108 protein-coding genes, 3 tRNA genes and 4 pseudogenes (2 of these 115 only partly in view) are annotated in these 112,469 nt (G+C 56.7%); 60 read left to right on the top strand and 55 right to left on the bottom strand.

The window, feature by feature from the left end:
* The 7 genes and pseudogenes from ACZ1G5_RS16155 to ACZ1G5_RS16185 form a co-directional block, all read left to right on the top strand.
* On the top strand, nt 1–620 hold the 3' end of the coding sequence (locus ACZ1G5_RS16155) for a sugar ABC transporter permease (RefSeq protein ID WP_472733815.1). 646 nt of this gene lie to the left of the window's left edge; 620 of the gene's 1,266 nt are visible here — the last part of the coding sequence; its start codon lies off the left edge, out of view; the stop codon is at nt 618–620.
* Nucleotides 620–1,369 (top strand): ATP-binding cassette domain-containing protein, encoded by a 750-nt coding sequence (locus tag ACZ1G5_RS16160; protein WP_472733816.1) that lies wholly within the window; start codon nt 620–622, stop codon nt 1,367–1,369. The genes ACZ1G5_RS16155 and ACZ1G5_RS16160 overlap by 1 nt, the downstream gene beginning before the upstream one ends.
* A pseudogene (gene xylB / locus ACZ1G5_RS16165) lies at nt 1,369–2,807 on the top strand (xylulokinase). The gene ACZ1G5_RS16160 and the pseudogene xylB overlap by 1 nt, the downstream one beginning before the upstream one ends.
* A complete protein-coding gene (xylA, locus tag ACZ1G5_RS16170) occupies nt 2,804–4,105 on the top strand; it encodes a xylose isomerase (RefSeq protein ID WP_472733817.1) in 1,302 nt (433 codons plus the stop codon). The pseudogene xylB and the gene xylA overlap by 4 nt, the downstream one beginning before the upstream one ends.
* A 65-nt stretch (nt 4,106–4,170) precedes the next feature.
* On the top strand, nt 4,171–5,124 hold the full coding sequence (locus ACZ1G5_RS16175; RefSeq protein ID WP_472733818.1) for a hypothetical protein: 954 nt from the start codon (nt 4,171–4,173) through the stop codon (nt 5,122–5,124).
* Nucleotides 5,121–6,329 carry a hypothetical protein gene (locus ACZ1G5_RS16180; RefSeq protein WP_472733819.1) on the top strand — a complete coding sequence of 403 codons (1,209 nt, stop codon included), beginning with the start codon at nt 5,121–5,123 and terminating at the stop codon, nt 6,327–6,329. The genes ACZ1G5_RS16175 and ACZ1G5_RS16180 overlap by 4 nt, the downstream gene beginning before the upstream one ends.
* Nucleotides 6,322–7,509: a glycerate kinase type-2 family protein gene (locus ACZ1G5_RS16185; RefSeq protein WP_472733820.1), complete on the top strand. Its 1,188-nt coding sequence runs from the start codon at nt 6,322–6,324 to the stop codon at nt 7,507–7,509. The genes ACZ1G5_RS16180 and ACZ1G5_RS16185 overlap by 8 nt, the downstream gene beginning before the upstream one ends.
* 47 nt (nt 7,510–7,556) lie before the next feature.
* Here ACZ1G5_RS16185 and ACZ1G5_RS16190 read toward each other — a convergent pair whose 3' ends face one another.
* The gene (locus ACZ1G5_RS16190; RefSeq protein WP_472733821.1) at nt 7,557–8,858 is read right to left on the bottom strand and encodes a cytochrome-c peroxidase; all 1,302 of its coding nucleotides are present in this window, start codon (nt 8,856–8,858) and stop codon (nt 7,557–7,559) included.
* On the opposite strand from ACZ1G5_RS16190, the gene ACZ1G5_RS16195 reads away from it, so the two are divergent.
* Nucleotides 8,844–9,344 carry a tetratricopeptide repeat protein gene (locus ACZ1G5_RS16195; RefSeq protein WP_472733822.1) on the top strand — a complete coding sequence of 167 codons (501 nt, stop codon included), beginning with the start codon at nt 8,844–8,846 and terminating at the stop codon, nt 9,342–9,344. The two genes, ACZ1G5_RS16190 and ACZ1G5_RS16195, sit on opposite strands and share 15 nt — an antisense overlap.
* 249 nt (nt 9,345–9,593) lie before the next feature.
* On the opposite strand, the gene ACZ1G5_RS16200 is transcribed toward ACZ1G5_RS16195, so the two are convergent.
* The 7 genes from ACZ1G5_RS16200 to ACZ1G5_RS16230 form a co-directional block, all read right to left on the bottom strand.
* Complete coding sequence (locus ACZ1G5_RS16200; RefSeq protein WP_472733823.1) at nt 9,594–10,373, bottom strand: HalD/BesD family halogenase; 780 nt, start codon at nt 10,371–10,373, stop codon at nt 9,594–9,596.
* 125 nt (nt 10,374–10,498) lie between these two features.
* Nucleotides 10,499–11,563: a TRAP transporter substrate-binding protein gene (locus ACZ1G5_RS16205; RefSeq protein ID WP_472733824.1), complete on the bottom strand. Its 1,065-nt coding sequence runs from the start codon at nt 11,561–11,563 to the stop codon at nt 10,499–10,501.
* Between the two features lie 22 nt (nt 11,564–11,585).
* Nucleotides 11,586–13,157 (bottom strand): TRAP transporter large permease, encoded by a 1,572-nt coding sequence (locus ACZ1G5_RS16210; RefSeq protein WP_472733825.1) that lies wholly within the window; start codon nt 13,155–13,157, stop codon nt 11,586–11,588.
* A complete protein-coding gene (locus ACZ1G5_RS16215) occupies nt 13,157–13,753 on the bottom strand; it encodes a TRAP transporter small permease (protein WP_472733826.1) in 597 nt (198 codons plus the stop codon). Before ACZ1G5_RS16215 ends, ACZ1G5_RS16210 begins: the two co-directional genes overlap by 1 nt.
* Nucleotides 13,754–13,856: 103 nt before the next feature.
* Nucleotides 13,857–14,360, bottom strand: coding sequence for a flavin reductase family protein (locus ACZ1G5_RS16220; RefSeq protein WP_472733827.1), 504 nt, complete (start codon nt 14,358–14,360; stop codon nt 13,857–13,859).
* The gene (locus tag ACZ1G5_RS16225) at nt 14,360–15,250 is read right to left on the bottom strand and encodes an aldo/keto reductase (RefSeq protein WP_472733828.1); all 891 of its coding nucleotides are present in this window, start codon (nt 15,248–15,250) and stop codon (nt 14,360–14,362) included. The genes ACZ1G5_RS16220 and ACZ1G5_RS16225 overlap by 1 nt, the downstream gene beginning before the upstream one ends.
* Nucleotides 15,250–16,407 carry an LLM class flavin-dependent oxidoreductase gene (locus tag ACZ1G5_RS16230; protein ID WP_472733829.1) on the bottom strand — a complete coding sequence of 386 codons (1,158 nt, stop codon included), beginning with the start codon at nt 16,405–16,407 and terminating at the stop codon, nt 15,250–15,252. Before ACZ1G5_RS16230 ends, ACZ1G5_RS16225 begins: the two co-directional genes overlap by 1 nt.
* A 103-nt stretch (nt 16,408–16,510) precedes the next feature.
* Between ACZ1G5_RS16230 and ACZ1G5_RS16235 the strand changes: the two genes are divergently transcribed.
* Both ACZ1G5_RS16235 and ACZ1G5_RS16240 read left to right on the top strand, forming a co-directional pair.
* On the top strand, nt 16,511–17,218 hold the full coding sequence (locus ACZ1G5_RS16235; protein WP_472733830.1) for a GntR family transcriptional regulator: 708 nt from the start codon (nt 16,511–16,513) through the stop codon (nt 17,216–17,218).
* Nucleotides 17,219–17,223: 5 nt separating this feature from the next.
* On the top strand, nt 17,224–18,312 hold the full coding sequence (locus ACZ1G5_RS16240; protein ID WP_472733831.1) for a Gfo/Idh/MocA family protein: 1,089 nt from the start codon (nt 17,224–17,226) through the stop codon (nt 18,310–18,312).
* Here ACZ1G5_RS16240 and ACZ1G5_RS16245 read toward each other — a convergent pair.
* The 9 genes from ACZ1G5_RS16245 to ACZ1G5_RS16285 all read right to left on the bottom strand — a co-directional run bounded on the left by ACZ1G5_RS16245 (nt 18,309) and on the right by ACZ1G5_RS16285 (nt 28,256).
* Nucleotides 18,309–18,572 carry a hypothetical protein gene (locus tag ACZ1G5_RS16245; RefSeq protein ID WP_472733832.1) on the bottom strand — a complete coding sequence of 88 codons (264 nt, stop codon included), beginning with the start codon at nt 18,570–18,572 and terminating at the stop codon, nt 18,309–18,311. The genes ACZ1G5_RS16240 and ACZ1G5_RS16245 overlap by 4 nt on opposite strands.
* A 171-nt stretch (nt 18,573–18,743) precedes the next feature.
* Nucleotides 18,744–19,943, bottom strand: a complete 1,200-nt coding sequence (locus ACZ1G5_RS16250; protein ID WP_472733833.1) for a DUF1501 domain-containing protein — start codon at nt 19,941–19,943, stop codon at nt 18,744–18,746.
* 12 nt (nt 19,944–19,955) lie between these two features.
* A complete protein-coding gene (locus ACZ1G5_RS16255) occupies nt 19,956–22,076 on the bottom strand; it encodes a DUF1800 domain-containing protein (protein ID WP_472733834.1) in 2,121 nt (706 codons plus the stop codon).
* Between the two features lie 58 nt (nt 22,077–22,134).
* Nucleotides 22,135–22,800, bottom strand: a complete 666-nt coding sequence (locus tag ACZ1G5_RS16260; RefSeq protein WP_472733835.1) for a class II aldolase/adducin family protein — start codon at nt 22,798–22,800, stop codon at nt 22,135–22,137.
* Nucleotides 22,793–23,929, bottom strand: coding sequence for a Tm-1-like ATP-binding domain-containing protein (locus ACZ1G5_RS16265; RefSeq protein ID WP_472733836.1), 1,137 nt, complete (start codon nt 23,927–23,929; stop codon nt 22,793–22,795). Before ACZ1G5_RS16265 ends, ACZ1G5_RS16260 begins: the two co-directional genes overlap by 8 nt.
* Nucleotides 23,929–24,801, bottom strand: a complete 873-nt coding sequence (locus tag ACZ1G5_RS16270) for a carbohydrate ABC transporter permease (protein WP_472733837.1) — start codon at nt 24,799–24,801, stop codon at nt 23,929–23,931. The genes ACZ1G5_RS16265 and ACZ1G5_RS16270 overlap by 1 nt, the downstream gene beginning before the upstream one ends.
* On the bottom strand, nt 24,798–25,712 hold the full coding sequence (locus tag ACZ1G5_RS16275) for a carbohydrate ABC transporter permease (protein WP_472733838.1): 915 nt from the start codon (nt 25,710–25,712) through the stop codon (nt 24,798–24,800). The genes ACZ1G5_RS16270 and ACZ1G5_RS16275 overlap by 4 nt, the downstream gene beginning before the upstream one ends.
* 72 nt (nt 25,713–25,784) lie before the next feature.
* Nucleotides 25,785–27,131: an extracellular solute-binding protein gene (locus tag ACZ1G5_RS16280; protein ID WP_472733839.1), complete on the bottom strand. Its 1,347-nt coding sequence runs from the start codon at nt 27,129–27,131 to the stop codon at nt 25,785–25,787.
* Nucleotides 27,132–27,182: 51 nt separating this feature from the next.
* Nucleotides 27,183–28,256, bottom strand: coding sequence for an ABC transporter ATP-binding protein (locus ACZ1G5_RS16285; protein WP_472733840.1), 1,074 nt, complete (start codon nt 28,254–28,256; stop codon nt 27,183–27,185).
* Between the two features lie 148 nt (nt 28,257–28,404).
* Here ACZ1G5_RS16285 and ACZ1G5_RS16290 point away from each other — a divergent pair, with 148 nt between their 5' ends.
* From ACZ1G5_RS16290 to ACZ1G5_RS16310, 5 genes are all read left to right on the top strand, one after another.
* Nucleotides 28,405–29,061 (top strand): GntR family transcriptional regulator, encoded by a 657-nt coding sequence (locus tag ACZ1G5_RS16290; RefSeq protein WP_472733841.1) that lies wholly within the window; start codon nt 28,405–28,407, stop codon nt 29,059–29,061.
* 92 nt (nt 29,062–29,153) lie between these two features.
* The gene (locus ACZ1G5_RS16295) at nt 29,154–30,083 is read left to right on the top strand and encodes an N-acyl homoserine lactonase family protein (protein ID WP_472733842.1); all 930 of its coding nucleotides are present in this window, start codon (nt 29,154–29,156) and stop codon (nt 30,081–30,083) included.
* Entirely contained in the window at nt 30,080–30,925 is an 846-nt protein-coding gene (locus tag ACZ1G5_RS16300; RefSeq protein ID WP_472733843.1) for a TIGR01459 family HAD-type hydrolase, read from the top strand. The genes ACZ1G5_RS16295 and ACZ1G5_RS16300 overlap by 4 nt, the downstream gene beginning before the upstream one ends.
* A gap of 5 nt (nt 30,926–30,930) precedes the next feature.
* Nucleotides 30,931–31,890, top strand: coding sequence for a class II aldolase/adducin family protein (locus ACZ1G5_RS16305; protein WP_472733844.1), 960 nt, complete (start codon nt 30,931–30,933; stop codon nt 31,888–31,890).
* On the top strand, nt 31,887–32,909 hold the full coding sequence (locus tag ACZ1G5_RS16310) for an FGGY-family carbohydrate kinase (protein WP_472733845.1): 1,023 nt from the start codon (nt 31,887–31,889) through the stop codon (nt 32,907–32,909). The genes ACZ1G5_RS16305 and ACZ1G5_RS16310 overlap by 4 nt, the downstream gene beginning before the upstream one ends.
* A 255-nt stretch (nt 32,910–33,164) precedes the next feature.
* Here ACZ1G5_RS16310 and ACZ1G5_RS16315 read toward each other — a convergent pair whose 3' ends face one another.
* Entirely contained in the window at nt 33,165–33,875 is a 711-nt protein-coding gene (locus ACZ1G5_RS16315; RefSeq protein ID WP_472733846.1) for a response regulator transcription factor, read from the bottom strand.
* On the bottom strand, nt 33,872–35,800 hold the full coding sequence (locus ACZ1G5_RS16320) for a PAS-domain containing protein (protein WP_472733847.1): 1,929 nt from the start codon (nt 35,798–35,800) through the stop codon (nt 33,872–33,874). Before ACZ1G5_RS16320 ends, ACZ1G5_RS16315 begins: the two co-directional genes overlap by 4 nt.
* A gap of 164 nt (nt 35,801–35,964) precedes the next feature.
* Here ACZ1G5_RS16320 and ACZ1G5_RS16325 point away from each other — a divergent pair, with 164 nt between their 5' ends.
* The 10 genes from ACZ1G5_RS16325 to ACZ1G5_RS16370 all read left to right on the top strand — a co-directional run bounded on the left by ACZ1G5_RS16325 (nt 35,965) and on the right by ACZ1G5_RS16370 (nt 47,257).
* Nucleotides 35,965–37,929: an AMP-binding protein gene (locus ACZ1G5_RS16325; protein ID WP_472733848.1), complete on the top strand. Its 1,965-nt coding sequence runs from the start codon at nt 35,965–35,967 to the stop codon at nt 37,927–37,929.
* Complete coding sequence (locus tag ACZ1G5_RS16330; RefSeq protein WP_472734362.1) at nt 37,929–38,747, top strand: ABC transporter ATP-binding protein; 819 nt, start codon at nt 37,929–37,931, stop codon at nt 38,745–38,747. The genes ACZ1G5_RS16325 and ACZ1G5_RS16330 overlap by 1 nt, the downstream gene beginning before the upstream one ends.
* Nucleotides 38,748–38,774: 27 nt before the next feature.
* Nucleotides 38,775–39,773, top strand: coding sequence for a branched-chain amino acid ABC transporter permease (locus ACZ1G5_RS16335; protein WP_472733849.1), 999 nt, complete (start codon nt 38,775–38,777; stop codon nt 39,771–39,773).
* Between the two features lie 72 nt (nt 39,774–39,845).
* The gene (locus ACZ1G5_RS16340; RefSeq protein ID WP_472733850.1) at nt 39,846–40,922 is read left to right on the top strand and encodes a branched-chain amino acid ABC transporter permease; all 1,077 of its coding nucleotides are present in this window, start codon (nt 39,846–39,848) and stop codon (nt 40,920–40,922) included.
* Between the two features lie 53 nt (nt 40,923–40,975).
* Complete coding sequence (locus ACZ1G5_RS16345) at nt 40,976–42,262, top strand: ABC transporter substrate-binding protein (protein ID WP_472733851.1); 1,287 nt, start codon at nt 40,976–40,978, stop codon at nt 42,260–42,262.
* Between the two features lie 65 nt (nt 42,263–42,327).
* Nucleotides 42,328–43,149: an ABC transporter ATP-binding protein gene (locus ACZ1G5_RS16350; protein ID WP_472733852.1), complete on the top strand. Its 822-nt coding sequence runs from the start codon at nt 42,328–42,330 to the stop codon at nt 43,147–43,149.
* Nucleotides 43,146–44,309 (top strand): phenylacetate--CoA ligase family protein, encoded by a 1,164-nt coding sequence (locus ACZ1G5_RS16355; RefSeq protein WP_472733853.1) that lies wholly within the window; start codon nt 43,146–43,148, stop codon nt 44,307–44,309. The genes ACZ1G5_RS16350 and ACZ1G5_RS16355 overlap by 4 nt, the downstream gene beginning before the upstream one ends.
* Before the next feature lie 388 nt (nt 44,310–44,697).
* The gene (dusA, locus tag ACZ1G5_RS16360) at nt 44,698–45,693 is read left to right on the top strand and encodes a tRNA dihydrouridine(20/20a) synthase DusA (RefSeq protein ID WP_472733854.1); all 996 of its coding nucleotides are present in this window, start codon (nt 44,698–44,700) and stop codon (nt 45,691–45,693) included.
* Between the two features lie 11 nt (nt 45,694–45,704).
* Entirely contained in the window at nt 45,705–46,523 is an 819-nt protein-coding gene (locus ACZ1G5_RS16365; RefSeq protein ID WP_472733855.1) for a sulfite exporter TauE/SafE family protein, read from the top strand.
* Nucleotides 46,517–47,257, top strand: a complete 741-nt coding sequence (locus tag ACZ1G5_RS16370) for a hypothetical protein (protein ID WP_472733856.1) — start codon at nt 46,517–46,519, stop codon at nt 47,255–47,257. The genes ACZ1G5_RS16365 and ACZ1G5_RS16370 overlap by 7 nt, the downstream gene beginning before the upstream one ends.
* Here ACZ1G5_RS16370 and ACZ1G5_RS16375 read toward each other — a convergent pair.
* Nucleotides 47,254–47,913, bottom strand: a complete 660-nt coding sequence (locus ACZ1G5_RS16375; protein WP_472733857.1) for a helix-turn-helix transcriptional regulator — start codon at nt 47,911–47,913, stop codon at nt 47,254–47,256. The two genes, ACZ1G5_RS16370 and ACZ1G5_RS16375, sit on opposite strands and share 4 nt — an antisense overlap.
* 205 nt (nt 47,914–48,118) lie before the next feature.
* Between ACZ1G5_RS16375 and ACZ1G5_RS16380 the strand changes: the two genes are divergently transcribed.
* The 4 genes from ACZ1G5_RS16380 to ACZ1G5_RS16395 are packed head-to-tail and all read left to right on the top strand — an operon-like array spanning nt 48,119 to nt 50,616.
* Nucleotides 48,119–48,331 (top strand): twin-arginine translocase TatA/TatE family subunit, encoded by a 213-nt coding sequence (locus tag ACZ1G5_RS16380; protein ID WP_100366394.1) that lies wholly within the window; start codon nt 48,119–48,121, stop codon nt 48,329–48,331.
* Nucleotides 48,332–48,362: 31 nt separating this feature from the next.
* Nucleotides 48,363–48,785, top strand: coding sequence for a Sec-independent protein translocase protein TatB (tatB, locus tag ACZ1G5_RS16385; RefSeq protein ID WP_472733858.1), 423 nt, complete (start codon nt 48,363–48,365; stop codon nt 48,783–48,785).
* Complete coding sequence (gene tatC, locus ACZ1G5_RS16390; RefSeq protein WP_472733859.1) at nt 48,782–49,777, top strand: twin-arginine translocase subunit TatC; 996 nt, start codon at nt 48,782–48,784, stop codon at nt 49,775–49,777. The genes tatB and tatC overlap by 4 nt, the downstream gene beginning before the upstream one ends.
* Entirely contained in the window at nt 49,774–50,616 is an 843-nt protein-coding gene (locus ACZ1G5_RS16395; RefSeq protein WP_472733860.1) for an ATP-binding protein, read from the top strand. The genes tatC and ACZ1G5_RS16395 overlap by 4 nt, the downstream gene beginning before the upstream one ends.
* A 33-nt stretch (nt 50,617–50,649) precedes the next feature.
* On the opposite strand, the gene ACZ1G5_RS16400 is transcribed toward ACZ1G5_RS16395, so the two are convergent.
* The 11 genes from ACZ1G5_RS16400 to alr all read right to left on the bottom strand — a co-directional run bounded on the left by ACZ1G5_RS16400 (nt 50,650) and on the right by alr (nt 61,085).
* Nucleotides 50,650–51,876, bottom strand: coding sequence for a peptidoglycan DD-metalloendopeptidase family protein (locus tag ACZ1G5_RS16400; RefSeq protein ID WP_472733861.1), 1,227 nt, complete (start codon nt 51,874–51,876; stop codon nt 50,650–50,652).
* A 61-nt stretch (nt 51,877–51,937) separates the two neighbouring features.
* Nucleotides 51,938–52,579 (bottom strand): protein-L-isoaspartate(D-aspartate) O-methyltransferase, encoded by a 642-nt coding sequence (locus tag ACZ1G5_RS16405; protein WP_472733862.1) that lies wholly within the window; start codon nt 52,577–52,579, stop codon nt 51,938–51,940.
* Nucleotides 52,576–53,361 carry a 5'/3'-nucleotidase SurE gene (surE, locus tag ACZ1G5_RS16410; RefSeq protein WP_472733863.1) on the bottom strand — a complete coding sequence of 262 codons (786 nt, stop codon included), beginning with the start codon at nt 53,359–53,361 and terminating at the stop codon, nt 52,576–52,578. The genes ACZ1G5_RS16405 and surE overlap by 4 nt, the downstream gene beginning before the upstream one ends.
* Before the next feature lie 409 nt (nt 53,362–53,770).
* Nucleotides 53,771–54,418, bottom strand: a complete 648-nt coding sequence (locus ACZ1G5_RS16415; protein WP_472733864.1) for an SDR family NAD(P)-dependent oxidoreductase — start codon at nt 54,416–54,418, stop codon at nt 53,771–53,773.
* Nucleotides 54,419–54,457: 39 nt separating this feature from the next.
* A complete protein-coding gene (locus ACZ1G5_RS16420) occupies nt 54,458–54,724 on the bottom strand; it encodes a hypothetical protein (protein ID WP_472733865.1) in 267 nt (88 codons plus the stop codon).
* A 150-nt stretch (nt 54,725–54,874) separates the two neighbouring features.
* Nucleotides 54,875–56,359: an amidophosphoribosyltransferase gene (purF, locus tag ACZ1G5_RS16425; RefSeq protein WP_472734363.1), complete on the bottom strand. Its 1,485-nt coding sequence runs from the start codon at nt 56,357–56,359 to the stop codon at nt 54,875–54,877.
* A gap of 388 nt (nt 56,360–56,747) precedes the next feature.
* On the bottom strand, nt 56,748–57,311 hold the full coding sequence (locus tag ACZ1G5_RS16430; RefSeq protein WP_472733866.1) for a CvpA family protein: 564 nt from the start codon (nt 57,309–57,311) through the stop codon (nt 56,748–56,750).
* Nucleotides 57,312–57,333: 22 nt separating this feature from the next.
* Nucleotides 57,334–58,698, bottom strand: coding sequence for a DNA repair protein RadA (radA, locus tag ACZ1G5_RS16435; RefSeq protein ID WP_472733867.1), 1,365 nt, complete (start codon nt 58,696–58,698; stop codon nt 57,334–57,336).
* An 80-nt stretch (nt 58,699–58,778) separates the two neighbouring features.
* On the bottom strand, nt 58,779–59,459 hold the full coding sequence (aqpZ, locus tag ACZ1G5_RS16440; protein ID WP_472733868.1) for an aquaporin Z: 681 nt from the start codon (nt 59,457–59,459) through the stop codon (nt 58,779–58,781).
* 75 nt (nt 59,460–59,534) lie between these two features.
* A complete protein-coding gene (locus tag ACZ1G5_RS16445) occupies nt 59,535–59,990 on the bottom strand; it encodes a paraquat-inducible protein A (RefSeq protein WP_472733869.1) in 456 nt (151 codons plus the stop codon).
* Between the two features lie 57 nt (nt 59,991–60,047).
* Complete coding sequence (gene alr / locus ACZ1G5_RS16450; RefSeq protein ID WP_472733870.1) at nt 60,048–61,085, bottom strand: alanine racemase; 1,038 nt, start codon at nt 61,083–61,085, stop codon at nt 60,048–60,050.
* Nucleotides 61,086–61,219: 134 nt separating this feature from the next.
* Here alr and ACZ1G5_RS16455 point away from each other — a divergent pair, with 134 nt between their 5' ends.
* Nucleotides 61,220–62,371: a sterol desaturase family protein gene (locus tag ACZ1G5_RS16455; RefSeq protein ID WP_472733871.1), complete on the top strand. Its 1,152-nt coding sequence runs from the start codon at nt 61,220–61,222 to the stop codon at nt 62,369–62,371.
* A 26-nt stretch (nt 62,372–62,397) separates the two neighbouring features.
* Here ACZ1G5_RS16455 and ACZ1G5_RS16460 read toward each other — a convergent pair whose 3' ends face one another.
* The 5 genes from ACZ1G5_RS16460 to pyrC all read right to left on the bottom strand — a co-directional run bounded on the left by ACZ1G5_RS16460 (nt 62,398) and on the right by pyrC (nt 67,273).
* Entirely contained in the window at nt 62,398–63,390 is a 993-nt protein-coding gene (locus tag ACZ1G5_RS16460; RefSeq protein WP_472733872.1) for an aldo/keto reductase, read from the bottom strand.
* Nucleotides 63,383–63,760 (bottom strand): MerR family transcriptional regulator, encoded by a 378-nt coding sequence (locus ACZ1G5_RS16465; protein ID WP_472733873.1) that lies wholly within the window; start codon nt 63,758–63,760, stop codon nt 63,383–63,385. The genes ACZ1G5_RS16460 and ACZ1G5_RS16465 overlap by 8 nt, the downstream gene beginning before the upstream one ends.
* A 63-nt stretch (nt 63,761–63,823) precedes the next feature.
* Nucleotides 63,824–65,311 (bottom strand): replicative DNA helicase, encoded by a 1,488-nt coding sequence (locus ACZ1G5_RS16470; protein WP_472733874.1) that lies wholly within the window; start codon nt 65,309–65,311, stop codon nt 63,824–63,826.
* Between the two features lie 215 nt (nt 65,312–65,526).
* Nucleotides 65,527–66,195, bottom strand: a complete 669-nt coding sequence (locus ACZ1G5_RS16475) for an orotate phosphoribosyltransferase (RefSeq protein ID WP_472733875.1) — start codon at nt 66,193–66,195, stop codon at nt 65,527–65,529.
* A gap of 25 nt (nt 66,196–66,220) precedes the next feature.
* Nucleotides 66,221–67,273 carry a dihydroorotase gene (gene pyrC / locus ACZ1G5_RS16480; RefSeq protein WP_472733876.1) on the bottom strand — a complete coding sequence of 351 codons (1,053 nt, stop codon included), beginning with the start codon at nt 67,271–67,273 and terminating at the stop codon, nt 66,221–66,223.
* Nucleotides 67,274–67,392: 119 nt separating this feature from the next.
* On the opposite strand from pyrC, the gene ACZ1G5_RS16485 reads away from it, so the two are divergent.
* Nucleotides 67,393–67,680, top strand: a complete 288-nt coding sequence (locus ACZ1G5_RS16485) for a hypothetical protein (RefSeq protein WP_472733877.1) — start codon at nt 67,393–67,395, stop codon at nt 67,678–67,680.
* 18 nt (nt 67,681–67,698) lie between these two features.
* Here the strand turns inward: ACZ1G5_RS16485 and ACZ1G5_RS16490 are convergent, their stop codons facing one another.
* Both ACZ1G5_RS16490 and ACZ1G5_RS16495 read right to left on the bottom strand, forming a co-directional pair.
* Nucleotides 67,699–68,628 (bottom strand): phosphoadenosine phosphosulfate reductase, encoded by a 930-nt coding sequence (locus tag ACZ1G5_RS16490; protein ID WP_472733878.1) that lies wholly within the window; start codon nt 68,626–68,628, stop codon nt 67,699–67,701.
* Between the two features lie 105 nt (nt 68,629–68,733).
* Complete coding sequence (locus tag ACZ1G5_RS16495; RefSeq protein ID WP_472733879.1) at nt 68,734–69,957, bottom strand: acyl-CoA dehydrogenase; 1,224 nt, start codon at nt 69,955–69,957, stop codon at nt 68,734–68,736.
* A 112-nt stretch (nt 69,958–70,069) separates the two neighbouring features.
* Here ACZ1G5_RS16495 and ACZ1G5_RS16500 point away from each other — a divergent pair, with 112 nt between their 5' ends.
* From ACZ1G5_RS16500 to ACZ1G5_RS16530, 7 genes and pseudogenes are all read left to right on the top strand, one after another.
* Nucleotides 70,070–70,975, top strand: coding sequence for an AAA family ATPase (locus ACZ1G5_RS16500; protein ID WP_472733880.1), 906 nt, complete (start codon nt 70,070–70,072; stop codon nt 70,973–70,975).
* Nucleotides 70,975–72,239, top strand: a pseudogene (locus ACZ1G5_RS16505) (vWA domain-containing protein). The gene ACZ1G5_RS16500 and the pseudogene ACZ1G5_RS16505 overlap by 1 nt, the downstream one beginning before the upstream one ends.
* A 59-nt stretch (nt 72,240–72,298) precedes the next feature.
* Nucleotides 72,299–73,273 (top strand): XdhC family protein, encoded by a 975-nt coding sequence (locus ACZ1G5_RS16510; protein WP_472733881.1) that lies wholly within the window; start codon nt 72,299–72,301, stop codon nt 73,271–73,273.
* Nucleotides 73,270–74,250: a molybdopterin-binding protein gene (locus ACZ1G5_RS16515; RefSeq protein ID WP_472733882.1), complete on the top strand. Its 981-nt coding sequence runs from the start codon at nt 73,270–73,272 to the stop codon at nt 74,248–74,250. Before ACZ1G5_RS16510 ends, ACZ1G5_RS16515 begins: the two co-directional genes overlap by 4 nt.
* 106 nt (nt 74,251–74,356) lie before the next feature.
* Nucleotides 74,357–74,842, top strand: coding sequence for a (2Fe-2S)-binding protein (locus tag ACZ1G5_RS16520; RefSeq protein ID WP_472733883.1), 486 nt, complete (start codon nt 74,357–74,359; stop codon nt 74,840–74,842).
* Between the two features lie 68 nt (nt 74,843–74,910).
* Nucleotides 74,911–77,280, top strand: coding sequence for a xanthine dehydrogenase family protein molybdopterin-binding subunit (locus ACZ1G5_RS16525; protein WP_472733884.1), 2,370 nt, complete (start codon nt 74,911–74,913; stop codon nt 77,278–77,280).
* Nucleotides 77,281–77,292: 12 nt separating this feature from the next.
* The gene (locus ACZ1G5_RS16530) at nt 77,293–78,084 is read left to right on the top strand and encodes an FAD binding domain-containing protein (protein ID WP_472733885.1); all 792 of its coding nucleotides are present in this window, start codon (nt 77,293–77,295) and stop codon (nt 78,082–78,084) included.
* Between the two features lie 61 nt (nt 78,085–78,145).
* On the opposite strand, the gene infC is transcribed toward ACZ1G5_RS16530, so the two are convergent.
* On the bottom strand, nt 78,146–78,715 hold the full coding sequence (gene infC / locus ACZ1G5_RS16535; RefSeq protein WP_472733886.1) for a translation initiation factor IF-3: 570 nt from the start codon (nt 78,713–78,715) through the stop codon (nt 78,146–78,148).
* A gap of 174 nt (nt 78,716–78,889) precedes the next feature.
* On the opposite strand from infC, the gene ACZ1G5_RS16540 reads away from it, so the two are divergent.
* Nucleotides 78,890–79,537 (top strand): hypothetical protein, encoded by a 648-nt coding sequence (locus ACZ1G5_RS16540; RefSeq protein ID WP_472733887.1) that lies wholly within the window; start codon nt 78,890–78,892, stop codon nt 79,535–79,537.
* Between the two features lie 70 nt (nt 79,538–79,607).
* Here the strand turns inward: ACZ1G5_RS16540 and ACZ1G5_RS16545 are convergent, their stop codons facing one another.
* From ACZ1G5_RS16545 to cysG, 6 genes and pseudogenes are all read right to left on the bottom strand, one after another.
* Nucleotides 79,608–80,465, bottom strand: a complete 858-nt coding sequence (locus tag ACZ1G5_RS16545) for a ferredoxin--NADP reductase (RefSeq protein WP_472733888.1) — start codon at nt 80,463–80,465, stop codon at nt 79,608–79,610.
* Nucleotides 80,466–80,524: 59 nt separating this feature from the next.
* On the bottom strand, nt 80,525–80,935 hold the full coding sequence (locus ACZ1G5_RS16550) for a DUF934 domain-containing protein (protein ID WP_472733889.1): 411 nt from the start codon (nt 80,933–80,935) through the stop codon (nt 80,525–80,527).
* Nucleotides 80,932–81,650, bottom strand: a pseudogene (locus tag ACZ1G5_RS16555) (phosphoadenylyl-sulfate reductase). Before ACZ1G5_RS16555 ends, ACZ1G5_RS16550 begins: the two are co-directional and overlap by 4 nt.
* On the bottom strand, nt 81,640–83,310 hold the full coding sequence (locus ACZ1G5_RS16560; RefSeq protein ID WP_472733890.1) for a nitrite/sulfite reductase: 1,671 nt from the start codon (nt 83,308–83,310) through the stop codon (nt 81,640–81,642). Before ACZ1G5_RS16560 ends, ACZ1G5_RS16555 begins: the two are co-directional and overlap by 11 nt.
* Complete coding sequence (locus ACZ1G5_RS16565) at nt 83,310–83,612, bottom strand: DUF2849 domain-containing protein (RefSeq protein ID WP_472733891.1); 303 nt, start codon at nt 83,610–83,612, stop codon at nt 83,310–83,312. Before ACZ1G5_RS16565 ends, ACZ1G5_RS16560 begins: the two co-directional genes overlap by 1 nt.
* Nucleotides 83,612–85,003: a siroheme synthase CysG gene (cysG, locus tag ACZ1G5_RS16570; protein WP_472733892.1), complete on the bottom strand. Its 1,392-nt coding sequence runs from the start codon at nt 85,001–85,003 to the stop codon at nt 83,612–83,614. Before cysG ends, ACZ1G5_RS16565 begins: the two co-directional genes overlap by 1 nt.
* Nucleotides 85,004–85,141: 138 nt before the next feature.
* On the opposite strand from cysG, the gene ACZ1G5_RS16575 reads away from it, so the two are divergent.
* From ACZ1G5_RS16575 to ACZ1G5_RS16585, 3 genes are all read left to right on the top strand, one after another.
* A complete protein-coding gene (locus ACZ1G5_RS16575) occupies nt 85,142–85,603 on the top strand; it encodes an Lrp/AsnC family transcriptional regulator (protein ID WP_472733893.1) in 462 nt (153 codons plus the stop codon).
* 154 nt (nt 85,604–85,757) lie between these two features.
* Nucleotides 85,758–86,114, top strand: a complete 357-nt coding sequence (locus ACZ1G5_RS16580; RefSeq protein WP_472733894.1) for a hypothetical protein — start codon at nt 85,758–85,760, stop codon at nt 86,112–86,114.
* Between the two features lie 10 nt (nt 86,115–86,124).
* Nucleotides 86,125–86,925 carry a DUF2145 domain-containing protein gene (locus ACZ1G5_RS16585; protein ID WP_472733895.1) on the top strand — a complete coding sequence of 267 codons (801 nt, stop codon included), beginning with the start codon at nt 86,125–86,127 and terminating at the stop codon, nt 86,923–86,925.
* Here ACZ1G5_RS16585 and ACZ1G5_RS16590 read toward each other — a convergent pair.
* Nucleotides 86,915–88,078, bottom strand: a complete 1,164-nt coding sequence (locus ACZ1G5_RS16590) for a cytochrome P450 (protein ID WP_472733896.1) — start codon at nt 88,076–88,078, stop codon at nt 86,915–86,917. The genes ACZ1G5_RS16585 and ACZ1G5_RS16590 overlap by 11 nt on opposite strands.
* 30 nt (nt 88,079–88,108) lie before the next feature.
* Here ACZ1G5_RS16590 and ACZ1G5_RS16595 point away from each other — a divergent pair, with 30 nt between their 5' ends.
* Together ACZ1G5_RS16595 and ACZ1G5_RS16600 are read left to right on the top strand one after the other, a co-directional pair.
* Complete coding sequence (locus tag ACZ1G5_RS16595) at nt 88,109–88,522, top strand: hypothetical protein (RefSeq protein ID WP_472733897.1); 414 nt, start codon at nt 88,109–88,111, stop codon at nt 88,520–88,522.
* Entirely contained in the window at nt 88,522–89,130 is a 609-nt protein-coding gene (locus ACZ1G5_RS16600) for a cobalamin B12-binding domain-containing protein (protein WP_472733898.1), read from the top strand. The genes ACZ1G5_RS16595 and ACZ1G5_RS16600 overlap by 1 nt, the downstream gene beginning before the upstream one ends.
* Before the next feature lie 9 nt (nt 89,131–89,139).
* Here ACZ1G5_RS16600 and tpiA read toward each other — a convergent pair whose 3' ends face one another.
* Nucleotides 89,140–89,871: a triose-phosphate isomerase gene (gene tpiA, locus ACZ1G5_RS16605; protein WP_472733899.1), complete on the bottom strand. Its 732-nt coding sequence runs from the start codon at nt 89,869–89,871 to the stop codon at nt 89,140–89,142.
* Nucleotides 89,872–89,937: 66 nt separating this feature from the next.
* On the opposite strand from tpiA, the gene ACZ1G5_RS16610 reads away from it, so the two are divergent.
* Entirely contained in the window at nt 89,938–90,855 is a 918-nt protein-coding gene (locus ACZ1G5_RS16610) for an isopenicillin N synthase family dioxygenase (protein ID WP_472733900.1), read from the top strand.
* A gap of 813 nt (nt 90,856–91,668) precedes the next feature.
* On the opposite strand, the gene ACZ1G5_RS16615 is transcribed toward ACZ1G5_RS16610, so the two are convergent.
* From ACZ1G5_RS16615 to ACZ1G5_RS16635, 5 genes are all read right to left on the bottom strand, one after another.
* Nucleotides 91,669–91,962: a TfoX/Sxy family protein gene (locus ACZ1G5_RS16615; protein ID WP_472733901.1), complete on the bottom strand. Its 294-nt coding sequence runs from the start codon at nt 91,960–91,962 to the stop codon at nt 91,669–91,671.
* A complete protein-coding gene (locus tag ACZ1G5_RS16620; protein ID WP_472733902.1) occupies nt 91,962–92,324 on the bottom strand; it encodes a HesB/IscA family protein in 363 nt (120 codons plus the stop codon). Before ACZ1G5_RS16620 ends, ACZ1G5_RS16615 begins: the two co-directional genes overlap by 1 nt.
* A gap of 45 nt (nt 92,325–92,369) precedes the next feature.
* Entirely contained in the window at nt 92,370–93,062 is a 693-nt protein-coding gene (locus ACZ1G5_RS16625) for a DUF3307 domain-containing protein (RefSeq protein WP_472733903.1), read from the bottom strand.
* Between the two features lie 186 nt (nt 93,063–93,248).
* Complete coding sequence (locus ACZ1G5_RS16630; protein ID WP_472733904.1) at nt 93,249–93,908, bottom strand: hypothetical protein; 660 nt, start codon at nt 93,906–93,908, stop codon at nt 93,249–93,251.
* Nucleotides 93,909–93,934: 26 nt separating this feature from the next.
* Nucleotides 93,935–94,297: an SUF system Fe-S cluster assembly protein gene (locus ACZ1G5_RS16635; protein ID WP_472733905.1), complete on the bottom strand. Its 363-nt coding sequence runs from the start codon at nt 94,295–94,297 to the stop codon at nt 93,935–93,937.
* Between the two features lie 186 nt (nt 94,298–94,483).
* On the opposite strand from ACZ1G5_RS16635, the pseudogene ACZ1G5_RS16640 reads away from it, so the two are divergent.
* The 11 genes and pseudogenes from ACZ1G5_RS16640 (at nt 94,484) to ACZ1G5_RS16690 (ending at nt 104,122) form a co-directional block, all read left to right on the top strand.
* Nucleotides 94,484–96,372 (top strand): annotated as a pseudogene (locus ACZ1G5_RS16640) (SLC13 family permease).
* Between the two features lie 66 nt (nt 96,373–96,438).
* Complete coding sequence (gene tgt / locus ACZ1G5_RS16645) at nt 96,439–97,569, top strand: tRNA guanosine(34) transglycosylase Tgt (RefSeq protein ID WP_472733906.1); 1,131 nt, start codon at nt 96,439–96,441, stop codon at nt 97,567–97,569.
* A 222-nt stretch (nt 97,570–97,791) separates the two neighbouring features.
* Nucleotides 97,792–100,197 (top strand): endopeptidase La, encoded by a 2,406-nt coding sequence (gene lon, locus ACZ1G5_RS16650; protein WP_472733907.1) that lies wholly within the window; start codon nt 97,792–97,794, stop codon nt 100,195–100,197.
* A gap of 308 nt (nt 100,198–100,505) precedes the next feature.
* Entirely contained in the window at nt 100,506–100,817 is a 312-nt protein-coding gene (locus ACZ1G5_RS16655; protein WP_472733908.1) for an HU family DNA-binding protein, read from the top strand.
* Between the two features lie 26 nt (nt 100,818–100,843).
* Nucleotides 100,844–101,404, top strand: a complete 561-nt coding sequence (locus tag ACZ1G5_RS16660; protein WP_472733909.1) for a histidine phosphatase family protein — start codon at nt 100,844–100,846, stop codon at nt 101,402–101,404.
* Nucleotides 101,405–101,446: 42 nt separating this feature from the next.
* Nucleotides 101,447–101,522, top strand: a tRNA-Val gene (locus tag ACZ1G5_RS16665).
* An 87-nt stretch (nt 101,523–101,609) separates the two neighbouring features.
* Nucleotides 101,610–102,044 (top strand): RidA family protein, encoded by a 435-nt coding sequence (locus ACZ1G5_RS16670; protein WP_472733910.1) that lies wholly within the window; start codon nt 101,610–101,612, stop codon nt 102,042–102,044.
* A 132-nt stretch (nt 102,045–102,176) separates the two neighbouring features.
* Nucleotides 102,177–103,115 carry a pirin family protein gene (locus ACZ1G5_RS16675; protein WP_472733911.1) on the top strand — a complete coding sequence of 313 codons (939 nt, stop codon included), beginning with the start codon at nt 102,177–102,179 and terminating at the stop codon, nt 103,113–103,115.
* 73 nt (nt 103,116–103,188) lie between these two features.
* A tRNA-Asp gene (locus tag ACZ1G5_RS16680) sits at nt 103,189–103,265 on the top strand.
* Nucleotides 103,266–103,560: 295 nt separating this feature from the next.
* Nucleotides 103,561–103,637 (top strand) — tRNA-Asp (locus tag ACZ1G5_RS16685).
* Between the two features lie 185 nt (nt 103,638–103,822).
* Nucleotides 103,823–104,122 carry a hypothetical protein gene (locus ACZ1G5_RS16690; RefSeq protein WP_472733912.1) on the top strand — a complete coding sequence of 100 codons (300 nt, stop codon included), beginning with the start codon at nt 103,823–103,825 and terminating at the stop codon, nt 104,120–104,122.
* Nucleotides 104,123–104,177: 55 nt separating this feature from the next.
* On the opposite strand, the gene ACZ1G5_RS16695 is transcribed toward ACZ1G5_RS16690, so the two are convergent.
* Entirely contained in the window at nt 104,178–105,557 is a 1,380-nt protein-coding gene (locus tag ACZ1G5_RS16695; protein ID WP_472733913.1) for a M20/M25/M40 family metallo-hydrolase, read from the bottom strand.
* Between the two features lie 279 nt (nt 105,558–105,836).
* On the opposite strand from ACZ1G5_RS16695, the gene hemA reads away from it, so the two are divergent.
* The 3 genes from hemA to ispG all read left to right on the top strand — a co-directional run bounded on the left by hemA (nt 105,837) and on the right by ispG (nt 109,575).
* Nucleotides 105,837–107,060 (top strand): 5-aminolevulinate synthase, encoded by a 1,224-nt coding sequence (gene hemA / locus ACZ1G5_RS16700; protein ID WP_472733914.1) that lies wholly within the window; start codon nt 105,837–105,839, stop codon nt 107,058–107,060.
* Between the two features lie 115 nt (nt 107,061–107,175).
* Nucleotides 107,176–108,369 (top strand): helix-turn-helix domain-containing protein, encoded by a 1,194-nt coding sequence (locus ACZ1G5_RS16705; protein WP_472733915.1) that lies wholly within the window; start codon nt 107,176–107,178, stop codon nt 108,367–108,369.
* An 81-nt stretch (nt 108,370–108,450) separates the two neighbouring features.
* Nucleotides 108,451–109,575, top strand: a complete 1,125-nt coding sequence (gene ispG, locus ACZ1G5_RS16710) for a flavodoxin-dependent (E)-4-hydroxy-3-methylbut-2-enyl-diphosphate synthase (RefSeq protein WP_472733916.1) — start codon at nt 108,451–108,453, stop codon at nt 109,573–109,575.
* Nucleotides 109,576–109,678: 103 nt separating this feature from the next.
* Here ispG and ACZ1G5_RS16715 read toward each other — a convergent pair whose 3' ends face one another.
* Nucleotides 109,679–110,383 (bottom strand): hypothetical protein, encoded by a 705-nt coding sequence (locus tag ACZ1G5_RS16715; RefSeq protein ID WP_472733917.1) that lies wholly within the window; start codon nt 110,381–110,383, stop codon nt 109,679–109,681.
* Between the two features lie 141 nt (nt 110,384–110,524).
* Entirely contained in the window at nt 110,525–111,814 is a 1,290-nt protein-coding gene (locus tag ACZ1G5_RS16720; RefSeq protein ID WP_472733918.1) for an ammonium transporter family protein, read from the bottom strand.
* Between the two features lie 286 nt (nt 111,815–112,100).
* On the opposite strand from ACZ1G5_RS16720, the gene ACZ1G5_RS16725 reads away from it, so the two are divergent.
* Nucleotides 112,101–112,469, top strand: the 5' portion of a protein-coding gene (locus tag ACZ1G5_RS16725) for a twin-arginine translocation pathway signal (protein ID WP_472733919.1). Its footprint extends 120 nt past the window's final position; 369 of the gene's 489 nt are visible here — the first part of the coding sequence; its start codon is at nt 112,101–112,103; the stop codon falls past the right edge of the window.

Below are 112,469 nucleotides of genomic sequence, written 5' to 3' on the forward strand. Positions count from 1 at the left end.
CTGAATACGCACTCGGTGCGATCCTCGTGGGTGCGATCTGCGGCATCACCGCGATCATGAATGCCTACCTGGTCCCAACACGTATTCTGGAACGCCGGTTTGCCGCGGACGGATTAGAAATGCCTGAAGGCTATACCGAGGCCTACGGTTTCCCCATCTCGGTTCTGATCGTTCTTTTCGTGACAATTGCGATGACCATCGTTGCCAAGAAAACCCGCTTCGGGCGCTATGTCTTTGCGATGGGAGGCAACCCTGACGCGGCAGAACTGTCAGGCATTAACACCCGCATGCTGACCGTAAAGGTCTTCGCACTGATGGGCGCGCTGACGGCCATCGCCGCAGTGATCGCATCGGCCCGTCTTGGATCAGCGGGTTCGTCCTTGGGTGAGCTTGACGAATTGCGCGTTATCGCTGCCGCCGTCATTGGTGGCACGGCCTTGGCTGGGGGCGTCGGTACCATCTATGGCGCGATCCTTGGTGCCTTGATCATGCAAGCGCTGGTGTCGGGTATGGGCATGGTGGGCGTGGATTCACCTTTGCAAAACATGATCGTGGGTGGCGTGCTGATCCTCGCCGTCTGGATCGACATTGTCTATCGGCGCAAAACAGGAGACGCGTGATGAGCACCCCACTTTTGGAAATGCGCAATATCTCGATCCATTTTGGCGGGATCAAAGCGGTTGATGATGTGTCAATCGACGTGATGCCGGGCGAAGTTGTGGGCCTGTTGGGCCACAATGGTGCGGGCAAATCCACGCTGATCAAAATCCTGTCTGGTGCCTACAAGAAAGACGCAGGCGAGATTTACGTGGATGGCAAAAAGGTCGAAATCAACAGCCCGATTGACGCCCGCGAGCATAACATCGAGACGATTTATCAAACGCTTGCGTTGTCCGACAACCTTGATGCCGCATCCAACCTGTTTCTGGGACGCGAAATCACGACCAAGTTTGGTCTGGTCGATGATACCGCGATGGAGGCTGAATCGCGCAAGATTATGGCGCGTCTGAACCCGAACTTTCAGCGGTTTTCAGAGCCGGTGCGGTCGCTGTCAGGCGGTCAGCGTCAGTCGGTGGCGATTGCGCGCGCGGTCTATTTTAACGCGCGTATCCTGATCATGGATGAACCTACGGCTGCTTTGGGTGTGCACGAAACAGCGATGGTCGCGGACTTGATCAAGGAGCTGAAGGCCCAAGGCCTCGGCATCTTCCTGATCAGCCACGACACCCGCGAAATGATGGACCTATGTGACCGGGTTTCAGTGATGAAAAACGGGCAATTGATTGGTACTGAACGGGTCGAAGACGTGACCGAGGATGACATCCTGTCCATGATTATTATGGGCAAAAACCCCAAAAAGGCCGCCTGATGTTCATTGGTCTTGATCTGGGGACGTCAGGTCTCAAGGCTGTTTTGATCAATGATGCGCAGGCGATTGTGGCGGAAGCCACTGCACCGCTTGAAGCGGTGCGTCCTGCACCCGGTTGGTCAGAACAGACACCTGCGACGTGGTTGGATGCAGCGGATACTGCGATGACTGCGCTTGGGGCACAGACCTCTTTGGCGTCGGTACGCGGGATTGGGTTATCGGGTCAAATGCATGGCGCGACCTTGTTGGACAAGGACGATGAAGTGCTGCGCCCATGCATTCTTTGGAACGACACGCGCTCTGCCGTAGAAGCCGCAGAACTTGATGCGGATCCGCAGTTTCGACAAGTGACCGGCAACATTGTGTTTCCTGGATTTACCGCGCCAAAACTTATGTGGGTCGCAAGGCATGAACCTGCGATATTTGCCAAAGTTGCCCGCGTGCTGTTGCCCAAGGATTATCTGCGTCTGTGGCTGACCGGTGAAACTGTGGCAGAGATGTCTGATGCTGCAGGCACAAGCTGGCTCGACGTGGGCACACGGGATTGGTCGGACGATCTGCTGGCTGCCACCGGAATGGCCCGCGCACAGATGCCCCGATTGGTCGAAGGGTCAGAAGTGTCTGGCAAAATCCGCCAAGAGCTGGCAACGCGGTGGGGCCTGCCCACGGATGTCGTCGTTGCCGGTGGCGGCGGTGACAATGCGTCAAGCGCTGTTGGTGTTGGCGTGGTGAAAGCAGGCGATGCGTTTGTGTCATTGGGTACGTCGGGCGTTCTATTTGCTGCATCCGACGCCTATCAGCCGGATGCTGCGACGGCGGTGCATACTTTTTGTCATGCGTTACCAGACACATGGCACCAAATGGGTGTGATTTTAGCCGCCGCCGATGCATTGAACTGGTTTTCCGGAATTGCGGGGCAATCCGCGGCCACACTTACGGGGGGCTCGGATCGCTTCAGGCACCCGGCCGGCCTGTGTTTCTACCATATCTGGGGGGTGAACGCACGCCGCACAATGATGCTGACGTGCGTGGCTCTTTTTTGCATCTTGATCACAGCACGGACGAAGTGGCGATGACGCGCGCTGTATTGGAAGGTGTGACCCACGCGATCCGCGACAGTTATGACGCCTTGACCAGTACCGGCACGCAGATCAATCGCCTCATTGCTGTTGGTGGTGGTTCAAAGTCAGACTACTGGGTGCAGGCGATTGCGACATCTCTGGGCCTGCCTATTGCACTACCGATCGCCGGCGATTTTGGTGGTGCGTTCGGGGCCGCACGCCTTGGCATGATGGCCGCAACCGGGGCAGGGGTCGAAATCGCGACCCTGCCGCAGATCGCCCGAACCGTTGACCCCAACACATCACTCACCGCGGCCTTTGCCGAGGCCCACGCACGCTACCGCGCCAGCTATGGTGCGTTGAAAGGACTGAAATGACCAACTTCTTCAAGGGTATTCCTGCCATCACATTCGAAGGCGCCGACAGCGACAACGAATTCGCCTTCCGTCACTACAACCCTGATGAGATGGTGATGGGTAAAGCGATGAAGGACCACCTGCGGTTCGCGGCAGCCTATTGGCATTCATTTGCATGGCCCGGTGGTGATCCATTTGGTGGGCAGACCTTTGAGCGCCCATGGTTTGGCGACAGCATGGATGCCGCGCGGATGAAGGCCGATGTAGCGTTTGAGATGTTCCAGATTTTGGGCGTGCCGTATTTCTGCTTCCACGACGCTGATGTGCGGCCCGAGGGTGCGACCTTTGCAGAAAGCACAAAGAACCTAGAGCAAATTGTTGATTACTTTGCTGAAAAGATGGATGCGACTGGAGTGAAGCTCTTGTGGGGGACGGCCAATCTCTTCTCGCACAAGCGATTTATGGCGGGCGCTGCAACAAACCCGGACCCGGATGTCTTTGCCTACTCTGCGGCGACGATCAAAACCTGCATGGATGCGACGATGAAATTGGGCGGTGAAAACTACGTCCTGTGGGGCGGGCGTGAGGGCTACGAGACGCTGTTGAATACAGACATGGGGCGCGAGCGTCAGCAAGCGGGTCGCATGTTGCAGATGGTTGTCGATTATAAACACAAGATGGGTTTCAAAGGTGCGATCCTGATCGAGCCGAAACCGCAGGAACCCACCAAGCACCAGTATGACTACGATGTGGCGACAGTTTATGGCTTCCTCAAGGAGTTTGGGCTGGAAGGCGAAGTCCAGATGAATATCGAACAAGGGCACGCCATCTTGGCGGGGCATTCGTTTGAGCATGAACTGGCAGTCGCGCGCGAGCTGGGCATCTTTGGGTCCATCGATATGAACCGCAATGACTATCAATCAGGCTGGGACACAGATCAGTTCCCGAACAATGTACCTGAAATGGCGTTGGCCTATTACGAGGTGCTGCGCGCGGGTGGGTTTACCACTGGTGGGACCAACTTTGACGCCAAACTACGGCGTCAGTCGCTGGATGCAGAGGATCTGATCCTTGCCCATGTGGGTGGGATGGACGCCTGCGCCGCCGGTCTGAAAGCCGCCGCTGCGATGATTGAGGATGGCAAGTTGGAGGCCGCACGCGATGCGCGCTATGCCGGCTGGGACACAGCGGACGGCAAGGCGCTTTTGCAAAGCGATCTTGCAAGTATCGAGGCCAAAGTGCTGGCAGACGGGACGAACCCGGAACCACGCTCGGGCCGGCAGGAACGGCTTGAGAACCTGGTGAACCGTTACCTGTAACACCGCAACCTTGTACCTTTTGCGCGCCACCCATAACGTGACGGGCAAAGGAACGGTGTGTTGCGGTGATTGGCACAGTCTTCAAAGCGCTTGGGCGCAGACATATGGATGTGACCCTGCGCACGGGGTCTGACTATGTCGTGCGGATCATTGAGCGTCCTGGCCTTTGGATGGATGGGGCGGCTCTTGCTGATCTGAGTGCACAGTTGCGCGTCATCGCAGCGCGGACGCTGGAGGCGGGCAGCCTGACATATGGTGTGTTCTCGGGTGACAAAGAACGGATGGGATCGGTCATCATTACGCTGGTGACCCGGCGCGACGGGACGCCCGTTGCCTTCAATGCGCTGGCAATCATGGCGTTGGATACAGCCCCGCATCCCACGGATGTGCTGCACCTTGGTCTGGTTATGGTGGATCCCGATGAGCGGTCCAAAAACCTGTCTTGGGTGCTCTATGGGCTGACCTGTTTCTTGATCTTCTTTCGTCGCCAGTTCCGCCCGGTGTGGGTGTCGAATGTCACGCAGGTGCCAGCGGTCGTGGGCATGGTGTCCGAGATGTTCTCGGATGTTTGGCCCAGTCCGCGCCAGGGGCGGCGCACGCTCAACCATCTGCTGTTGGCGCGTGAGATCATGCACAGCCACCGCCATGTTTTTGGTGTCGGCTCAGATGCCGGCTTCGATGAAGAAAATTTCTTGATTACAGATGCTTATACGGGCGGATCTGATGACCTGAAGAAGACTTGGGAAACAGCGCCCAAGCATCGCGATGATCAATATAATAAGTACTGCCAAGAGGTGTTGGATTATGTGCGTGGTGATGATGTCCTGCAATTGGGGCAGATGGATATCGCCGCAATGCGCAAGTACCTCACCCGTGAGGTACCAAAGTCCGCAGTGATTGGCCTGCTTTTGACCGGCGGACTGGTGACGCTTCGGCGGATTATCCTCCCAGCGGTCCATTGGGCTGACACGTCGCGCAGTTGGTCAATCCTAAGGCCTTATCGGGCGCGCGACGAATGATTGCCGCCGCCACGATTATCACACAACTGTTCTTGTCTTGTGCGGCCTTGGTAGGGCTCGTTGCGTTACAGGCCGTACTTGTGCGGCGCGATGCATGGGACCCAATCAATCGGCGATTTCTTTTTGGCGTGCGGATCACAATGGTGCTGTTTGCTGGACGTGTGTTGATGATTTTGACAGGGGTTGATGCATTTCGGATTCTTGTGCTTTTGGCCGCGGCGATTATCCCGCTGGCCGTTCTGATTCTGACAGAAGGTTTGTTGCGCCGACATGCAGCGCCGTCAATCAAAGCGGTTATTGGTGGCGGTGCGGTGTTGTTCGCGGTGTCATCGCTATGGTTTTCCGACAGTATCGACCCAGCGAGGTTATTTTCGCTGCTTGGGTTTCAGCTATTGGGCTTTGTGTTGTCGGGCTGGTTGATCATCACGCGGGACCGCGCATCGCTATCTGCTGGCGAAAACGCGACGGTGGTACGGCTCGGGCTGTCATTGATCTTGTTTATTCCATTGGCTGCGGGCGATTTTCTGTTGCTCTACATTGGCTTGCCGATCCAGTTTTCGGCGCTTGGAGTTTTGATCCTCTGCTGGTTGGCGATCGGATTGGGACGCACGCATCTGGGGCATCGGGCGACTTTGATGAACCTTGGCGTGATGGTGGGGGCCGCTGTTTTGGTGGGGGCAATGCTTGCGACTTTTGCCGGGCTTGGCCGTGACGGGTATTTGCTCATAATTGCCGCCATCATGACGACGCTGTTTTTGGTCGCAATCCTGAGCGACGCGCGTGCGCTGCGCCTTGAGGAGCAAAGCGTTGGCCTGCTTCGGCAGTTGGCAACTGCCAGAACCGATGATCCGATGACATTCCTGCGCGATCTACAAAACCACCCTTTGGTCGAAGGCGCGGTGGTTGTCAGCGAAGACAGTCTATCTGGGTTGCAAGAGGGCGTGCTGACGCGGATATTTGACGCCGCACCCGTTCTGCGCCGCGCTGATCCCCCACAATTGGGGCCGGTTGCTGATGACCACATCACCTATCTATTTGAAAGATATTCGGCCACCCATGTGATGTTGGCCGTCCGTCGGCCGCGGGTTTTGGTGGCGCTCTCGATGCCGTCGTTGAGCGCTTCACCCTCGGCCGAATTGGAATTGCAGGTCGTTCAGCGTATGGCTGCGCTGATGGTGAAACGAGAGGATGAAACCAATGCGTGATGATCGGGCCGAGGTGCGGCGGATATTTGATGCCGGCGTTCAGGCGGCAGACCCCTATCAGGCGGTGAATACCGCTGTGGGTGATGTTGATCGTCCCGCACTGATCGTTGCAATCGGTAAAGCGGCGCGCTTGATGGCCAAGGCCGTCTTGGCACGATTTTCTGGTGTCCCTTGTTTGGTTGTCACAAACTATGAAAACGCCAAGGCGCTTGATGGTGCAAATGTGATGGCTGCAGGTCATCCGGTCCCGGATGAAAACGGTGCCGCGGCGGCGCGCGCCGTCATCGCCGCGCTCAATGTTGTGGACGGACCCGTCTTGGCTTTGATTTCGGGTGGTGGCTCTGCGTTGATCCCTGCGCCCGCAGGATTATTGACGTTGGCGGATAAGGCCCACGTGAATGAGGTATTGCTGGCATCGGGACAGGATATTATCGCGATGAATTTGATCCGTCAGCAGTTGTCAGACCTGAAAGGTGGCGGTTTGTTGCGACAGGCCGCACCACATCCGGTGACGGCTTTGATCTTGTCTGATGTCATTGGTGATGATCTGTCAGCGATTGCGAGCGGTCCAACGGTGGCACCGCTTGGCACACCTGCTACGGCCACGGCCGCTTTGAAAGAGGCGGGGCTTTGGGAGCAATTGCCTGCCGCAGTCCAAGCACATCTTGAAAATGCGACGACCCTTTCGCCCTTGCCCGTCGCGCGCAATATGCTTGTGGGATCAAACGGGAAAAGCGTTGCAGCTATGGCAAAGGCGGCTGGCAAGGTGCACGTGATTGAGACGCCCATTGTCGGTGATGTGGCCGATGCCGCACGCGTCATTTGCGATCAGGCCATGATTGGAACCACTGTTTGGGGTGGCGAAACGACCGTTGTTTTGAAGGGAACAGGCCGCGGGGGCCGCAATCAGGAACTTGCGTTGCGGATCGCGATCGAAGCGAAAAAGCGTGGCTGGACGCAGTGGGTTTGTCTGCAAGGCGGCAGCGACGGACGCGATGGTCCGACAGATGCCGCAGGTGGCCTGGTGGATCAGGATACCCTTGGAAAGATCAGTGACTTGGACCGGTTGTTGGCCAACAACGACAGCTACGCGGCGCTGCGAGAGGCAGGTGATTTGCTGATGACGGATGCGACGGGGACCAATGTGGCCGACCTTGGCGTGATGATCCGAACGGCCTGAGCCTCCGGCGGGGGTTTATTTGGGCAAGATGATAAGCAGCCCTGACCTTAGTCAACGGGCAGTCCGCTGGGTACTGTTGCGGGGCGCCCCAAGGGGCGGCTCAAGGCGGTTTCGCCGGTGAGTGCGTGCAGGAATGCCACAAGATCGGCGATATCAGCTTCGCTCAGCGCAATAGGGCGCATGTCGATTGCTTCGGTTTGCCGGGCCATTTCGCGGCTGTCTTGCCTGATCGCAAAGTCCGCCGCCGTTAGCCAGGGAACATCGGGCAGGTTTGCCATATCCGGGGTCCAAGCCGCGCGCGCGCCTATCGGGTCCGCATGGTGGCGGATCATGTCGGTCAGCGTGGGATAAGCCCCGTTATGCCCGTAAGGTGCGGTAAGCGCCACGTTGCGCAAGGAAGGCGTTCTGAACTTATAGGCATCCTCCAACAGATTGGTTTCGGCCATGCGCCCCACATCGCGCGAGATTTGGTCCCACGCCCGCGTGCGCCCCGGCCCGAACGCGGGCAGGCCAAGTGCGTGAAAGCTTTGGTCGGTGAACAAATCACCTGCGTGGCAGGATGCGCAGCGATTGTTAAAGAAAAGCTGACGCCCCCGTTCGGCATCATCGGGCAGGGGGGTGCCGGTCAGCCATTTGTCGTAAGCGCTATCAAAGGATTGCCATTCGCTGATGATGAACGCACCCAAAGCATTACCGATTTCGACGATCGTGACATCAGCGGGTTCGTCAATATGATCAAAGGCTTGCACGAACATCTGACCATAAGCGGGGATCGTGCGCACCCGTTTGGCGATGATGGGCCAGACCACATCAATCCGGTCGTGCGTTGCCCCTGCGATTTCATTCTCGCGCGGGTTTCCGGCCATCTCAAACTGGGCGATCATGGGGAAAAGTGCTTGGGCCGCGACGAGGTTGTCGAGGCCTTCGGGCAGCCATTCTTCAGCAGGTGAATCAAAGCCATTGCCATAGATACCAGAGCGGGTCAGCCGTCCGTCATGGAATAGCACATCAATGTTATTATGCCCGAGATTCCAAAGGCTTGGCGCGTTGCGCGGGATACGTTTGCGGATCGCGTCTGCCCCTGTGCCCGCTGTGCGTTCGGGCCCCACACCAACGCCGCCTTCGCCGATGCCCAGCGACAGGCCATCGCCGCCTGCATGATCGTGGTGATGGCAGGTTCCGCATGAAATATTTTTGTTACCTGACAGGATCTTATCGTAGAATAAGAGCTGTCCGATGCGGGCTTGATCCGGGTCTGTGGGGATGTAATCATCTGCGCTGATCCCCTGCGCTGTCGCCAATCCAGCGCTGAAAATAACCGCAAGGAGGGCCGTATGCACCGCGTACATACAGCGTACAGAACCTGTACATACATCTGTACGGCTTTGCTGCTTTTGGCCACCCCGGCGCGCGCCGATATGGAGGTTGCGCGCGATCTGATGGAGGCGGGTGAATACGCCGAAGCGCGCGCGCTTTTTGAGGTTTATGCGCGCTCCGGCAATGCCGAGGCTGAGGAACTGATCGGGGTCATGTACGCCCTTGGCCTTGGTGTCGACCGCGACGACGAGCGGGCGTTTGACTGGTATCTGCGGGCGTCGTTGAAAGGGCATGCCGGAGCGCAATCGGGGCTAGGGTGGTACTATGAAGTGGGGCGCGGGATACCGGCCCCTGATATGGTCAGAGCCTACCTTTGGTATGCTTTGTCGGCAATAGGCGGGGACCCGGATGCGCTTGATTCATTGGAGTTGATTACGCCGAGGTTGACGGCGGACGAGCGGGCGCGGGCAGAGGTGCTGGTGGATGACTACAAGGGGTGGATGTATCCGTTTCGGTGAGAGGGCGGTTTGCGGACATTGCTTTCCTCTATTTTACCGGTGAGCTATGCCACATCGACCAACCGCCCGGCCCCGTCCGGGCATCGCCCGACCTCCCCCCGGAGGGCGATTCTGCTGCGTTTCAACATACTTGAAGGTCGAGGTCATTGAAATGCGTTGCCAAGCCGTGATGTTGGTGCCCTCCAGGTCGGGCGATACCCGAACGGGGCCTGCGTTACACTTTGGGCTCAAACCGGCTATTCCCCATTCTCAACTCAACCGCCCATAAAACGTCATCCGCGCACTCTCAGACAGGGCGATATCGGGTTCTGCATTATAGGCCAGCACCGCCAACATCCGCGATTTGTCGCTTTCGTTCGGCGACACTCGATGGATGGAATTGCGTCCGCGGAACAGGACCAAAGTGCCGGGTTCCATCGCCAGCACGTCGGGTTTTGTTTGGCCCGACAGTAATGCATCAACGCCTGCGAAATTCATTTCTCCGGCGTCGGCATCGCGCAGGTCTTTGAGGTATTCGAACCGGCTGCCCGCCTTTGGTTTCTGGATCAACAGGGTGATGGCGAAGGATGAGTTATCGAAATGCCAGCCAAGTTCCTGGCCGCGGTTGGCATAGTGAATATTGATCGAGGATAGTGGGTCGGCATACGCGTGCAGCGCCTTTTGCCCCGTGACTTTAGAGATGAATGTCCGAAAATGGGGGCTGTCGTACAAGGTGCGCAGGGGCGAGTTTTTATCAATCACATCATCGCAGATGCATCCCTTTGAAGAGACGACTTGCCGGTTGGCGGGGTGTGTGGCCGGATAGTCCGGATTGTGCGGTGTCAGGTAGACAGAGTGATTTTGCGCGCAGAAATATGCCTGCGACTGACCGTCCTGTGCTTCTTGGCGCATCAATTCGAGCGCGGTTGGGCGGATAAAGTCGGGCAAAACCAGAACGCCAGTGTCATCGAGTGTTTTACGGCAATTGGCAACAAATGCCGCGCCATCAATGGCGTAGGTATCGTGATCAACGATGTCGGTGATTTGCATGGGTGTGTTCCGTCAAGATAAGCCGGGATGCATTAGAGTGGGTTCTGGGAAAAAAGAGAAGGTGTATTGATGCGAAAAGGGCCGCCCCAAGAGGCGACCCTTCCACAAAGCTCTGGCAAAGTAACTTAGTTCAGATCACTTGCGTAAGCGTCGGCCAGTTCTGCCTCGACCTCGGACACGGCTGCCTGCAATGCGTCCAGCATGTCACCGCCGCCGTCTACATTTTCGCGGAACCATGCGTTGACTGGTTCTGCTGCTGCTGCGAATGCCGCTTTCTCTTCCGGGCTAGGCACATAGATGTCGCCGCCGCCTTCAACGAATGCTTCATAGGCTTCGATTGACTTGCGCTTGGGTGACGCGAATGTCGCCTGTTGTAGCGCAGAGAAACCATCAACAACCACACGGCGCAGATCTTCTGGCATCGCGAGGAAGTTGTCGTTGTTCATCCACCACATCGCACCCATGTAGGAATGCCCGTCAAGTGTCAGGTACTGCAGCCCTGCATCAGGGAATTTCATGCCCATGATGTCGGTGATGCCGTTAGCAGTCCCTTCAACAACGCCGGTTTGCAGCGATGTGAACAGCTCTGGCCATGGGATCGGTGTCGCAGATGCGCCCATGGCTTCGACAAGCTGCACAGGCAGGTCAGCCACAACAGTGCGCAGTTTCAGGCCTTCCATATCAGCAGGGCTCGTCACACGGCGTTCTGTGTTGGCAAAGTTGCGCCAGCCGCCAGTGTTTCCGATGGTCATAAGGCGGATGGTGTTGCCGCTGTCCTCTAGCGCTTTGTCACGCATGGTGCGGACGAAATCGCCAGACAACACAGCCTCTGCCACGCGGTCAGATGACATCAGATAGGGCAGGTCAAGCACCTGCACATAGGGGAAGATGCCTGCGGCACCGCCCGATGTGGAAATATAGACGTCGATAGAGCCTTCGGAGACACCTTCAAGGCATTCTGCACCGGTCGCGCATAGCTGCGTGCCGATGAACAGTTCAACACCGATGCGGCCGTTGGATGCCGCTTCGACGTAGTTTTTGAAGACAACCAGACCGTCATAATCTTCGTCATTTTCGTTTGAGTTGGCGGTCGCGCGGATCGTGAACTCTTGATGTCCATCCGCCCAAGCGGCGAACGGTGTCGCCAGCAGTGCGGCGGTTGCCGCGATTTTGGTGAACTTTTTCAGCATTATCTTCTCCCTATTGGTGCTGTTAGTTGATGCCCGGTGCCGGGCTAATGCAAGCGCTAAACCCGATTTCCGGGGCGCAGCCGAGGAAACCTGTCAGGTAAGGCACTGTCATGGAAATGGCGGGAATATAGGTGATCAGGAAGATCACCAGAATTTCCACCGCAAGGAACGGCAGGATCGCCTTGGCGATGGTTTCCACCTTTTCGCCCGAGACCGTACTGGCCACAAATAAGACCAATCCCATCGGTGGTGTGGCAAGACCCACGGTGAGGTTCACGCTCATGATGATGGCAAAGTGCACAGGATGCACGCCGAGGTCGACAAAGATGGGGCCAAGGATTGGGCCGAGAATGATGATTGCTGGCCCCGCGTCGAGGAACATCCCGACGACAAAGAGCAGGATGTTGATCAGGAACAGCAAGATCAGCGGGTTTTCCGACAGCCCGAGCATGAACTCGCTCATGATCTGCGGGGCATAGCTGAGGCTGACGACGGTTTTGAACGCGACCGCCGCGCCTACCAGTAATAGCACGGCGGATGTGGCGAGTGCGGAGCGGGTCAGCACCTCGCCCAGATCCCGCAGTTTCATAGACCTCAGGACAAAGAAACTGACTACCAGTGCGTATGCGACTGCAACGGCCGAGGCCTCGGTCGGGGTGAAAACGCCGACAAGGATACCCCCCAGAATGATGATGGGTGTTTGGAGCGGGGCGACGGCTTTCTTGCAAATCATGCGGAAGTCATGGCTGACTTTGCCACGATAGCCCATCAGCATGAAGTGTGCGGCAACAAGGAGCGCTGCAAAGACGATCCAGAGGTTGAGGCTGTGAATTTTATCGCCCGCCTCATTGATCGTCGATAACCCTACGCGCGTTGAAAGCCCGGCATAGATTGCCATTAGCAACCCGCCGACGTTGATCCGCACCAGCACAAAGCTGACCCAATATTCAACCGTTGTGATTTCCTGGTTCTTGGTGACGATCCGTTCGGCTTTGGGCAGGTCATAGCGGTCGGCCATCAGGCGCACCATCACCATCAGACCCACGCCGACCATGATGCCGGGCACGATGCCGGCCAGGAACAGCGAGGCGACGCTTTCGCCCATCACATAGGCATAGATGATCATGATACCCGAGGGTGGGATGATTGGTCCGATAACCGACGATGCGGCTGTGATGGCGGCGGCGAATTTGCGGGTGTAGCCGTTTTTTTCCATCGCGGGGATCAGGGTGGACCCCAGCGCAGAAGTGTCGGCGACAGCGGATCCCGACAGGCCCGCGAACAGCATCGAAGACAGAATGTTCACATGCGCCAAGCCACCGCGCAGGTGGCCCATGAAGGCTTGCGAAAACTCGACCAAGCGCAGGGTGATGCCGCCCCGGTTCATGATCTCGCCCGCCAGCATAAAGAAGGGCAGCGCCATCAGTGGAAAGCTGTCCATGCCGTTGTAAAGGTTGCGGTAGAGCCCTGCGACGACGTTACGGTTGTCGCCTTCCAGCATGATAAGCGCGAAGGGGGATGCCAGCAATGCAAAGACCACTGGCAGGCCGACCATGATCAGGACGAGGAAGAGCGGCAGAAACCACAATAACATCAGTCGGCCCCCTGAAAATCATCGGCGCTGAGTGGTGTCAGCCGGTCGCCTTGACCCATCAACTTGATGGTTTGGCGGATCATCAGCTCAATGTTCACAAGGATCAGTAGGTTTACCCCGACCCAGAGCGAGGCATACTGGAAGTTGTTTTGAAACTTGTTGCCGCATTTGCCGTACTCAAAACCGAATGGCCACTTGAGGGATGAGGAACAGCCGCGTCCGGAAATGGTATCAAGATGGTTATTCAAGCCGCGGTCCCATGCGATGACCAAGACCCAGAGCGTGATACACAGCAAAAGCAGTGTCAGGATGCCAGAAACGATCCGAGGCAATGCGCGTTCAAGCATGTCGATAGACACGAAACCGCCCATCCGGAAGGCGAGCGGTGCCATTAGACCTGTCATCCATAGCATCCCGAAACGCGCGCCTTCCTCGGTCCAGTTTGGCGCGTCGCTGAGCACATAGCGGAAGAAGACCTGGCCCAAAATCAAAGACACCATGATGGCAAGTGCAATCACCGCGATGACCTTGCCGATGGCAAGGATTGCGGTGTTAAACCGTTCGAGCGGCCACAATAGGCCAAACAGGACCGACATCGGCTCCTCCCCTGTTTATGTCGGGCTTTTTTGCCCTTGTTGTTGGGGCTTTGCCCCCGCCGCGATGCGGCCTTGCCAGAGTTTTTCTGGCAAGATGATATGATTAGCTTGCGTTAAATTGTCCGTATTTTCCGGCGTGAAAGACGAGCGGATCGCCGCCACGGTGGTGTGCTTTGGTCACGCGGCCCACGACGATGACGTGGTCGCCCGCATCGTGGGTGGCGTCGAGGTTGCATTCAAACGTGGCGAGCGCCCCTTCGATGATTGGCATGCCGCAATGTGACAGATGCGTCGGCACTTCGCTGATCGCTGTCTTTGACTTGATGATCGCCGCACAGATATCGCGCTGATCGGCGGCAAGCACATGCACTGCAAAGCGCCGCGAGCCTGCAAAATGTTCGAACCGTTTGGAGGCCTTGGCCGGTGACCACAGCACCAAAGGCGGATCAAGCGACACGCTGGCAAAGCTGTTGGCCACAATCGCAACGGGGCCTTCGGGGCTGTCGGTCGTGATCACGGTGACGCCTGTGACAAAGCTGCCCAATGCGCCGCGAAAGCTGTCGCTATCGGTGCTGGGGTCGAAAGTCGCGATGGTGCCTGCGTCCATTATGGTACCTCTTTGCCAAGTGCGGCTGTGTAGAGTTCGAACCACGTTTGACGGTCCATGTTTACTTTCAAAGCGTCTTCTAAAGCTTTGATGCGGTTAATATTATTGGTGCCCATCACTGGTATGATATTGGCTGGGTGCGCGAGCAACCACGCCACGGCAACCGCGGAGTTATCGACGCCGTTGTCTGCGGCAACCTTGCTCATCGCGTCCTGAATAGCGCCTTTGTCGGTCATCATGCTGCCACCGCCTAAGGGCGACCAGGCCATGATCGGCACGTTGCGTTCTTGCAGGTAGGCCACATCACCATTTGTGAACCCTTGGTGGGCGGTCAGTGACAGTTCGATCTGGTTGGTGATCGGCGGTGTTTTCATCGCTGATTGCAGCAAGGTCCAGTCGTGCAGTTTGAAGTTGGACACGCCGACAGTGCGCACTTTGCCCGAGGCTACGACCTCATCCAGTGCGGCACCCGTTTCATGGTGGTCCATCATCGGGTCAGGGCGGTGGATCAGCAGCGTGTCGATCTTGTCGATATCCATCAGCCGCAGCGAGTGATCGACGGATGCGAGGATATGCGCGCGGCTGGTGTCGTAGTATTTCACGCGGGCATCTGAATAACGTCCGGCGGGGGCCACGATATCGCATTTGGTCACGATCTCGATCTGGTCTTTCAGCGCGGGGGCGGCTTTTAGGGCCGCACCCAGCACCTCTTCTGCCGCGTAGCCGCCGTAGATGTCAGCCTGATCCATTGTCGTGATGCCTTGTGCGAGGCACGCTTCGATCTTGGCTTGGACATGTGCGGGGCTGGTGTCGTCAGCCTCGGCCAGCCGCCACATGCCATAGACGATGCGGCTGAAGGAAAGGTCGTTGGTGATATTGATCCGGTTCATTAACGGCGGGGTCCTGTGCCAAGTGGCGTTGCTGGTGTTTCGGATGGCACACGCCCGTATTCATGGGGCAATGAGCAGGTTTTAAGCTGTGGCATGACGCGTGCGCCAAAATGTTCGGCCTCTTCGATATGCGGGTAGCCTGAGAAGATGAAAGCACGGATGCCCATCTTTTGATAGGCCTCGATTTTCGTCATGATTTGGTCGGTTGAGCCGACGAGTGCGGCCCCGCAGCCCGAGCGCGCGCGCCCGACGCCGGTCCAAAGGCCGGGTTCGACGTAGCCGAATTTATCGGCCAGTTCGCGCGCTTTGGCTTGGTGGGCGACGCCGAGCGAGATGCTGTCATGGGCCCGGTCGCGGATCAGTTTGCCGTATTCATCATCAAGCTTTGAGGCGATGTGGTCGGCGTATTCTTTGGCTTCTTGTTCGGTGTCGCGCACGATCATGTGCACACGCAAGCCGTAGTCGAGTGTCCGATTGTGGGCTGCCGCGCGGTCGTTGACGTCTTTCATGCGCTGTTCAAGCTGCTTCATCGGCTCTGGCCACATCAGATAGACGTCACATTGCGCGCCGCAAAGTTCCAGCGCTGCGGGGGAGTAACCGCCGAAGTACAGGAGCGGCCCGCCGTTCGTTTGGTAGGGGCGCGCAGGATCGGAGGAGAGCTTAGAGATTTGATAGATGTCGCCGTCATAGCTGACGTCATCCTGCGTCCAGCATTTGCGCAGGATTTCAACCACCTCGTGCGAGCGTTTGTAACGGAAGGCGCTTTCGGCGACTTCGCCCGGGAAATCGGAGCTGATGACGTTGAGGGTCAGTCGCCCCTTCAGCATGTGATCCAGCGTGGCGACGGTGCGCGCCAGCATAATGGGTTGCATCTCACCGCAGCGGATGGCCGCAAGGAAATTGATCTTCTCGGTGAGTGGGGCCATGCCAGAGACGAAGGAGAGGGTATCTTGGCCAACTTGGTAAGAAGAGGGCGCAAGGATGTTACGAAATCCCTGCTTTTCTGCCGTCAGTGCAATGTCACGGCAATGTTCCCAAGACGAACGCAAATCGCCGTCCGGCACGCCAAGGAATTGATAGTCGTCAGAGCAAAGTGCGGAAAACCAGGAGACTTCGGCCGCATCAAGATCGGCGCTGGTGACCGGAACGATGGTCATTGATTCTCCTCCCCAGAAGACATTCTTTCTTCTTGCCTAGCATGCGAAATTCTATGTAACAATAGTGTATCAATTTTCATGTGTTGGCTCGGGAGGTGCCGCCATGGCGCACAGCTCGGCCCTACCGAAGTTCATTCAGCTGAGTGAAATGCTGATCCGCGAGATTGCAGCCGGGCATCTGGCAGATGGTGCGCGACTGCCACCAGAGCGTGATATGGCAGATGAATTGGGCGTGGCTGTCGGCACTTTGCGCAAGGCCCTGGCGGATGTAGAAGCCAAGGGGCTGCTGGACCGCGTGCAGGGGTCGGGGAACTATGTGCGCCACAGGCCTGTGGTGAATTCGGTCTATGCGTTCTTTCGGTTGGAACTGCTGAAAGGTGGTGGCTTGCCGACGGCAGAGGTCATGTCGGTGGACCGCTTGGCCAAGCCGGACGGTTTTTCGCGCTTGGGCGGTGATGCTGAAGGGCATCGCATCAGGCGCGTTCGATCACTGGATGGGGTCATGATCGCGCTAGAGGAAATTTGGCTGGACGGGGCGCAGCGCGCGGCGATTGCCATCTCGGACCTTTCGGATTCGCTTTATCATTTCTACCGTCATGAATTGGGTCTTGTGATTGCGTCAGTCGAGGACCGGATCGGCGTTGACGCGATGCCGGACTGGACGCCGGCGGCGTTTCACCTCAAAGCCGGGGCGACGGCAGGCTATATCGAGCGGGTCAGCTGGACCGCCGCCAAGGAACCGGCGGAATTTTCGCGCACTTGGTATGACGCCAAGCGCGCCAACTACATCTCTCGTATGGGAAAAGGTTAAGCGACGTGGATACGGTGAACTACGGCCTGATTGGCTGCGGCATGATGGGCCGCGAACATATCTTGAATATCAATTTGCTGCCGCAGGGGCGGGTATCCGTTGTTTATGATCCGGTTGCGGAACTGGCTGAATCAGCTGCGACCTTGGCTGAGAATGCGCATGTTGCTGGATCACTCGAAGAATTGCTGGCGTTTGATCAGTTGGACGCTGTTGTCATTGTCAGTCCCAATTATCTGCACGTGCAGCAGTTGCAGCAGATTGTAGCGACCCGACCAATGCCCATCCTATGTGAAAAGCCGCTTTATACTGACCCTGCGGATGCGGCTGTGCTGGACAAACTGTTTGAAGACTATCAGCACCCTGTTTGGGTTGCGATGGAGTATCGTTATATGCCGCCTGTCGCCGCGTTGATTGCGCAGGCCGAGCAGGCGACTGGCGGGATCAAGATGCTAACCATTCGCGAACATCGCTTCCCCTTCTTGCCCAAGATCGGGGATTGGAACCGCTTTAACGCCAAAACCGGCGGGACCTTGGTTGAAAAATGCTGTCACTTCTTTGATCTGATGCGTTTGATTTTGGATGATGAGCCGGTGCGGGTCATGGCGAGTGCCGGACAATCGTTGAACCACATTGACGAGCGTTACGACGGTGTGGCGCCTGACATCTGGGATAATGGCTATGTGATAGTGGACTTTGCGAAGGGCAGCCGTGCCATGCTGGAGCTTTGCATGTTCGCTGAAGGGTCAAAATACCAAGAAGAAATCAGCGCCGTTGGTCCCAAAGGTAAAATCGAGGCGCTTGTGCCGGGGCCGGGGCGGTTCTGGCCTAAGCTCTTGGGTGCGCCGCCCGTGCCGCAGATGATTATCTCACCGCGCGCGCCGAAAGGGCCCTATGTGTCCGAGATTCCGGTTGATCCTACGTTACTGGAGGCCGGTGACCACAATGGATCCACCTTCTATCAGCATCAGCGGTTCAACGCCGTGATCTGTGGTGAAGGTCAGGTCGAAGTTACCTTGGCCGACGGCGCAAAGGCGATCGCAATGGGACTTGCAGCGCAAGAAAGCGCGCGGACCGGTCAGGCAGTTAGGCCTTAACCGTTTGCTTCGTCTGCCGAAGAAAACTCAAAACAGTCATTGCCTTCGCAGGTGACCATCTCAACCGGAACGTGCAGGTCGCCATTTTCTGTTTTGATCACATATGCGTTTTGCACAAAACCCGCAAACTCGCCTGTCACTGTGAAATTACTCGCTTCAAACGTCAGCGCAATCTCGTCAGCGCTGACGCTTGAGGGTATGATAAGTGCCATCGCACCCAACACCAAACAACCGATTTTACCGTTTACATCCACCAACATTGAGCCCACCACCCATTACTCATTAAGTTTACACGTGTTAAGTATGAAACCACTTACCATGGGTCAATGAAATTTGGCGTTTTTCGTTCACATCCCGCCTAAAAAGACAGCATATTCCCGCTTTTCGCACGATTTTTCGCTTTTTTCGGCTGGTCAAATGATGATTTCGCACTAAGACGACAAGATTTGCAGGGTTTCGTCGCCGATATTGAAGTCAGCCGATTCGATTTGCCACAAGTCCTTGAGCAGCGCGCCATATACTGTGCGATAGTCAACGGTGTGCACTAGATCATCCTCTACAAGATCCGTTAGGGATGGATTTGCGCCACTAATCCCCCCGTTCACGCGACCGCCTGCGATGAATAACGGGGCTGCTGTGCCGTGGTCTGTGCCTGCGGATGCGTTTTCGCGGGCGGTGCGCCCGAACTCTGAAAAGGTGACAATGCTGACGTTTTCCCAAAGTCCGATTTCGCGCAACGCGCGGCTGAATGCGGCGACGGCTTCGGTCAGGTCAGTCAGCAATTCACGGTGCTGATCCGGTTGATTGTCATGGGTGTCATACCCATCCTGCACAACTTTAAGAACAGATACATCCACCCCGGCATCCAATAGTCGCGTCGCTGTTCGTAACTGTTCACCCAGCTCTGTTTGGGGGAAGTCGAAGCTGCGTGCGGGGCTGTTCTCAAGACGTTTGAGGATTGCGTCGCCGGTGACTTGTGCGCTGTCATATGTTTCCAGCACATGCGCAAGCGGTGTTTTGGCGGTCTCGGGTCGGATCGGATGCATTCCGCCGGGTAGGTTGTCGAAGGTTTGAAAGAACATCTCTTCATCGCGGATAGCGGAAAATCGACCTGCGCCATCAAGCGGACCCATGGCCCCGCCCAGAACCAAGCCGTCGGCGTCTGCTGCCCGGTTGGGGTTGTCTTGCAATCCGGCAGAGATCCAACCTTGCCGCACCTGACTATCCGCACCGCGCCCGGCGTTCCAAATTTCGATAGAGCGAAAATGCGATCTGTTCGGGTTGGGGTAGCCCACACCTTGAACAATTTGCAGATCGCCCTGTTCCCACAAGTCAGCCATGCCGCGCATCGCAGAATGCAGTCCGTTGTCTGTATCAAGGCGCAGTGTGTCGTCCGCTTTGATCCCGATTTGTGGCCGCAAGTTCCAGTAGGCATCGTCTTTCAGCGGGATTACCGTGTTCAGCCCGTCATTGCCGCCGGCCAGTTCGATCAGCACCAAGATGTTGCCGGGTTGCGGGGTTTGTCCTGCCGCCGTCACGAACCCAGGAAGTGTGATCAGTGGCAGGCTCGCTGCGGTCGCACCAAGTGATTGCAGCAGACGACGACGGCAAGGCGACAGATCATGGCTCATGGGGGATGCTCCTTAGTTCAGCTGAAAATACGGCGAGAGAATGATGTGGCGCAGGAGCGCTTGCGGATCGGATGCGTTCTGCTCCACGCGCCGTCCGTCGGCGGGCAAGGGCAGGGCGAGCAGCGACGCTTCTGCATTCAGGCTGTCAAAGCCGGATGCTGCGACTGCCTCAAGCCATGTGCGTGCATCGGGGTAGGTTGTCGGCGGTGTGGCTTCGGTTGATTGCGCGCGCTCTTGCGCTTCGACATACATATCGCGCTCTTGCTCGGAACGGCTGGCGATGGCCAAGCCGCTTAGACCGACCGCTGCCGAGGGCGCGTCGGACAGCAATACTTGTCCTGCAGGTGGCCCAAGTGTGTCGCGCCCAAAAGCCGCAACCCAGTTTGCTGCGCGCATGGCGTCACTGAATGGCAGCGCACCTTCGGTTTCATTTGGGGGGCGATTGAAGGCCCGCTGGTCTTTGGCGCTTTCGATCATTGCGGGCATATGTCCCATCAATGCGGCGGCCAAAGCGCGGTCTTTTGAGGTCATCCAGCCGATGTCATCGTTGGCGATCGCCTCTGCCTCAAGCCATATCCAGTCAAAGACGTTGTCGCCTTTGTGGGGCCAATCGGGAAAGCATTCTGGTTTGCAATCAGAGATTTGCATGACAAACTCAATGTTGTTTGGGCCAAATGCATCGACGAAGAATGAAACAGATCGCCAGTGATGCCCTGCAAACCGGACATCAAAAAGGGTCAGTTCAAGCAAGTGTTGCCCATCTTCCCAGCTTGCTGAGGACAACAGAAAAACCTGCCCAACGCTGAGATCATCGGGGCCCACATCATTGGGTGGTGCGGCAGCCGTACCTTGCATCATGTCCATCATCATCGGCGTGGGCGCTTCGGCCTCTTCCTGGTCATATTGGGCGAACCAAGTCAGCATTGTTGCACGTCCGCTGGCGGTGGCATCGTTGATCCACTCGGTCCCTTCCGGCCAGCCGCTGACGTTTGGTGGAAAGAACAGTGTCTGGCCCAGATCACCAATGGCCCAATTCAATCCATCAAGCTTGGGCATCGTGATCCCCAATGACCTGATCGAGCCGACCATCAGTTCGACGGGACTTTTCACCAGCGTACCGCGATTGCTGCTGTCCCAGAACGCATCGCTGAGGAAGATGGCGCGCAAAAGCGGCTGCATTTCCCAATCGGCGGCGCGCCAAATTTCGGTGAGGCGGGCAACCTCAGCCGGGTCTGGGTCGTGTGAGATGAACGCCAGCCATAGTTTTTCGACGATGTAGGGGCCGAATGTCGCGTTTGACATCACAATCTGCGGCAGGTCATCGGCTGTGTGGGCGCCGGTGACGCCCAGAATGGTTTTGTCACCTGCATCATGTTCTTCGGGATCAAAGATGTAGCTGCCATCGGCAAAGTCATTCACCGTATGGCCGGTAAGAGCGCGTGCTGCCTCGATCACGTCGGTTTCCGTGTAACCGCGCCCTTCGCCCAAGGTGAAGAGTTCCAGAAACTCGCGCCCGAGGTTTTCATTGGGGGCTTGGGCCTTGTTTTCGGTGTTGGTGAGGTAGGCCAGCATGCTGGGGTCTTTGAGGATGCCCGCCGCCAGATCAGTGAAATTCCCTGCGGCATGGGTCCGTAGCAGACGGTTTTGCTGGGCGGTCCATTGCGGGCGTTCGTGCGCGTCATAGCCAGTGGCGAAATGGTCATGCCAGAACAGCGTCAGTTTTTCGGTCAGGGGCGAGGGGGTTTCGATCATTTCCTTGAGCCACCAGCTTTGCAGTTGCGTGATCTCTAGCCAGCGGTTGCTGAAGAACAGATCGTTGGCCGTGTTCCCGAGCGTCCAAATCTGGTCATGCGGATAGTGCCACGCATCGACCCAAGCGGGCATGGGGTTTGTGGCGCTGGTGTTGATATCTGCCAATATCTGCGCGACGCCATCTTTGTAGGACAGTCCTGTCAGCGCTTCGATCTCGGGTGGGGATGCGCCGAACCCGGTGCGCGAAATCAGGTGGCGCGCCTCTTCGCGGGTCATGGCGTCTGGTCCGGCCGAAAGCGTGGCAGGGGCCGTCACGGCAATCAGCGAGCTGGCTAGGTATTTGAGTATCCGGCGCATCGTATCCTCATATGCTTGGTGCATGTGAGGGTATGATATCACGGGTTGTCAGGGGATCGGCAGACATCTGCCATGTCTGAATTTAAGCCGCACCGCCAGCGCGCGCATCTTTGGCTGTGCCATAGGTTGGAAGATCTGCTGCGGTTTTGCCATGAGCAGCCATCAACGTATCCCGCACAAAGGCGATATGGGCGGTTTCTTCGATGATCTCGGCCAGATATTGCGCGGCCGTCAGTGTTTTGCCAACGCCAATTGTTCCGTGGTTCGCCAGCACTGCGGCGCGCACGGATGGGTCTTGGAAGACCGGGCTGATCTCAACCTCGGTCTGGGGGCCGCCTTTGTCAGACAATGGGATCAGCGGCATGCGTCCGATCTTTTCGATCGTTTGCACTGTGAGGCAGGGGATTTCGATCCCCGCGCTGGCAAAGCCGGTCGCCCAAGGGCTGTGACAATGCACGATGGCGTTGATGTCGGGGCGGATGCGGTAAAGGTCGAGGTGGAAATCCATGTCCTTCGATGGCTTGAAGGCTGAGGGCTCAACCGTCCCATCCAGATGTACCACCTGCAGGTTATCGCGGCTGCATTCTGCGAAACCCACGCCAGATGGTTTGATCACGATGGCCGGGGCTGATGATAGCCGGACTGACAAGTTCCCGCCTGCGTTCGTCTGCAACCCAAGATCAAAGCAGCGTTTGGCAGACCAGATCAGCGCGTCTTTTTTGGCTTCGATGTCGGATGGGTCAAGCATGGGGCGTGTCCTTTGTGATGTCGTAAAGCGCGTCGGCGGCGGCATGGGCCGTTGCTGCGTCATTGATGTGACCGTCGAGGCGGGTCAGGGGGATATGCGTTTCAAGCGTGTCGGTGAAGGCCGCGCGCAGGGCGGCGCTTTCGATGGCACCACCGGTGCGGTCTTCGGAGGAAAAGCCGCCCATGGGGATCAGGACGCGGACGGGACCGGTTGCGGCGCTGAGTGCGGTCCCGAGGATATTCGCGCATTTGACGATTTCATCTTCGGTGCATTGCACGTGGGTGAACAGCGGCGAATGAGAATAATGCGGGCGGGCGCGGTAGACTTCCGGCATCAAGGCAGGCTCGCCCATGCCGATGAAATTCACCCCACCGGGCAGCACAACGCGGGGCAGGTGGCCTGTACTGGTAAAGCGGTCAGGCATATCCGCGTGCAGACCTGCGATATAGCAGCGGGTCAGTTCATGGGGCGTGTAGTCGATGGTCGACTTGAAAGCGCCGATCTTGGCCCAGCGTGTGTAGGCGGCCCCGCCAAATCCATTGGCGTGAAAGACGGTGACCTCGTCACCCCCCGCCTTCAGCCGGTCGCAGAGCACGTCTGTGCCGGGGCCCGTGACACCCAGAGATGTGACGCCGATCGAGGGTGAAAGCGAGGCCGGTCCTGTTGGTAAGCTTGCATCATAAAGCCCACCAGTGATCGCGGCCGCACGGTCGAGTGCGGCGCGTGTCGTAGCGTTCAACCCGCAAAGGTCTGCGATTGTCGGCACCAGCACGATAGAGCTGTCAGCGATCACATAGCGCGGATCAAAGGGCAGGGTGGTCACCAAGACTTTGGGCATGCCCACGGGCAATGATTTCAGCACGCGCACCGCGATCTGCCCGCCTGTGCCGCCACCAATGGCAACAACCATGCGCCGTCCGGTTTGGGGTTTGGCTGAAATCTCGGCGATGGCCCGGTCGGTGGCTTGTTCCATCCCTGCAATCTTGGCCTTCGGCGACCAATGTGCGCCCTGCGCGTGCAACGAAATGTCGATGGTTTCGACCGGGACACCAAGGGCCGTCAGCGCACCGATCAGATAGTCGGCCTCTTCCTGCTTTGTATCGTAGGTGGCCAGCAGAAGGACGCTCATTACCCTTTCACGGCCCCCGCTGTCATGCCGGTGATGATCTGGCGGCTGGCGACAAAGGTGAAGATGATGGGTGGGATTGCCAGCAACATGCCCGTCGCCATGATCACGCCCCAGTCGATGTCAAATTCGGTCAGGCTGTTGACGATTGTCACTGGCACTGTGCGGCTGTTGCGGTCAGCCAAGGCATTGGCCAGCAGGAATTCATTCCAGGCCACGCGGAAGGTAAAGATCGAGGCGGCAGCGATACCCGGTTTGATGAGTGGCAGGACCACCAGAAAGAAGACCTGGAAGGGGCCAGCGCCATCCATGCGCGCGGCCTCTTCCAGCTGGATCGGGACTTGGACGATGAAACTCTGTAAGATCCAGATCACGAAAGGCAGGTTGAGGGCGACGTAGACGAGGATGATCCCGCCCCGCGATCCATCAATGCCGAATTGGAAGGTCCAGATGCCGAAGACAGGGACCAATAGAACCGCAGGCGGCACCATGCGCATCATCAACGTCCACAAAGATACCACATCGCGCCCCATGAACCGAAAGCGGACCAGCGCGTAGGCCGCCATTGTGCCGATGACCAATGTGATTGCAGTTGAGATCAAGCCAATGACCAGTGAATTAACGAGGGCACGTCCAAAGGTGGGGTCGCAGCGGCGCAAGTGTTCCGGCTCATACCACAGGAAATCGCAAAGGGCTGTTTCATAGTTCCGCAGTGTCGGCATGAACAACAGGCTGGACGCGTCCGACATGATGTCGACATTCAGTTTCAGTGACGTCACCAGCATCAGATAGATCGGCCCAATGGCCATCACAACCAATGCGATCAGCAGCGCATAGAAGGCCGGGTTCTGGCGGTCGTAGGTCTTGTCGCTCATCCCTCTTCCTCCACTTTGCGCAACCGCGCGATGCGGGCGTCTTGTGCTTTGTTGTAGATGAACATGGTGAAGGTCAGGATCAGCAGCACGATCAAAAGCAGGTTCGACATGGCCGCCGCTTCGCCCAGTTCACGGAATTCAGATGCTGTGCGGTTGATGCGCAGCGACAGAATTTCGGTCGACAGTCCCGGTCCGCCGTTTGTCATCACAAGGATCACCTCAAGCACTTTGAAGCTGTCGATGAGGCGCAGCAACAGCGTCACGATCAACACGGGCAGCATAAGCGGCAGCTTGATGTAGATGATTTGCTGCCAGCCGGTGGCGCCGTCGATCTTGCTGGCCTCAATGGCAGAGGCGGGCAGGGACTGCAGTGCAGCGAGGGACAGAATGAAGATAAAGGGTGTCCATTGCCAGACGTCGGCGATTACGACCGATGCAAAGGCCCAATTGCCGTCTGACAGCCACGGTATCCCGTCGAAACCCCATGATTTCAGGGTCTTGTTAAAGATGCCCACGGTCGGGTGATACATGTACCGCCACATCAGACCGACAACGATCGGTGCGATCATCATGGGCAGGATGAACAGGGTACGCAGGACCGACATGCCGCGGATGTTGCGGTCGAGCAGCAGAGCGAGGCCAACGCCGAGGAACATCTCGATCGTGACGACGACAGCGGCGAATTTCAGGGTGACCCACATGCTTTCGCGGAAGGCGTCATCGCTGAACAGTTTGAAATAGTTGCGCAGGCCTACAAAATCGGCTTCGCCAATGCGCTGGCTGGGGTTCCAGTCCAGAAAGCTGGCGTAGATCATATAGCAGATCGGGTAGAACAGGGCGAAGAGCAACACCAGTCCGGCAGGGGCCAGGAACAGGTAGGGCGTCATGCGGTTTGTGCTGGCGATGCTCATGAAGGCGCGGCCTTATAGGTCAGGTGAAAGGGTGTTGGGCCAGCGCACAATGCGCCAGCCCAACGTGGGAGGTTACTGCCAAGTGTAGTAGCCAGCTTCGTCCATTGTGGCGCGGGCACGTTCGGCCACACCGTCAAGTGCTTCTTGCGGGTCAAGGCCCTCGGTCAGAACTTGGCTCATGGTTGTGCCGATATCCGCGTTGATCGTCCCCCAGGTTGGGATGATCGGGCGCCAGTCCGGATCAGCATAACGCAGCGCTTCGCCGAAAGTCGCAGAGTAGGGGAAGCGTTCGTTCAACTCCGCATTCTCGTAGGTTGAGAAGCGTGATGGGTTGCCGCCAGCCATTGCAATTGCAAGGTCCTGCTCTTTGCTGGTCAGCCATTGCATCAGCAAGAACGCAGCTTCTTTGTTTTGCGCGTTCGATGGGATGCCGATACCGAAACCACCTGTCTGGCTGCCGCGACGCACACCTTCGGGGTGCAGGGCATAGCCGACGTTGCCAACAACGGTTGATTTGCTGGGGTCTTCAAACCCGGCGGCAAAGGCAATCGAGTCCATGAACATTGCAGCGTTACCCTGCTGGAATGCTGCGGCGGCTTCGGCAGGGCCGAATGTTGTGCCGCCTTCAGGGCCGCAATCCACGATGGTTTTTAGCGCGTTTGCTGCTGCAACACCTTCGGGGCTGTTGATGATCGGGTTCCATTCGCTGTCAAACACACGACCGCCCAGGGGGGCGAGGTGCAGCAAGAACGCGTGGCTGGCTTGGTGGCCGGATGCCGCGCGTGATGCCATGCCGCCCATGCCGGGTTCCAACTCAGGGATTTGGCAGGCGACTTCCAGCAGCTCATCATATGTTTCGGGCACGTCGATCCCGTGCTTTTCAAAGATATCGCGGCGGTAGGCCAGAACGGATGTCTCGGATCCGAAGGGGATACCAAAGAGCGAACCGGTTGGGCCGGGCAGATAGCCCTTTTCACCACCAGCAACACCGATGTTGGCGACATAGCCGTCGATCAGGTCGCCAGCGTCATAGTTTGGATCGGCCAGACGCGGGTTCATGAAATAGCGTGCGAGGTTTTCCAGCTGATCGGCGAACACATAGTCAGCCTTGGAAAACACAACATAGGAAATCAGGTCATAGTCGCCTTCGTCCTTTGTCAGCTCCAGCGTCTGACGCTCGCGCATTTTGAGATATTGCAGCTGATCAACTTCAACTTCGATGCCGGTTTGTTCTGTAAACTCGGGCAGCACTTCCATTACAGCGTTGTAGTGCGGATGTGCTGGGAAGTTCACGACAAGCGTGGTTCCGGCATAAGGGGCGTAGACGTCGGCGGTGTGCCCGTCGGCGTAAGCGCCCCCTGTAAACGTCAGTGTCACCGCAACGGCGGCGGACCATAGATTGGTTCTATTTGACTTCATGTCATCCTCCCAGATGGTTAGGGGCCAACACATGGCCCTTGTTAGGTGGCGTTACAGCGCCATCTCTGTTTGTGGATCAAAGAAATGAAGCTCATCCCCTTGCACCGTGAATTGACGTGTTTCGCCTGCACGAATGGGTGTTGCTGTGCTGACCTCAATCGCGACTTTTTCGCCGCCCAGCTCTGAGATCAGAACCGATTGCGCGCCGATATATTCAGACAGGATCACCGGCATCTTCAGACCACCGGGGCCCTCGGCAAAGCTGGATGGCCGGATGCCCAGATGGATGTTGCGGTCTTTGTGCGCCTGCAGGCTGGCCTTGCGCGCATCAGGCAGGGGGATAGAGAACCCATTGCCTTTGGCATGTAACGTGCCGCCTTCATCGACCAATTCAGCCGATAGGAAATTCATTGTGGGCGAGCCGATGAAGCCTGCGACGAATTTATTCGCCGGGCTGCGATACAGCTCTTCGGGTGTGCCGGCCTGCATGATCTTGCCGAATTTCATCACGACAATCTTGTCGCCCAATGTCATCGCCTCGACCTGATCATGGGTCACATAGATCATGTTTTTCTTGATCCGCTGCGACATCAGCGCCAGTTCGGCGCGCATTTGACCGCGTAACTTGGCATCAAGATTAGAGAGAGGTTCATCAAACAGGAACGTGCCTGCGTCACGTACCAAAGCGCGGCCCATGGCGACGCGTTGGCGTTGACCACCGGAGAGTTCAGCGGGCTTGCGATCCAGATAGGCGGTCAGATCCAGCGTTGCTGCGACCTCTTTCACGCGGCTTTCGATGTCGGATTTGTTCATCCGGGCCAAACGCAGGGCGAATGACATGTTTTTCGCGACGTTCATATGGGGGTAGAGGGCGTAGTCCTGAAACACCATCGCGAGGTCACGTTCTTTGGGTTCCAGCATGGACACATCACGCTCGCCAATCATGATCTGCCCGGCTGTGACGCTTTCAAGTCCCGCAATCATGCGCAGGGTTGTTGATTTGCCGCAACCTGACGGGCCGACCAGCACAGTGAATTCACCATCCGCCATCTCAAGATTGAGATTTTCGATCACATTCACCGCGCCATAGTCCTTGCGCAGTTGCTGAAGCCGTATTTCTGGCATTTGGTGTCTTCTCCCCGTCGTCGAGGGTGAAAGAATATTACTTTGTATACAAAAGCAACCAAAAATATCCAAAATGTCGGCTTTTGGTGGTTTTGCTGATAAAACCATGCTAACGATTGCGAAACGTAAGACAAGTTAGGATGCCTTTATGGACCGCCCCACAGCCTCTTTGCGCGAATCTACTGGCCAGAAAATCGAAAGCGTGTTGCTGGATGATATCACCGCGGGCCTGCTACAACCGGGTGAGCGGTTGGATGAAACCAAGCTTGCAGAACGCTTTGGTGTATCAAGAACGCCGGTGCGCGAGGCGTTGAGCCGTCTGACGGCGCATGGTGTATTGGTCGCCGGTGAAAAGCGCGGCGTGCGTGTTGCGCAGTATTCGCGGGCTGAATTAGGGCAGATGTTCGAGGCGATGCAAGAGATCGAAAGTATCTGTGCGCGCCTTGCAAATCAACGGGTTACGCTGCTTATCCGGTCCGAGATTGAAGCGGCACAAGAGGCTTGCAAGGTCGCTGCCGAAGCAAATGATCGGATCGCGTATATCCGGGCCAATGAGGCATTGCATCTGTCAATCTATCGCGCGACAGGGAATGCCTATATCTCAGAACTCGCATCTGATTTCCGCCGCAAGACAGGACCGTTTCGCGCCAAGAAGCTGGAGACGCAAAGCGACCTGATGGCGTCCGTGGCTAATCACGAAATCCTGTTGGCCAAGATTTTCTCGGGCGATAGTCAGGTCGCGGTTGATGGTATGCGCGAGCATATGACGGAAAGCTTTATGCGCGTTTTGGCTGTAAACAGCTAAGCTTTTTCCGTTCGGACGGAAAAAACTCCGGTAACTGTAGACACTATTTTATTTTTGTATACAAAAGTGGCGACTCATGACCGGAGGATACTATGGGCGTCGCAGAGACCAAAATTTACCCGATTAATACTGGCTGGCTCGAAGCCGACCTTGGCACCTATATTTTCTGGAAGGGGCCTGCGGGCAAGAAGATCTGGAACCCGGTCTATTGCCACTACGTAGACACCGGCACCCACAAGATACTGATTGATACAGGCCTGTGCGATGAAGAGCGCGCCACCAAGTACCACCACAAATGTGACAAACGTGGTTGCTTGCAGGTGCATGAGCATCTGGAACAAAAGCTTGGCGTGCATCCCGATGAGATTGACGCGATCGTCTTTACCCATCTGCACTGGGATCACGTGCAGAACATGAAGCAGTTCAAGAATGCGCGGTACATCGCGCCCAAGGCCGAGATCGAAATGGCCTACAACCCGTTGCCTTTGTATTATCGCACCTACGAATGCGGCATTCTGGATATTGAGCCTGCCTATGCGGGTTGCGTGTTTGAGGCGGTTGAGGACGAGTGTGAGGTGCTGCCGGGCATCACGATGTTCCACACACCCGGCCACTCGGTCGGGCACATGGCCGTTTCGGTGTCCACATCGGCGGGTGATATTGTCGTTGCGGGCGACGCCATTTTCCAAGAACGCAACATGGAACCGAACCCGGATGAAAAGTGGCGCTATTGGGTGCCTGCACGTTTCGTGAATAGCTTTGAAGGCTGGAAATCGGTTGAGGAGTTGGACAAGCGTGCGGACTATATCTTGGCCTGTCACGACAAAGTCGCCAACGAACGCTCTGACGTGTTCCCCTATGAGGGGATGCCATTGCGCAAACGTCGTCAGGTGATCCCCGGTTATCAGTTCTATTTTGGTGACATGCCTGCCGGTGCGGTGGACAAGGCCGCACCAGCGCTATCGCAGGAAGAGGCGGACGCATATATCGCTGCACTTGTGCCACCAACGCCTGACCCGTGACCCAAGCGATCGACAGCATCGCCGCGATTGCGGATCAGTTTGATGCAATCGTTTTGGACCAATGGGGGGTGCTGCATGATGGCAGAAACCCTTATGCACATGCACAAGCTGCCGTTGCGGCCCTGCATGGTGCTGACGTGAAGGTGGGTGTGCTGTCCAATTCAGGCAAGCGGGCTGCAACAAATGCCGCCCGGATAGCCAAGATGGGATTTGATGCGGCAAAGTTTGATTGCGTGATGACGTCCGGAGAGGCGCTGTGGCAGACCTTTGCCGCAGAGGACCCGCTTGCGCAGACGCTTTATCCAATCGAAGGGCAGGCAGGGGATGCCGCCGTTTGGGCAGAGGGGCTTGATATCACTTTGGCGCAGACATCAGCATTGGCCGATGCGATTTTGCTTATGGGGTTGCCAGATGGCACCGGTCCTGACGGCTATGACGCTGACCTGACTGCGGGTTTGAAGCGGGGTTTGCCGCTTTATTGTTCCAACCCTGATCTGACGTCGCCCCGGGGTGGCGGCACATACGTGATGTCGCCCGGTGCGCTGGCGCATCGGTATCACGAGATGGGCGGCACGGTGCATTTTTATGGCAAACCGCATCGGCCGGTTTTCAAGGCGATCGAGGCCGCGTTTGATTGTCCGCCTGAGAAAGTCCTGATGGTGGGGGATAGCCTGCACCATGATATTTCTGGCGCACAAAACGCCGGATGGGCCAGCCTTTTGATTTGCGGTGGTGTGCATGCGCCGGACCTTCGCGCTGATGCGTTGCTGGATGATGTCGCACGATTGGCGCAAGCGGTCGACGTGAACGCCCCTGACTATTTGCTTTGGGAATTGAGGTAAGAACGATGGATGAATTGCTGACCACGGATTTTCGCGCATTCTCTGCTGAACTTGGCCAGGATCCGCTGCGCGTTCAGGGACCCGGTGGAAACACGTCCATTAAGGCGGGTGACATTATGTGGATTAAGGCCTCTGGCACGGAACTTGCCAATGCCAAAACCGATCCGATTTTTGTGGCCGTCGACCGCAACGCCGCCAAGGAAGAGGCATTTGGGGCAGGGGACGGCAGTTGCAAGACGGCCGTACTTGATCCGGCGAATACCTTGCGCCCCTCTATCGAGACAACATTTCACGCAGCACTTGATTGGCCCGTTGTCGCGCACACGCATTCGATTGCGACACTTGTGCATGCTGTCAGCCCCGAGGGGCGCAAGGTGGCGGCAGAGAAGCTTGCAGGATTGCCGGCTGTCTTTGTCCCTTATGCAAAGCCCGGGTTACCTTTGACGCGGGAGATCCTTGCGCGTGTCTCATATGACACTCAGGTTGTTGTTTTGGAGAACCACGGCTTGATATGTTGTGGCCAGAGCGTCGCGGAAACGGCGCAGATGATGGCGGAGGTCGAGCGCCGCCTTGCCATAGCAGAAAAGCCGCGTCCGGCACCGCCGGATGGTCCATGTCCGGCGGGGTATGAGCGCGTCGCTGAAAGCTGGATGGCGTTTGATGCCCGCGTGACCGAGTTGGCGCTGACAGGTTCTTATTATCCCGATCATGTGGTTTTCCTCGGGCCTGCTTTGACGGCGGATCATACAGATCCGGATCGCCCTGCGGTGCTGATACCCGGCGCGGGCGTCTATCTGAAGGACGGCGCGACATCATCACAACGCGCCATGATCCGATGCTTGTCAGACTGCTTGGGTCGCTTACCAGATGACTGGACCGCGCAACCGATCGGCGAGGCGGCGGAAGCATCATTGTTGAACTGGGATGCAGAGAAATACCGCCAAGCTTTGGCCGCGCGTTCATGACAGGCTATAGTCTGGGGATTGATATCGGCACGTCTGGTATTCGCACGGCTGTTTTGGATGAAGACGGCGCGGTGCTATCAACCGCGCGCGCGCCCCACGGCCCCAATAGGACTGACAGAATTGATGCGATGGCCTGGTGGCAGGCAGTAAAGGCATGTGTCGCTGCACAGGTGGCGGCGCTGGATGCGCTGGGTCTGGCTGCTTTGGATATTGTGCGCATCGGCGTTGATGGTACATCTGGCACCATGGTGTTGACGGACGATTGGCTGCGTCCGGTGACCCGCGCTTTGATGTATAATTCGGCGGGGTTTGACGCAGAGGCCGCGATCATCGCGCGACATGCGCCAGAGGTCCACATCACCAAGGGCGCGAATTCCGCCTTGGCGCGGGCCCTGCGACTGCAGTCAGAAGATACCGAAGGGCGTGCCGTCCATTTGCTGCATCAAGCTGATTTTATTCTTGCACAACTGCTGGGGCGCGGCGGTGTGTCTGACGACAACAATGCCCTAAAAACCGGATACGACCCGGAAACGGAAAGCTGGCCCGATTGGTTTGCGGCGACGGGTCTAAAGGTTGACCTATTGCCTCAGCCGGTTCGGGCGGGCGCACCCGTCGGAATGATTTCGGACGTGGTTGCGCAGGATCTTGGGCTGTCGCCAACGACGCAGGTTCATGGCGGAACAACGGATAGTATCGCGGCCTTTTTGGCTGCGGCACCGCTGCAAACCGGCGCGGCTGTGACGTCGCTGGGCACGACCCTTGCCATCAAGGTGCTAAGTGATCGTCGTGTTGATGATCCAACGGTTGGACTTTATTCGCATCGTTTGAGCGATCTTTGGCTGTCCGGCGGGGCATCAAATACGGGTGGGGGTGTTTTGGCGGCACATTTTGATCCGGGCACCTTGGCGCAGCTATCGCGCCACATTGATCCAGCGATCCCAAGCGCGCTGGACTATTATCCGCTTTTGCAACCCGGGGAGCGTTTTCCGGTCAATGATCCCGACTACCCCCCAGAATGACACCACGGCCAGGTGATGACGTGGTCTTTTTGCATGGGCTGTTGGAAAGCATCGCCCGCATTGAAAAGCAGTGCTATGACAGTATCGCAGCACGCGGGGGGATTTGCCCTCGGTGCTGTTTACGGCGGGTGGCGGGTCGCAGAATGCCGTTTGGACAGATATCAGGGCGCGTGTTCTTGGGGTGCCGATGCAAGGCGCTGAGCAGACCGAAGCTTCGGTCGGGGTCGCGCGGTTGGCATTGCAGAATGCCAATGCTTAGCCGTCATCTATTTCGGCAATGAAAATGTAGCCGGCACCGTAAACGGTTTTGATTATGCGCGGATTTTGTGCGTCGTCGCCCAGCTTGGTCCGCAGGCGTGATACTTTGACGTCAATGGACCGATCAAAAGCGTCGTCTGCGCTGCTGCCCAAATAGTCGAGAATCTGTTCGCGCTTAATCAGCCTGTTGGGGGAGGCCAAGAACATCTTTAAAATCTCATTTTCGGCAAAGGTCAGATTTTGAAGAGCGCCTGTATCTTTGGTCAACTGCAACAGGTTCAGGTCAGCTGTCCAACCGCCAAACCGCACAGTGTTTGCGGGTTTTGGAGCGGCTTCCGCACTTGTCCGGCGCAGGATCACCCGCAATCTGGCAATGACCTCTTCGACCTCAAATGGTTTGATGATGTAGTCGTCTGCGCCAAGCTCGAGCCCGACGATCTTGTCCTGTGTCCGAGAACGGCCAGAGATGATCAGGATCGGTACATCCGACCGGCTGGCAAAACGGTGTACGAGCGCAAGCCCATCGCTATCAGGCAGTCCCAGATCAATAATGCAAGCGTCAGGAGAGATTGATCGGCAGGCCTGCTCAAACTCAGCAGCGCGTCCAAAGGATCGGACGCGAAACCCCGCCTGTTCCAATGCATCCGTCAGTATGCTGCGTATCTCGGGCGTGTCGTCAAGAACTGTGACCAATGGGGCAGGTTTCATAGAATGGTCGCCTCGTTCATCTTGGTGGCCAAGGCATCAAATTCAAACGGTTTGTGCAAGAGCGGATATGAACAGGCTGCCGATTTACAGTGTGGATCCCCGGGCGGACGCCCTGTTATGATCAGAACCGGCAGATTGCTACCTGAGTTGCGCAGGTGTTCTGCAAGTTCAAACCCGGTTCGGCCATCCTTCAACATCAGATCGGTCACGACAAAAGTAATGTCGCCCAAGGCGGCCAGCGTCTGCGCTTCGTCAACGTTGTCTGTTTCCACGACAGCGTGCCCCATACGTTGCAGATAGCCACGTACCGTTTGTCTGATGTCGACATTGTCTTCCACCAAAAGAACAACACCAGGTTCCACTGGTTCGGCAGGCAAATAGGGCACGAGGATAGATACTTGCGCGCCCCCGGATGTGTGGTTGGCCAGTCTTACGGTACCGCCACTGGAGCGCGCAAAGTCAAAAGTTGTCGACAGCCCAAGGCCACGGCCCGCTCTGTCAGATTTTGATGTGAAAAACGGGGCCAGTGCATTTGAGAGCGCATCCTGAGAGAAGCCGGTGCCACTGTCCTCGACCCGGAAAGTCAGAAAGTTTGCATCATCAACAAAGATATCAAGGGTTACGGTTCCTGTGCCCTCAATCGCATCAATGGCGTTCAGAACCAGGTTCAGCAAGGCATCTTGCGCAAAGCCCGCATCAATCATCAGATGTGATGCTGTCACATTGTTTTTGACGACAAATGCAATGCGGCCGGGCACAGCCGCTTTGGCCAATAGGGTCATTTTTTTCACGAAGCCGGCAAAGTCCGTCAAGCGAATATTGATGGACCGTTGTGCGTCCAATTCGCCAAGCCCGGCAATCAGGTCGCCGCCACGTCTGGCCGCAGATTTGATCGTATCGAGAAACTGGTGTGCTTCCGGCGGTAGCCCATCCATCCGCGACAACCGGTCTTGTTCGCCCAAAATAATCGTTAGCAGGTTGCCAAAGTCATGGGCCAGCCCGCTGGTCAGCTGCGCCGCTAATTCGCGCCGCTTTGTATGTGCTAAAGCCTGGCGCGCGCGGACCTGCTCTGTCACATTGGCAGACAAAAGGTATGCGCCCACGACTTGACCACTGTCGTCTATGTCCGGCGTAAAGGCGACCCGGTTGTGACGGCCGGCCTGCTTGTGTTCGAATTCGACAACGGGTGCGTCACCTTCCAACGTGGCCGCAAAAGCATCGGCGATGTTGTCAAAGACATCCTGCCCCAATGCATCCACCATATGCAGGCCAACAATATCGTTGGAGCGGCCGGGCACGATCGAATTCAGTTTGTGATTGGTGTAGGTGTATATCCCGTCGCGGTTCACGCGTGCGATGTGCGCGGGAATCATCGAGTTGGTGAGGTTCAGCCGCGCCCGGGACGCCAACAGCTGATGTTTGGTTTCTTCCAGAGTTGTCACAGTTGCCGTCAGTGTGCGGTTGGCGCGGGCCAGCTCTTCTGAACGCGAAATGAGTTCCTCGGACAGATTTGCAGAGCGGGATCGTAACAGGGCCTCTTGGGTCTTCAGTTCGGTAATGTCAGAGTAGACAGCCACCCAACCGCCATCCTGAATCGGGCTGCCTTCTACCGATATTGTGGTGCCATTTGCCCGTGTGCGTTCAAAATAGTGCGGCTCAAAGGCTTTAGCCTGGGCAACTCTTTCGGCCAGAAAACCGTCGACATCCGACAGGTCGCCATAGTCGCCGCGTTCGGCCAAAATGCGCAGGGTTTCCTCAAACGAACCACCCGGCTCTACGAGGGCCTTTGGCAGATCAAACATGCGTTGGAATTGCAAGTTTGCCAACACTAAACGCAAGTCTTGATCATAGATCGAAATGGCCTGGCTGATCAGGTTCAAGCCAGCCTGCGTCAGAGTTTCATCGGTCGCGGACATACGTGTCATCTGATATCTGTAGCAGGTCGGGGCTGCACCACAAGTCCACGTGAGGCTTGCAAGAATTCGAAACATTTCGGATAAACTTCTGAAAAACTTATCTGTCAGAAAAAGTTTTGCAGGCCCTCGGGGGACATATTCGGGGCCGTTCGCGATTGCGTTTGGGAGGATGCATGACAATTCAAAAATCGCCAGATCATCTGGACGCTGTGCCGCACCTGCTGGCACGGAATGCATCTTTGTATGGTGACAAGCCAGCCTATCGGGAAAAAGAATTCGGGATATGGCAAAGTTGGACTTGGGCTGAAACTGCTCAGGAAGTTGAGGCGCTTGCATTGGGATTGCTGGATCTTGGCGTGAATGTTGGTGACCATGTTGCCATCATCGGCCGTAATCGCCCCGCCCTCTATTGGTCTATGGTCGCGGTTCAGTCTGTCGGCGCCGTTCCGGTCCCGCTTTATCAAGACGCCGTGGTTGAAGAGATGACCTACGTTTTGGAAAACTGCAAAGCGCGCTTTGCGATTGCCGGTGATCAAGAACAGGTCGACAAGATTATCGAAGCCCAGGAAACCGTTTATGGGATCAAGCATGTGATCTACTATGATACGCGGGGCATGCGCAAATATGACCATAGTGAGATTACGTCTTTCGCCGACATCCAAAACGAAGGCCGGGCCGCGAAGGAACGCTTGTCAAAGGAGTTGAACGCGCGGCGCGATGCGTTGGGCTATGACGACACCTGCGTGATGCTCTATACGTCTGGCACGACGGGGCGCCCTAAGGGTGTCGTTCTGTCAAACCGAAATGTCATAGAAACCTCTAAGAATTCATCTGATTTTGATCATCTTGGCGCGGGCGAAGAAACCTTGGCCTATTTGCCGATGGCTTGGGTTGGTGATTTCATTTTCTCGGTTGGGCAGGCCTATTGGTCTGCGTTCTGCGTCAATTGCCCTGAGAGCGCCGAGACCATGAACGCCGACTTGCGCGAAATTGGACCAACCTATTTCTTTGCGCCGCCGGCGATTTTCGAAGGACATCTCACGCAGGTCATGATCCGCATGGAGGACGCCAGTCGCTTTAAGCAACGGATGTTCTCTTTCTTCATGGATCACGCCAAGACGGTTGGTCCAAAGCTTTTGGATGGCAAAAGCGTTGGCTTGAAAGACCGGATCATTCACACGCTGGGCAAGTATTTTGTCTATGGGCCGCTAAAAAACCGGCTGGGCATGAGCCGGGTGCGCGTCGGCTATACCGCAGGCGAGGCGATTGGGCCGGAACTTTTCGACTTTTATCGCAGTCTCGGTATCAACCTCAAACAACTCTACGGTCAGACGGAGGCAACGGTCTTTATCACTCAGCAACCTGATGGCGAAGTGCGCTCCGACACCGTTGGTGTGCCGTCGCCGGGCGTCGAGCTTAAGATCGCCGACAGTGGCGAAGTGTTCTACCGTTCGCCGGGGACATTCGTCGAATATTATGGCAATCCTGAAAGCACAGCATCGACCAAAGATCCCGAAGGCTGGGTCGCGACGGGTGATGCCGGGTTCATCGAAGAAACGTCCGGTCATCTGCGGATCATCGACCGGATCAAGGACGTATCAAAGATGGCTGACGGCAGCCTTTTTGCGCCCAAATACATAGAAAACAAGCTGAAGTTCTATCCAAATATACTGGAGGCGGTTGTCTTTGGTGCCGGGCGAGACCGTTGCATGGCCTTTATCAACATTGATCTCACGGCTGTCGGCAACTGGGCAGAGCGCAACAACATAGCATACTCCAGCTATCAGGAATTGTCGCAGCATCCGCAAGTGCTTGATACCGTGCTGGAGCACATCAACGCAGTAAACGAAAGCGTCGCGCAGGATGAAATGCTGGCGGCATGTCAGATCCACCGGTTCCTTGTGTTGCACAAAGAGTTGGATGCGGATGATGGCGAAATGACACGCACGCGCAAAGTACGCCGCGCTGTCATCGCCGAGAAATTCAGCGATCTGATTGATGCGCTCTATGACGGATCAGACAGCATTTATACTGAAACCGAAGTCACCTATGAGGACGGGCGCAAGGGCAAGATTAAGGCGACGCTGGATATTCGGGATGCAACGGTTGCGCAGCCTAAAGTGAAGGTAGCAGCATGATGAAGGATGCAGCAGCGCCCTACGTGACCGAAGATGGACGCACGATCGGTGGCGTGATGATGGATCTACGCGGTATCACGCTGCGTTTTGGCGGTGTCGAGGCGATCAAGAACATCAGTTTCGACATCCGCGAAGGTGAAATTCGCGCAATTATCGGGCCGAATGGCGCTGGTAAATCATCAATGCTGAATGTGATTTCAGGGTTTTACAAACCGCAGGAAGGCGAGGTCTATTTTCGGGGTCATAAGCGCCCGCCGATGAAGCCTTTTCAGGTCGCCCGCCAAGGGGTCGCGCGCACCTTCCAGAATATTGCTTTGTTTGAGGGTATGTCGGTACTCGACAATATTATGACGGGCCGCATGGGGCATATCAAAAGCAATATGCTGGCGCAGGCGATTTGGGCCGGAAAGGCACAGCGAGAAGAAAATGAGAACCGCGAGGCCGTTGAGCGGATTATCGACTTTCTTGAAATTCAGGCGATCCGCAAAACACCCGTCGGCCGTTTGCCTTATGGCCTGAAAAAGCGGGTCGAGCTTGCGCGTGCGCTTGCTGCGGAACCTAATCTGTTGCTGCTCGACGAACCGATGGCGGGCATGAACGTCGAGGAAAAAGAGGACATGAGCCGCTTTATTCTGGACGTGAACGACGAATTTGGCACCACGATTGCCCTGATCGAACACGACATGGGCGTGGTCATGGACCTGTCCGACCGTGTTGTCGTGATGGACTATGGCCGCAAGATTGGCGACGGCACCCCGGACGAGGTGCGCAACAATCAAGAAGTGATCGACGCGTATCTGGGGGTGGCTCATGATTGATATCTTATACTTTCGGAGGAACGCCTAATGTCCGCTGATTTCCTCTATGGCATCGAAGTTGTCATCAACGGCCTGATGGCCGGGGTCCTTTATGCACTTGTGGCGCTGGGCTTTGTGCTGATCTACAAAGCCTCTGGAATTTTCAACTACGCGCAAGGTGTCATGGCGCTTTTCTCTGCGCTGACGCTCGCGGGTATCATGTCCGGGCAAGTACCTTTTGGACATCTGATCAACGCCATCTTTGGTACCGATATCCACTATTTTGGTTGGAACGTCCCGGTGCTGGCCGCCATCATTCTGACCTTGATCGTCATGGTGATCTTTGCATGGGGCGTGCAGCGGTTTGTGTTCCGGCATCTGGTCGGACAGGAACCTATCATCCTGTTCATGGCCACTATCGGGCTTGCCTATTTCCTTGAGGGTGTGGGCGATTTGATGTGGGGGTCGGATATCAAGACGCTTGCAGTCGGGCTGCCACAAGGTGGATCGCTGTGGGTGGAGGAAGCCACTGCAGGCCTTGGCGGTGACGACTTTTATGGCTTCTTTATTGACGAGCTGGATATGGCGGCGACCGTCGTTGCGATTATCCTTGTGATCGGGCTGATTGGATTTAGCCAATACACCAAGCAAGGCCGCGCGATGCGCGCAGTTGCCGATGATCACCAAGCTGCATTGTCTGTTGGAATTTCCCTGAATTTCATTTGGGTTCTGGTTTGGTCGCTGGCGGGGCTCGTGGCCCTTGTCGCGGGTATCATGTGGGGTGCCAAATCCGGCGTGCAATTCTCACTCTCGCTGATTGCGCTTAAGGCATTGCCGGTGCTGATGCTTGGCGGCTTTACCTCGATACCCGGCGCAATCGTCGGCGGGCTGATCATTGGGGTGGGTGAGAAGTTGTTCGAATACCTTATCGGCGCACCCTATCTGGGTGGCGCTACGGAGAACTGGTTCGCCTATGTGCTTGCGCTTTTGTTCCTTGTCTTCCGCCCACAGGGCCTATTTGGGGAGCGGATCATTGAGCGGGTTTGATACGACTATGATCCTTTTTCTTAATCGTGACTGGCGTTTGGATCTTACGCAGACACCACAGGAGGTGACCTGATGCTTTATCGTGAGGCCGGCGATTTCAAAACGTCTTATGTTGCGGACAACCAAACCTTTCCGCTGAAGCTGGACCGTATCGGGTTCTGGGTCACGATGGCCGTGGCTTGGTTGGTGATCCCCTTCGTGATCAATGACTATTGGGCCAGCTCGTTGCTGGTGCCCTTCCTGATCTATGCGATTGCGGCAATCGGGCTGAATATTCTGACCGGCTATTGTGGACAAGTTTCGTTGGGTACCGGCGGTTTCATGGCTGTGGGGGCCTATGCCTGCTACAAGCTGATGACGTCCTTTCCCGATGTGAATATTATGATCCATATCGTGCTGGCAGGCGGCATCACGGCGGCTGTTGGGGCGGCCTTTGGCCTGCCTAGCTTGCGGATCAAGGGGTTTTATCTGGCGGTGGCAACGCTCGCGGCGCAGTTCTTTCTTGTCTGGCTCTTCAACAAGGTGAGCTGGTTTTACAACTACTCGGCCTCAGGTCAGATCAATGCGCCCGAGCGTCTGGTTGCAGGTGTGGCTGTGACTGGCCCCAGCACACCGGCCTGGGCGCAATACCTGATCTGCCTGTTCTTTGTGACAGTCTGCGCCCTGATCGCGCGCAACCTGACGCGCGGTACGATAGGTCGGTCCTGGATGGCCATCCGGGACATGGATATCGCCGCTGAAATTATTGGTGTGAACCCGTTGAAAGCAAAACTTACCGCCTTTGCGGTCAGCTCATTCTTTATCGGCATCGCGGGGGCTTTGTTCTTCGCCGTCTATCTGGGTGCGGTCGAAGTCGGCGAAGCCTTTGGTATCCAAAAATCGTTCCTTGTCCTCTTTATGATTATTATTGGCGGTCTTGGATCAATTTTTGGCAGCTTCGCCGGAGCGGCGTTTCTTGTGCTGCTTCCTGTCGCGCTCAAATGGCTGGGCGTTGATGTGATGGGTTGGCCTACGGATCTGGTTGCGCATTTCCAACTGGTGATCGTCGGCGCTTTGATTATGTTCTTTTTGATTAAAGAACCACATGGGCTGGCGCAACTTTGGCGACTGGCAAAGGAAAAACTACGGCTTTGGCCGTTCCCTCATTAACGGGTGAAAACACCCAATTCACGATCGGACATACCCATGGGAGGAAAAAACCGATGAAACTTAAGAGACTGGCCGCAATGGCCTTGGCGGGCACGATGGCCGCCGCCCCAGTGATGGCAGACCTTGTTATCCCTGATCTGTCTTACCGCACCGGACCTTACGCGGCTGGTGGCACGCCATTCTCGGATGGCTATCAGGACTATTTCAACCTGCTGAACGCCCGCGATGGCGGCATCGGCGGCGAGGCGGTGCGGATCGTGGAATGCGAGACTGGCTATAACACCGAAAAGGGTGTGGAATGCTATGAAAGCACCAAGGGCGAGGGCGCGCTGATCTATCAACCGCTGTCCACTGGCATCACCTATCAGATCATTCCAAAGGCCACAGTCGATGAAATTCCGATCCACACCATGGGCTATGGCCGCACGTCGGCTGCAAATGGTGAAGTGTTCAACTGGGTCTTCAACTATCCTGCAAACTACTGGGATGCGGCATCTGTCATGGTGAACTACCTGCTGGATGAAAACGGTGGGGATCTTGCAGGCAAGAAAGTCGCGTTGGTCTATCACAACTCGGCCTACGGTAAGGAGCCGATCCGTACGCTGGAAGAACTTTCTGCCATGCACGGGTTCGAGCTCACCCAACTGGCTGTTGACCACCCCGGACAGGAGCAGAAATCGCAGTGGCTGCAAATCCGCCGCGAACGTCCTGACTATGTCCTGATGTGGGGCTGGGGTGTGATGAACCAGGTTGCTGTTCAGGAAGCCGCAAACATTGGTTTCCCGATGGAAAACTTCATCGGCAACTGGTGGGCCGGAGCCGAGCATGACGTGACCCCAGCGGGTGCCGGTGCAGACGGCTACAAGTCGCTGAACATGAACCGCGTCGATGCAAGCCTTCCTGTGTTTGATGAAATTAAGACGCTGGTTCACGACGCAGGCAATGCTGCCGGTGACGGGTCTAACATCGGTTCCGTACTTTATACGCGTGGCATGTATGCTGCGATGCTGGCTGCTGAAGCAATCGCCAATGCGCAGGAAATCCACGGCGTCGCTGATGTGACACCTGCGATGGTGCGTGACGGTATGGCGTCGCTGGAAATCACTGAGGCGCGAATGGCTGAGCTTGGTATGTCCCAGATTGGGCCAGAGTTCAGCGTTTCATGCGAGAACCACGGTGGTTCTGGTCTTGGCATTGTTCAGCAATGGAACGCGGCCGACGCCCAGTGGGTTGCCCTGACGGACTATATCGCGCCTGACGATAGCGTTATTGATCCGCTGATTGCCGAAGACTCTGCGGCCTTTGCAGCTGAGAATGGTATCGAGGCTGGCTGCCTCTAAATGCAGACTGGGTGGCCCTTGATGGGCCACCCACCCCCATCAACATGAATATGGATCAACGCGCCATGCTGGATGATACGAAGGCCGAAACCCTGCTGGACGTTAACAACATTGAGGTGATCTACAACCACGTGATCCTTGTGTTGAAGGGCGTTTCCCTCACTGTGCCCAAAGGTGGCATTACGGCCCTGCTGGGTGGCAATGGCGCGGGAAAGACGACGACGCTCAAAGCGATTTCAAACTTGCTGCATTCAGAGCGTGGCGAGGTCACCAAAGGGACAATCACCTATCGGGGTGACCGGGTGCAGGACAGTTCTCCTTCTGACCTGGTCAAGCGCGGCGTCATTCAGGTGATGGAGGGCCGCCATTGTTTTGAACATCTCACCATCGAAGAAAACCTGATGACAGGTGCCTATACGCGCCGTGATGGAAGTACGAAGGTCAGCGATGATCTGGAACTGGTCTACAACTATTTTCCACGACTGAAGGAACGGCGCAAAAGTCAGGCCGGCTATACCTCTGGCGGTGAACAACAAATGTGTGCCATTGGACGCGCACTCATGTCGCGCCCAGAAACAATCTTGCTTGATGAGCCATCCATGGGGCTGGCCCCGCAACTGGTCGAAGAGATTTTCACGATTGTAAAGAACCTCAACGAACAAGAGGGTGTGTCCTTCCTGTTGGCCGAGCAGAATACCAATGTCGCGCTGCGATTTGCCCATCACGGCTATATCCTTGAAAGCGGACGCGTGGTGATGGAAGGCCCGGCGGCGGAACTGCGCGACAACCCTGATGTGAAAGAGTTCTATCTTGGCATGTCGGACGAAGGTCGAAAGTCCTTTCGCGATGTGCGGAGTTACCGACGTCGCAAGAGGTGGCTGGCATGAATATGCTGGATCCGCGCGAGACGCGCTCAGCGGATGCGCGCGAAGCAGATCAGTTGGCCCTGCTGAAGACGCAACTGGCCTTAGATGTCGCAGAAGACATGACGGCGCTGAGCGACCTGTCAAAGCTGCCCGTTCTACGAAAGTCCGAGCTGAGCAAAGCACAGTCCGCAAGTCCGCCCTTTGGTGGGGTGCCAACCAAAGGCATTACCCGCTTGTTCCAGTCGCCGGGGCCGATCTATGAACCCGGTGGTGCCGGCGCGGATTGGTGGCGTTTCTCCAGCGCGTTGCGTGCTGCTGGCATTGGGGCAGGGGATGTTGTGCAAAATACATTCTCTTACCATTTCACCCCAGCAGGTGCGATGTTCGAGAGCGCTGCAATTGCGGTCGGCGCGCAGGTTTTCGCAGCCGGTCCGGGACAAACAGAACTCCAAGCCAGCGCTGCACGTGACCTTGGTGTTACCGCTTACGCCGGTACACCCGACTATCTTGGCGCCATTCTCGCGAAGGCGGATGAGATGGGCATCGACCTTTCGGGTATCACGAAAGCGCTGGTGTCGGGTGGCCCCTTGTTTCCGCCGGTGCGGCAGGCCTATGCAGATCGCGGCATCGCCTGTTTGCAGTGCTATGGCACCGCCGACGTTGGCAATATCGCTTATGAGAGCATTGCCGACGCCCCAATGATCGTTGACGAGGGGGCTTTGGTTGAAATTGTGACACCCGGAACCGGAGATCCTGTGATGCCGGGTGAAATTGGCGAAGTTGTTGTCACACCGCTTAATCAGGATTACCCGCTGGTACGTTTTGCGACCGGTGATCTGTCTGCAATGGCGCCGGGTCAGTCGGCGTGCGGGCGCACAAACATGCGCCTTGTGGGCTGGAAAGGGCGTGCGGATCAGGCCACCAAGATCAAGGGAATGTTTGTCAGGCCTGAACAAGTCGCCCGGTTGGTTGCGCGCCACCCTGAAATCGCGCGTGCACGCGTAGAGGTGTCACATGATGGCCAACGCGACGAGATGACCGTAAAGCTTGAAACGCAGGCCACGGATGCGGGGCTTTTTGAGACCACAATCGGTGAAGTCCTCAAGCTGAATGGCAAGATACAGTTGGTCGCACCCGGCCAACTTCCGCGGGACGGTGTCGTCATCGCGGATCTGCGGTAATCGGTGCCAAGCTTTGGTCGCTGCGTGGGGCACTATCGCGTAACCTAGGCAGACGTCATAGCCAATTTTGGTATCAGCAACAGCACGCCGCTTGGTGTTTATGCCGCCCTTGGACTGCCAGATCAGACTGTTATCCCGCAGCTTTTTCAACCGCAGGTCTGCGGCAGTGCGGTGGGTTTCCCCAGCCCAGTCAGCGATGATGCGGGCGAGTATTACCATATTGCTCCATTACTTTCAGCGATAGAGAAAGGGCGCCCCGGACCATTGCCGACCCAAAACACCGGTGTTTGCCTGTCTTTCCCCTCGGGGCTGGACTGGCCCGACGCGTGTGCCGTATGTGTGCCGCATGGCCCCGGCGACCGGTTCTTGGGTCATAGGAGGATTAGGAATGCCCAACAACGCAGCCATCGCAGCAGCCCGTTTGTCCGTCGCCCCGATGATGGATTGGACGGACAGGCATTGCCGGTATCTGCATCGGCTGATGTCACGTCATGTCTTGCTTTACACCGAAATGGTGACTGCCCCGGCCGTTATCCACGGCGATCGGGATCGTTTGCTTGGGTTTGATGACGCTGAACAGCCTGTCGCGCTGCAATTGGGCGGTTCTGAACCGCAGCAGTTAGCCGAGGCCGCACGCATTGCTGAAGGGTTCGGCTATGCGGAAATCAACCTTAATTGTGGCTGCCCTTCTGATAGGGTGCAGTCAGGGAGTTTTGGCGCTGTCTTGATGGAGAGCCCGGATGTGGTGGCGGCGTGTGTTGCCGCGATGATTGATGCGGTCAGTGTGCCGGTGACCGTGAAGTGCCGGATTGGTGTTGATGATCAGGATGCAAGTCAAGTGCTGCCGGATTTTCTGGCGCAGGTTTCGGCTGCGGGTGTTGATCGGTTTGCAATCCATGCACGCAAGGCGTGGTTACAGGGGCTAAGCCCGAAAGAAAACCGCGACATTCCACCCTTAGATTATGATTTAGTGATGCAGATGAAGGGGTTATTTCCCTATCTTCATTTGTCTGTCAATGGCGGTATTGTGACGTTGGATGCGGCCAAGGATTTTCTGGATCGCGGATTGGACGGCGTCATGATCGGACGCGCCGCCTATCACACACCGGCTGATATTCTACTGGATGCAGATGCGCGGATCTTCGACGACCCGATGGGCCGCACGGCAGAAGAGGTCGTAGCCTTGATGTTGCCTTACATCGCGGATCATCTTGCGCAGGGTGGGCGTTTGGGGCAAGTGACGCGGCATATGTTGGGGATGTTTCAGGGGCGCCCGGGCGCGCGGGGCTGGCGGCGGCATCTGTCAGAAAATGTCCACGCAGATGGCGCGGGTCCTGCGGTGGTCAGTGCGGCCCTTGAACATGTGACGCGGCTGGCGGCCTAAGGGGCAGTATCATGGAAGACTTGATGCAATTCGCAACAATGGCGGCTGTTCTGCTGGCGCTGGGTGCCTTTGCGGGGGTGCTTGCCGGGCTTTTGGGCGTGGGCGGCGGTATCGTTCTTGTGCCTGGGTTCTTTTATGTTTTCAGCGCTTTGGGCTATGACAGTCCGCAATTGATGCAAGTGTGTCTTGCGACGTCACTCGCGACTATCATCGTGACGTCTTTGCGGTCGGTCGCGGCGCATCACAAGAAGGGCGCGGTTGAATGGCCGATCCTGAAAGGCTGGGCGCTTGGCATCGTTGTCGGCGCGGGCGTTGGTGTGTTGGTCGCGTCGTCACTGCGATCAGGTGTGCTGCAAGCGATCTTTGGCATTCTGGGGGTGACGATCGGTCTTTATATGGCCTTTGGCCGCGATCACTGGCGGGTCGCCCAAGACATGCCACGCGGGCTGATGCGGGCAATCTTGTCGCCGCCGGTTGGTTTTCTATCAGTCTTGATGGGCATTGGCGGGGGGTCGTTCGGCGTGCCGATCATGACGCTTTGCAATGTCCCCATTCATCGTGCCGTGGCGACAGCCGCAGGCTTTGGTGTGATTATCGCAGTGCCATCCGTGATCGGGTTCCTTTTTGTGAATGTCGAGGCGGCACCGCCATTTACGTTGGGTGCCGTGAACCTCCTCGCATTTGGCCTGATCATTGCGATGACGCTGATAACAGCACCCCTTGGGGCCGCCTTAGCCCATCGGATGGATCCTAAACCGCTCAAGCGTGTATTTGGTGCGTTCTTGATCCTTGTCGCGCTGAATATGCTGCGCAAGGCGGCTGGGTGGTAGCGCGCGCACTTGAGCGCGATGGCTACGTCGTCTTTCCTTATGATGACGCAGTGTCGCGTTGGGCTGTTGCCGCAGCGGGTGTTGGACGACAAGTGCTTGCTCAAGGTGGTGAACGTCGTCATGGACAGACCTGGTTTGTGGGTGTTGACGCACTTCCAAATGCCCCTGATGGGAGTATTGAAGGTGTGCCACTCGTGGGTGCTTGGCAAAACCACGTTACGCCGCCTGTAGACTGGCACCGGGCACAGCTGTCCGTCGTTTTTCCCTGTTACCCAAGGCAAGACCCCGGTGAAAGCGATGCCGCGCATCGGTTTCGCCGGGATCGGGACGCTGCGCATGTCGATGGTCTTTTGCCTGTGGGTCCAAGGCGGCGGCGACATTTGCGGGAACCGCACAGGTTTATTCTTGGGCTGCCGTTGGACAGCACGACAGCAAGCCCGCTGGTGGTTTGGCGCGGCAGCCATTTGATGATGCGTCGTGCGTTTCAGGCAGCCTTTGCCGGCATAACACCCAATCGCTTTGGCGATTTGGATGTCACGGATGTCTATCAAGCGGCTCGTCGCACTGTGTTTGAGACATGTCCACGGATCGAGATTTTGGCCCAGCCCGGACAAGTCATTTTATTGGATCACCACATTTTGCATGGTGTTGCACCCTGGGCAGAAGGCATCTCCGCTGACAAGCGAATGATGGCCTATTTTCGACCGCAGATCGACGTTGAAGACTGGCTCTAGGCATGTAGGCGGTTGTAGTCGGCTAAGGCCTTGCCCGGCTCATCAACAAACAGGCTTGGCAGGATGCGTTGGCTGTTGATCTGATCGACCCTGATTTCGTCGAAACGATTGTTGGTTTCACACCACACCACGCAGGTCCAAAGACGGCCCCAGTAATCAAGCTGGAGCGGGCGCACGGTGCGCGTTTCTTTATTCATTATCAGTTCAAGCTTTTGACGCGTGCGGACGGCTTGGCGCAGCATGGGCAAATGTTGGAAACCGCGTGCGGCATCTGCAAAGGGATAGATCGCAAACCCATAGCCACGCGGTGCGCGGCTGCGGTCTTCTGGCATGACAGCGTCGATCTTCGCTGACAGTGTGCGGGCAGCCGTTGACAGTTCTGCATCGTCACTGTGGCTCACTGCGCTTAACCCGATGTGCAGCGCCTCCATCTCGGTCATTGTCAAGTTTAGCGGTGGGAGGGTGATGGCAGCCGTGACGCGGTAACCAATGCCACGGGCCCCCTCGATCGGGACGCCAGATGCGGCGAGTGTTTCCATATCACGGTAGATTGTGCGCAAGGAGACATGGGTTGCTTCCGCCAGATCGCCGGCCCGGTGGAGGGTTCCATCCCGCAGGATTTGAACAAGTTGCATAAGACGATCTGCGCGGCGCATGGGTTTCCCTTCGATTCGGGATAGTTTTGTCATTTTTTTGACAACTGACAAGTTTTTGTCACGAGCTATGAAAAACCCTTGTGAAAAAGGGGCTTAAGACATGGAATTTGGCCAGTTCACGCTTCCCTTAGCGCTGTTCCGCCCCTATTTGTGACAGCAGAGAGATTAACCGATGTGCGGCCCGGGCCCACAAAAGGAGAAAGACATGCTTAATAATATCGGCCTTCCCGGCCTTCTACTGATCGCTGTTGTGGTTCTGGTTTTATTTGGCCGCGGCAAGATTTCCAGTCTGATGGGTGAAGTCGGCAAAGGCATCACCGCGTTCAAAAAGGGTGTCGATGATGGCAAGCAGGAAATCGAAGACAGCATGGCCGAAGCCAAAGACGTGACCCCTGAAGAAGAAAAAGACAAAGTCTGATCGCTTTGCCTGACAAAAAGGACCGCGCCTGATGTTTGGCCTTGGTTGGAGCGAAATGCTGGTTGTCGGCGTCGTGGCGCTGATTGTGATCGGCCCGAAGGATTTGCCGGGATTGTTCCGCACGATGGGGCAGTTCACTGGTAAGGCACGGATGATGGCGCGAGAATTTTCAAATGCTATGAACCAAGCCGCGGATCAGTCCGGTATGAAAGACGTCCAGAAAACGCTGAATGCGGCGGCCAATCCCAAGAAATTCGGCGCAGACAAGATCAAAGAGGCGACGGGCATGACAAAAGGGCCCGCAACCACAGAATTGTCAGCGGAACGTCAGGCGGCCAAGGAAAAGATGAGTAAGGCGATGGGCGATGCCGCGGTCGCACGCAAGGCCCGCGAAGCAGAGGCCGCCGCCGCGGATGCGACCCCGGACAAACCCGCACCTGAGGGTAAGTCATGAGCACCCAAGACGATATCGACGACAGCGCCGCCCCGCTGCTGGAACACCTTGCAGAGCTGCGCTCGCGGTTGATCTATTCGGTCATGGCGTTTCTTGTCGGCATGATCATTTGTTTTTCCTTTGGTGGCATGCTGCTTGATTTCCTGCTTGGCCCAATCGAAAGAACCATGCGTGACCTGGGCAATCCGAACCCGGTGATGCAATACACCGCACCGCAGGAATATTTCTTTACCCTGATCCGGATCTCGGTCGTGGGTGGCTTGACGCTATCTTTCCCAGTTATTGCCTATCAGCTTTGGCGCTTTGTGGCGCCCGGTCTTTATCGCAATGAAAAGAACGCCTTCTTGCCGTTCATTATCGCATCCCCGATTCTGTTTGTGATCGGTGCGTCTTTTGCGCACTACATCGTCGTACCTTTGGCAATGGCGTTCTTTTTGGGGTTTGCGGATCTTCCGTCTTTTGTGTCGGCCATCATGGCAGGGGCCGTGACGCCGCCACCGGGTACCGAACTTTTGCCCAGTGCTGGCGGTGGCTTGGGCTTGCCTGCAACCGCCAATATCGCCAACGACAGTGGTGTCGATATCGTTTTCAACGGCAAAGTGAATGAGACACTCGACATCACACTCAAGATGATCGTGGCCTTCGGTGTTTGCTTTCAATTGCCGGTTTTGCTTACGCTTATGGGCTCGGCTGGGCTGGCCAGTTCGCGCGGGCTACGCGGGACCCGGAAATATGCGGTTGTGGGTATTTTGGTTGTTGCTGCCCTTGTCACGCCACCGGATGTCACAACCCAGTTGATCCTGTTTGTCGTGGTCTATGGCCTGTATGAAATATCGATCCATCTGGTCGCGGCTGTGGAACGCAAAAAAGACCGTGCTGCCCGTGCTGAGGGTGTGATTGGCGAAGGTGAGAGCCTGTTCGACATAGACGAAGATGATGTGGGTGACAGTGACGCCGCCGCTGACGCATCCGTTGAGGAACCAAAGGCGTGAGCAAGAAGGCCCTGCTTCGCATTGCTGCGGCACTGGAACGTCTGAGCCCAGAGCCTGGCGCTGCGCCTGATTTTGCTGCGGCATCTGCATTTGTTTGGCACCCCAACCCTGATCGACTTGAGCCGGTGCCCCGTGTCAACCGGGTGGGTGTTGAGTTGCTCGTCGGGGTTGATCGTTCCCGCGATACGTTGATGGCGAACACGGCGCAGTTCGCAGCTGGGCTACCCGCCAATAACGCACTTTTGTGGGGTGCGCGTGGTATGGGAAAGTCGAGCCTTGTCAAAGCAGTACACGGCGCAGTGAATGTTGATCATGCCAGCCTCAAGATTGTTGAAGTACAACGCGAAGATTTGCCGTCAATCGGCCGTTGCCTTAACCTGCTGCGCGGCGCACCTGAGCGGTTCATTCTGTTTTGTGACGACTTGTCGTTTGGTCACGATGATGCGCACTATAAGTCGCTCAAGGCGGTTTTGGATGGCGGCATTGAAGGGCGACCAGAAAACGTGGTTCTTTATGCGACCTCGAACCGTCGCCATCTCATGCCGCGCGATATGATCGAGAATGAGCGCTCGACCGCTATTTCACCGTCCGAGGCCGTAGAAGAGAAAGTGTCTTTGTCAGATCGGTTTGGTCTATGGCTGGGGTTCCATCCGTGTGATCAGGACGCGTATCTGGCGATGATCCGGGGGTATTGTGACGCCTATGACGTTGCGATTGATGATACCACTTTGCGCGCCGAGGCGATTGAATGGCAAGCCACGCGTGGCAGCAGGTCAGGCCGGGTGGCTTGGCAGTATTTTACAGATTTGGCTGGCAGGCGGGGTGTGCGCCTGGGGTAAGGTGGATCATGATCCACCTTACGCGCTCAGCTGTCACGGCAGATAATCAGTTGGATCAAGGCTTTGCAGTCCGCGTCGTACTTCAAAGTGCAGGAAGCTTGGGTCAGCCGCCCGTACCTTACCAATGACCTGACCGCGCGATACGCTGTCGTTCTTTTCAACCGTCAGCGCGTCCATCTGAGTATAGACAGTGAGCAATCCATCGCTGTGCTTGAGCACAACAATTGCGCCACCGCTGGTGTCTGTCGTGACCGCTGCCACTGTGCCGGACCCGGCGGCTTGCACGTCTGATCCTGCTGCGGCACCGATGTCGATACCTTCGTTTTGCCCAGGGGTATAGGCCCGGATGATTGCGCCTTGGATCGGCATCAAGAAACGTGCATTGGAGCTGGCGGGTTGGGCTGTGGTTGGCGTTCCCAGATCGGGTGCTTCAGGTGCGGCCGCAGCCGGAAGAGGGGCCGCGGGTGTTTCTGCGGGCAACGGCAGTGCCGCGCTTGGGGGCACAGGTGTCGCTGTGCCGTCACCGGGTGCTGTGACAGGCGCAGGAGCGGGGGCGGATACTGCTGTTGGTGCCGTACCACCACCCTGCGGGATCAGCAGGAACTGTCCTTCACGGATTGTGAAGGCGGCGTCCAGACCGTTCCATTCGGCGATGTCTGGGACCGGTACATTATAAAGCCGTGAGATGGAGAAGGCCGTTTCACCGCGCTTGACCTGGTGGCGGATCGGCTCGTTGCCTTGCACTGCCGGTGCAGGCGACGGCGCGGCGACAGGTGCCGCTGCTGTTGGTTCAAGCGGTGTGGCTGTGACCGGCGTCCCGTTTGCGTCCGCACGGTCAAGCGCTGTCGTGGCGACGGCAGAGACGTCAAACGGCTGGATCGGCCCTGTTGCGACGGCGCCGGTCGCGGGGGATGGCTCTGTCACGCGGGTCGGCAATGCGATGATTTCGTCCCGGCGCAGGATCTGGTCAGGTTCGATGCCGTTGTACTCGGCCAATGTATTGGCATCGAGGCCAAGCCGGATTGCAATGCCGCGGATCGTGTCATCGCGCCGTGCAACGACAACTTGATAATTCGGGTACGAGATCACTCCGCGGTCGTCGGGTCGTGGTCGGCCCGGCAGGGACTGTACGGCAGAGGTGGTATCGAACCCATTGCCCACATCGCGCATATCAAAATCAAAATCGTCACAAGCCGCGAGTGTCGCCAACGCCACCCCGGTCATCATGATGCGTCGCACAGGAAAATGCCCGTTCGCCATCGTACCGCTCCTTTGCCAAGTCGCCCCTTATCTATGGGGTCGTACTACATTTTGGGGTAGTTTACTCTTGTCCGAGCCCTTCTAGCAAGGGGACAAAGCGTACGGCACGCAATTCATCGTAGTCAAAACCGGTTTCTGTGCGTGAAACACGGATCAGGCTTTGCACCGCATCGGACTGTCCGACCGGCAAAACCATGATCCCGCCGACGCGCAATTGCGCCAAGAGCGGCCCTGGTGGGTCTTCGGCCGCCGCAGTCAGCAGAATTCTGTCAAATGGTGCTTGCTCTTCAAAACCATGACTGCCATCGGCGGTGAATGTGGTGATGTTGGTGATGTCGTTCGCCTCAAACACGGCGCGCGCGGCTTGAACCAGACGGCGGTAACGGTCGACGGTGTAGACGCGCCGGGCTAATTTGCTCAGGATCGCGGCCTGATACCCGGACCCTGTGCCGATCTCCAGGACCTTGTCCCGTGGGCAGATTTGCAGCGCTTGGGTCATCAACCCGACAACAGAGGGCTGGCTGATCGTCTGGCCGCAGGCAATAGGAAGCGGCATATCCTCATAGGCGCGATCAGCGAAGGTGCCTTTGACATAGTCAGCGCGGTCGACCTGCTCCATTGCGGTCAGCACACGGGCGTCGGTGACGCCTTTGCTGCGCAACGCATAAAGGAATTGCATTTTGGTTGGTGCGTCAAAGGTCACTTCAGCGCATCCTCCAGCTTGTTGACCATACCATAGTCTGTCAGATCGGCGCGCATGGGCGTGATCGAGATATAGCCATCGAGGTTTGCGGCGGCGTCAGTGCCCGGTGCGGTCGGCTCGTGCTGAGGTCCGCCGCGCACCCACAGAAACTTGCGTCCCGTGGGCGATGTCTGCGCCTCGGCCCTGAAACGTGTGTTCAAACGGAAGCCTTGGGTTGTCGCAGCCATACCCTTCACGTTCGCGGCCGGGACGGGCGGAAAGTTGACGTTGTAGAACACTTTATAGTCTGCATCGTCCCAAAGCGTTTCATCCAGCAATGCGCGCACGGTTGCCGCGCCATGGTCTGCGGCGGCCTCAAATGGGTTATCAAGATTGGCGTTCTCGGGGCCGTAGAACTGGGACAGGGCAATCGACCGGACACCCTGCAATGCACCCTCGATGCAGGCGCCGATTGTGCCTGAGTAGAGCGTATTTTCGGCAGCATTGTTGCCGCGGTTGACGCCAGACAGGATCAGATCGGGTGCCGCGTCTTTCATTACATCATATAGCCCCGCGATCACGCAATCTGCTGGTGACCCTTCGGCTGCAAAGCGGCGCGGTTCTAACTCAGCAATCATGGTCGGGTGCGTGTAGCTGATGCAGTGTCCAACGCCCGATTGCTCAAACGCTGGGGCAACTGTCCAGACCTCGCCGTCTGGTCCGGCCACGTCATGCGCGATGTCGGTCAGAACCTTCAGGCCCGGGGCATTTATGCCGTCATCATTTGTGATAAGAATGCGCATGCCGGCCCCTTTGCTGCTGCCTTGTTCCTAAGCGAGCCAGCAGCGCGCGGCAAGCGTGCTCAATCATGCAACGCCACGTTCTGTCAGACCGTAGAGGGTGAGCAACGGTATGACCAAAAAGATCACCCATTGCGGCATAGGCTAAGGTGAGCCAAGCATCGCAATCCCGCAGCACACGAATAGTCCGACCCACCCATCGTGTCATTGCTCAGGCAGGCCGGTGCGGCGGTAGCCCAGGTAGATGTGCGGTGTCGCGCATTTCGGCAGGATTGCTTGTCTGACATTGGGCAGGGCGTTCGCGCAGCAACGACCTTGATTTACGTAGCGCACCTTGGGCTTGAGCAGTTGTTATTGACTGGTGAAATTGATGCCAAAGATGCGCTGGGGCGTCTGATGACATTAGTGATTTCTACGAGCCGTCAAGAATAAGCGGCAGCAATCGCGCTGCTTCCTTCGCAGGATCGGTGAGCGAATTGCGGTCTTCGCCGGGATAGAACCGTGCTCTTGTCGCCGTTGGCATCGGCTGCGGGGTCAGGATTTGGATGTTCGGCCCCGTTTTGGTGCTTTCCGCTGCCCAACTACGGGCGAGCGCGATCTGTGCGACTTTGGTCGCGCCGTAGGCCCCAAAGAACCGATCACCTCCGCGTTGATCGTCAAAGAAAACTGCCTGTCCCGTCTGACCTAAAAGCGGGCTGACGTATGCGATCAACCGGGCTGTCGCTTCGACGTTGGTCGTCATGGACTTTGCAAGGTCTTTGGGCCCGATGTGCCCGGCGGGTGCCAGCGGTGCGGCATGAACTGCCGTGTGCAGCCATAAATCAAGACGACCCCAGCGATCGAAAATCCCGCGACACAGCTGTTGCATCGCTTCATCCACGCAAATGTCCATTGGCGCGAGTGTGGCTTGGCCACCTGTCGCTTGAATGGCGTCATCAAGTTCTTCGAGCGCACCGACGGTTTTGCCGACGGCGATGATGTGATGTGTGGGCGCGAGCGCTTGGGCGAAAGCGGCGCCAAGTCCGCGCGATGCGCCGGTGATAAGTGCTGTTTTTGTCATGGGCTGCGTGATGTGCCGAACCGCAGCCAAGGTCAAGCATTAGCTGCGTGGCATCGCAAGCGACTGTGTCCGGCCCCAGCGATCAGTCAGCACAACTTGGGTTTCATCAATTGCATTCACCTGCGCACCAAAGGCCGTATCGCCGACATGGACGCGCGCGATCTGCCCGCGTGCCGATCTTAGCAAGGCCGTGGGTCCGTCATACGCCTGTATCAACCCAATGACAGAGAGCGTGCGGAGCTCTAATGCGTCAGGCATCGTGGCTTTGGCGGCTGCCAGAGCCGGGTTTGGTGATTCTTCAGACATTTTGAGAACTGCGCCGATTTTTTGTTTGGCGCGCTCATGCCAGACTTTTCACTTTGAAAAAAGGGGGTGAGTGCTTGTTGACGTGAGGTTTTATGCCGCAAGCATTGAGGTTTGATCACATTGCCGTCACGCGGCGACACTACAGCGTGGCTACTCTGCCGCGGTCTTTGCTTCGAACCCTTGTTCGATCATATCAGACGGGGCCACGGGGTATTCACCAGAGAAACAGGCATCGCAATAGGCGGGCGCCTTGGCATCGCGGCCCTTCGCTTCGCCCACGGCACGGTAAAGCCCGTTGAGCGAGATAAACTTGAGGCTATCGACGCCTAGGTGATCGCGCATTTCTTCTTCTGACATTGTGGCGGCCAAAAGCTTTTCGCGCTGCGGTGTATCGACGCCGTAGAAACACGGCCAGGCAGTCGGTGGCGAGGCGATGCGGAAATGAACCTCTGCCGCCCCGGCGTCGAGGATCATTTCCTTGATCTTGCGGCTGGTTGTACCGCGTACAACACTGTCATCGACCAAGATCACCCGTTTGCCCTTGATCAGCGCGCGATTGACGTTCAGTTTCAGGCGCACACCCATGTTGCGGATGCTTTCGGTCGGTTCAATGAAAGTTCGGCCCATATATTGGTTGCGAATGATACCCATCGCATAGGGAATGCCGGATTGTAGCGAGTAGCCAATCGCCGCAGGTGTCCCACTGTCGGGGACTGGGCAGACCAGATCAGCATCAACCGGATTTTCCTTGGCCAATTCACGTCCGATATTTTCGCGTGTTTCATAGACTGACCGGCCCCCAAGAATGCTATCGGGTCGGCTGAAATAGACATGTTCGAATATGCAAAAGCGTGATCGGTTGGGGCGGAAAGGGAAATGGCTTTCAACACCCTTTTCGGTCACCACCACCATTTCACCCGGTTCAATCTCGCGTACGAACTCTGCGCCAATGATATCCAGCGCGCAGGTCTCAGATGCCAGCGCCCAGCCATCCCCGATCTTGCCCAGCACCAGCGGGCGCACGCCCAACGGGTCGCGACAGCCGATCAGCTTGGTTCTGGTCATTGCCACGATGGAAAACGCGCCTTCAACCTTGCGCAGCGCCTCTTCCATACGGTCAGGGATCGTGCGGCCCATAGACCGCGCCATCAGGTGGATGATGCATTCGCTGTCAGACGAGCTTTGGAAGATCGAACCACGTTCGATCAATTCACGCCGCAAGGACAGCGCGTTGGTGATATTGCCGTTGTGGGCGATGGCCGCACCACCCATCGCAAACTCACCAAAGAAGGGCTGTACGTCACGCATCGCTGTCTGGCCTTTGGAGCCAGCCGTGGAATAGCGTACGTGGCCGATCCCGATGCTGCCGGGCAGACGTTCCATCATGGATGCCGATGTAAAGTTGTCGCGCACCAGACCCATGCGGCGTTGTTGGTTAAAGCCGGTTTCTGGATCATGGGTGACAATACCGCCCGCTTCCTGACCACGGTGTTGCAAGGCGTGTAGGCCAAGTGCGACAAAGTTGGATGCGTCAGTCACGCCAACAACGCCAAAAACGCCACATTCCTCTCGCAGTTTGTCATCGTCGAAGGGATGGGCGGGGGCATGGTGGTGGACAAGGGGGCAGCTCCGAATCCGTTTGCGTGATCTTGCTTCCGTCTTAGAGCGTCATGCCGCCCGTGTCACGAAACGATCATACTTCTTTGTCAGGAAAGACTGTTTCTGGCCGGGTTCAGTTGTTTGCACTGGGCAGCGGCGTAGACAGGCCGGGCAGATGCATCGCCAGCTTGGACGATCCGGCCAAATGCGTACTTCGAAGTCATGTCGCCGTTCTATGTTTTTTAAGAAAGACATTGATCTGGTAGCCCAGGAACAACGGAAAGCGGATCGCGAAAACGCACATGTTGCAGATCGCGGCGACCCGTAAGGCGCGCTTCGGTGCGGTTTTGGACAGATTTGTTCAGCAAAACAAGAAAGGCCACCAGCGATGTGGTGGCCTTTGCAATCTATGTTTGGATCGTCGCTACTGCGCAGGTGCGCCGCAGTTCCCGACCAGTTGCTGATACTGCTCTGTGATCCAGCCCAAGGCCTGCTCTGGGTTCTGTTCTTCGATCTGTCCGGTCAATTGCGCAAAGACTTCGGCTGAGCGACTGTCGTCGATTGCGGCGAACTGTTGCGTCGCAAAGATCGTGTCATAGACAAAGAAAGCCACTGCGACCAACAAGATCCCGCGTAGGATCCCAAAGAAGAAGCCAAGGCCTTGATCGACGCCGCCCAGGGCGGAGCGCTGTACAACGCTCGAAAACAACGGCGTAAAGATAGACACTACAACGAGTGCCACAGCAAAGACCGCAGCAAAAGCGGCGATGATGGCCAATTCGCAGCTGTCGCCGATAAACCCGCCAATCACCGGGATTTGACGAACAAGTGGTTCAACCTGATCGGCAAAAATAAAGGCGACGATTGTCGCGCCAATCCAGCCAACGATCGCCATCGCCTCGCGTACAAAGCCACGGCTGTAGGCGAGTACGCCTGACAGCAAGACAATGATCGCGACGCCTGCGTCGACGAGTGTGAAACCTTCCATGGTCTGTCTCCTGCGATTGACGCTACCTTGCGCCAAATAACTCTTCTACAAATCCGGCAAGGTCTGTTGCGTTGCGCAACCCCAAGCCGTCCACCTTCGGCTGTTTGGCCTGTTGTGGGATGATCGCAGTTGTAAAACCAAGTTTCTGCGCCTCTTTCAATCTATTTTCCGTTTGAACGACCGGACGGAGCGCGCCCGATAGGCTGATTTCCCCGAAAACGACGGCCTCTGCCGGTAGTGCTGCGTCTTCGCGGGCAGAGACCAGAGCGGCCGCAACTGCAAGGTCTGCACCGGGTTCAGAGATGCGCAAACCCCCTGCTACGTTGAGGTATACGTCCAATCCGGTGAAGGGCACACCACACCGAGATTCGAGCACCGCAAGGATCATCGCAAGCCGTCCGCCGTCCCATCCGACCACTGAACGCCGCGGTTGGCTGTGTGGCGAAGGAGCCACAAGTGCCTGAATCTCACAAAGCATGGGACGCGACCCTTCGATGCCTGCGAAGACGACCGAACCGGGGGCAGGGGTGCCGCGTTCGGACAAAAACAGAGCAGAGGGATTCTTGACTTCTGACAGGCCTTTGCCCGTCATTTCAAAGACGCCAATTTCGTCAGCGGGCCCAAATCGGTTTTTTACCGCGCGCAGGATACGAAACTGATGGCCACGCTCGCCTTCAAAATAGAGGACCGTGTCGACCATATGTTCGACGACGCGGGGCCCAGCGATCGCGCCTTCTTTGGTTACATGCCCGACCATGACCACAGCCATTCCATTACGTTTGGCAAAGGTCGTGAGTTCGTGCGCCGATGATCGCACCTGACTGACACTGCCCGGGGCGCTATCGACGTTGTCGGCCCACATGGTCTGGATCGAATCGATGATTGCCAGATCAGGCTTTTCGGCCTCAAGCGTTGTCAGGATATCGCGTAAATTGGTTTCAGAGGCGAGCATAACGGGGCTTTTTTCAAGCCCCAGACGCCGGGCGCGCATTTGCACCTGCGCATTGGATTCTTCGCCGGAAATATAGATGACTTTCAAACCATTGCGGGCAAATCTTGCGGCGGCTTGCAGCAATAGGGTGGATTTTCCGATACCCGGATCGCCACCGACAAGCAGGGCCGAGGCCTTGACCAGACCACCACCCAGCACGCGGTCAAGTTCACCCACCCCAGCCTGTGTCCGTGGCGGTTCCTTTTCCTGCGTGTCCAGATCCGTTAGCGCAACGGCTTTCCCACGCATGGCACCAAGCGATTTACCTTTCGGGCCGCTAGACAGGGCTTTGGATTCGCTGATGGTATTCCAAGCCTGACAGGCGTCACATTGCCCTGACCATTTGCCAAAGGCCGCACCACATTCAGAACAGGAGAAATTTAGATCTTTTGCCATGTTCACCTTTTGGACCAAAACAGGTCTCGCGGCAATGGCTGGATGCGCATGGCCGCAACCGGGGCGGCCATGCGTGCGTTTTATTCCGCGTCGAGCTTGCCTGACTTAAAGAGCAACCCTGCCGCAACGGCGCCAATGATCGGCGCCACGATGAACAACCAAAGCTGGGCAACGGCGGTGCCGCCGACAAACAGTGCTGGTCCGACCGAGCGCGCAGGGTTCACTGACACACCTGTCACGTTGATGCCGACCAAGTGGATAACGACAAGAGCCAGACCAATTGCAAGACCTGCAAATTGTGCGGGTGCACCGGCGCCGGTGGCACCCAAGATGACGACCATGAACAGAAAGGTTGCAACGACTTCAAAGATGAAAGCTGCGACCATGTTATACTCGCCAAGGTAGCCAGTGCCCCAACCGTTCTGGCCCAGGCCATTTTCCGCAACCGTATAGTCCGCTTTTCCGCTTGCGATCAGCAAAAGAACGCCGGCAGCAGCAATAGCGCCGGCCACTTGGGCCACGATATAGCGGATCGCCTCGCCCATCTGCATCCGACCAGCGGCAACGGCACCCAGCGAAACGGCGGGGTTGATGTGGCACCCTGATACCGGGCCAATCCCATAGGCCATCCCAATCAACGCAAGTCCGAAAGCAAAGCTGATGCCTGTCAGACCAATGTCGCCCCCAGCGATCACAGCAGCGCCGCAACCAAACAGAACGAGCGTAAATGTGCCAATAAATTCGGCGATTTCTTTTTTCATGGTGTCTCTCCCTCTTATGCCATCATCAGACCCGCTCCGGCATCAAAAAGTAAGGGGAAAAACTGGGCAGTGGCCTCAGCCCGCTGCTGGTGCGGCTTTTGCCTGAGGCGTCAGCGCCGAAATCGCGATAGAGGCAAGAATGCACGCCGTGAACATATAAAGTCCCCAGCCGGTTTCGACCTTGCCGATACCAACACCTTTGAAAACAACAATGTAGAGGGCGATCAGGAACACATCTGCCATCGCCAGTTTTCCGATCCATGATAAGACCGGTAATGTGTTATCTTTCAATAGGTTGAAGTGTACCAATGCCAGCCCGATCGTCTTGAGGTAGGGCGCAAACAAGGCAAACGCCGTGACCAGTAACGCCAAGGCAATGTCGCTTTCCCACAGGGCCTGCATGCCTGAGATGACGCTGATTTCGCTGAGCCCGAAAATCGGGAGCAATCCGGCTCGCATCAGGGGCGCAAACCATGCGATGGGAAACAGGATCAGCAAGGAAAGGTTTGCAACGCGCAGCACATTCAGCATGAGAAATTCCAATAAAACCTGTTGTTTAGATAGGAAATCTCAACCGCGCGGACAAGTCTATTTGCCAAAGGTCTTGCGTGCATAGCGTGCGCCAAGTTGTGTCAGAACCTCGTATCCGATGGTGCCTGCTGCGCGTGCCAGATCATCAATACTCTGGTTCGGGCCGACCAGAGATAGCTTGGTCGGCACATCGCTGACGTCGGTTACATCAATGGTCAAAAGGTCCATTGATACGCGACCGACCAATGGGCAGGGCGTGTCGCCGTGATAAAGCGTCGCCTTGTCCGACAAGATACGCATGATCCCATCGGCGTACCCGCCCGACACAGTTGCGATCCGTGAGGGGCGTTCGGCTTGCCAGGCATTTCCATACCCGACAACTTCGCCCTCGGCGACGTCGCGGATTTGAATGACCGGCAGTTCGACCTCGACGGCGGGCGTGGCGTCCTCAAATGGCAACCCACCATAAAGACCGATCCCGGGGCGGGTCAGGTCAAAGTGATAGTCCGCACCCAACAGAATACCGCCAGTTGCCGCCAGTGAACGGGGCACTGCGATACCGTCCGTCATCTTGTGAAACTGTTCCAGCTGGTACGGGTTCATCGGATGGTCTGGTTCGTCTGCACAGGCCAAATGCGACATCACCAATCGTGGATTTTGCGCCAGAGCAAGTTCCGCGACAGCGGCCCATTCCTGCATTTCGAGGCCCAAACGGTTCATTCCCGTATCAAGCTGGATGCCAAAGGGATGATTTGGCAGGGCTTCAAGGTGCAGGGTGAGTTGCTCAACCGAATTGATCATTGGCGTCAGGCCCAGCGTACGGATCAAATCCGTATCACCCTTCATATGGCCTGAAAAAACACAGATTTCTGGTTTTGGGCCAAGTTCCTCGCGGATCGCGACAGCCTCTTCTGCGACAGCGACAAAGAATTGGCGCACGCCCGCTTTGAAAAGGGCTTTGGATACGTTCGCGGCACCTAATCCATAGCCATTCGCCTTGACCACTGCCGCGGTTTTGCAGTTGGTCCTATCGTCCAATGCACGCCAGTTGGCGACAACAGCGTCAAGGTCAATGATCAGGCGTCCGGTACTCATGGCGACCTTTTGGCAGGCACGTAAAGTCGGAGCAAGGGTTTTGCGTGATCCAATCTCGCAATACTGGATTTCCTGCCATTCTCTTGCCAAGTTTTTGGGGTTATGTTCCTCGCAGTCTGGCAGTGAGGTGTGTTTTGGGCATTCTGAAAAAGGTAATCACGCAGTTGGAAACGCCGAGAGACCAGCGGCCGTTAGGCAGCGGTTGGCTCTCGGGTGCTTTGGCGTTGTTGGCGTCTTTGGCGGGACTACTCATCGTACTTTTGCGCTGGTTTCCCGAAACACTATCCTATCCAGAGATCGCCTTTATCCAAGACAGTGGTGTCGTTACTGTCTTTTTGCGGTTCACGCTTTTGTCCGGGTATGCGCTCTCCTTGCTGAGTCTGATCCTGAGCGCCCGTAAGTCATTGGGCTGGACTGCGTTGGCGATTTCTGTCGTCGCCTCTTTGATGGCGACGACCCAGCCACAAATTGGCACTGACGCGCCCCAGAGTTTCTATTTTGGCCTGGATTATTTTATCATCAACGTTCTGATCGTGGGGTTCCTGTTTGTCCCACTCGAACGGTTTTTTCCTGCACGCAGTGAACAGACAGTATTCCGTGCCGAATGGCAGGAAGACATGTTTTACTATCTTGTCAGTTCCATGCTGGTGCAGGTCCTTGGTTTTATCACCTTGGCACCATCCAACTATGTGAACGCGCAAATCCCGCTGGATGATGTGCGGATTTACATCGTCAACCTGCCGTTTTTTGTGCAGGTGATCATCATCATGATGGCCACTGATTTTGTGCAATATTGGGTGCATCGGGCCTTCCACACCTATCCAGTACTGTGGCGGTTCCATGCGATCCACCACTCCACCAAGAAAATGGATTGGCTGGCCGGCGCACGCATGCATTTCATCGAAATCGCAGTATTGCGTAGCCTGACAGCGGTGCCGATGTTCACGCTTGGCTTCAAGCCAGAGGCTATTCAAGCCTATCTGTTGATCGTCTATTTCTACTCCAGCTTTATTCACGCCAACATCGGCTGGAAGTTGGGCTTTCTAGAGCGGTTCTTTGTCACCCCGCGCTTTCATCACTGGCATCACGGGTCAGATCGCGCGGCGATTGACATCAACTATGCTAGCCATTTTCCGATCTACGACTGGCTGTTCGGCACCCATCACCTGCCGAAAGAAGAGTGGCCAGAGGCTTATGGTGTGATCGGGGACACGGTGCCGAAAGGGTATTGGAGACAGTTCATCCATCCGTTCCTGAAAGACAAACCCAAAGAACCGGCGGAGTAGGGCGGGGTTAACCCCCGCCACTACCTCTAGTTTGATCTTGGCGCGCCTTCTTCTGGCCGGTCGAGGATCTTTTCAATCTCGGCCATTTGTGCGGGTGTCAGCGGTCCATGCTCCAGCGCACCACACAAGTCATGCACCTGTTCTGGTGTGCGAAAACCGGGGATCGGCATGGCATTTGGCGTCCGCCCCCACAGCCAAGCAATCGCGCCTTGTGCCAGGCTACGCCCATCTGATTTCAACGTTTCGCGCACCGAGTTCAGCTGTGCCATGTAGGCATCGGTGATCCTGCCGTCTTTGAAATAGTCCTGCCAGCCGGGGTTGCTGCCACGGATCTCATCCTTGCCGAACTTGGTGTTGGCATCATATTTGCCGCCCAAAACGCCCATAGCGAGCGGCGAACGGATCAGCGAAAGCTGATTGGTCTCCTCGACCGCCGAAACCATCAGTGTGGCCGGGTTGAAGACGTTCATAGCATGCTCGACCGCTGTAAAGCCGGGGTGGTCCACGAAGGCGCGCAGGCTGTCTGGAAAGTCAGTCGACCAGCCGTAAGCAGCAATGATCCCACCCTCGTAAAGCTTTGCCAGCATGTCGAAGGTCGGACGCGCGTCCTCAACAGCCAGTTCGTTATTGTGGTGCAGCACCATATCGATCCGGTCGCGCCCGAGCCGCTTGCGTGACGCATCAATCGATTGCCGAATAACCTCAGGGTCGTTGTTGGGGCCGATCAGTTGTTTTGTTTCTGTGTCGATGTCCAAACCAATCTTGGTCGCGATGGCAACGTCCGGGTGTGCCTTGAGTGCTTGCCCCAGCACGACCTCCGAATGACCGCAACCGTAGGCTTGTGCGGTGTCGAAGTGCATGATGCCATGCTCAAGCGCTGCGGCTATCGCGGCCTTGGACACGTTGTCGTCGACCTCTCCCCAGCCCACAGCGCGACCGTCCATGAAGAACGGCCCGCCGATGGCCCAGCAGCCCAGGCCAAGGGTAGGTTTAGTCGGAATATGTTTGAAATCAGCCATCTGAGACCTCCAATGATGTGCGGTACATATTTATTTTGTGGTCGAGGAAATGCTTGCAGGCTTTCAACTCCGCTTCGCGGTGGGCAAGGGTGACGGCGTGACGTTGCAACAGGCCCAAGCGAATGGCCCTTTGTGCAGGGTCATTGCAGTCGGGCGCGTGGGCCGAGACGGCAAAGCGCTTGACCTCATCCAACGGCATGCCGGTGGCGCGCAGTCTTTCAAGCGTAGTCAGCCAATTGACGTCATCCGCACTGAACACACGCCATCCGCGCCCGTCACGCTGGATAGGTGCCAGCATGCCGGATTTTTCATAGAACCGAATGGTGTCTTGGGTCAGTCCCGAGCGGGCCGCAGCTTCGTTGGTTCGCATAGAGCATTCCTCCGATGGCCAACGAGTTAGCCTATTGGAGTCACTCCAAGTCAAGCAATGGTTTTAGAATTGTTGGTCTTCGCCTTGCTGCCAAGGTTTCACCAGATTGCCAAAGCGCGTGAATTCAGCGGTAAAGGAGAGCTCAACGGTGCCAATGGGACCGTGACGTTGCTTGCCAACAATGACCTCGGCCTTGCCATGCAGGCTCGACATCTTTTCCTGCCAAGCGGCGATGGCTTCCATGTTGTGATCTTCGGGCTTTTCACGCTCGACATAATATTCGCCACGATAGACGAACATAACAACGTCTGCGTCCTGCTCGATCGACCCGGATTCGCGCAGATCAGACAGTTGCGGGCGCTTATCTTCGCGGTTTTCCACCTGACGCGACAGCTGCGACAGGGCGATAACGGGGATGTTCAATTCCTTGGCGATGGCCTTGAGCCCCATTGAAATCTCACCAATTTCCTGCACGCGGTTTTCCGATGTGCCGCGAACCAGCTGGAGATAATCTACGATCAATACGTCCAGCCCGTGGGTCCGCTTCAACCGGCGGGCGCGCGCGGCCAGTTGCGAGATTGGGATCGCTGCGGTGTCGTCGATATAGAGCGGACAGGATTCAAGCTGCTTAGCGGCATCCACAAACTTGCGGAATTCCGGTTCTGTCATGTCGCCTTGGCGAATTTTATGCGATGAAATCTCGGACGCTTCGGCCAGAATACGGCCCGCCAATTGTTCGGCGCTCATCTCCAGCGAGAAAAAGCCGACAACGCCGCCATCTACGGCCCCTTCGCTGCCATCCTGCAACTGGCCTTTGCGATAGGCCTTTGCAATGTTGAACGCGATGTTTGTCGCGAGCGAGGTTTTACCCATCGACGGACGCCCGGCGAGGATCAGAAGATCAGATTTATGCAAGCCGCCCAGCTTTTTGTCCATATCCGTCAGACCCGTCGAAAGACCTGCCAATCCGCCATCACGCTGGTAAGCGGTATTGGCGACATTTACGGCCTCGGTCACGGCGGCAAGGAAAGACTGGAATCCTTTTTCGGAGACGCCTTGTTCGGCTAGCGAATAGAGCGCCTGTTCAGCCTCGACAATTTGTTCTTTGGGCTCGTGGTCAACATCCACCTTTGCGGCTTTGTCGGTGATATCACGGCCCAGTTTGATCAGCTCGCGCCGGGTCGCCAGATCATAGATCATCTGGGCATAATCACGGGCGGCAAAGGCAGAAATCGCAGCACCAGCCAAACGGGCCAGATAGGGCGGTCCGCCCAGTTCCTTGAGCCCTTCGTCCTCTTCCATGAATGTCTTGAGCGTGACAGGACTGGCCAGCATGTTCCGCCCGATCCGGCTGGCGGCGGTTTCAAAGATGCGGGCATGGACGGGATCGTAGAAGTGTTTCGGGCCGATGATGGATGCCACACGATCGAACACATCGTTGTTCGTCAAAATCGCCCCCAGAAGCTGTTGTTCAGCCTCGATGGAATGCGGCATCAGATCGGCGTCGGCCTCTTCGATGCCGGTGGCATTAAATGCTGTAATTTCGTTCATTGCTACTCACCTGTTCCCCCGGCTGTCCTATCAGTCGCCGCGCGGACATGGCCATCTGGAAATGATCGGGGATATCCGGCGGGATAAACCTGTGGACAACACCCGAAGAACCTTGAGCATACAGCAGATAGTGGTGTGACGCAAAGAGAACACAACATACGCGACCGCTAAGCGATTCTGAGGAAGATGGTCCCGGCAGACGGTGGATAAGTTTTTTAGCCCGGTGTCCAGCCCGCCGGATCGTTCAGATAGGCCTCGACCGCGTCCAAAGTCGCCGCGTCATAGGCACCCCGCGCTTTTGCTTCGGCCAGCACATCCCACCACGTGCAAAGGCTGATCAACTGCACACCGTGGTTGCTCAGCGTCTCTTCGACACCATCGAAAATCCCGTAGTAGAAGATGACGGCTGTTGCTGAACACGTGGCACCGGTTTCACGGATGGCATCCACAAACGACAGTTTTGATCCACCGTCCGTCGTCAGGTCTTCAACCAGAATAACGCGCTGGCCCTCTGTCATCACGCCTTCGATGCGGGCGTTGCGGCCATACCCTTTGGGTTTTTTGCGCACGTATGTCATCGGAATAGCCAAACGCTCGGCGACCATCGCACCGAACGGGATACCGGCAGTTTCGCCGCCTGCGACATTTTCAAATGCCTCAAAACCAGCTTCGCGCATGATCGTGACGGTCAAAAAGTCCATCAAGGTTGCCCGGACGCGCGGGAACGAGATGATCTTGCGGCAATCGACATATGTCGGGGCCTGCTTGCCAGATGCATGGGTAAAGGGTTCGGCCGCGTTGAAGTCAATTGCGCCAATTTCGATCAGCATGCCGGCGGTCAGTCGCGCAATTTCATCTTTTGCAGGAAAGGAAGTCGGTATCATTCAAGCAGCCTTCATTTTCAGTGGTTTAGTCCTCAACACGCCAATGCAGGTCAAAACCGGGATCAAAAACAGTGACCGGGCCGTCGGCGGTTTCAATCTGGGTGGGGTAGGTCACCGGATCACCCTTGGACAGCGTGATCGTATCTTCGTTCGGTTCCAACCCGTAAAAGCGTGGTCCATTGAGCGAGGCAAAATCCTCGATCTTGGTGATACGCCCGGCGGCGTCAAACACTTCGGCCAGACATGACATGGTGTTTGTCGCCGTAAAGATACCCGCGCAGCCGCAGGCCTGCAGCTTGAGCGGATCTATATGCGGCGCGCTGTCGGTGCCAAGAAAGAAGCGCTTGTCGCCAGAGATAGCGGCCTGCACCAGTGCCACCCGGTGGGCTTCACGCTTCGCGACTGGCAGGCAGTAAAAATGCGGTTTTATGCCGCCTGCCAGGATATGATTGCGATTGATGATCAGGTGATGTGTCGTGATCGTTGCCGCGAGGTTCTTGATGCTGTCACGGACATAGTCGACGGCATCTTGCGTGGTCACATGCTCCATCACAATCTTAAGGTCAGGAACTTTTTTGCGCAGTGGTTTCAGAATCTTGTCAATGAAAACCGCTTCGCGGTCAAAAATATCAATCTCACTGTTCGTGACCTCGCCGTGGACGCAGAGCGGCATGCCAATGTCTGCCATCACATCCAAGACTGGGCGGACTTTTTCAAAATCGCGCACTCCGGATGCCGAATTTGTGGTGGCCCCGGCAGGATAGAGCTTTACGGCCGTGGCAATGCCGGCGGCGTGTGCGGCGCGGACGTCCTCTGGATCAGTTGCTTCGGTCAGGTACAACGTCATCAGTGGGGTAAAGTCGGCGCCTGCGGGCACTGCCGCAAAAATGCGTTCGCGATATGCCACCGCTTGCTCGGCGGTCACGACTGGCGGCACGAGATTTGGCATAATGATGGCGCGTCCAAAATGACGCGTTGTTTCGGGCAGTACAGCGCGCAGCATATCGCCGTCACGTAGATGCAAATGCCAATCATCAGGGCGGCGGATTGTCAGGCGGGTCAGATGTCTATCAGGCATGGTCCGCAATTACACCGTTGCGCGGACGGACGCCATAGGCGTTGTGCAGGACTTGCAGATAGCCCGTATATTCTTGATATTCGTGCGCATCGGTTTTTGTCCTATGGGGGAGACATAGCATGCTTGGTTTTTTGGTCGCTGCGATTGCAGGTTTTCTGACGCCGCAACTGGAAGGCCCCGTCGCGGGCCCCATCATCAAGACGTTGGAGGGCGCGATCCCTGTCGCGGAAAATGAGAAACGCCTCATTGCATTCATGGCGGCGATCTTGATAGCCGCCGTCCTTGCCGTTTTCTTGGGCAGCGGCACAATCTTTGGCGTGATTTTCGGTGCAATTCTGGGCTATTTTGGAACGCGTATTTTTGATGTTCTTAAAAAGACCATCGAAGGGCGACGCGACAGTGAATAGAGCGTCAGCTCAATGGCGTCAGGACGGTGATGCTGCGAGTTCCTGGCGCTTATCTTTGAAGAACGTGTCATGGCCGCGGCGCAACATGTAGTCGCAAACGACCACGGCCAATTGTGGGTGCCCGGTTCGGATGAGACGGCGCACGAGGGCGCGTACGTAGGATTGATCATAGCGTCGCGCGCGCAACAACTGGGTAAAGCGTTTGCGGTCGAGCGCGCCGTCCATCGCCAGTTTGATCAAGATGTCATGGATCCCCATACGATCAAACGCCTGGTCCAATGCTGTTCCCAGCAGCGGACAGGGCAGGGCAGTGACATGACGCTTGCGAAACAGTGCAGCGTGACATGCGTCTGCCCGCTGGATCGGGTCAAATGCGATAAAGACGTCTTTGGCAGCTTCGATCATTTCGGGGGCGTACCCGTATCTTCCACGGAAATCATGGCGACGGGCCGACAAATAACGGGTGTCCCAACCGGCAGTGCTCGCATCGAGGGTGGCTTGCGGACGTAGCGCAATAACCGTGGCGCCGGGTGCCGCGACTGAAAATGCAGCGGCGGCATATGCAGCCCCGCCGTCACCGCCGTGGAAGACGATTTTTTCGAAGTCTTCGAAAAAGGCGTCATCAATCATTCGATCAAAAAAGTCATAGACCGCCGCATCGCGAAACCAGCTTTCTTGCATTGAAAATAGCGCAAGATGCGACCAGCCGTCATGACGTGCATAGGCAAAACCGCGAGGCTCTGCGTCGACGTTGAACGCCTGAACGGCCTGCGCGTTTTCGAAGGTGACCAGAAGGTTATTTCCGGCTTCAAGAAAGCCTGCAAAATGGGACTGGCCCAATTGCTCAAAGAACCCGAACTCTTCGCACAGATCATCAATGGCCCCGAGCCATGAATTGGCGTCGAGGTCCTTTAGATCAGTTTCGATGGCAAGTTGCCGGTCTTCCATATGCCTGCTCCGTCGTCGGGTCGACGCCCGATGTAGCGGGGCAATTAGCACGGCTTTGCGGCGGCATATGGGCGATCTTGTGCCTTTGCCTTACGTCACATTGTCCTAAAAGAAAGCTTGCAGCCCGGTTTGCGCGCGACCCAAGATCAAGGCGTGCACGTCATGCGTGCCCTCGTAGGTATTTACCGTTTCAAGGTTCACCATATGGCGCATGATCTGGAAATCTTCGCTGATCCCGTTGCCGCCATGCATATCCCTTGAGGCCCGCGCGATATCAAGCGCCTTGCCGCAGTTGTTCCGCTTCATCAGGCTGATCATTTCAGGCGCTGCCTTGCCTTGCTCCATTAAGCGCCCCAGTTGCAGGGCTGACTGGGTTCCAAGTGCGATTTCGGTCTGCATATCCGCCAGCTTTTTCTGAAAAAGCTGCGTTTGTGCCAACGGTTTGCCAAACTGCTTGCGATCTAGCCCGTATTGACGGGCCGCGTGCCAGCAGGCCTCTGCCGCACCCATCACGCCCCAGGCGATGCCATAGCGAGCGCGGTTCAAACAACCAAACGGCCCTTTGAGACCCTGAACACCCGGCAGCAGCGCCTCTTCCCCAACTTCGACGTTGTCCATGACGATTTCACCCGTCACAGAGGCGCGCAGGCTGAGCTTGCCACCCACCTTCGGCGCGGTCAGCCCCTTGGTCCCTTTCTCAAGCACAAATCCACGGATCTTGCCGTCATGCGCTTCTGACTTTGCCCAAACGACGAAGACATCGGCGATCGGTGCGTTGCTGATCCACATTTTCGCGCCATTCAGAACATAACCGTCGTCGGTCTTTCTGGCCGTCGTTTTCATACCCGCCGGATCACTGCCCGCATCGGGTTCGGTCAGGCCAAAACAACCAATCAAGGTACCCGCAGCCAAACCTGGCAGGTATTTCTGACGCTGGGCATCGCTGCCATATGCATGGATAGGGTACATCACCAACGACGACTGCACCGACATCATCGACCGATAGCCGCTGTCGACGCGCTCAATCTCGCGCGCGACAAGTCCGTAGGTGACATAACCGGCGCCTAAGCCGCCGTATTCTTCGGGGATCGTCAGGCCCAGCAGGCCGGCGTTACCCATCAACTTGAAAATTTCGGGATCGACTGTCGCCTCACGGTAGGCATCGGTGACGCGCGGTTGCAGCTCTGACTGGGCAAAGGTGTTGGCGGCATCGCGCAACATGCGTTCGTCTTCGCTCAGTTGATCTTCCAGACGCAACGGGTCAGCCCAGTCAAATGGACCAAGATCAGGGCCAAAGCCGGTTGTCTTGATTGGCGAGGAATCATTCATTGCGCGCGCTCCTGTCGTGATGGGTGCAAACTATGCTGTCCCATCCGCCGGGGCAATGGATGGCTTGACGCGGGCAGCGGGGGATGCAGTTCTAACAGCGGAGGACCAACACATGGCATTTTCAAGTATTGATGAGGTGCAGTCAGCGCTGGCGGCAGAGGATTATGTCTGCGGCCGCGCGCTTGCCACTGTTGTTTTTCTGAGCCTCAAGCTGGGTCGTCCTTTGTTTTTGGAAGGTGAGGCAGGCACCGGCAAAACCGAAATCGCCAAGGTGATTGCGGCCGCTCTGGGGCGTCGTCTGATCCGGTTGCAATGTTATGAGGGCTTGGATGCGTCCTCTGCCGTTTATGAATGGAACTTTGCCGAGCAGATGATCGCAATCCGCGCGGCTGAGGCTGCGGGGGATGCTGACCGCGATACCCTTAAGACAGAACTCTTCACCGAAGACTATCTGATTGCGCGGCCATTGCTGGAGGCGATGCGTCCACAGACGGGCGGCGCGCCAGTTCTGCTGATTGATGAGTTGGACCGCACCGATGCACCTTTTGAGGCGTTCCTGCTCGAAGCGCTCAGTGATTTTCAGGTGACGATCCCAGAGCTTGGCACGGTTGCAGCGCCAGAGCCGCCTATCGTGATCCTGACGTCAAACCGCACGCGCGAGGTGCATGATGCGCTCAAACGCCGGTGTCTTTATCATTGGGTGGACTATCCTGACTTTGACCGAGAGGTCGAAATTCTACAGGCCCGCGCGCCTGAAGCGGCGGATGGTTTGTCGCGGGAAATCGTGGCCTTTGTGCAAAGGTTGCGCGGTGAGGACCTTTTCAAGAAACCCGGTGTGGCGGAAACAATTGACTGGGCCAAATGTCTGCTTGCGCTGGATGTGATCAACCTTTCGCCCGCCACGATTGCCGACACGCTGGGGGCAATTCTGAAATATCAGGATGATATCCAGAAGCTGCAAGGCTCTGAGGCCAAACGTATTTTAGACGAGGCTAGGGCGGATCTGGAAACCGTCTGATGCGCTATCCAGAGCTTGCCCTGCCGGATGATCCGAAACTTGCCCACAACATCGCGCATTTTGCGCGGGCATTGCGCAAGGCTGGGCTCGCGATTGGGCCGGGTCGGGTGATTGACGCTGTCCGCGCTGTCGAGGCGGTGGGGTTTTCGCAGAAGTCGGATTTTTATTGGACGCTGCACGCCTGTTTTGTCAGCAAACCAGAAGAGCGCATGGTTTTTGCACAGTTGTTTCGGCTCTATTGGCGCGATCCGCAATATCTTGAGCAGATGATGTCGTTTCTGCGGCCTATGGTGCGCGGGACACATGAGGAACGCGCCGCACAACCCGCCGAGAAACGCGCGGCAGAAGCCTTGTTTGATGGTGAGGAACGCCCGATGCCACCATTGCCCGAAGGGGCAGAGGATGACATCGAAATAGATATAGATGCATCACAGACGGCTTCGGCAAAAGAGCGACTGCGCACGTTCGACTTTGAATTGATGAGCGCCCGAGAGATGGCGGTGGCCGCGCGTATGCTGGCCGGGCTTTCCCTGCCGGTGCCTCCGGTGCTGAGCCGCAGAACACAAAGCCTTGCAGGCAAGTTGCCGGATTGGCCCGCAACAATGCGTGGCGCGATGCGGCGGGGGGTGAGGTTGCTAACTTTGCGACAAAGCGCCGGCGCATCAGGTATCCCAATCTTGTGGTGCTTTGCGACATATCGGGATCAATGTCACAATATTCCCGCGCCGTTTTGCACTTTGTTCATGCTGTGGCCAATCGGCAGGGGCAGGGGTGGGCGCATGTGCATGCGTTTACCTTCGGAACCCGCCTGACCAACATTACCCGGCATTTGCGGCACCGGGATGTTGATGCAGCACTGGCAGCTGCGGGTGGGGAGGCGCAGGATTGGGAAGGTGGGACGCGTATTGGTGCGTGCCTGCATGTCTTTAACCGCGACTGGTCGCGGCGTGTGATGGGACAAGGGGCTGTTGTACTTCTGATCACCGATGGTTTGGATCGTGACGTTGACAATGATCTTGGCCGCGAGATGGAGCGGCTCAGCCTCACGTCGCGCCAACTGATCTGGCTTAATCCATTGTTGCGATGGGATGGCTTTGCGCCCAAGGCGAAAGGCATCAAGCAGATGTTGCCTTATTGCAGTAGTTTTCGTGCAGGCCATAACATCGCCTCTCTGGAGGGCTTGGCACAGGCGCTGTCCCGGCCTGATGACGGCGGTGAAAAGAAACGGCTGATGACAGCAATGCGCGATGAGGCGTTGGGTTGATGCGTAGATGACAGCGCTATGTTATTGTGCTGCGGAATATCGATTGAGATGTGCATATTATGACTGATGACATTACCGATCTGCCGAAACTTGCATTGGAGTGGCACCGCGCGGGGCGTGGCGTGGCCATCGCGACCGTTGTTGAAACGTGGGGATCAGCCCCGCGTCCGGTTGGCAGCCAGCTTATCATCGACGCTGATGGTGCAATGGAAGGATCAGTATCGGGTGGTTGTGTCGAAGGTGCGGTCATCACCGAAGCCATAGAGACAATCATCGACGGCAAATCAAAGGTGCTGGAATTCGGCGTGAGCGATGATGAGGCGTTTGCTGTTGGCTTGGCCTGCGGTGGCGAAATCAAAGTGCTGGTTGAACCCGTTGGTCGTGTTGTCCCAGTTGATCTGTTGGAGCGACTGGTCGAGGCGCGCGCAGCACTGGAACCGATCGCCTATGTCACCGACCTAGAGAATGGCAACCCGCGGCTACAGGCCGCTATGGCGTTCCGTGATCGCTTTCGTATGGATCGGTCAGGTGTAGAGGAGGACGGGCGCACTTTCGTCGCGGTCCATAATCCCCCACTGCGGATGGTCATTGTCGGCGCCGTTCACATTGCCCAGCATTTGGTCGGGATGGCAAAGGCCTGTGGGTATCAAGTGACCTTGATTGATCCGCGTCCCGCCTTTGGATCGCTGGCACGGTTTCCGGGAGAGACGATTTTGGAGGATTGGCCGGATGAGGCCTTGCGCGCGCTGAAGCTCGATGCACGCACGGCCGTTGTCACCTTGACGCATGACCCTAAGCTTGACGATCCGGCCATTGTAACAGTGCTTGAGTCTGAGGCGTTCTATCTGGGGTGTCTGGGTTCAACCCGCACCCATGCCAAGCGGATCGAACGGTTGAAAGAGGTGGATTTCACTGATGAGGAGCTGGCCCGCATTCATGCCCCCGTTGGTCTTGATCTTGGTGGACGGCATCCGGCTGAGATCGCAGTAAGCATTATGGCAGAGGTGACGCAGGTCTTGCGGAAGCAACTGTGAATTTCGGAACTGTCGCGACTTGTGATGCGCTGGGCGCCGTGCTGGCGCATTCCGTCCCGATCAAAGACGGGCGGTTGCGGAAGGGCCATGTTCTGACATCTGATGACCTGCACGCTTTGGCGCAGGCTGGTCACTCCGACATTACCGTTGCACAGTATGAACCCGGCGATCTGAACGAGGATGAAGCTGCTTTGCGGCTGGCCCATGCACTGGCTGGCGCAGGATTGCGGATCAGTCAGGCCGCGACAGGCCGTGTAAACCTCTTTTCGACAGGACCCGGTGTTACGCAAATTGATACAGCCGCGATAGAGGCATTTAATAGCGTCAACCCGATGATCACGGTGGCGACCGTGCCGCCATTCCATCGGGTGAACGCAGATGTCATGGTCGCGACCATCAAGATCATTTCATACGCGGTACCAGAAATGGACGTTGCAAAGGCCTGTGACGTTGCGCCCGGCGCGTTGACGCTCTTGCCTCCAAAGTACCGTGTTGCGGCGCTGATCGAGACAGAGATTGGCGCGGATCCATCTGCCAAAGGCCGGGAGGCGTTGGCCGGACGGCTGGACCGTTTGGGGCTGACGCTGACCCCCCGCGTGATTGTGCCGCACCAGACGGCCTCGCTCGCCAATGCCTTGCTGGCGTCCTTGGCTGAGGTCATTTTCGTCCTGACCGCTTCGGCAACCTCGGATGTTGAGGACATCGGTCCCGCAGCCGTGCGGCACGCGGGCGGGCAAATCACGCAGTTCGGGATGCCAGTTGATCCCGGAAACCTGCTTTTTCTGGGGGTGCTGGGTCAAAAACCGGTGATCGGGCTGCCGGGGTGCGCGCGTTCACCGGCGCTCAATGGTGCGGACTGGGTGTTGGAGCGGGTCATCTGCGGTGTGACCCTAACCCCCGCTGACTTTGCAAAAATGGGTGTTGGCGGGTTGCTCAAAGAGATCCCAACCCGGCCCAAACCACGCGCGGAAATCTAGGCGCAGGCGACCGCCACTTTGCAGGTGCAGCGTAAGTAGGGTGTTCTCATGCGCGGGTTAGCGTGCTTAACTCTGCGCAAAGCATAACATTCTTCGGGAGGAAACAATGGCATCGGTAACTATGACCGTGAACGGTAAATCCGTGTCCGGCGAAGTGGAGGGCCGCACCTTGATGTCGGACTTCCTGCGCAATGACTTGCAGATGACAGGCACTCACATCGGTTGTGACACATCGCAATGCGGCGCTTGTGTCATCCATGTGAATGGCGAGGCGGTGAAGTCCTGCACCATGTTTGCCGTTGAAGCGGATGGCTCCGAAGTGGCGACCATTGAAGGGCAGGCGAATGCGGATGGATCACTGAACGTGATTCAGCAGGCGTTTCAGGATCACCACGGATTGCAATGCGGGTTCTGTACGCCGGGTATGGTCATGTCCGCAGCGGCGCTGCTGAAAGAGAACCCCACACCAACCGAAGGTGAGATCCGCGAATACCTCGAAGGCAACATCTGCCGCTGCACGGGCTACCACAACATCGTCAAGGCGATCATGGCCGCATCTGGTCAGGACGTGTCTGCCATCGCGGCTGAGTAAGAATTCAAACGAAACCACAGGAGCCGCACCGGGAGGGGTGCCGTGCTGCTGTCAGGGAGGAGAATAACATGCCAAAAGATGGTGGAATAGGCGCCAGCACAACGCGCCGCGAGGACGTGCGCTTTTTGACTGGTAAGGGAAAGTATACCGCAGACATCAACGCGTTTGGCCAATGTGCAGCAATTTTCGTGCGCTCGACAGTGGCAAATGGTGTGATCAAGTCAGTTGATACCAGTGCCGCCGCAGAGATGCCCGGCGTGCTCGCGATCTTTACCGGCGAGGACTTTGCCGATGTTGGTGGCAACCCCGCCGGTTGGTTGATCAACAGCCGTGATGGCGAACCGATGAAGGAACCCAAGCGCCCGGTCTTGGCGCATGGCAAGGTACGCCACGTTGGTGACGCCTATGCTGCCGTGATTGCCGAGACAGAACAGCAGGCGCGCGACGCTGCCGAGGAAATCATCGCTGATATCGAGGAACTGCCCGCAATCGTTGATATGGCTGCGGCCCTCGCAGGTGATGCTTATGTACATGATGAGATCGAAACCAATCAGTGTTTTGACTGGGGGTGGATCGAAGACAACCGCGCGGCGACAGACGAGGCGATCAAGAACGCGCCACATGTCACGACACTGGAGTTGGTCAACAACCGTTTGGTGCCAAACGCGATGGAGCCGCGTGCCTCTATCGGGACCTATGATGCGGCAGGTGACAGCTATACGCTACAAACTACCTCACAGAACCCGCATTTGACCCGACTGCTGATTTCAGCCTTTGTGATGGGCATTCCCGAGAACAAGCTGACCGTGATTGCGCCCGATGTGGGCGGCGGCTTTGGATCGAAGATCTATCACTATGGTGAAGAGGCGCTGGTGCTGGCCGCATCCAAGAAGGTTGGACGCCCAGTGAAATGGGTCGCAGACCGGTCTGAGTCGTTCCTCAGTGATGCGCATGGCCGTGATCATGTCACCAAGATCGAACTGGCCTGCGAGACGGACGGCACATTCATTGCCTTCCGTACTGAAACGCTCGCCAATGTCGGTGCCTATCTGTCGAACTTCTCGACCGCGACACCGACCTTCCTGCACGGCACGCTGATGGCGGGCAACTACACGGTGCCCAATGTCTATGTGAACCTAAAGGCGGTGTTCACCAATACCGCACCGGTTGACGCCTACCGCGGCGCTGGGCGGCCAGAGGCGACCTATTCCATTGAGCGTGTCATCGACATGGCGGCCCGCGAATTGGGCATGGACCCGGTCGAGATACGCCGCAAGAACTTCATCAAGCCGGATCAGTATCCTTTCGCCAGTGCGGCGGGGCTGGAATATGACAGCGGCAACTACGACGCACTCATGGACAAGATGGAGGCGATGGTCGACCGCAAGGCGTTCGATGATCGCCGTAAGGCCAGCGAAGCCAAGGGCAAACTGCGCGGTTTGGGCATCAACGCTTATGTCGAGGCATGTGGCATTGCGCCATCAAACCTCGTTGGTGTGCTGGGCAGCCGTGTGGGCCTGTATGATGCGGCCACTGTGCGTGTGAACGCAACCGGCAACCTCAGTGTCATGGTGGGTGCACATAGCCACGGGCAGGGGCACGAAACCGTGTTCCCCCAGATCGTGGCGGATATGCTGGGGATTGATCCGCAGGCGGTTGATATCGTGCATGGGGACACGTCCAAGATTCCGTTTGGCATGGGCACCTATGGATCGCGCAGCCTAGCGGTTTGCGGCTCTGCTGTTGTGCGGGCGACTGAGAAGATTATCGCCAAGGCAAAGAAGATCGCAGCACATATGCTGGAAGCCTCGGCCGATGATCTGGACTTCACGGATGGGCAATTCACCGTCAAAGGCACCGATAAATCGGTGGGCTTTGGCGAGGTCGCGCTCAAGGCCTATATCCCGCATGACTATCCGCTTGAGGATATTGAACCGGGGTTAGAAGAAACCGCCTTCTATGATCCGGCGAACTTTACCTACCCGTCCGGCGCTTACGCCTGCGAGGTCGAAGTCGATCCTGAAACGGGCAAGGTTACGGTAGAGGCATTCACGGCATGTGATGACTTTGGCAACGTGATGAACCCGATGATTGTCGGCGGTCAGGTGCATGGTGGCGTGGTTCAAGGGATTGGACAGGCGCTGTTGGAAAACACCACCTACGATGAGAACGGTCAGCTGCTGTCGGCCAGCTATATGGACTACGTGATGCCGCGTGCGGATGATCTGCCGTTTATTGCCGTGGATCACTCAGACGGGACACCTTGCACACATAACCCGCTTGGTGCCAAAGGCTGCGGCGAAGGGGGTGCGATTGGATCGCCGCCGACTGTCGTGAATGCTGTGATCGACGCCCTGCAATCGGGCGGCAAGAACGTCACTCACATTGACATGCCTTTGACGCCCGCGCGCGTCTGGGCTGCCATGAACAACGCATAAGGGAGAACGCTCATGTATGCTTTTGAAATTGAACGGCCTTCTACGATTGCGGATGCGGTCAAAGCGCTGAAAGACGAAGATGCGCAGGCGCTGGGCGGGGGGCAGACGTTGATCCCCACGCTGAAACAGCGGCTGGCGATGCCTTCGGCCTTGGTCAGCTTGTCCGGGATTGGCGAAATGCGGGGTGTGTGCATCGGTGATGATGGTGCTGTCTGCGTGGGCGGTGCGACGAACCATGCAACTGTGGCCAAGGAAACCGCTTCATCATTTCCGGGCCTATCCGGGTTGGCGGGGAATATCGGTGATCCGGCTGTACGCAATCGCGGCACTGTCGGGGGATCGCTGGCAAACAACGATCCGTCTGCGTGTTATCCTGCAGCAGCGCTGGGCTCTGGTGCAACGATCATCACTAATGCGCGCGAGATTGCGGCGGATGACTATTTTCAGGGAATGTTTGAAACCGCCCTCGATGAAGGGGAGGTCATCACCGAAGTACGATTCCCAGTCCCGGAAAAATCGCACTACGAAAAGTTCGTCCAACCCGCATCGCGTTTTGCACTGGTGGGTGTGTTTGTCGCCAAATACAGCGATGGAGTCCGCGTGGCGGTCACCGGGGCGTCCGAGGATGGCGTGTTCCGCTGGAGCGAGGCAGAAGCGGCACTCTCGGCTGATTTTTCAGCGGCGGCGCTTGATGGTTTGTCGGTCTCTGCGGACGGTATGATTGCCGATCTGCACGGGTCATCGGCGTACCGCGCGCATCTCGTTAAGGTGATGACTGGCAGGGCTGTGACCGCAGCGGCCTAAACAAAAAAGCCCTCGCAAATGCGGGGGCTTTTCATTTTGGCGCTATGTCCAAAGGTAAGAGTTACTTCGGCATCGGCCCGATCAGCATGACCATCTGACGGCCTTCCATTTTGGGGAAGTTTTCGACCTTGCCGGCTTCTTTGGTATCTTCGGCCACACGCTCAAGCAATTCACGACCCAGCTGTTGGTGCGCCATCTCGCGGCCCCGGAAGCGCAGGGTGATTTTCACCTTGTCGCCGTTGTCCAAAAACTTGAACACATTGCGCATCTTCACTTCATAGTCGTGGTTGTCCGTATTTGGGCGGAACTTCACTTCTTTGATTTCGATGATCTTTTGTTTCTTACGGGCCTCAGCTTCTTTCTTCTGAGTCTCGTATTTGAACTTGCCATAGTCCATGATCTTGCAGACGGGTGGGTTCGCGTTTGGTGAAATTTCTACCAAGTCAAGGCCTGCATCGTCGGCCATTTCCATCGCACGTGCCGGTGTAACAACACCGACGTTTTCGCCTTCGGCACCAATAAGGCGGATCTCATCAGACCGAATGCGGTCATTGATCCGGGGCCCGGTGTCACGTTGAGGTGGGGCGTTGTGGGGTCTGCGTCCTATGGTCTTTATCCTTTGATTGTTCAAAACTCGTGATGGTGAAACTAAACACCCGACGGTGCAGCTTCAACCCGCAAAAGATGCGGTTTACCGCCGATTTTTCCCCGGTATTTGCCCTTCACCTTTCATAAACCATCTGACATATCCCGGCTCAAGGTCCGATGGGGGCCCAAATATGCAAGATTTGGAAGGATATGACCCATGCGTGCAATTATTATTCTCGTTGTTTTGGCGGTCGTTGGTTTTTTTGGTTACCAATATGCGGCCCAGGGGCGCAGCCCGGGTGAGGCAGTTGGTGTTTTGACAGGCGCAACACAGCAGGCTGAACAGGCCGCTGCTGTTGCGGAAGCTGAAGCGGCTGCCGCTGCAGAGGCTGCCGCGGCCGCAGAAGAAGCCGCCGCAGAAGAAGCTGCTGCCGCAGAAGAGGCTGCCGCAGAAGCTGCCGCGGCCGCAGAAGAAGCGGCTGCCACTGCTGCCGCAGAGGCAGAAGCTGCTGCACAAGAAGCTGAAGAAGCCGCCACTGCCGCAGCAGCGGAGGCCGAAGCAGCAGCGACAGCCGCCGCCGAAGAAGCTGCCGCCGCTGCGGAAGAAGCAACTGCTGCGGCGCAAGAAGCTGTTGAAGAAGCGACTGCTGAGGTTGCCGAAGCGGGTGAAGACCTGATGGCGATGGCTGGCGATCTGCTGACTGTTGACGGGTTTGACGCTGAAAAGGTGTCGCAACTGCTTGCCGGTTCTGACATTCCGGCAGACCAGCAATCGACATTGTCCAACGCGCTGAACTTCGCAAAGGATAACCCAGCGCTGCTTGAGCCAGTTTTGCAGAACATTAGGAACTTGCTTGGTCTCTGAGCCACGCGCGAGAAACAATAAAAGGCCGCGTCAGAAGTGACGCGGCCTCTTATTTTAGGATCGTGACGCGTTAGTCGAGAAAGGCTTTTTCAACGACATAGTGCATCGGTTTCGAATTCGCGCCTTCGACCAACCCGTACTCTTCAAACATGTCCTTCAACTCAAGGTTAAAGGCCATGTTGCCGCAGATCATTGCACGGTCTGTTTCCGGCGACAGGGGCGGCACGCCCAGATCAACGAACGCCTCGCCTGAACGCATCAGATCCGTAATCCGGCCCATCTTTGGGCTCTCTTCGCGTGTCGTTGTCGGATAGTATTTAATCTTTTTCCAAAATCCGTCGCCGATCACTTCGTTCAGCAACTCATCGGACTTCAAGCCCTCGATCAAATCGCGCCCATAGGTCAGTTCACCCACTTCACGGCAGGTGTGAGTGATGATCACTTCGTCATAGTCTTCATAGGTTTGCGGCTCGCGCAGCAAGGACGCAAATGGCGCAAAGCCGGTGCCGGTAGCAAAGAACCAAAGCCGTTTGCCGGGCAGCAGCGCGTCATGGACCAAAGTGCCAACAGGCTTGGGGCGCAAGATCAGCTCGTCACCCGGTTGGATGTGCTGCAGTTTGGACGTCAGCGGGCCGTCCTGCACCTTGATCGAGTAGAACTCGAGTTCCTCATCCCAAGAGGGTGAGGCGATGGAATAAGCGCGCAACAGCGGTTTTTGCTTGCCTGTTTCGGGGTGTGGGTCGCCCATTAGACCGATCATCACGAATTCACCCGAACGGAACCGCAAAGACGCGGGCCGCGTGACACGGAACGAAAACAAGCGATCGGTGTAGTGTTTTACTTCTGTCACCGTCTGCGCATCAGGCAGGGTCGGGACGGCTTTGGCTGTATCTGTGCTCACGGGTGTCGCTTCAGTCATATGTGTCATGGCAGCCCTGTTAGGGCCGCCCTCCGGTTTAGTCATTGATTTGGATCAGGGAAAGGGGCTTAGCCGCGCAGGCGTGCCTGATAGTTGTGATTTTGCCAATCGGCGCGGAATAACCACTGCGCTTCCGGCTGGCGCGCGGCAAGGTTGTCGTCGATTTCGACCTCGTCAAAACCGGACCGGCGTGCCATCGCATATTGGTCAGCCAGCACATGGCCCTTGGCGCGCAAGCGGCCTTTGTAGCCAGCACGGCGCAGCATGGCGGCCAGCGTAAAGCCGCGTCCATCAGCCGAGGAGGGGAAATCGATGCGGATCATCGCGGCATTATCCAGCCCGACAAGCGCCTCGGGCGCTGTGTCAGAGGGCAGATCGACGCCATAGTCACAATCATTCGCGGCCACCTCATCCAAAGCGACAAAGCCGCAGGCAAAGTCATCAGTGGTAAAGCCGTTATCTGTTACAATCACGCTCATGCGGCTTGTCCTTTTCGTGTCGCGCCATTCGCATCATAGTGAATACCGCATTCAGTTTTTTCGTTCCACGCCAACGGCCTGCACGCTGATCTTCATGATCGCTCACGCGGGTGGTGCAGGGCATGCAGCCGACAGAAGGATAGCCTTTGGCGACCAGCGGATGGCGCGGTAGGTCGTGCTTTGTCATGTAATCGCGCAAGTCCTGTGCGGACCAAGTATTCAGCGGATTGACCTTGATCTTGCGCCCTTCCTTTTCAAACAAGGGCAGGTCGGCGCGTTTGCCGCCCTGAAACTGCTTGCGCCCGGTGATCCAGCCGTCAAAATCTGCCAGTGCTTCGGCCAAGGGCCGTGTCTTGCGCAGATCGCAGCAGGCGTCGGTGTCTGCCTGATGCAGCAACCCGTCCACATCTTCGCGGAGCACCGCGTCGCGGTTGGGGCCGATGATGCGCACATCTGTCAGACCCAGCAATGCCGCCACCTCACGCTGATAGGTCAGCGTTTCGGGGAACAGCATTTCGGTGTCCAGAAAGATTACCGGCGTCGATTTGTCGATTTCTGCCACCATGTGCAGCAGAACCACGCTTTCGGCCCCGAATGAGGACACCAAAGCCATTTTGCCGATCTGCACATCGCTTAGCACATGCCGCAGCACGGTTTGCGCGTCAGATTTGCGGTGCAGGATATTGCGGCGCTCGGCCAGTTCCTTAAGCGGCATTGGCTTTGTCCTCTGCTGGATAAAGGATGGCTTTGAAAGGCTCCATCCCCAGACGGCGGTAGGTTTGCAGGAAGGTTTCGTCGGCATCGCTGCGCAGACCCAGATAACCTGTGACCAGACGTTCAATCGCAGGCACAATTTCTTCGGCGCTAAAGCCGGGGCCTGCGCGTTCGCCGATGGTGGTTGTCTCGGTGCCGTCACCGCCCAGCGTGATCTGGTAGTTTTCGACGCCTGCGCGGTCGAGCCCCAGAATGCCGATGTGACCCACATGGTGGTGTCCGCAGGCGTTGATGCAGCCAGAGATTTTGATCTTCAGCTGACCGATCTCATGTTCGATCTTCAGCTCATCAAAACGCGTCGCGATTTCCTGTGCGACAGGGATCGAACGGGCGGTCGCCAATGCACAGTAGTCCATGCCGGGGCAGGCGATGATGTCGGACGCAAGGCCGATATTCGCTGTCGCTAGATCAGCTTCGCGCAACGCGGCATAGACCGCTGCCAAGTCGGCCTTGTGCACATGCGGCAGGATCACGTTCTGTTCGTGGCTGATGCGCAGCTCACCATGGCCATACTTTTCGGCCAGATCAGCCATGACGCGCATTTGGTCAGATGTCGCATCGCCCGGCGTGGCCCCATGTTTCTTGATGCTGATGGACACGATGGCGTAACCGTCCGCCTTATGGGCGGCAAGGTTGGTGTCGGTCCATGACCGGAAAGCAGGGTTGGCAAGGCGTGCGGCCTCGTAGCCATCGGTGGATTTTGTGACGAAGGCTGGGGCCGCGAAAGCCGCTTCAATCTCAGCCAGTAAAGCCTGATCGTGGCCAGAAAACCCTTCGCGGATCGCGGCGAAACGCTCTTCCACCAGCGCTTGGATTTTTTCCAACCCGTTCTCATGCACGGTGATTTTGATGCGTGCCTTGTACTTGTTATCGCGGCGGCCCAGCAGGTTGTAGACGCTGACAATCGCCTCGCAATAGGGCAGCAGATCCGCCTTTGGCAGGAAGGCCCGCAACACCTTACCCACCATAGGCGTGCGGCCAAGGCCACCGCCAACGATGACTTCGAAACCGGGCTCGCCCGCGTCATTGCGCACCATGCGCAGGCCAATGTCATGCGCTTTGGTCACGGCGCGGTCGTATTCCGCACCTGTCACGGCGATCTTGAACTTGCGTGGCAAGAATTGGAATTCGGGATGGTCGGTGGACCACTGGCGCAGCAATTCTGCGATGGCGCGAGGGTCTTCGATCTCATCCGCGGCAGCACCGGCAAAATGGTCGGCTGTCACGTTACGGATCGTGTTCCCGGATGTCTGGATCGCGTGCATGCCCACATCTGCCAGCGCGTCCAGCATATCAGGCACGTCTTGCAGTTTTGGCCAGTTGTACTGGATATTCTGGCGCGTGGTGAAGTGGCCATAGCCTTTGTCCCAACGGTCCGCGATATAGGCAAGCTGGCGCATCTGTGCCGGGTTCAGCGTGCCGTAAGGGACCGCGACCCGCAGCATATAGGCGTGCAATTGCAGATAGAGGCCGTTCATCAGGCGCAATGGCTTGAATTCATCCTCAGTCAGTGAGCCGTCAATACGGCGTTCCACTTGTCCACGGAATTGGGCAACGCGGGACCGGACGAATGCTTCGTCAAAATCATTGTAGGTATACATTATGAAAGCTCCGCTTGCTTGCCGTGGGGGTAGTTGGATGGTCCGCGTGTGCGGAACGCTTCGCGAAAATGGGTGGGTTCGGGGCCATCTGCACCGGATTTGGCATCGGCCAGATAAGCACCTGCGATCTCGTCGGCCCGCGCCTGCGCTTCCAAAAGGCGCAGGTCGGCATGGGCCTCATCGGTCAGTAACTCGGCCTCGCGGATGTCGCGGGTCCATCTGTTGTCTTCGGTCAGCCAAACGGCGTCGCCTTCCAGCAACGCATTGGCGGTGACGACTTTGGGAGAGAAAGCCTTGGGCATTATGCAAACTCCTTGAGTTGGCGGGCATTGGCGGCCGCATCGCGCGGGGCGAGGCCGTAAAAGGTGATGGCGGGACCTTTGAGGTCTGCTTGGGTGAGCGTGGGTTCAAGTTCGGCCAATGTGGTTGCAATGATCTGCTGATCGGCGCGGCTGACGTTTTCGATAATCGTCACAGGTGTCGCCGGATCAGCGCCATGCATCAGCAAACGACCTTGGATAAAGCGGGCGGATTTCTTGCCCATATAGATCGCAGCGACCTCACCGGGTTGCGCCAGCGCTTTCCAGTCGTGATCGGCGTAGCCTTTTGTGTCGTGACCCGTAATCAGGCGCACCGCAGAATTGCGGCCGCGTTTTGTCAGGCCTTGCCCGATATTGGCGACAGCAGCAGAGGCGGCAGTGATGCCGGGGATGATGCGGTAGGGGATGTCATGGGCTTCAATCGCCTCAATCTCTTCGTCCAAGCGGCCAAAGACCGTTGGATCGCCTGCTTTCAGGCGCACAACATGGTGACCGTCCAGCGCGTGGCTCACGATCAACCCGTCGATATCGGATTGAGCCATGGATTTACCAAAACCCTCTTTACCCGCATCAATGATGATCGCTTCGCGGCGGGCCAGTTCAAGGATTTCACCAGTGACCAGACGGTCATGGATCACAACATCGGCCTTATCCAACGCATTGCGGGCTTTCAGGGTCAGCAGTTCGGGGTCGCCGGGGCCTGCGCCGACCAGATCGACAGAGCCTTCTTTGGCTTGTGTCATCACATGGGTGTCGAGGAGGGTTTCAAGCGCAGGGATCACGCCAGTTTCGCCATTGTCGGCCAGTGCCTTGGGGCCGGTGCCGAAATAGAACGCGGTCCAGAAGTCGCGGCGCTTGCGGCCCATGGGCAGAATATCAACCGCATGGCGGAAGGTTTTGCCGATACGGGCGAGGACGCCCAGTGACGTTGGCAGACGCTCTTCAAGGTCGGCTTTGATGGCACGGGCCAGAACGGGGGCAGCCCCTTCGGTGCCGATGGCAACAGTCACTGGGTCGCGGTCCACGATGGCGGGTGTGATGAATTGGCTGTCGGCAAGGTTATCGACGATGTTCACCAAAGCGCCCTCGGCATGGGCGATGGCTGACACGCGGGCGTCTTCCGCATCATCTTCGTTCGCGGCATAGAAAAGGGCAGCGCAAAGCGCGTCACCGGGTTCCATCGCGCGCTCAACAATCCGCAGCTTGCCCTGATCGGTCCATTTGCGGATGTCGTCAGCAATCTCAGCCGCGATGACCGTCAGATGCGCTTCGGTCTTCATCAGAAGGCGCAGCTTGGCCATGGCAGCATCACCACCGCCCGATAGGACAATGCGGCGGCCTTCAACGGCGAGGAAGATTGGAAAGTGCTTCATTGAGTCTGCCTTACGATTTCTTGGGTTCAATATAGAACAACGTTCTGATATTTACCTCCCCAAGGGCATTGATAAGGACATTTGTTCCACCAAAGCCTGAGTTAGGACCGCCTGTCCTGCAAAATCGGAGAATACAGAATGTCGGTACGGATAGACGCCACAGACCGGAAAATTTTGGCGGCAATGCAAGCGGATGCAGCGCAATCATTGGACGAAATCGCCAAGTCTGTGGGGTCGTCAAAGACGCCTGTGTGGAATCGCATTCGCAAGATGCGGGAGGCTGGGATCATTGGGCAGCAGACGGTGCTGCTGGATGCCGAGGCCCTAGGGTTTGAGGCTTGTTTCTTTGTCCTGATCCGCACGTCAGAGCATGATGCAGAGTGGCAGGGCCGGTTCCTGAAAGCCCTGAAGGTGCGGCCCGAGGTGCAAGAGGCGCACCGGTTGGCAGGGGACATTGACTATATCCTGAAGGTGCGTGTGCAGAACGCGCGCGCCTATGACACGTTTTACCAGGCGCTGATTTCAGAGGTAAAAGTGCACAATGTGACCGCACTTTTGTCGATGGAAGAGATCAAGTCGACGGTAGCGCTGCCGCTTTGAACAGACCGCTGAGCGACGTACAGTGCCCGTACAGAAGGTGTACAGATCCTGTACGTACAGCCGTACATTCGTGAACAAAGTTCAAGAATTTTCTTGACGTGCTGATTTTCGCTCCATAAATACATGAACAATGTTCAAATATGGAGAATCGACAATGACATCCTTTAGAATTGCCATCGGCGCATCGGTGCTTGCTTTGACCGCCGCCTGTGCCGCCCCCAGTGTCCAACATACCGCCCAGTCCGTTGATCACAGCGCGCAAGCAACCAGTCATGGGGTTAGCGCTGTCGCCTCAGGTGTTGCCACGGTTTCGGCTGTGCCGGTTGTTGCCACAGGTGCTGTATTGTCTGTCACCGGCGCTGCGCTGGAAAGTGTTGGCACCGCGTCTGTTGATGCAGGCGTTGAGGTTCTGGATGCGGGGTTGGGCGTGACGCCGACCCGCCAATGCATCCAAACAAACCAGCGAACCTCAACTTGTGTGGTGCCAAACGGCCCACCGCGTTTGAATTGAGGAGGGGATGATGAAACGCTTTGTAGCCGCCATCCTGTTGGCCGTGTCCACGCTGAGCCCTGTCGCGTCCTTTGCGGGCAGCAGCGCGGCCAGCAATCCTGTTTTGCCCGCCGATGATGTCGCCAGTTTTGCCAACCGTGTGCAGCGTGATCTGGCCTCGCGTGGTGCGAATGTCGCGATTGTTTCACGTGTTGGGCGCGACCCGTCCGTTTTGCCCGGTGGCATCAATTACACCCATGTGGCGTTCTGGGTCTACGCCCGAATCACGCTGGCAGACGGCAGCACGGGGCAGGGATACCGGGTATATAACCTCTATCAGCGTGAGGGGGATCTGACCCGCAGTGATCTGGTCCAAGATGCACCCGGTGACTTTTTTGCCGGAGCCCATAGCCTTGATGCGGGTATCATCATTCCCGGCGCGCGTTTGCAGCGCAAACTGCTTGATGTGATCGCGAGCCCGACCTATGCGGCTTTGCATAACGCGAACTATTCGGTGTTGGCCAATCCGCGGACTGGACAGTTCCAGAATTGCACGGAACATACGTTGGATGTCCTTATGGCCGCGCTTTATGACACATCGGACAGGCAGCAGATCAAAGCCAACATTGCTGCATATTTTGCCCCTCAGTCGGTGCCGCTGAACGGTCTGCAACGGCTCTTTGCGCCTGCTGCATCACAAGCGCTGACGACAGCCGATCATGGTGCGAATGTTGGTACAGCCACCTTTGGGTCGATTGCGCGGTTCATGCAAACCAATGACCTTGCCGATGAGGTGTACCGGATCACCCCAGCACAGGTCGTCAGGTTCTGACCATCAACTGTTCCAGCCCATGAAAATGGTAAACGTCGCCATATCGCGGTGTCCCGACCAACGACAGGTCGGGGCATCGTTCAAAAAGAACGCCGAGCGCGATTTTCAGTTCTAGTCGCGCCAGCGGTGCACCGACGCAGAAGTGGATGCCGCCGCCAAAGCTGGTGTTTTGCGGACCTTTGCGGGCCGGATCGAATGTGTTCGGTGCGTCGTAGGCCAAAGGATCGCGATTGGCGCTGCCCAGAAGACAGGCAATCTGATCACCGCGTTTGAAGCTGTGATCGCCCAATGTTACATCCTCATAGACCCAGCGCGTGAACATATGTAGCGGCGGGTCAAAACGGATGACTTCCTCCACGGCCGCATCGGTGATGTCTGTGATCCCGTGGTCCAGCAAGGTCTTGGTGCCGTTGCCCAAGGTATGCACCGTCGCCTCGTGCCCGGCGTTGAGCAACAGAATGCAGGTGGTGATCAGTTCGTCCTCACTTAGCTTTTCGCCGTGTTCTTCGGCTGCAATCAGTGTTGAGATCAGATCATCCGTTGGTGTTTTGCGCCGCTTGGCGATGTAGCTGCGCATGAAATCTACGAAATCACTGGTCGCGGTCATTGCGTCTGCCTCGATCTGCGGTGTGCGGCGGGCCTGGTACATTGCGACCATTGCGTTTGACCAGCGGACCAGATCATCGGCGCGCTCTTCCGGGACACCCAACAGGCGCGAGATGATCACAACAGGGACGGGTTGGGCATAGTGCGTCAGCAAATCGAATGGTGCGGATGGGAAGCGATCAACGAGGCTGTGACAGAGCGCGCGGACATCGCCCTCTAACGCCGCAATGGTCCGGCTGGTGAACGCGCGCAGCACCAAGGCGCGCAGCCTTGTGTGGCGGGGCGGTTCCAGTTCTAGCATGGAGTGTGCTTCGACATTGTAGAAGGGTTGCAGATGGTCGGGGATCTTTGGTGCCAGTTCCGGCGGGCATTCCCGGCCCATCCGCCTGTCGCGCAGAACGGCATGCACCATCTTGTGAGAGACGGCGCAGGCCATTTCATATTCTGACCACCAGATGAAATCGCCGGCTGCGCGCGCTGTGTCGTAGAATGCGTAGGGGTGTTGGATAAAGGATGCATCCGTGGGGGATTGGCTAAGTTCTTGCATAAACAAAGGTTTGCCTGACAGGTCAATCGCTTGCAAGACAGTGATTATGTTGGCGCGGAGCAATCAGTGACCGCACCCTTCCGGCCCCGCAACCCCACCGTGCGCCGCGACGTTCTGCCGCGCATAGCTTCACCGTCTTTTATGGTAATCTGCATGCAGTTGGATACACAAATCGTCTGGCAAAAAGGCGATGCGCTGCAGTCACACGCCAACATGGGAGGGACGTTCATGGCGAATGCGCCAATGGACGATGAAGCGTTCGATCGCTTCGAATATAAAAAGGCTGATCGACAAATCCGGTTAGCAAATCAGGAGCTGCCGCAAGTGGCCGTGTCGGCTCTTGCGCGCGAAGTTGTGAGGCGTCTCGCGTTTAGAATGCCACGAACCGCCAAAAAGAGGATCTGCCAACGCAGACAGATATCGATCTGTTGTGCGCGGCTTTGATGTCCAAAAAGGACGATGCGGCGGATAACTTTATCCTGGCCGCGCGTCGTGATGGCGTACAGCTCGAGGCGATTTATCTTGGCTATGTTGCCGGTGCCGCCCGCCGTTTGGGCGAGATGTGGGACAAAGACGAAATTTCGTTCATTGATGTGACGCTCGCCTGTGGCAAGCTCTACCGGATCATTCGTGGCCTTCGCCACGTGATCGCGCCCGGTATTTTAGATGACCGCGAGGAATGCCCTGCGATGTTCGCCCTTGTCCCCGGCGAAACCCATACGCTGGGCATTGAGATTGCAACCGATGTCTTCCGCCGAGAAGGCTGGGACGTGGATATGATGGTCGGACTTGACCATGACACGTTGGTCGAACAGTCGGATCGCCGCAGCTATCGTGCCATTGTGCTGGTCGCCAATTCAGACGGTATGATCGAGCCGCTGACCCGTTTGGTGTTGGCTTTGCGCATCTCGCATCCGCTGGCGCACCTTGTCGTAGCGGGCAATATCCTAGCGCATCATCCAGACATCAACGACCTTGTTGGTGCGGATGCGGTGATGAAAGATATAGAAAACGCGGTCAAAACCCTGCGCGATGTGATCGAAACAGCCTGAACGCTGACTTTAGGCTTTTTCCAGGGCCGTGATGATCGGTGAGAACTGTTCAGCCGTCAGGCTGGCCCCGCCGACCAATGCCCCATCCACATGCGGCACGGCAAAGATGTCAGCCGCGTTGCTGCCTTTGACAGACCCGCCATAGAGCAGCGAGAATTCAGCGCCATCATTGAAACGGTCCTGTAGGCGGGCGCGGATGTGGCTGTGGACTTCTGCGATTTGTTCGGTTGTTGGCACTTTGCCGGTGCCGATAGCCCAGACGGGCTCATACGCGATGACGGTGTTCAGCGCATCGGCATTCGCGGGCACAGAGCCTGCCAATTGGGTGTCGATGACATCAAGCGTGCTGCCGCTTTCGCGTTCTTCCAATGTCTCGCCAATGCAGATCACCGCGATCAGGCCTGCGTCATAGGCCGCTTGGGATTTGGCGGCGACCAATGCGTCGGTTTCGCCGTGGTCCGTGCGCCGTTCAGAATGACCGACCAGCACATAGCTGGCACCGGCATCGGCCAACATCTCGGCACTGATGTCACCTGTATGGGCACCAGATTCAGCCACATGGCAATCTTGCCCGCCGATATCAAAGGGGGTGTCCTCGCAGGCGCTGATTAAGGTGAAGGGCGGGCAAATCAGGATCGCAATGTCTGCATCGCCGTGCTTATCTTCAAGCGTTTGCAGCTCGCTCAGGGTGCTTTGCAGCCCGTTCATCTTCCAGTTTCCAGCGGCAATCTTACGCGGCATATCAAGGTCCTTTTGTCAGCAGGTGTCTCTTGCTACCAACTTCATGAACAGACGAAAAGAGACACAATGACAAGTCATACGATACCGCGCATTGATGCAACCGCTTTACTGGCTGGTGATGCCACCACCAAGGCCTTGGTTACCGAAGCCGCGACCGGGGTGGGGTTTATGACGATCCACAATACGCCGATATCGCCTGCGCAGGCGGAAAGCGTTCTTGCGGCCTATCGCGACTTTTTTGCTTTGCCAGCCGAACAAAAGGCGGCCTTTGATATGGCAAAGACCGGATCGAACCGGGGGTGGGGCGCGCCGGGGTCAGAGCGTGTAGATCCGAATGCAAACCCTGACTATAAACAGGTGTTTGATTGCGGGTTAGAGCTGGCCGCTGATGATCCTCTGTCAGTCTTGCCTTGCTATGCGCCAAACCAGTGGCCGGCCAGCCCGCCTGATTTCGCGGCGACTTTGAAGGCCTATTACACGCAAGCCACCGCATTTTCGCTCGATCTGCTTTGCGCGATTGTGGATGCCGTTGGCCATGACGGCAGCTATTTCCGCGATCAATTTGACCGACCAATGGCGCTTTTGCGTGGCAACTACTATCCAGAGCGCCCAGCATGGGCAGGCGAGAATGATTTTGGGATTGCAACGCATACCGACTATGGCTGTCTAACATTGCTGGCGACAGATGGATCACCGGGGCTAGAGGTCCGCAAAAGAGGCGGCGGTTGGATCGCACTGTCAGCCCCGCCGGGTGAGTTCGTTATCAACTTCGGCGAAATGCTGGAGATGTGGACCAACGGTCGTGTCAAAGCGACCTCGCACCGGGTGGTCGGCACGCAGGCTGAACGGATATCGGTACCACTGTTCTTTAATCCAAACTACGATGCGAACGTGGCCCCGTTGGGATCGGGAGAGGTGATCAACGCACGAGGCCACCTGGAAGCGCGATTTGCTGAAACCTATGTGCATTTGAAGGCGGGTTAGATGTGGCCGGCTGGGGCTGTCGTTGCCTGATGACGTTGGTTTTGGTTTTTATATTGAGAAGCCGACCTTGATGTTTCGGGGCGCGAGGGTCTGCTTTGAGCCCAAGGTGAATGATGCTGCGGAGTGCCCGAATGGCAGCTTTGATGACGGCCACACCATTTTCATACGCGCTTTTAGGTCATTGATGAATTGGTGCATGTTCTTGCAATGAAGAACCAAAAGAAGCCACTCTATCGTTCCGTGAACACCCGAACTCATGGCGTTCGCCACGGGTCGGGAGCAAAGTCGAAGTGGGACAGGAACACGAAAGCATCGGCAAAAAACGGTTCGATGAAAAAATCGATGCACTCGGGACAAAGACACGGCTTTGACTATACTCCACTCTTCAAGTTTTTGCTTTCCCGAGTTGGCAAAAATTGGCCCGAAGTTCATAGCGAGGCCGTTTCAAGATTGGATCGCGAAGAACCTATTTCTTGGATAGTTGCGGATAGACTCTCGGAAGGTAAACCTTACGTTCGAGTTGGCGAAAGTACTTACTTTAGCGGGTTGTATGTGGATGAGAACAACCTGCTGGCGGTCGTTGACTGCCAACTGACAGAAGATACGATGCGCCCTTTTTGTGCTTGCTGTACTCACACATTAAATGGAGTACGCCTCACGACCCCGTACTCAGATTCCTCCGATTAGAATGTCTGTGGATACAAAGCAGACGTTTCCATCTCTGTGCAAAACGACTGTTTTGTCCACAGTGTACCCACCAAGCGCCAACTTTCGAAAGTCCGCACGCAGCGCGCCATCCGAAATGTACTTATACTAGATCACTAAGAATCTTCGCGCCCAGCGACAAGCCGTATCAGGGTCGTCCAGCGCGCTTTCGGGCAGGGACCAGTAGGGCATGTTGTGGAATTGCTCGGCCCCTTCTTCGGCCAATCCAGCGGCGAGGTCTGGCGTTGTCTTGACGTAGATCCGCCCTTCGCTGCTGACCAGCGCAAAGACTGTGCCTGCGTGATAGAGGCAGATCCCGCCAAACATCTTGCGGCTGGTCAGTTGCCCAAGGTCAGAGAAAAGATCAGTGGCGAAAGCGATATCCGCGTCCGATACGGCCATCAGCTGGCAGAGATGTTTTCGTCAAATTTGATCGACTCACCGCAGCCGCAGGCATCCACCACATTGGGATTGCGGAATTTGAAGCCGGATTCGAGCAGCGAGACTTCGTAGTCAATTTCGGTCCCGAAAAGGAACATTTGTGCCATCGGGGCAATCATGACCCGCGCGCCGTCTTGTTCGACGACTTCGTCGAGCGGATCAACCTCGGTTACATAGTCCATGGTGTATTCCATGCCCGCGCAGCCGCCTTTCTTGACGCCAATGCGCAGCCCCTGATGGCCATCTTTTTCCATCAGTTTTGCGATTTGTGCCGCTGCTTTGTCAGTGATGCTGACCGCTTGTTTGCCTGGAATGCCGAACATGGATGGGCTCCTTTGATCTTTATGTAGGGCAGTTGGTGGCCCCACTCAAGACGGGGTCGGGTCCATGCCGTAGAAAGTGATCAGCGAAAGGGTTGCAAAGCTGACCAGCAACGCCCATCCGAAAGAGGCCAGCGTGCCGATGATGACATATTCGCTGGCTTTGGGGTCCTTGTCGAAGCGCAGGATAGATTTTGCAGCAATCAGGAAACCGACACCGGCAGGATAGCCTGCAAGAACCAAGAGAAAGATAACGGCCCGTTCGAGTTGTCCGATCAATTTGCCCGCTTCTGGTAGGCTATCTGGCATGTCGATTGCAAAATCTTGCATCAACAGACCGATGGCCGGGCCGCCTGCAAGCACACAAAGGATCAATCCTGCAGTGATCGTGAGCAGATACTGTGCAAAAGACGTGGCTTCGGGCCAAAGTATGCCCAGCGCGGGCCAGAACCATAAAACACCCATGATTGTGGCGTAATGTGCAAGCTGGTCGCTGATGTAGGCCCAGAGTGTCGCCGGTGCCAGATGCGTTTTGATCAGGTCAATGCCCAAGTGCAGCACCGCAATGGTGAGGGCGGGTAGAACCTCGCCCCGCAGGGCCAGCAAACTGAGCAGGAAAACCACGCCGATGTGCGCTGCCATGGCCGTTGGTTTTTTCTTGTTGGCGATGATCCAGCTGTTTTGCAGCGGATAGTCCGCCAGCAGATGCGCGACTAGCAGGGCGAGGGCGGTCGTCAGCATGAGATTGCGCACCGTTGTGCCGGTAGGTGACCGTCGGTCACGGCAGAGACCCGACCTTTCCGGCTGTCTTTCGGAATGACAGTCGAATGTGGCTGTCTTTCCGAAAGACAGTTGTATTTAACTGTCATGTGTAGAGGCAGTTGAATGTGGCTGTTTCTTACCAAAACAGCCATATATGGCTGTCGATCATGCATCGAGGACCTCACAGGCGTCGACGAATGCATCAATGCCGGACGCGTCCACATGCTGCTGGATGGTTTGTTTCGTGACATCCAAAGATGTGGCCAAAGCGGACTGTGACGGCTGTGCAGGATCAAGTGCCAACAAGGCCACTTCGGCCTGTGCCTCGGTCCAGCGTTTGATGATTTCCTCTGCGAGCCGCAGGGTCACGGCAAGCGCGCCTGCGCTGCCCGCAAAGATCATCTCACGTCGTCGCGGCATCTGCTCTAACGCCTGGCCGGATTGCGTGAACACAGGACCATGCGCATCGGCCAATGTCTCACCGGGAATCGTGCCTGCGCCGATGGCAAGGGCGATCCGGGTATCAAAGCGTCTGTCGGTCATGCGCACGGCGGCACGGCAGGCGAACACCGCGCGCAGTGCAAATTTTGGCGACACAGCGATTTGCCAGCCATCACCGCGGTTGCGTGTCAAATAGGCAGGGGCACCTTGCCAGACAGCCATCATTTCGGCCGCGCGCGCAAGATTATCAAAAATCCGGTCCAGCCCGCCCTCAGGCAGCTGAGAAGATTTGACGATATCGCCTGTTAGAACGGCATAGTTGGCCATTGGTCCCTCGCGTTTGCCGCTATGCTGGCGCGGGCGGGGGCCAAGTGCAAGTCGCAATAGGGTCTGTGTTGAACGGAAGGGGGTTACATAAACCCAAGTTCAAGGCGGGCTTCGTCGGACATCATGTCCATGCCCCACTGCGGCTCAAACGTCATTTCGACATCGACATGTTTGACACCGGGCAGGGGTTCAATCGCGTCCGCGACCCAACCGGGCATTTCACCTGCCACAGGGCAGCCGGGGGCAGTGAGGGTCATAATCACGCTGACGGCGTTATCTTCTTTGATATCAATCGTGTAGATCAGGCCAAGATCGTAGATATTGACTGGAATTTCAGGGTCATAGACAGACTTACAGGCGCCCACGATATCCTCGTAAAGCGGATGATCTGTGGTTGATGGCGCAATCAACGGCGCACCTTCTAGCTGGGCATTTTGGTCGGTCATGGTCAGACAGCCTCTTATTCCTGAGCAAACATATAGGGTTTGCAGATGCAGGCGTAAAGGGGGGCAGGGAGCGGCAATTTGATTGTTGGTCAATGTCTTGCAAAGCCGCAACCTGTTGCCAGTTTGGCGCAATTGGACCTATCCGTCCTGCGAAACCCTCGCTAAGCTTTGCAGTAGGGAGAGACGATGGAAGCGACGGTACTGACGTTCGAGATGATGGTGGTCCTTGGGCTGCTGGCATTTACGATATTTCTGTTTGTCTCTGAAATCATTCGCATTGATCTGGCCGCCATCCTTGTGATGGTCATCCTTGGTGCGCTCAGCACCTTGCCGGGTTTGGGAAACCTTGCGGATCGCGCGCAATTATTCTCTGGCTTTTCATCAAACGCGGTCATCTCGATCATTGCGGTGATGATCATTGGGGCCGGGCTGGACAAGACCGGCCTGATGTCCAAGGTCGCGACCTTGATCCTGAAACGCGGCGGCACGACCGAGGCGCGGATTATCCCTATCGTATCGGGCACCGTGGGCGTGATCAGTTCGTTCATGCAAAACGTAGGCGCGGCAGCCCTGTTTTTGCCCGTCATCAGCCGGATATCTGCCCGAACAGAAATTCCGATGAGCCGTCTTGCCATGCCGATGGGGTTTTGTGCGATCCTTGGCGGTACAATCACAATGGTTGGATCATCGCCGCTGATTTTGCTGAACGACCTGCTGATTTCCGCGAACAACACTTTGCCCGCTGATCAGCAAATGGAGACCTTCGGCCTGTTTTCGGTGACACCTGTTGGGGTGATGCTGGTGCTGACGGGTGTGCTCTACTTTGTACTGTTGGGCCGCTGGATTCTGCCCGGCAGGCGGGGGCGCGGCGAAGATGCGGGTGCAGCCCGCTCCATGCAGACCTATGTGGAAAACACCTATGGTTTGCGCGCCGATATGTTCGAGGTGCGTGTGCCGGAAGGGTCCATCCTCATCGGTCAAAAGCTGGCGGATATCATGGTCGCCCACCATATCTATATTCTTGGGACATCCTACAGAGGTCACAAGGTGATCGCGCCGATGGCAGACACCGTAATTGAGGCGCCTGCACGATTGGCAATACTCGGCCTGCGTCGCGTGCTGCATGACGAGTTTGCAGAGCCTTATGGTTTAGAAATTTTGCCCGCTTTGGACGTGTTTTCTGATGATTTTGCCGCTACAGAGTCCGGTGTGGCCGAGGTGGTGATCCCGCCGGGCTCAACCGTTATCGGGAAATGTCCTATCGAATTGCGCCTGCGCCAGACCCATGGTCTGTCCATTCTGGCGATCCACCGTGGCGAAGACACGCTGAGCCATGTTGAAACCGAGGACCATGTCGCGACCCATGTTGGCGAAGTTCAATTGCAAGCGGGCGATACATTGGTCGTTCATGTGCAATGGGAGCGGTTAACGCGGATGAAGTCGGATCAGGATTTCGTCGTGGTCACATCCGATTTCCCGCAAGAAGAGCTGCGACCGCACAAGGTAAACTGGGCGCTTGGATTCTTTCTTATGACGCTGGGCCTGATCTTGTTTACCGACCTTTTGTTGTCACTTGCTCTGCTGGCGGGGGCGGTTGGCATGATCCTGTCGCGTGTGCTGTCCATAGATGAAGCCTATGATGCTGTCGGCTGGAGTACCGTATTTTTGTTGGCCTCTCTGATCCCGCTGGGGCAGGCCGTCCAGAACACAGGCACCGCAGCATGGATCGCAGAGCAAATCCTCGCCCTGCTGGATGGCTGGCCGATCTGGGCGCTGCAAGCCGGTGTCGCGATCCTTGCGACGATCTTTACGCTTGTGATGTCGAATGTTGGCGCGACCGTCCTGCTGGTGCCGCTGGCAATTTCCATTGCGATTTCTGCGGGGGCGATCCTGCAATCTTTGCGCTGACGGTGGCGATTTCGACCTCGAATTCTTTCCTGATCCCCACCCATCAGGTGAATGCGCTGATTATGGGCCCAGCCGGCTATCGGGTTGTGGATTTTGTCCGGTCAGGCGGGATCATGACCGTTCTGTTCCTGATCGTATCAATGACGGGGCTCACGATATTCTTTTGACCGGTGGTATCTGCCGCCGGGTGAGGCCCCTTCACAATTCGTCCCAAATCGCCCATGACCGGGCACATGAATAAACGTTTTTCTTTCGCCCTGAACGCCACGGATGGCAAAGCCCGTACTGGCGTCATCTCGACCCCGCGCGGTGATATTCGCACGCCGGCCTTCATGCCTGTGGGCACAGCTGCAACGGTAAAGGCGATGATGCCCGAAAGCGTGGCCGCCACGGGTGCCGATATCCTGCTGGGGAATACCTATCATTTGATGTTGCGCCCGACCGCTGAGCGGATTGACCGTTTGGGCGGCCTGCATAAGTTCATGAATTGGGACAAGCCGATTTTGACCGATAGCGGCGGTTTTCAGGTGATGAGCCTCGCTGATCTGCGCAAGATGACCGAGAAGGGCGTCACGTTCAAAAGCCATATCGACGGCTCCAAACATGAGTTGACGCCGGAACGGTCGATGGAAATTCAAAAGCTGCTCGGCTCTGATATTGTGATGTGTTTTGATGAATGCCCGGCCTTGCCTGCGGATCGCAAGCGGATCGCTGAGAGTATGGAATTGTCGATGCGATGGGCGCAGCGGTCACGCGATGCATTTGGTGACCGTCCCGGTTATGCGCTATTCGGCATTCAGCAAGGTGGGCTTGAGGAAGATTTGCGCGCGCAGAGTGCAGAGGCGTTGAAAGCGGTTGAGTTTGATGGCTATGCGGTCGGTGGTTTGGCCGTGGGCGAGGGGCAGGAGGCGATGTTTAGCGTGCTGGATTTCGCGCCGGATCAGTTGCCTGCTGATAAACCACGCTATCTGATGGGTGTGGGTAAGCCAGACGACATCGTGGGCGCCGTGAAGCGCGGGATCGACATGATGGATTGCGTGTTGCCCAGCAGGTCAGGGCGCACCGGGCAGCTGTTCACCCGGCGCGGTGTGGTGAATATCAAAAACGCCCGTCATGCCGATGATCCGCGTCCGTTGGATGAAGCGTGCACCTGTCCGGCTTGTTCAAACTATTCGCGCGCTTACCTGCATCACGTGTTTCGCGCACAGGAGATGATTTCGGGGATGCTGTTGACGTGGCACAACCTGCATTATTTTCAGGAAATCATGCAAGGGATGCGCGATGCGATTGCAAAAGGGCAATTTGACGTTTGGGAAGCTGAATTTCATGCCACCCGCGCGAAAGGTGATATTTCAGCGCTCTAAGCATCATTTCACCGAAGTTTCCGACTATTTCCGCATTGCGTGTTCACCCTTTTGCAAATTCGCGGCTTGCAGCACGTGAATATGGCGGGCACTGTGCTGCCCAACAAATCATTTATCTGGTTGAAACATGGGGTGCGCCGCCCCACATAATGAGGCCAAGAGGAGACGCCCCATGTTGCCGCTAAGCGGGACGGAGGCGTCTTGCCAAAAAAGGAAAAGAGCATGCAAGAACCGTTGAGTTCATCCTATCCCGTTCTGCCATTGCGCGATATTGTGGTTTTCCCCCATATGATCGTGCCGCTTTTCGTGGGACGCGATAAATCTGTTCGCGCTCTCGAAGAGGTGATGCAGGACGACAAACAGATTTTGCTGTCCAGCCAGGTGGATCCCAGCGAAGATGACCCCGATCAAGAGGGCATCTACAAAATGGGCGTGCTGGCAAATGTCCTGCAGTTGCTGAAATTGCCTGACGGTACGGTCAAAGTACTGGTCGAAGGCCGCGCGCGTGTGAAGATCACAGAATTTGTTCCCAATGATCGCTTTTTTGAGGCGTCATGCGCCTATCTGACGGAAACCGAGGGCGATCCGGCGGAAGTTGAAGCCCTTGTGCGCAATGTTTCGGCTGAGTTCGAGCGTTATGCGAAGGTCAAAAAGAATATCCCCGAAGAGGCGATGGCCGCTGTCGGCGACGCGACTGAGCCTGCGAAGCTGGCTGATTTGGTGGCCGGGCATCTTGGCATTGAGGTCGACCAGAAGCAGGGGCTTTTGGAAACCCTGTCTGTGTCGGAGCGTCTTGAGAGGGTCTTTGGCATGATGCAGGGCGAAATGTCCGTGCTGCAGGTCGAGAAAAAAATCAAAACCCGCGTCAAAACCCAGATGGAGCGGACCCAGCGCGAGTACTACCTGAATGAGCAAATGAAGGCCATTCAGAAGGAACTTGGCGATGGCGAAGAGGGCCAGAACGAGGTTGATGAGCTTGAGGCGAAGATTGCCGAAACCAAGCTGTCCAAAGAGGCCCGCGAGAAGGTGGACGCGGAGCTGAAAAAGCTCAAGAACATGTCGCCTATGTCTGCGGAAGCCACCGTTGTGCGCAACTACATGGACTGGATTTTGGGTGTGCCATGGGGCGTGAAATCACGCACCAAGAAGGACCTGCACAAGGCCCAAGCCGTGCTGGATAACGACCACTATGGCCTTGAGAAGGTCAAGGAACGGATTGTTGAGTATCTGGCCGTGCAGCAACGATCCAAAAAACTCAAAGGCCCGATCATGTGTTTGGTTGGCCCTCCGGGTGTGGGTAAAACCTCGCTTGGGAAATCTGTGGCGAAGGCCACGGGTCGCGAATTTATTCGCATTTCCTTGGGTGGTGTGCGTGACGAGAGTGAAATTCGCGGTCACCGCCGGACCTATATCGGCTCCATGCCCGGTAAGATCATTCAGGCGCTGAAAAAGGCGAAAACCACAAACCCGCTGATCTTGCTCGATGAGATCGACAAGATGGGGCAGGATTTCCGTGGTGATCCTGCGTCGGCGATGTTGGAAGTGCTTGATCCAGAACAGAACTCGACATTCGTCGATCACTATCTGGAGGTCGAATATGATCTTTCGAACGTGATGTTCCTGACGACTGCGAACTCTTACAACATGCCAGGGCCTTTGCTGGACCGGATGGAGATCATTTCGCTGTCGGGCTACACCGAGGATGAAAAGGTTGAGATCGCAAAGCAGCACTTGCTGCCGAAGGTCATGAAAAACCACGGGTTGAAGGACAAGGAATTCTCGGTCGCTGATGATGCATTGCTGGCGATGGTCCGGGTGTATACCCGCGAGGCTGGCGTGCGGAATATGGAGCGTGAGCTGGCCAAGGTGGCCCGTAAAGCTGTCACGATGATCGTGAAGAAAGAGGCGGATATCATCAATGTGACCGCCGGCAATCTGGACGATTTCCTTGGTGTCGAAAAGCACCGCTTTGGTCTGGCGGAAGAAAAGGATCAGGTTGGTGTTGTAACCGGTCTGGCCTGGACATCTGTCGGTGGCGAATTGCTGAACATCGAAGCGCTGCGCCTGCCAGGCAAGGGGCGGATGAAGACCACCGGTAAGCTGGGCGATGTGATGAAGGAATCCATTGATGCGGCGTCATCCTACGTGCGGTCGATCGCACCTGAGATCGGGGTGAAGCCGCCGAAGTTCGACAGCATAGACATTCACGTGCACGTCCCTGACGGGGCGACGCCAAAGGATGGGCCAAGTGCCGGTCTGGCGATGGTCACCTCCATCGTGTCTGTCCTCACCGGTATTCCTGTGCGCAAAGATATCGCCATGACCGGCGAGGTGTCTTTGCGCGGCAACGCGATGCCCATTGGTGGTTTGAAAGAAAAACTGCTGGCGGCCTTGCGTGGTGGGATCACGACAGTGCTGATCCCCCAGGACAATGCCAAGGACCTGCCCGAGATTCCCGACAACGTGAAAGAGGGACTGACGATCATTCCCGTCACCCATGTGTCGGAAGTTCTGGAGCACGCGTTGGTGAGCAAACCCGAGGCCATCGAATGGGACGAAGCTGCGGAAGAAGCAGCAGCGGCTTCTTTGAAGGCACAAGGTACTGGTGAAGGCGCGCGTGCGCACTAAACCCTGAACTTGATGACAGCGGCTAAGGCGCTTCCCCATAGGGTGGCGCCTTTTTTGTTGAAGGCGACACACCCACATCGACGCAGCTTGTTCATAAGCCTGTATTGGCGACGACTGGGATTGCCACCGGACCCGGTGCGGCGGTCTTCAGAGTCTGCTGACAAGCAGCACTGCATAAAAGATCGCACATGATGCCCCGTGTGTTTTTCAGACGGAGAAATGATGCCTGGCCCGGTCTCGTGTTTATATCGACTTGACCTTACCTGCTGAAAGGCGCGGTAATGGTGCCAACCAGTCAAGGAGCCGATATGGCACGCACCCCCAAAAGCCCTGCGCCCGCGCAGACATCCGATGTCAAGCTGATCAAAAAGCCCGAGTTGCTTGACGAAATCGTTGCCCGCACGCACCTCAAGAAACGCGATGTCAAACCCGCCGTCGAAGCGGCATTTGCCATTTTGGCGGATGCTTTGCGCGACGGGGCGGAAGTGAATGTGCCGCCATTGGGCAAACTGCGGGTTGTGAAAGCGAAGGCGCTTGAGGGTGGTGCATCAGTGATGACGGTCAAGCTGCGGACGCCCAAGAATGCGACCGTATCGGCCGCAACAGATGATGACGCATGATCATTCTTGCGAACCGCTGACAGCCGATGACCCATCACGAAATTTACGTCCTGCGCCACGGCGAAACCATGTGGAACGCAGAAAACCGGATGCAGGGTGAATTGAATTCACCCCTGACAGACAAGGGTCAGCGTGATGCGGCACGTCAGCGCGATATATTGGCCCGGCTGGACTTGCGTGGCTTTACCTTTTTGACCAGCCCACAGGGCAGGGCGTTTCAGACGGCGGGCATCGCACTTGCCGGTATCGCGGACCATATCCGCACGGATGACCGCCTGCGTGAGATCGGGGTTGGCGATTGGTCGGGTCGTTTGCGCGACGAGCTTCCGATGCCCAAAGGCAAAGATCCGTTTATGGCCCAATATGAGATCGCACCAAATGGCGAAGGTTTCGCGCGCCTCAAGCTGCGCTGCCGGACGTTGCTCTCTGATCTGACGGGGCCATCGGTGCTGGTTACACATGGGATTACCAGCAGTATGATCCGCGGACTTGTTGTTGGGGAAAAGGCGCATGCGGTGCACACAACACACGGGGGGCAGGGCCGCGTTTATCACCTCAAAGATGGTGAGCAATTCCTGTTGGAATGAGGCTTGCACTGCGCGCGTGGCTGGTCTAAGTGATGCGTCGTCGGGTGATTAGCTCAGTTGGTAGAGCGCTTCCTTTACACGGAAGATGTCGGGAGTTCGAGCCTCTCATCACCCACCATGTCTTCGGTATTTTTGCACTTAGACGCTGGCGCGATTTTCAAGTACCATCGCGAGGCAATTCCGCGAACGCCGGGAGGCAACTGATTTGGCACAGAGTTACAACCCCTCCAATATCTGGGCACCTTTTGGAGCGTTCTCTCAATCCGTGGTCGGCGGAGGTGGTCGCACCATATACCTTAAAGGTCAGGTGGCCCTTGATCGGGACGGCAAGATCGTGGGGCAGGGGGACATGGCGGCGCAGGTCGCGCAGGTGCTGCGGAACGTATCTGACATTCTTGCGTCGCTTGGTGGCCGGATGAGTGACATTGTGTCAATTCAGCAGTTCACCACGGATATTCAGGCGTTTATGCGCTGCGGCGAGATCCGATCGACGTTCTTTGAGGCACCTTTTCCGGTGACGACCACGCTTGAAGTCTCGTCCCTTTATGACCCTGCCTTGCTGGTTGAGATCACGTGCATTGCAGAGATACCGCTTGACCGCCTTGTGGTGCCGGATGCGGCGCTTGACATGCACGGGTAGCGTCAAAGCTGTCATTCTATCCTGTTTGTGCCGTCTTTGGTGCATTTATGCACATTTTCTATTCGTGATGCGCTCTATCTTTCGTTGGCGCACGCTCTATCTTCTCGCGGATATCGCATGAGGAGACGCAAGATGAGCTGGAACCCCGCACTCGACCCTGACTGTCCAACCGGCGATGACGTTGACGCTATCGAAACAGTCATCGTCCCGCGCGCCCGCGACCTTGGCGGGTTTGAGGTGCGTCGTGCTTTGCCTGCGCCCAAGCGTCAGATGGTGGGACCCTTTATTTTCTTTGATCAGATGGGCCCGGCAGAGTTTGTGACAGGCAAAGGTATCGACGTGCGCCCGCATCCGCATATTGGTCTTGCCACGGTCACCTACCTGCATCGCGGGGCTATTCATCATCGCGATAGCCTTGGCACCGATCAATGGATCGAACCGGGGGCCATGAACCTGATGGTCGCGGGGCATGGCATCACGCATTCGGAACGGATGGACGGTGAGGCGCTGAAAAAGCCACAGAGCCTGTTTGGTATTCAGTCGTGGATTGCCTTGCCCAAAGGGGCGGAGGACCGCGAGGCGGCTTTTATTCATGCACCCGCCGCTGATCTGCCCATGATGGAGGGTGAAGGCAAACAGGTGCGGTTGATTTTGGGTGACGCTTACGGCGAACGCGCGCCGGTCGAGACGCCATCCGAGATGTTTTATCTTGATGCCATTCTGGAACCGGGGGCAGGGCTGCCGCTGCCCGATAACCATGAGGATCGTGGCGCTTATGTCCTTGAAGGGGCTGTAGAAATTTCCGGTCAGGTCTTTGATCAAGGCAAGATGATGGTGTTCCGTCCCGGTGACCGCGTGAGTATGAAAGCCGGTGCACAGGGTGCCCGCGTGATGCTTTTGGGTGGTGCGACGATGGATGGCCCACGCCATATCTGGTGGAATTTCGTCGCTTCCAGCAAGGAGCGTATTGACGAAGCGAAAGAGGCGTGGCGGGCCGGTGATTGGGAAAATGGTCGCTTTCAATTGCCGCCCGGCGACGATGCTGAATTTATTCCACTGCCAGACCGCTAAGGCCGCTTGACGGGGCGCTTCGGCGCACTTAGAAGCAGCCCACGTTCGATAGCAATGTCGAACAAGCAGATGCGCGGTTGTAGCTCAGCTGGTTAGAGTACCGGCCTGTCACGCCGGGGGTCGCGGGTTCGAGCCCCGTCAACCGCGCCACTGCCTTTCCCCCAGATATGCCGGGTCATGCAACGGGTTTAACGGGCTTTGATGCTATTTTTGCTTCAGAGGCATCAACACCCTTGTTTTGCGACGTTTGGCCCATACAGAACCCGTACAGATAGCGTACAGATCCTGTACATACAGATGTACAAAGCGACGCTGGTTAACGCCCCGCGCGGCGGCAAATCTGAACAACAAGTAAATTTCCCAATGATCCGCGGCAAAAACACAGGTAGCGATGCGGTTTTAGCGTTGACGGCCCGCGCTTGCGCGATTATCCCGCCCGATACGCGCGGTTGTAGCTCAGCTGGTTAGAGTACCGGCCTGTCACGCCGGGGGTCGCGGGTTCGAGCCCCGTCAACCGCGCCACTTTTTCAGAATTACTGTTTGCCTTACGCATAGACTTTATGTCTCCGTGTAAGGGCTCTTCGGGCCATTTTGATCAAGCGTTTTTCTAGGTTGTGCTATTGAAGGTGCTGTACAACTGGCCCCATAATCACGCATAGAGCGAGTCAAGTCGGCGCGTACATTGCTTTAACAACGGAACGTCAAAAATGCTGGAAACAATTGCGCTTTGTACGGTTTTGTTCGATTTTGGTGGTCTTTGGACAAGCTTAATGCCGGAACCAATGAAAGAAGAAATTCACAATGAATTGGGTGTTGATCCGTGGTCAGACGATGCTCAGTCAATTACGTCCCTTGCACTAGGATTTGCCGCCGGAGGGGACCCCGAGGTTGCATGGAAGGCGCTTCTTATTGCTGAAAAACGCTATCAAGAAATGACCCCTGATGAAATCATTTCGTCGACCATGGACTGCGCAGCGAACTACTCAAAATTTCTTGAAAATCTCTAGCCGAAGAACTGCCGTCCCATAAATATCTGCTGGTGTGAACGTTGGCGTTTCAGGCTTAGCGTTGTCCCGTCATTGCATCCAAAATTCGCGCCCAGCTTCTGATCCCTTTGTGGAACGACGACAGGTCGTATTTTTCGTTGGGGGAGTGGATTGCGTCGTCGTCTTTGCCAAAGCCGATCAGCATCGCGTCCATATCCAAGATATCCTTGAAATGCCCCGCAATCGGGATGGACCCGCCGCAGCCCACATAGGCCGCCGCGTTGGGCCATTCGTCCGATAGTGCTTTGCGCGCTTGGTCGAAGGCGGGGTGCGTTGTCGTCATTTGACCCGCCGCACTCGCCCCGTGGTCGCTGAATGCCACCGTGCAATCGGCGGGTAGCATGTCTTGTACCATTTTGCGGAAACTCTCGCGGATTTTGAGCGGGTCCTGCGCGCCGACCAGCCGGAAGCTGATTTTGGCAGAGGCCTCGGACGGCAATACCGTTTTGAAACCGTCGCCGGTGTAGCCAGACCACATGCCGTTCACTTCGCAGGTGGGTCGCGACCAGATCATTTCCAGCGGGCGGCGTCCGCGTTCGCCTGCGGGTTCCGATAGACCGACTTCGCCCAAGAAATGCTTTTCGTCGAATTTGAGGTCGTCCCATGCGGCGGCCAGTTCGTTTGAGAGTTCGGGCACCCCATCGTAAAAGCCCGGCACGGTGATCCGTCCGTCCTCGTCATGCAAAGCCGCAATGATGCGCGCCAGCACCCGTGCGGGGTTCATGGCCAGCCCGCCGTACATGCCGGAGTGCAAATCTTTGTCAGGTCCCGTGATCGTTAGTTCTTCGCCCAAAAGCCCGCGCAGTTGTGTGATGATCGCAGGCGTGCTGTCGCCGTAGAGCCCGGTGTCGCAGATCAACGCGATATCGGCAGTCAGTTCTTCGCGGTTTTCTTCCATGAAGGGGGTGAGAGAAGGAGAGCCGGATTCCTCTTCACCCTCAAAGAAGATCGTGATGTTGCCGGGCAGGGTGCCATGTTCTGCTTTCCATGCGCGGCAGGCCTCGACAAAGGTCATCAGCTGCCCTTTGTCGTCAGACGATCCGCGCCCACGGATGACCTTGCCTTTGGCTGTGTTTTCGATTTGCGGATCAAACGGGTCGCGGTCCCAAAGTTCAATCGGATCAATGGGTTGCACGTCGTAGTGCCCGTAAAACAGGATGTGCGGCCCGTCGCCACCGGTATGTGCGACCACCATCGGGTGGCCGGGTGTTGGCCGTTTGGATGCCGCGAACCCAATGGATTGCAGGTCTGCCACCAGCCAATCGGCGGCCGTATCACAATCACCTTTATACGCCGGATCGGTCGAGATCGACGGGATGCGCAGCAATTCCAGCAGCCGGTCTGTCGCGGCGGGCAGGTCGGCGTCGATGCGGGCGAGGACGGGATCAAGGGTCATTGGGGCGGCCTTTTGGATGATGGATTTGCGCGCAGCGTTGTCTCAATTTCGAGAGAGGTCAATGGGCGGGATCGCTGCAAGCGGTGATCGTCCGGGATAAAACGCGCGGTGCTTGATGCAAATCAATGAAGCCTTCAGATCAAGCAGCCATGAATGTTGAAACGGGAGTGACACTTTGTAGCGTCTTGTCGGAGGCTCCAGCGCTCTATATGAGGTTTAGAACGATTCAAAGCACACCACGACATGTGTGTTTTGTAGCGAAGTAAGAGGACGAACGACGTGGACTATAGCGCCCAGTTGGATACTGCAATTGAACGTTTGCACGAAGAAGGCCGGTACCGGACTTTCATAGATATCGAACGCAAGCGCGGCCAGTTTCCGCATGCCACATGGCGCAAACCCGACGGGTCCGAAGCGCCTGTTACGGTGTGGTGTGGCAATGACTATCTGGGCATGGGTCAGCATCCTGTCGTTCTGGCCGCGATGCACGAGGCAATCGAAGCGACCGGTGCGGGGTCTGGGGGGACGCGCAATATTTCTGGTACAACGGTTTATCACAAGCGCCTTGAGGCGGAACTGGCTGATTTGCACCGCAAGGAAGCCGCGCTGCTGTTCACCTCGGCCTATATCGCCAATGACGCCACGCTGAGCACGCTGCCCAAGTTGTTTCCCGGTTTGATTATCTATTCCGATGCCCTGAACCACGCCTCTATGATCGAGGGTGTGCGCCGCAATGGTGGTGCCAAGCGGATTTTCCGCCACAATGATCTGGCGCATCTGCGCGCGCTTTTGGAAGCTGATGATCCTGATGCGCCCAAAGTGATCGCGTTTGAGTCGATCTATTCGATGGACGGTGATTTCGCCCCGATTGCAGAAATCTGTGATCTTGCTGAAGAATTTGGCGCGCTGACTTATATCGACGAGGTGCATGCCGTTGGCATGTATGGCGCGCGTGGTGCGGGCGTTGCCGAGCGCGATGGTCTGATGGGCCGTATCGACATAATCAATGGGACTTTGGCAAAAGCCTATGGCGTGATGGGTGGCTACATCGCGGCAAGTGCCAAAATGTGTGATGCGATAAGGTCTTATGCACCGGGCTTTATCTTTACGACGTCACTGCCCCCTGCGGTAGCTGCGGGTGCTGCGGCCTCTGTCGCGCATTTGAAGACGGATCAATCACTGCGCGAACGTCATCAGACCCAGGCAAAAATCCTGAAACTGCGCCTGAAGGGCATGGGTTTACCAATTATTGACCACGGCAGTCATATTGTACCGTTGATTGTGGGCGATCCTGTCCATACCAAAAAACTGTCAGATATGTTGCTTTCGGAATTTGGCATTTACGTGCAGCCGATCAATTTTCCGACCGTTCCGCGCGGGACAGAGCGCTTGCGCTTTACACCGTCACCGGTACATGGGCCGCGTGAGATGGATGCATTGGTTGGCGCTTTGGATGGATTATGGTCACATTGTGCGCTAAATCGCGCTGAACTCGCAGGTTAACATTATATACACCTGTGCATAACTTTGCCGGACGTGTTATTTAAAGCCTAGGCGCCTGTATTGTTTCGATTCGTTGCAAGCATGCGCTTAGGGGCATTGAGCGACGGGACAGTCGATGATCGGGAAGACCTTCAAGCGCACTGACGCATCGGAGGACGTTCAAACCGGGGGGTTTGACGCCTACGATCTACGTTTGGGCGATTTGATGCGCGGAGAGCGTGCAACAATGGGCAAAAGCCTATTGGATGTGCAGCGCGAGCTGAAGATCAAAGCGGCCTATATTGCCGCGATTGAAAATGCCGATCCTTCTGCATTTGATACGCCGGGGTTTATTGCTGGTTACGTGCGATCCTATGCCCGCTACCTTGGCATGAACCCGGATGAAGCTTTTGCGACCTTTTGCGAGGAAAGCGGTTTCGTCACGGCGCACGGCATGTCGGCCGAAGCTTCGTCACTCAAGGGTAAAAGCTTTGATGCTGTCGACACACCCTTGGGCAAAGATATTTTTTCATCGTCTGCCACACCTTTCATTCCCGCAGGCGAGGCCGTGTTTTCCGCTGTGGAGCCGCGCGCGATCGGATCCGTCATGGTCCTTGTCGCTTTGATTTCTGCCTTGGGATATGGCGGATGGACCGTGTTGCAGGAAGTGCAGAAGGTACAGTTTGCGCCGGTCGACCAGACACCGGTCGTTTTGTCCGATCTTGATCCTTTGGCCGGGGCCACAAATGCGATCCAGACCAATGATGTGCTTGCTGATTTCCAGGCGCCAAATGCGCAGGCGCTTGACCGGCTCTATCGTCCGCAGGCGCTGGACGTCCCGGTTTTGGTTGCGCGCGATGCGCCCATCTCGACGTTGAGCCCTGGCACGATTGGGGCGTTGGTCCCCGATGCGGGCGTGCCTGCTGCGCCAGAGCTGACTATTGCAAACGCTGATTTGCCGTCTCCACCGGCGATCCAGGTGGTGGAACCTGATGTTCCAGAATTGCAGCTGGTTGCGGTGCGTCCGGCGTGGGTGCGGGTGCGCTCTGCTGATGGGACTGTCATCTTTGAAGGTGTCATGGAACCGGGCCAGAACTTTGTTGTGCCGGCGACCGAAGAGCCTGCAACGCTACGTGTGGGCGAAAGCGGTGCGATGTATTTTGCCGTCAACGGTGTGCACTACGGGCCTGTCGGACCTTCGGGTGTTGTGACCTCGAACGTGGCTTTGACCGCACAAAGCCTGACAGAGACCTATACCGTGGCCGATTTGACGGCCGACACCGACCTTGCAGAGATCGTCAATGTGGCTGAGGTCGCGGTAGACGAATAACCGCAGTTGCTGATGCTTGCTGATGCAGGTTTCGCGGCTTAGGTTGGGCGCAACTGATTGGCAGACGAAAGCCCGAACCTCATGTCCTTGAATCATATCCGCCCCTGGCGCAATATTTACCGTCGCAAGTCGCGCCAGATTATGGTGGGTAGTGTGCCGGTTGGGGGTGATGCGCCGATTTCGGTGCAGACCATGACCAACACGCTGACCACGGATGTGAAGGCGACCATTGCGCAGGTCAACGCAGCCGCAGAGGCCGGTGCTGACATCGTTCGCATTTCCGTTCCCGATGAGGCGTCGAGTGCTGCACTCAAGCAAATCGTGCCTGAAGTTGCTGTTCCCATCGTGGCCGACATCCATTTTCACTACAAACGTGGGATCGAGGCGGCCGAGGCGGGCGCATCCTGTTTGCGCATCAATCCCGGCAACATCGGTGACGAGAAGCGTGTGAAGGAAGTGATCAAAGCGGCCCGCGACCACAATTGTTCAATCCGCATCGGCGTGAATGCCGGGTCACTTGAAAAGCACCTGCTGGATAAATATGGCGAGCCTTGCCCTGATGCGATGGTGGAAAGTGGCCTGAATCACATCAAGATCCTGCAGGACAATGATTTCCACGAATTCAAGATTTCATGCAAAGCGTCGGACGTGTTTATGGCGGCCGCGGCCTATCAGCAATTGGCAGAGGCGACGGACGCGCCGATCCATCTTGGCATTACCGAGGCGGGTGGTTTGATCAGCGGGACCGTCAAATCGGCCATTGGCATGGGCAATCTGTTGTGGATGGGGATCGGCGATACGATCCGTGTGTCCCTGTCTGCGGATCCTGTGGAAGAAGTGAAGATGGGATTTGAGATCCTCAAATCCCTTGGGCTGCGTCACCGCGGCGTCAATATTATTTCCTGCCCGTCCTGCGCCCGTCAGGGGTTTGATGTCATCAAAACTGTCGAGACGTTGGAAAAGCGGCTGGAACATATCAAGACCCCAATGTCCCTGTCGATCATTGGTTGCGTCGTGAATGGTCCGGGTGAGGCGCTGATGACGGATGTGGGCTTTACCGGCGGTGGTGCGGGTTCTGGGATGGTCTATTTGGCAGGCAAGCAGAGCCATAAGCAATCCAACGCGGATATGGTCGATCATATCGTTGAGCAGGTCGAAAAGAAGGCGGCGGAGCTGGAAGCCCAGAAAGATGTTGCGGCAGAGTAGGGGCCACCGCCCAAAACGCGCCTGATACCGATCGCGAGGGCTAAGGCGCCCCGTCAAGATCGTGTCCAGACGGGGTGAGGTGCGCTACATCAGCGGATGTCGATCAGCCGTGGCAGGCTTCGGCGAAGGCGTCAAAGGCCCCCCAAATTTCGGCACTTGCCTGGCTTCGCTGTGGATGAACCAGAACAAAGTCAAATTCTGCACCTTCGCGCGCGGGGAGTTGGGCGACAACTTCGTTGGCGTAGACGTCAATCGTTGTCCGGGGTGATCGGGGCTCAAAGTTATCCAATGAAGAATCGATGGCCGCCCCCCCACGCATGGCGGCCGTTGCGCCGCGGTCCATGAAACCTTTTGACAAGGGCACCTGCCCACCTTGTCCTTGGACCGTTTGATCATATTGCAGTTTTGATGTGTCAAACTGCGCGCTGATCAGGTCAATGGTCGAGACGTTGCGGCGGCTGATGTGGAAGTAGTTGTTGAAATACAGGATGTGGATATTGCAATCCGCCCCTGCGATCAGCAATCCCGACTCCTCATCCTGATACTGAGCCACTGCGCGCAGCGCATCTAAGGCTTGCGTGATGGCTTCGGAGTTGTCCTGTCCGGGTTCGGATTGTTCTTCCAGCAGTTTGGACAACGCGCTGAAACAGGAGATCTGTGCCGCGGGGTCGTCCGTGATGCTTTGGCAATTTTCCGTCAAGGTCGACAGGGAATATTCCTCTCCGTCAACATTTATTAGCTGATCAGCATGCACGCCGGTCGCCATGATACCCAGCGACATTGCAAACCCACACATCCGCATATTCATTTACTGTACTCCGAAACGAGATCGCCGCACTTTTGGCAACTCTCTCACTGATAACTCACTACATACTTGGCAAACTGTCGTCTGCCGTGACGACCAGGGCAAATCAACCTGAGTTGCCTTGGTCAGAATTCATGCCGGACATTAGTTGTCCAGAACAAATTCGCTTTTGTCCATCCCATACGCCTCTTTCGCAGAGGTCACACGGATGCCGATTGTCTCTTTCAGGGCGATCCAAACCAGACTTGTTGTGACGCCAACATAGGCCATGATGATCAAGACCGAAGAGAGTTGACCAACGACCGACGCGTCTGGGTTTGTGAAGCCCGCCGCGATGGTCCCCCAAGTGCCACAGAACAGGTGGACCGGGATCGCGCCGACAACATCATCAATTTTGAAATAGTCCAGCAGCTGCATCGCCCAGTACAAGATCAGGCCACCGCCCATACCAACGGCGAATGCCCAGAAGGGAGATGGGAAAAGAGGCTCTGCCGTGATTGCAACCAAGCCGCCAAGTGCGCCGTTGAGCATCATAGACAGATCGAAGCGGAATTCGCGGAGGTAAGACAGCCCCGCAGCGACGATCACGCCACCTGCAGCGGACAGGTTGGTATTGAGGAAGATGCGCGACACGTTCGCGGCGTCCCCGTCAGTGGAGAAGCTGAGATAAGAGCCTGCGTTGAAGCCATACCAGCCCATCCACAGGATCAGCGTACCAACAGTTGCGATTGGCAAAGAGTAGTTCCCGAGGGTCATTTTCTTGCCGTCGACAAAGCGGCCTTCGCGTGAGCCGAGAAACAGCACACCCGTCAGCGCGGCAACGCCGCCAGTGACGTGAACAACCGAACTGCCGGCCAAATCTCTGAAACCAAGGTCAGACGCCAGAAAGCCACCACCCCATGTCCAGGAGGCCTGAATAGGGTAGATGACGGCTGTCATCGCAGCGGTGAAGATGAAGAATGGCAACAGCTTCACACGTTCGGCAACGGCACCGGACACAATCGACGCAACGGCGACGCAGAACATTGATTGAAAGAAGATGTCAGCGGCGCCCGCGTGCCCGCGGCCGATGAAATCCGACCGCCCATCAGCGACATCCATCACTTCGATGGCACCTTCAAAACCCAGAACCCCGGGCAGGATCCAGCTTCCGTTTGGGAACATGAAGCCGTAACCGCTGAGGATAAATGCGGTTGACGCGATGGCAAAAATACCAATGTTTTTAGCGCATTGTGCGACGACGTTCTTTTCGCGGACAAACCCTGCTTCAAGCATCGCAAAACCTGCCGTCATCCACATAACAAGGACGCCGCAGAACACGATGAACAGCGTATTCATCACAAAGGGTGAGACCCCAGACGACGCCTGCTGTGCTTGCGCAGGCCCCGCAATCAAGGCGGCAAGCAATGCCGCTCCAACTACTCTTTTTATCATTTTGTACTCTCTACTTTCCAGATACTGATTAACACTCAAGTTTTCACTTAGCTGAAATTTCGGGCAGAATTATGACCAACACTGCTTAATACTTATGCGAAATGGAAACGATTTATTTCTTAGATGTGCCGATATCACGATCATTTGTGTCGGTGGCCCAGACAGATTGCCCAGTGTATATTGGGGCGACGTCGCGAAAGCGCTATACTGCAATATGTATAGCAGGTCTTGCCGACGAAAGTAACGGCGTTCTGCGGCGGTTTGCAGACTGATGGGAGACACGCGCATGATCTCGAGATTTTTGACACGTCGGACACTTCTGGCCTCAAGCGGGTCTGCCGCCCTTGTTGCACCATTTGGTTTGGTTGCGCCGGCGCAGGCGCAGACACTCGCACCAACGCCGACGATGCGCGGCGGTGCCAATAATTACCGCCCCGGTGCGCCGATTGTTGAGCGTATTGGGGGCGGAGGATTCTGGATGACAGGCACTGTCCGCCGCGCGGGCGATGGTGCGCCGCTGCCAGGGCAACGCATTCAGATTTGGGCGCATACGACCGAGGGGCATGAACGCGATGCGCACAGTCACGGCGCGACGCTTACGGACGACAATGGTGTGTTTCGGCTTGAGATGCCGCAGATCGTTCCCGCCTTTGGA

Source organism: Yoonia sp. JB2-21, assembly GCF_055693545.1.

What these genes read in the sequence shown, in the direction of transcription:
- ACZ1G5_RS16160 (WP_472733816.1), top strand. Translation starts at nt 620, where the DNA reads ATGAGCACCCCACTTTTGGAAATGCGCAATATCTCGATCCATTTTGGC.
- xylA (WP_472733817.1), top strand. Translation starts at nt 2,804, where the DNA reads ATGACCAACTTCTTCAAGGGTATTCCTGCCATCACATTCGAAGGCGCC.
- ACZ1G5_RS16180 (WP_472733819.1), top strand. Translation starts at nt 5,121, where the DNA reads ATGATTGCCGCCGCCACGATTATCACACAACTGTTCTTGTCTTGTGCG.
- ACZ1G5_RS16185 (WP_472733820.1), top strand. Translation starts at nt 6,322, where the DNA reads ATGCGTGATGATCGGGCCGAGGTGCGGCGGATATTTGATGCCGGCGTT.
- ACZ1G5_RS16195 (WP_472733822.1), top strand. Translation starts at nt 8,844, where the DNA reads ATGCACCGCGTACATACAGCGTACAGAACCTGTACATACATCTGTACG.
- ACZ1G5_RS16190 (WP_472733821.1), bottom strand. Translation starts at nt 8,858, where the DNA reads ATGTACGCGGTGCATACGGCCCTCCTTGCGGTTATTTTCAGCGCTGGA.
- ACZ1G5_RS16200 (WP_472733823.1), bottom strand. Translation starts at nt 10,373, where the DNA reads ATGCAAATCACCGACATCGTTGATCACGATACCTACGCCATTGATGGC.
- ACZ1G5_RS16205 (WP_472733824.1), bottom strand. Translation starts at nt 11,563, where the DNA reads ATGCTGAAAAAGTTCACCAAAATCGCGGCAACCGCCGCACTGCTGGCG.
- ACZ1G5_RS16210 (WP_472733825.1), bottom strand. Translation starts at nt 13,157, where the DNA reads ATGTTATTGTGGTTTCTGCCGCTCTTCCTCGTCCTGATCATGGTCGGC.
- ACZ1G5_RS16215 (WP_472733826.1), bottom strand. Translation starts at nt 13,753, where the DNA reads ATGTCGGTCCTGTTTGGCCTATTGTGGCCGCTCGAACGGTTTAACACC.
- ACZ1G5_RS16220 (WP_472733827.1), bottom strand. Translation starts at nt 14,360, where the DNA reads ATGGACGCAGGCACCATCGCGACTTTCGACCCCAGCACCGATAGCGAC.
- ACZ1G5_RS16225 (WP_472733828.1), bottom strand. Translation starts at nt 15,250, where the DNA reads ATGAACCGGATCAATATCACCAACGACCTTTCCTTCAGCCGCATCGTC.
- ACZ1G5_RS16230 (WP_472733829.1), bottom strand. Translation starts at nt 16,407, where the DNA reads ATGACCATCGTTCCGGTCACCAGCGCCGATCTTGATGCGGCCGAAGTC.
- ACZ1G5_RS16235 (WP_472733830.1), top strand. Translation starts at nt 16,511, where the DNA reads ATGGCGCACAGCTCGGCCCTACCGAAGTTCATTCAGCTGAGTGAAATG.
- ACZ1G5_RS16245 (WP_472733832.1), bottom strand. Translation starts at nt 18,572, where the DNA reads ATGTTGGTGGATGTAAACGGTAAAATCGGTTGTTTGGTGTTGGGTGCG.
- ACZ1G5_RS16250 (WP_472733833.1), bottom strand. Translation starts at nt 19,943, where the DNA reads ATGAGCCATGATCTGTCGCCTTGCCGTCGTCGTCTGCTGCAATCACTT.
- ACZ1G5_RS16255 (WP_472733834.1), bottom strand. Translation starts at nt 22,076, where the DNA reads ATGCACCAAGCATATGAGGATACGATGCGCCGGATACTCAAATACCTA.
- ACZ1G5_RS16260 (WP_472733835.1), bottom strand. Translation starts at nt 22,800, where the DNA reads ATGCTTGACCCATCCGACATCGAAGCCAAAAAAGACGCGCTGATCTGG.
- ACZ1G5_RS16265 (WP_472733836.1), bottom strand. Translation starts at nt 23,929, where the DNA reads ATGAGCGTCCTTCTGCTGGCCACCTACGATACAAAGCAGGAAGAGGCC.
- ACZ1G5_RS16270 (WP_472733837.1), bottom strand. Translation starts at nt 24,801, where the DNA reads ATGAGCGACAAGACCTACGACCGCCAGAACCCGGCCTTCTATGCGCTG.
- ACZ1G5_RS16275 (WP_472733838.1), bottom strand. Translation starts at nt 25,712, where the DNA reads ATGAGCATCGCCAGCACAAACCGCATGACGCCCTACCTGTTCCTGGCC.
- ACZ1G5_RS16280 (WP_472733839.1), bottom strand. Translation starts at nt 27,131, where the DNA reads ATGAAGTCAAATAGAACCAATCTATGGTCCGCCGCCGTTGCGGTGACA.
- ACZ1G5_RS16285 (WP_472733840.1), bottom strand. Translation starts at nt 28,256, where the DNA reads ATGCCAGAAATACGGCTTCAGCAACTGCGCAAGGACTATGGCGCGGTG.
- ACZ1G5_RS16290 (WP_472733841.1), top strand. Translation starts at nt 28,405, where the DNA reads ATGGACCGCCCCACAGCCTCTTTGCGCGAATCTACTGGCCAGAAAATC.
- ACZ1G5_RS16295 (WP_472733842.1), top strand. Translation starts at nt 29,154, where the DNA reads ATGGGCGTCGCAGAGACCAAAATTTACCCGATTAATACTGGCTGGCTC.
- ACZ1G5_RS16305 (WP_472733844.1), top strand. Translation starts at nt 30,931, where the DNA reads ATGGATGAATTGCTGACCACGGATTTTCGCGCATTCTCTGCTGAACTT.
- ACZ1G5_RS16310 (WP_472733845.1), top strand. Translation starts at nt 31,887, where the DNA reads ATGACAGGCTATAGTCTGGGGATTGATATCGGCACGTCTGGTATTCGC.
- ACZ1G5_RS16315 (WP_472733846.1), bottom strand. Translation starts at nt 33,875, where the DNA reads ATGAAACCTGCCCCATTGGTCACAGTTCTTGACGACACGCCCGAGATA.
- ACZ1G5_RS16320 (WP_472733847.1), bottom strand. Translation starts at nt 35,800, where the DNA reads ATGACACGTATGTCCGCGACCGATGAAACTCTGACGCAGGCTGGCTTG.
- ACZ1G5_RS16325 (WP_472733848.1), top strand. Translation starts at nt 35,965, where the DNA reads ATGACAATTCAAAAATCGCCAGATCATCTGGACGCTGTGCCGCACCTG.
- ACZ1G5_RS16330 (WP_472734362.1), top strand. Translation starts at nt 37,929, where the DNA reads ATGAAGGATGCAGCAGCGCCCTACGTGACCGAAGATGGACGCACGATC.
- ACZ1G5_RS16335 (WP_472733849.1), top strand. Translation starts at nt 38,775, where the DNA reads ATGTCCGCTGATTTCCTCTATGGCATCGAAGTTGTCATCAACGGCCTG.
- ACZ1G5_RS16340 (WP_472733850.1), top strand. Translation starts at nt 39,846, where the DNA reads ATGCTTTATCGTGAGGCCGGCGATTTCAAAACGTCTTATGTTGCGGAC.
- ACZ1G5_RS16345 (WP_472733851.1), top strand. Translation starts at nt 40,976, where the DNA reads ATGAAACTTAAGAGACTGGCCGCAATGGCCTTGGCGGGCACGATGGCC.
- ACZ1G5_RS16350 (WP_472733852.1), top strand. Translation starts at nt 42,328, where the DNA reads ATGCTGGATGATACGAAGGCCGAAACCCTGCTGGACGTTAACAACATT.
- ACZ1G5_RS16355 (WP_472733853.1), top strand. Translation starts at nt 43,146, where the DNA reads ATGAATATGCTGGATCCGCGCGAGACGCGCTCAGCGGATGCGCGCGAA.
- dusA (WP_472733854.1), top strand. Translation starts at nt 44,698, where the DNA reads ATGCCCAACAACGCAGCCATCGCAGCAGCCCGTTTGTCCGTCGCCCCG.
- ACZ1G5_RS16365 (WP_472733855.1), top strand. Translation starts at nt 45,705, where the DNA reads ATGGAAGACTTGATGCAATTCGCAACAATGGCGGCTGTTCTGCTGGCG.
- ACZ1G5_RS16375 (WP_472733857.1), bottom strand. Translation starts at nt 47,913, where the DNA reads ATGCGCCGCGCAGATCGTCTTATGCAACTTGTTCAAATCCTGCGGGAT.
- ACZ1G5_RS16380 (WP_100366394.1), top strand. Translation starts at nt 48,119, where the DNA reads ATGCTTAATAATATCGGCCTTCCCGGCCTTCTACTGATCGCTGTTGTG.
- tatB (WP_472733858.1), top strand. Translation starts at nt 48,363, where the DNA reads ATGTTTGGCCTTGGTTGGAGCGAAATGCTGGTTGTCGGCGTCGTGGCG.
- tatC (WP_472733859.1), top strand. Translation starts at nt 48,782, where the DNA reads ATGAGCACCCAAGACGATATCGACGACAGCGCCGCCCCGCTGCTGGAA.
- ACZ1G5_RS16400 (WP_472733861.1), bottom strand. Translation starts at nt 51,876, where the DNA reads ATGGCGAACGGGCATTTTCCTGTGCGACGCATCATGATGACCGGGGTG.
- surE (WP_472733863.1), bottom strand. Translation starts at nt 53,361, where the DNA reads ATGCGCATTCTTATCACAAATGATGACGGCATAAATGCCCCGGGCCTG.
- ACZ1G5_RS16415 (WP_472733864.1), bottom strand. Translation starts at nt 54,418, where the DNA reads ATGACAAAAACAGCACTTATCACCGGCGCATCGCGCGGACTTGGCGCC.
- ACZ1G5_RS16420 (WP_472733865.1), bottom strand. Translation starts at nt 54,724, where the DNA reads ATGTCTGAAGAATCACCAAACCCGGCTCTGGCAGCCGCCAAAGCCACG.
- ACZ1G5_RS16430 (WP_472733866.1), bottom strand. Translation starts at nt 57,311, where the DNA reads ATGGAAGGTTTCACACTCGTCGACGCAGGCGTCGCGATCATTGTCTTG.
- radA (WP_472733867.1), bottom strand. Translation starts at nt 58,698, where the DNA reads ATGGCAAAAGATCTAAATTTCTCCTGTTCTGAATGTGGTGCGGCCTTT.
- aqpZ (WP_472733868.1), bottom strand. Translation starts at nt 59,459, where the DNA reads ATGAAAAAAGAAATCGCCGAATTTATTGGCACATTTACGCTCGTTCTG.
- ACZ1G5_RS16445 (WP_472733869.1), bottom strand. Translation starts at nt 59,990, where the DNA reads ATGCTGAATGTGCTGCGCGTTGCAAACCTTTCCTTGCTGATCCTGTTT.
- alr (WP_472733870.1), bottom strand. Translation starts at nt 61,085, where the DNA reads ATGAGTACCGGACGCCTGATCATTGACCTTGACGCTGTTGTCGCCAAC.
- ACZ1G5_RS16460 (WP_472733872.1), bottom strand. Translation starts at nt 63,390, where the DNA reads ATGGCTGATTTCAAACATATTCCGACTAAACCTACCCTTGGCCTGGGC.
- ACZ1G5_RS16465 (WP_472733873.1), bottom strand. Translation starts at nt 63,760, where the DNA reads ATGCGAACCAACGAAGCTGCGGCCCGCTCGGGACTGACCCAAGACACC.
- ACZ1G5_RS16470 (WP_472733874.1), bottom strand. Translation starts at nt 65,311, where the DNA reads ATGAACGAAATTACAGCATTTAATGCCACCGGCATCGAAGAGGCCGAC.
- ACZ1G5_RS16475 (WP_472733875.1), bottom strand. Translation starts at nt 66,195, where the DNA reads ATGATACCGACTTCCTTTCCTGCAAAAGATGAAATTGCGCGACTGACC.
- pyrC (WP_472733876.1), bottom strand. Translation starts at nt 67,273, where the DNA reads ATGCCTGATAGACATCTGACCCGCCTGACAATCCGCCGCCCTGATGAT.
- ACZ1G5_RS16485 (WP_472733877.1), top strand. Translation starts at nt 67,393, where the DNA reads ATGCTTGGTTTTTTGGTCGCTGCGATTGCAGGTTTTCTGACGCCGCAA.
- ACZ1G5_RS16490 (WP_472733878.1), bottom strand. Translation starts at nt 68,628, where the DNA reads ATGGAAGACCGGCAACTTGCCATCGAAACTGATCTAAAGGACCTCGAC.
- ACZ1G5_RS16495 (WP_472733879.1), bottom strand. Translation starts at nt 69,957, where the DNA reads ATGAATGATTCCTCGCCAATCAAGACAACCGGCTTTGGCCCTGATCTT.
- ACZ1G5_RS16500 (WP_472733880.1), top strand. Translation starts at nt 70,070, where the DNA reads ATGGCATTTTCAAGTATTGATGAGGTGCAGTCAGCGCTGGCGGCAGAG.
- ACZ1G5_RS16510 (WP_472733881.1), top strand. Translation starts at nt 72,299, where the DNA reads ATGACTGATGACATTACCGATCTGCCGAAACTTGCATTGGAGTGGCAC.
- ACZ1G5_RS16520 (WP_472733883.1), top strand. Translation starts at nt 74,357, where the DNA reads ATGGCATCGGTAACTATGACCGTGAACGGTAAATCCGTGTCCGGCGAA.
- ACZ1G5_RS16525 (WP_472733884.1), top strand. Translation starts at nt 74,911, where the DNA reads ATGCCAAAAGATGGTGGAATAGGCGCCAGCACAACGCGCCGCGAGGAC.
- ACZ1G5_RS16530 (WP_472733885.1), top strand. Translation starts at nt 77,293, where the DNA reads ATGTATGCTTTTGAAATTGAACGGCCTTCTACGATTGCGGATGCGGTC.
- ACZ1G5_RS16540 (WP_472733887.1), top strand. Translation starts at nt 78,890, where the DNA reads ATGCGTGCAATTATTATTCTCGTTGTTTTGGCGGTCGTTGGTTTTTTT.
- ACZ1G5_RS16545 (WP_472733888.1), bottom strand. Translation starts at nt 80,465, where the DNA reads ATGACACATATGACTGAAGCGACACCCGTGAGCACAGATACAGCCAAA.
- ACZ1G5_RS16550 (WP_472733889.1), bottom strand. Translation starts at nt 80,935, where the DNA reads ATGAGCGTGATTGTAACAGATAACGGCTTTACCACTGATGACTTTGCC.
- ACZ1G5_RS16560 (WP_472733890.1), bottom strand. Translation starts at nt 83,310, where the DNA reads ATGTATACCTACAATGATTTTGACGAAGCATTCGTCCGGTCCCGCGTT.
- ACZ1G5_RS16565 (WP_472733891.1), bottom strand. Translation starts at nt 83,612, where the DNA reads ATGCCCAAGGCTTTCTCTCCCAAAGTCGTCACCGCCAATGCGTTGCTG.
- cysG (WP_472733892.1), bottom strand. Translation starts at nt 85,003, where the DNA reads ATGAAGCACTTTCCAATCTTCCTCGCCGTTGAAGGCCGCCGCATTGTC.
- ACZ1G5_RS16575 (WP_472733893.1), top strand. Translation starts at nt 85,142, where the DNA reads ATGTCGGTACGGATAGACGCCACAGACCGGAAAATTTTGGCGGCAATG.
- ACZ1G5_RS16580 (WP_472733894.1), top strand. Translation starts at nt 85,758, where the DNA reads ATGACATCCTTTAGAATTGCCATCGGCGCATCGGTGCTTGCTTTGACC.
- ACZ1G5_RS16585 (WP_472733895.1), top strand. Translation starts at nt 86,125, where the DNA reads ATGAAACGCTTTGTAGCCGCCATCCTGTTGGCCGTGTCCACGCTGAGC.
- ACZ1G5_RS16590 (WP_472733896.1), bottom strand. Translation starts at nt 88,078, where the DNA reads ATGCAAGAACTTAGCCAATCCCCCACGGATGCATCCTTTATCCAACAC.
- ACZ1G5_RS16600 (WP_472733898.1), top strand. Translation starts at nt 88,522, where the DNA reads ATGTCCAAAAAGGACGATGCGGCGGATAACTTTATCCTGGCCGCGCGT.
- tpiA (WP_472733899.1), bottom strand. Translation starts at nt 89,871, where the DNA reads ATGCCGCGTAAGATTGCCGCTGGAAACTGGAAGATGAACGGGCTGCAA.
- ACZ1G5_RS16610 (WP_472733900.1), top strand. Translation starts at nt 89,938, where the DNA reads ATGACAAGTCATACGATACCGCGCATTGATGCAACCGCTTTACTGGCT.
- ACZ1G5_RS16615 (WP_472733901.1), bottom strand. Translation starts at nt 91,962, where the DNA reads ATGGCCGTATCGGACGCGGATATCGCTTTCGCCACTGATCTTTTCTCT.
- ACZ1G5_RS16620 (WP_472733902.1), bottom strand. Translation starts at nt 92,324, where the DNA reads ATGTTCGGCATTCCAGGCAAACAAGCGGTCAGCATCACTGACAAAGCA.
- ACZ1G5_RS16625 (WP_472733903.1), bottom strand. Translation starts at nt 93,062, where the DNA reads ATGCTGACGACCGCCCTCGCCCTGCTAGTCGCGCATCTGCTGGCGGAC.
- ACZ1G5_RS16635 (WP_472733905.1), bottom strand. Translation starts at nt 94,297, where the DNA reads ATGACCGACCAAAATGCCCAGCTAGAAGGTGCGCCGTTGATTGCGCCA.
- tgt (WP_472733906.1), top strand. Translation starts at nt 96,439, where the DNA reads ATGAATAAACGTTTTTCTTTCGCCCTGAACGCCACGGATGGCAAAGCC.
- lon (WP_472733907.1), top strand. Translation starts at nt 97,792, where the DNA reads ATGCAAGAACCGTTGAGTTCATCCTATCCCGTTCTGCCATTGCGCGAT.
- ACZ1G5_RS16655 (WP_472733908.1), top strand. Translation starts at nt 100,506, where the DNA reads ATGGCACGCACCCCCAAAAGCCCTGCGCCCGCGCAGACATCCGATGTC.
- ACZ1G5_RS16660 (WP_472733909.1), top strand. Translation starts at nt 100,844, where the DNA reads ATGACCCATCACGAAATTTACGTCCTGCGCCACGGCGAAACCATGTGG.
- ACZ1G5_RS16675 (WP_472733911.1), top strand. Translation starts at nt 102,177, where the DNA reads ATGAGCTGGAACCCCGCACTCGACCCTGACTGTCCAACCGGCGATGAC.
- ACZ1G5_RS16690 (WP_472733912.1), top strand. Translation starts at nt 103,823, where the DNA reads ATGCTGGAAACAATTGCGCTTTGTACGGTTTTGTTCGATTTTGGTGGT.
- ACZ1G5_RS16695 (WP_472733913.1), bottom strand. Translation starts at nt 105,557, where the DNA reads ATGACCCTTGATCCCGTCCTCGCCCGCATCGACGCCGACCTGCCCGCC.
- ACZ1G5_RS16705 (WP_472733915.1), top strand. Translation starts at nt 107,176, where the DNA reads ATGATCGGGAAGACCTTCAAGCGCACTGACGCATCGGAGGACGTTCAA.
- ispG (WP_472733916.1), top strand. Translation starts at nt 108,451, where the DNA reads ATGTCCTTGAATCATATCCGCCCCTGGCGCAATATTTACCGTCGCAAG.
- ACZ1G5_RS16715 (WP_472733917.1), bottom strand. Translation starts at nt 110,383, where the DNA reads ATGAATATGCGGATGTGTGGGTTTGCAATGTCGCTGGGTATCATGGCG.
- ACZ1G5_RS16720 (WP_472733918.1), bottom strand. Translation starts at nt 111,814, where the DNA reads ATGATAAAAAGAGTAGTTGGAGCGGCATTGCTTGCCGCCTTGATTGCG.